71 protein-coding genes, 22 pseudogenes and 2 riboswitches (2 of these 95 running past the window's edge) are annotated in these 115343 nt (G+C 61.4%); of the genes and pseudogenes, 56 read left to right on the plus strand and 37 right to left on the minus strand.

Features of this window, described 5'->3' with window-relative positions; translation table 11 throughout:
* The 6 genes and pseudogenes from glgX to glgA all read right to left on the minus strand — a co-directional run.
* A protein-coding gene (gene glgX / locus JN403_RS15000) for a glycogen debranching protein GlgX (protein ID WP_122534623.1) crosses the window boundary here: on the minus strand, window positions 1–1330 show its 5' portion. Its footprint begins 857 nt before the window's first position; only the first 1330 of its 2187 coding nucleotides appear in the window; it begins with the start codon at window positions 1328–1330; the stop codon falls past the left edge of the window.
* A 174-nt stretch (window positions 1331–1504) separates the two neighbouring features.
* Window positions 1505–1978: a DUF2934 domain-containing protein gene (locus JN403_RS15005; RefSeq protein ID WP_205483009.1), complete on the minus strand. Its 474-nt coding sequence runs from the start codon at window positions 1976–1978 to the stop codon at window positions 1505–1507.
* A 16-nt stretch (window positions 1979–1994) separates the two neighbouring features.
* Window positions 1995–4780: pseudogene (locus tag JN403_RS15010) on the minus strand (malto-oligosyltrehalose synthase).
* A pseudogene (gene malQ / locus JN403_RS15015) lies at window positions 4777–6848 on the minus strand (4-alpha-glucanotransferase). Before malQ ends, JN403_RS15010 begins: the two co-directional pseudogenes overlap by 4 nt.
* Window positions 6838–8663: pseudogene (treZ, locus tag JN403_RS15020) on the minus strand (malto-oligosyltrehalose trehalohydrolase). Before treZ ends, malQ begins: the two co-directional pseudogenes overlap by 11 nt.
* Window positions 8664–8689: 26 nt before the next feature.
* Window positions 8690–10275 (minus strand): annotated as a pseudogene (glgA, locus tag JN403_RS15025) (glycogen synthase GlgA).
* A 604-nt stretch (window positions 10276–10879) separates the two neighbouring features.
* On the opposite strand from glgA, the gene JN403_RS15030 reads away from it, so the two are divergent.
* On the plus strand, window positions 10880–11371 hold the full coding sequence (locus tag JN403_RS15030; RefSeq protein ID WP_205483011.1) for a GNAT family N-acetyltransferase: 492 nt from the start codon (window positions 10880–10882) through the stop codon (window positions 11369–11371).
* Window positions 11372–11771: 400 nt separating this feature from the next.
* Window positions 11772–13328, plus strand: a complete 1557-nt coding sequence (locus JN403_RS15035; protein WP_205483012.1) for a TerC family protein — start codon at window positions 11772–11774, stop codon at window positions 13326–13328.
* Between the two features lie 92 nt (window positions 13329–13420).
* Here the strand turns inward: JN403_RS15035 and JN403_RS15040 are convergent, their stop codons facing one another.
* Complete coding sequence (locus tag JN403_RS15040; RefSeq protein ID WP_205483014.1) at window positions 13421–15166, minus strand: phosphoethanolamine transferase CptA; 1746 nt, start codon at window positions 15164–15166, stop codon at window positions 13421–13423.
* A 348-nt stretch (window positions 15167–15514) separates the two neighbouring features.
* Window positions 15515–15688, minus strand: a complete 174-nt coding sequence (locus JN403_RS15045) for a DUF6026 family protein (protein ID WP_122624856.1) — start codon at window positions 15686–15688, stop codon at window positions 15515–15517.
* Window positions 15689–16009: 321 nt separating this feature from the next.
* Between JN403_RS15045 and gnd the strand changes: the two genes are divergently transcribed.
* From gnd to JN403_RS15065, 4 genes and pseudogenes are all read left to right on the plus strand, one after another.
* The gene (gnd, locus tag JN403_RS15050) at window positions 16010–16987 is read left to right on the plus strand and encodes a phosphogluconate dehydrogenase (NAD(+)-dependent, decarboxylating) (protein ID WP_205483016.1); all 978 of its coding nucleotides are present in this window, start codon (window positions 16010–16012) and stop codon (window positions 16985–16987) included.
* Window positions 16987–18509: pseudogene (gene zwf / locus JN403_RS15055) on the plus strand (glucose-6-phosphate dehydrogenase). The gene gnd and the pseudogene zwf overlap by 1 nt, the downstream one beginning before the upstream one ends.
* Window positions 18506–19324, plus strand: coding sequence for an HAD family hydrolase (locus JN403_RS15060; RefSeq protein ID WP_205483017.1), 819 nt, complete (start codon window positions 18506–18508; stop codon window positions 19322–19324). The pseudogene zwf and the gene JN403_RS15060 overlap by 4 nt, the downstream one beginning before the upstream one ends.
* A 96-nt stretch (window positions 19325–19420) precedes the next feature.
* Window positions 19421–21225 (plus strand): annotated as a pseudogene (locus JN403_RS15065) (glycoside hydrolase family 15 protein).
* Between the two features lie 693 nt (window positions 21226–21918).
* Here JN403_RS15065 and alkB read toward each other — a convergent pair.
* The 3 genes from alkB to JN403_RS15080 all read right to left on the minus strand — a co-directional run bounded on the left by alkB (window position 21919) and on the right by JN403_RS15080 (window position 23192).
* Window positions 21919–22602: a DNA oxidative demethylase AlkB gene (gene alkB, locus JN403_RS15070; protein ID WP_205483018.1), complete on the minus strand. Its 684-nt coding sequence runs from the start codon at window positions 22600–22602 to the stop codon at window positions 21919–21921.
* Between the two features lie 24 nt (window positions 22603–22626).
* Complete coding sequence (locus JN403_RS15075; protein ID WP_205483019.1) at window positions 22627–22806, minus strand: hypothetical protein; 180 nt, start codon at window positions 22804–22806, stop codon at window positions 22627–22629.
* An 80-nt stretch (window positions 22807–22886) separates the two neighbouring features.
* Window positions 22887–23192 carry a DUF1883 domain-containing protein gene (locus tag JN403_RS15080; RefSeq protein WP_037010615.1) on the minus strand — a complete coding sequence of 102 codons (306 nt, stop codon included), beginning with the start codon at window positions 23190–23192 and terminating at the stop codon, window positions 22887–22889.
* A 201-nt stretch (window positions 23193–23393) separates the two neighbouring features.
* On the opposite strand from JN403_RS15080, the gene JN403_RS15085 reads away from it, so the two are divergent.
* Window positions 23394–23750, plus strand: a complete 357-nt coding sequence (locus tag JN403_RS15085; RefSeq protein WP_122534636.1) for a hypothetical protein — start codon at window positions 23394–23396, stop codon at window positions 23748–23750.
* Window positions 23751–23806: 56 nt separating this feature from the next.
* Here JN403_RS15085 and JN403_RS15090 read toward each other — a convergent pair whose 3' ends face one another.
* Entirely contained in the window at window positions 23807–24088 is a 282-nt protein-coding gene (locus tag JN403_RS15090; protein ID WP_122624852.1) for a hypothetical protein, read from the minus strand.
* A 181-nt stretch (window positions 24089–24269) separates the two neighbouring features.
* Complete coding sequence (locus JN403_RS15095; protein ID WP_065987194.1) at window positions 24270–24455, minus strand: hypothetical protein; 186 nt, start codon at window positions 24453–24455, stop codon at window positions 24270–24272.
* Window positions 24456–24804: 349 nt separating this feature from the next.
* Here JN403_RS15095 and galU point away from each other — a divergent pair, with 349 nt between their 5' ends.
* From galU to JN403_RS15125, 6 genes and pseudogenes are all read left to right on the plus strand, one after another.
* Window positions 24805–25647 (plus strand): UTP--glucose-1-phosphate uridylyltransferase GalU, encoded by an 843-nt coding sequence (gene galU, locus JN403_RS15100; protein ID WP_122534637.1) that lies wholly within the window; start codon window positions 24805–24807, stop codon window positions 25645–25647.
* A gap of 136 nt (window positions 25648–25783) precedes the next feature.
* A complete protein-coding gene (gene gorA / locus JN403_RS15105) occupies window positions 25784–27139 on the plus strand; it encodes a glutathione-disulfide reductase (protein WP_205483020.1) in 1356 nt (451 codons plus the stop codon).
* A 199-nt stretch (window positions 27140–27338) separates the two neighbouring features.
* Window positions 27339–28972 (plus strand): annotated as a pseudogene (locus JN403_RS15110) (ATP-binding protein); the annotation flags it as partial.
* 156 nt (window positions 28973–29128) lie between these two features.
* The gene (gene ahpC, locus JN403_RS15115; protein ID WP_122534640.1) at window positions 29129–29692 is read left to right on the plus strand and encodes an alkyl hydroperoxide reductase subunit C; all 564 of its coding nucleotides are present in this window, start codon (window positions 29129–29131) and stop codon (window positions 29690–29692) included.
* A 157-nt stretch (window positions 29693–29849) separates the two neighbouring features.
* A complete protein-coding gene (gene ahpF, locus JN403_RS15120; protein ID WP_205483021.1) occupies window positions 29850–31412 on the plus strand; it encodes an alkyl hydroperoxide reductase subunit F in 1563 nt (520 codons plus the stop codon).
* Window positions 31413–31614: 202 nt separating this feature from the next.
* Window positions 31615–31920 carry a DUF1883 domain-containing protein gene (locus JN403_RS15125; RefSeq protein ID WP_205483022.1) on the plus strand — a complete coding sequence of 102 codons (306 nt, stop codon included), beginning with the start codon at window positions 31615–31617 and terminating at the stop codon, window positions 31918–31920.
* Between the two features lie 68 nt (window positions 31921–31988).
* On the opposite strand, the pseudogene JN403_RS15130 reads toward JN403_RS15125, so the two are convergent.
* Window positions 31989–33723: pseudogene (locus tag JN403_RS15130) on the minus strand (dipeptidase).
* 308 nt (window positions 33724–34031) lie between these two features.
* On the opposite strand from JN403_RS15130, the gene JN403_RS15135 reads away from it, so the two are divergent.
* Entirely contained in the window at window positions 34032–35060 is a 1029-nt protein-coding gene (locus JN403_RS15135) for an alpha/beta fold hydrolase (protein ID WP_205483023.1), read from the plus strand.
* 210 nt (window positions 35061–35270) lie between these two features.
* Window positions 35271–35885: a hypothetical protein gene (locus JN403_RS15140; protein ID WP_205483025.1), complete on the plus strand. Its 615-nt coding sequence runs from the start codon at window positions 35271–35273 to the stop codon at window positions 35883–35885.
* Window positions 35886–36796: 911 nt separating this feature from the next.
* Here JN403_RS15140 and JN403_RS15145 read toward each other — a convergent pair.
* The 8 genes and pseudogenes from JN403_RS15145 to JN403_RS15180 all read right to left on the minus strand — a co-directional run bounded on the left by JN403_RS15145 (window position 36797) and on the right by JN403_RS15180 (window position 46330).
* Window positions 36797–37732: a carbohydrate kinase gene (locus tag JN403_RS15145; RefSeq protein WP_205483027.1), complete on the minus strand. Its 936-nt coding sequence runs from the start codon at window positions 37730–37732 to the stop codon at window positions 36797–36799.
* Window positions 37733–37764: 32 nt separating this feature from the next.
* Entirely contained in the window at window positions 37765–39246 is a 1482-nt protein-coding gene (gene xylB, locus JN403_RS15150) for a xylulokinase (RefSeq protein WP_205483028.1), read from the minus strand.
* Between the two features lie 8 nt (window positions 39247–39254).
* Window positions 39255–40772: a mannitol dehydrogenase family protein gene (locus tag JN403_RS15155; RefSeq protein WP_205483030.1), complete on the minus strand. Its 1518-nt coding sequence runs from the start codon at window positions 40770–40772 to the stop codon at window positions 39255–39257.
* A gap of 34 nt (window positions 40773–40806) precedes the next feature.
* Window positions 40807–41909, minus strand: a pseudogene (ugpC, locus tag JN403_RS15160) (sn-glycerol-3-phosphate ABC transporter ATP-binding protein UgpC).
* 95 nt (window positions 41910–42004) lie between these two features.
* Window positions 42005–42838, minus strand: a complete 834-nt coding sequence (locus JN403_RS15165) for a carbohydrate ABC transporter permease (protein ID WP_205483031.1) — start codon at window positions 42836–42838, stop codon at window positions 42005–42007.
* 10 nt (window positions 42839–42848) lie between these two features.
* Complete coding sequence (locus tag JN403_RS15170; RefSeq protein ID WP_205483032.1) at window positions 42849–43781, minus strand: sugar ABC transporter permease; 933 nt, start codon at window positions 43779–43781, stop codon at window positions 42849–42851.
* An 80-nt stretch (window positions 43782–43861) separates the two neighbouring features.
* Window positions 43862–45183: pseudogene (locus tag JN403_RS15175) on the minus strand (sugar ABC transporter substrate-binding protein).
* Window positions 45184–45424: 241 nt separating this feature from the next.
* Entirely contained in the window at window positions 45425–46330 is a 906-nt protein-coding gene (locus JN403_RS15180) for an AraC family transcriptional regulator (RefSeq protein ID WP_122534652.1), read from the minus strand.
* 257 nt (window positions 46331–46587) lie between these two features.
* Between JN403_RS15180 and cobF the strand changes: the two genes are divergently transcribed.
* A complete protein-coding gene (cobF, locus tag JN403_RS15185; protein WP_205487371.1) occupies window positions 46588–47340 on the plus strand; it encodes a precorrin-6A synthase (deacetylating) in 753 nt (250 codons plus the stop codon).
* A gap of 10 nt (window positions 47341–47350) precedes the next feature.
* Here the strand turns inward: cobF and JN403_RS15190 are convergent, their stop codons facing one another.
* Window positions 47351–48565, minus strand: a complete 1215-nt coding sequence (locus tag JN403_RS15190; protein ID WP_205487373.1) for a glycosyltransferase family 4 protein — start codon at window positions 48563–48565, stop codon at window positions 47351–47353.
* An 88-nt stretch (window positions 48566–48653) separates the two neighbouring features.
* Window positions 48654–49016: a response regulator gene (locus JN403_RS15195; protein WP_205483033.1), complete on the minus strand. Its 363-nt coding sequence runs from the start codon at window positions 49014–49016 to the stop codon at window positions 48654–48656.
* A gap of 268 nt (window positions 49017–49284) precedes the next feature.
* On the opposite strand from JN403_RS15195, the pseudogene JN403_RS15200 reads away from it, so the two are divergent.
* The 10 genes and pseudogenes from JN403_RS15200 to JN403_RS15245 all read left to right on the plus strand — a co-directional run bounded on the left by JN403_RS15200 (window position 49285) and on the right by JN403_RS15245 (window position 61628).
* Window positions 49285–52793: pseudogene (locus JN403_RS15200) on the plus strand (response regulator).
* A gap of 49 nt (window positions 52794–52842) precedes the next feature.
* Complete coding sequence (locus JN403_RS15205; protein WP_122534657.1) at window positions 52843–53664, plus strand: protein-glutamate O-methyltransferase CheR; 822 nt, start codon at window positions 52843–52845, stop codon at window positions 53662–53664.
* On the plus strand, window positions 53661–54278 hold the full coding sequence (locus JN403_RS15210; protein WP_205483034.1) for a chemotaxis protein CheB: 618 nt from the start codon (window positions 53661–53663) through the stop codon (window positions 54276–54278). Before JN403_RS15205 ends, JN403_RS15210 begins: the two co-directional genes overlap by 4 nt.
* On the plus strand, window positions 54272–55453 hold the full coding sequence (locus JN403_RS15215) for a hybrid sensor histidine kinase/response regulator (RefSeq protein WP_122534659.1): 1182 nt from the start codon (window positions 54272–54274) through the stop codon (window positions 55451–55453). The genes JN403_RS15210 and JN403_RS15215 overlap by 7 nt, the downstream gene beginning before the upstream one ends.
* A 524-nt stretch (window positions 55454–55977) precedes the next feature.
* Window positions 55978–56445, plus strand: coding sequence for a hypothetical protein (locus JN403_RS15220; protein ID WP_205483035.1), 468 nt, complete (start codon window positions 55978–55980; stop codon window positions 56443–56445).
* A gap of 242 nt (window positions 56446–56687) precedes the next feature.
* A complete protein-coding gene (locus JN403_RS15225; RefSeq protein ID WP_205487375.1) occupies window positions 56688–57536 on the plus strand; it encodes an alpha/beta hydrolase in 849 nt (282 codons plus the stop codon).
* Entirely contained in the window at window positions 57533–58387 is an 855-nt protein-coding gene (locus tag JN403_RS15230; RefSeq protein ID WP_205483036.1) for an alpha/beta fold hydrolase, read from the plus strand. The genes JN403_RS15225 and JN403_RS15230 overlap by 4 nt, the downstream gene beginning before the upstream one ends.
* Window positions 58388–58573: 186 nt before the next feature.
* Complete coding sequence (locus tag JN403_RS15235; RefSeq protein ID WP_205483037.1) at window positions 58574–59416, plus strand: DUF4892 domain-containing protein; 843 nt, start codon at window positions 58574–58576, stop codon at window positions 59414–59416.
* Window positions 59417–59491: 75 nt separating this feature from the next.
* Window positions 59492–60412 carry a cation transporter gene (locus JN403_RS15240; RefSeq protein WP_205483039.1) on the plus strand — a complete coding sequence of 307 codons (921 nt, stop codon included), beginning with the start codon at window positions 59492–59494 and terminating at the stop codon, window positions 60410–60412.
* 164 nt (window positions 60413–60576) lie between these two features.
* A pseudogene (locus JN403_RS15245) lies at window positions 60577–61628 on the plus strand (AI-2E family transporter).
* Window positions 61629–61729: 101 nt separating this feature from the next.
* Here JN403_RS15245 and JN403_RS15250 read toward each other — a convergent pair.
* Together JN403_RS15250 and JN403_RS15255 are read right to left on the minus strand one after the other, a co-directional pair.
* A complete protein-coding gene (locus tag JN403_RS15250) occupies window positions 61730–62809 on the minus strand; it encodes a HAMP domain-containing sensor histidine kinase (protein ID WP_205483040.1) in 1080 nt (359 codons plus the stop codon).
* Window positions 62806–63558 carry a response regulator transcription factor gene (locus tag JN403_RS15255; protein WP_122538444.1) on the minus strand — a complete coding sequence of 251 codons (753 nt, stop codon included), beginning with the start codon at window positions 63556–63558 and terminating at the stop codon, window positions 62806–62808. Before JN403_RS15255 ends, JN403_RS15250 begins: the two co-directional genes overlap by 4 nt.
* A gap of 1152 nt (window positions 63559–64710) precedes the next feature.
* Between JN403_RS15255 and kdpF the strand changes: the two genes are divergently transcribed.
* The 6 genes from kdpF to JN403_RS15285 all read left to right on the plus strand — a co-directional run bounded on the left by kdpF (window position 64711) and on the right by JN403_RS15285 (window position 72711).
* Entirely contained in the window at window positions 64711–64806 is a 96-nt protein-coding gene (gene kdpF / locus JN403_RS15260) for a K(+)-transporting ATPase subunit F (RefSeq protein ID WP_037009437.1), read from the plus strand.
* 5 nt (window positions 64807–64811) lie between these two features.
* The gene (gene kdpA, locus JN403_RS15265) at window positions 64812–66506 is read left to right on the plus strand and encodes a potassium-transporting ATPase subunit KdpA (RefSeq protein ID WP_205483041.1); all 1695 of its coding nucleotides are present in this window, start codon (window positions 64812–64814) and stop codon (window positions 66504–66506) included.
* Window positions 66507–66516: 10 nt separating this feature from the next.
* Window positions 66517–68613: a potassium-transporting ATPase subunit KdpB gene (gene kdpB, locus JN403_RS15270; protein WP_205483042.1), complete on the plus strand. Its 2097-nt coding sequence runs from the start codon at window positions 66517–66519 to the stop codon at window positions 68611–68613.
* A gap of 65 nt (window positions 68614–68678) precedes the next feature.
* Window positions 68679–69245 (plus strand): potassium-transporting ATPase subunit KdpC, encoded by a 567-nt coding sequence (kdpC, locus tag JN403_RS15275; protein WP_205487377.1) that lies wholly within the window; start codon window positions 68679–68681, stop codon window positions 69243–69245.
* Between the two features lie 55 nt (window positions 69246–69300).
* Window positions 69301–71958, plus strand: coding sequence for a sensor histidine kinase KdpD (locus JN403_RS15280; protein WP_205483043.1), 2658 nt, complete (start codon window positions 69301–69303; stop codon window positions 71956–71958).
* A 63-nt stretch (window positions 71959–72021) separates the two neighbouring features.
* Entirely contained in the window at window positions 72022–72711 is a 690-nt protein-coding gene (locus JN403_RS15285; protein ID WP_205483044.1) for a response regulator, read from the plus strand.
* A 251-nt stretch (window positions 72712–72962) separates the two neighbouring features.
* Here the strand turns inward: JN403_RS15285 and JN403_RS15290 are convergent, their stop codons facing one another.
* Window positions 72963–74024 (minus strand): patatin-like phospholipase family protein, encoded by a 1062-nt coding sequence (locus tag JN403_RS15290; protein WP_205483045.1) that lies wholly within the window; start codon window positions 74022–74024, stop codon window positions 72963–72965.
* A 160-nt stretch (window positions 74025–74184) separates the two neighbouring features.
* On the opposite strand from JN403_RS15290, the gene JN403_RS15295 reads away from it, so the two are divergent.
* The 6 genes and pseudogenes from JN403_RS15295 to JN403_RS15320 all read left to right on the plus strand — a co-directional run bounded on the left by JN403_RS15295 (window position 74185) and on the right by JN403_RS15320 (window position 80355).
* A complete protein-coding gene (locus JN403_RS15295) occupies window positions 74185–74463 on the plus strand; it encodes a hypothetical protein (protein WP_062381160.1) in 279 nt (92 codons plus the stop codon).
* A gap of 263 nt (window positions 74464–74726) precedes the next feature.
* A pseudogene (locus JN403_RS15300) lies at window positions 74727–75643 on the plus strand (MoxR family ATPase).
* A pseudogene (locus JN403_RS15305) lies at window positions 75613–76595 on the plus strand (DUF58 domain-containing protein). Before JN403_RS15300 ends, JN403_RS15305 begins: the two co-directional pseudogenes overlap by 31 nt.
* Before the next feature lie 13 nt (window positions 76596–76608).
* Window positions 76609–78609, plus strand: coding sequence for a DUF3488 and DUF4129 domain-containing transglutaminase family protein (locus JN403_RS15310; protein ID WP_205483047.1), 2001 nt, complete (start codon window positions 76609–76611; stop codon window positions 78607–78609).
* Window positions 78610–78654: 45 nt separating this feature from the next.
* Window positions 78655–79425 carry a CHAD domain-containing protein gene (locus tag JN403_RS15315; protein ID WP_205487379.1) on the plus strand — a complete coding sequence of 257 codons (771 nt, stop codon included), beginning with the start codon at window positions 78655–78657 and terminating at the stop codon, window positions 79423–79425.
* Between the two features lie 135 nt (window positions 79426–79560).
* Window positions 79561–80355: a thioesterase family protein gene (locus JN403_RS15320; RefSeq protein ID WP_205483048.1), complete on the plus strand. Its 795-nt coding sequence runs from the start codon at window positions 79561–79563 to the stop codon at window positions 80353–80355.
* Between the two features lie 63 nt (window positions 80356–80418).
* On the opposite strand, the gene JN403_RS15325 is transcribed toward JN403_RS15320, so the two are convergent.
* Together JN403_RS15325 and JN403_RS15330 are read right to left on the minus strand one after the other, a co-directional pair.
* Window positions 80419–80640, minus strand: a complete 222-nt coding sequence (locus JN403_RS15325) for a hypothetical protein (RefSeq protein ID WP_205483049.1) — start codon at window positions 80638–80640, stop codon at window positions 80419–80421.
* A gap of 201 nt (window positions 80641–80841) precedes the next feature.
* A complete protein-coding gene (locus tag JN403_RS15330) occupies window positions 80842–81666 on the minus strand; it encodes a TatD family hydrolase (RefSeq protein ID WP_205483050.1) in 825 nt (274 codons plus the stop codon).
* A gap of 196 nt (window positions 81667–81862) precedes the next feature.
* On the opposite strand from JN403_RS15330, the gene JN403_RS15335 reads away from it, so the two are divergent.
* The 3 genes from JN403_RS15335 to JN403_RS15345 all read left to right on the plus strand — a co-directional run bounded on the left by JN403_RS15335 (window position 81863) and on the right by JN403_RS15345 (window position 84408).
* Window positions 81863–83266 (plus strand): transglycosylase SLT domain-containing protein, encoded by a 1404-nt coding sequence (locus JN403_RS15335; protein ID WP_122538476.1) that lies wholly within the window; start codon window positions 81863–81865, stop codon window positions 83264–83266.
* A gap of 104 nt (window positions 83267–83370) precedes the next feature.
* On the plus strand, window positions 83371–83808 hold the full coding sequence (locus tag JN403_RS15340) for a DoxX family protein (RefSeq protein WP_122538478.1): 438 nt from the start codon (window positions 83371–83373) through the stop codon (window positions 83806–83808).
* 282 nt (window positions 83809–84090) lie between these two features.
* On the plus strand, window positions 84091–84408 hold the full coding sequence (locus JN403_RS15345) for a class I SAM-dependent methyltransferase (protein WP_122538480.1): 318 nt from the start codon (window positions 84091–84093) through the stop codon (window positions 84406–84408).
* Here the strand turns inward: JN403_RS15345 and JN403_RS15350 are convergent.
* From JN403_RS15350 to JN403_RS15360, 3 genes are all read right to left on the minus strand, one after another.
* Entirely contained in the window at window positions 84395–85333 is a 939-nt protein-coding gene (locus JN403_RS15350) for a hypothetical protein (RefSeq protein WP_205483051.1), read from the minus strand. The two genes, JN403_RS15345 and JN403_RS15350, sit on opposite strands and share 14 nt — an antisense overlap.
* Before the next feature lie 226 nt (window positions 85334–85559).
* Entirely contained in the window at window positions 85560–86576 is a 1017-nt protein-coding gene (locus JN403_RS15355) for a zinc-dependent alcohol dehydrogenase family protein (protein ID WP_205483052.1), read from the minus strand.
* Window positions 86577–86708: 132 nt separating this feature from the next.
* The gene (locus JN403_RS15360; protein ID WP_122538485.1) at window positions 86709–87611 is read right to left on the minus strand and encodes a LysR family transcriptional regulator; all 903 of its coding nucleotides are present in this window, start codon (window positions 87609–87611) and stop codon (window positions 86709–86711) included.
* Between the two features lie 99 nt (window positions 87612–87710).
* Between JN403_RS15360 and JN403_RS15365 the strand changes: the two are divergent.
* The 9 genes and pseudogenes from JN403_RS15365 (at window position 87711) to tssF (ending at window position 99552) form a co-directional block, all read left to right on the plus strand.
* A pseudogene (locus tag JN403_RS15365) lies at window positions 87711–88894 on the plus strand (aspartate aminotransferase family protein).
* 441 nt (window positions 88895–89335) lie between these two features.
* Window positions 89336–90019: a type VI secretion system protein TssL, short form gene (gene tssL / locus JN403_RS15370; RefSeq protein ID WP_205483057.1), complete on the plus strand. Its 684-nt coding sequence runs from the start codon at window positions 89336–89338 to the stop codon at window positions 90017–90019.
* A gap of 2 nt (window positions 90020–90021) precedes the next feature.
* A pseudogene (gene vgrG / locus JN403_RS25800) lies at window positions 90022–92746 on the plus strand (type VI secretion system tip protein VgrG).
* A pseudogene (locus tag JN403_RS15380) lies at window positions 92743–94642 on the plus strand (phospholipase D-like domain-containing protein). The pseudogenes vgrG and JN403_RS15380 overlap by 4 nt, the downstream one beginning before the upstream one ends.
* Window positions 94642–95925: a DUF6396 domain-containing protein gene (locus JN403_RS15385; RefSeq protein ID WP_192135696.1), complete on the plus strand. Its 1284-nt coding sequence runs from the start codon at window positions 94642–94644 to the stop codon at window positions 95923–95925. The pseudogene JN403_RS15380 and the gene JN403_RS15385 overlap by 1 nt, the downstream one beginning before the upstream one ends.
* Complete coding sequence (locus JN403_RS15390) at window positions 95922–96422, plus strand: hypothetical protein (RefSeq protein WP_205483058.1); 501 nt, start codon at window positions 95922–95924, stop codon at window positions 96420–96422. The genes JN403_RS15385 and JN403_RS15390 overlap by 4 nt, the downstream gene beginning before the upstream one ends.
* Before the next feature lie 378 nt (window positions 96423–96800).
* The gene (locus JN403_RS15395) at window positions 96801–97361 is read left to right on the plus strand and encodes a hypothetical protein (RefSeq protein ID WP_205483059.1); all 561 of its coding nucleotides are present in this window, start codon (window positions 96801–96803) and stop codon (window positions 97359–97361) included.
* A gap of 110 nt (window positions 97362–97471) precedes the next feature.
* Window positions 97472–97735: a PAAR domain-containing protein gene (locus JN403_RS15400; protein ID WP_205483060.1), complete on the plus strand. Its 264-nt coding sequence runs from the start codon at window positions 97472–97474 to the stop codon at window positions 97733–97735.
* Between the two features lie 52 nt (window positions 97736–97787).
* Window positions 97788–99552 (plus strand): annotated as a pseudogene (tssF, locus tag JN403_RS15405) (type VI secretion system baseplate subunit TssF).
* Window positions 99553–99769: 217 nt separating this feature from the next.
* On the opposite strand, the gene metH reads toward tssF, so the two are convergent.
* Window positions 99770–103480, minus strand: coding sequence for a methionine synthase (gene metH, locus JN403_RS15410; RefSeq protein ID WP_205483062.1), 3711 nt, complete (start codon window positions 103478–103480; stop codon window positions 99770–99772).
* 360 nt (window positions 103481–103840) lie between these two features.
* Between metH and JN403_RS15415 the strand changes: the two are divergent.
* Together JN403_RS15415 and nfuA are read left to right on the plus strand one after the other, a co-directional pair.
* Window positions 103841–104859, plus strand: a pseudogene (locus JN403_RS15415) (acyltransferase).
* Between the two features lie 105 nt (window positions 104860–104964).
* Window positions 104965–105558: a Fe-S biogenesis protein NfuA gene (nfuA, locus tag JN403_RS15420; RefSeq protein WP_122538502.1), complete on the plus strand. Its 594-nt coding sequence runs from the start codon at window positions 104965–104967 to the stop codon at window positions 105556–105558.
* Between the two features lie 78 nt (window positions 105559–105636).
* Here the strand turns inward: nfuA and cobM are convergent, their stop codons facing one another.
* The 4 genes from cobM to JN403_RS15440 all read right to left on the minus strand — a co-directional run bounded on the left by cobM (window position 105637) and on the right by JN403_RS15440 (window position 108029).
* Window positions 105637–106383, minus strand: coding sequence for a precorrin-4 C(11)-methyltransferase (cobM, locus tag JN403_RS15425; RefSeq protein WP_205483063.1), 747 nt, complete (start codon window positions 106381–106383; stop codon window positions 105637–105639).
* A gap of 295 nt (window positions 106384–106678) precedes the next feature.
* Complete coding sequence (locus tag JN403_RS15430; protein ID WP_205487381.1) at window positions 106679–107086, minus strand: cobalamin biosynthesis protein; 408 nt, start codon at window positions 107084–107086, stop codon at window positions 106679–106681.
* Between the two features lie 5 nt (window positions 107087–107091).
* Window positions 107092–107811, minus strand: coding sequence for a CbtA family protein (locus JN403_RS15435; RefSeq protein ID WP_205483064.1), 720 nt, complete (start codon window positions 107809–107811; stop codon window positions 107092–107094).
* Window positions 107812–107822: 11 nt separating this feature from the next.
* The gene (locus JN403_RS15440; protein ID WP_172612519.1) at window positions 107823–108029 is read right to left on the minus strand and encodes a CbtB-domain containing protein; all 207 of its coding nucleotides are present in this window, start codon (window positions 108027–108029) and stop codon (window positions 107823–107825) included.
* 96 nt (window positions 108030–108125) lie between these two features.
* Window positions 108126–108359, minus strand: a riboswitch (cobalamin riboswitch).
* 101 nt (window positions 108360–108460) lie between these two features.
* A riboswitch (cobalamin riboswitch) is annotated at window positions 108461–108693 on the plus strand.
* Window positions 108694–108819: 126 nt separating this feature from the next.
* Between JN403_RS15440 and cobW the strand changes: the two genes are divergently transcribed.
* From cobW to JN403_RS15460, 4 genes and pseudogenes are all read left to right on the plus strand, one after another.
* Complete coding sequence (gene cobW / locus JN403_RS15445) at window positions 108820–109893, plus strand: cobalamin biosynthesis protein CobW (RefSeq protein ID WP_205483065.1); 1074 nt, start codon at window positions 108820–108822, stop codon at window positions 109891–109893.
* 2 nt (window positions 109894–109895) lie between these two features.
* Window positions 109896–113659 (plus strand): annotated as a pseudogene (gene cobN / locus JN403_RS15450) (cobaltochelatase subunit CobN).
* 88 nt (window positions 113660–113747) lie between these two features.
* Window positions 113748–114778, plus strand: a pseudogene (locus JN403_RS15455) (AAA family ATPase); the annotation flags it as partial.
* Window positions 114779–114986: 208 nt separating this feature from the next.
* Window positions 114987–115343, plus strand: a pseudogene (locus tag JN403_RS15460) (VWA domain-containing protein) (its annotated part continues 117 nt past the right edge of the window); the annotation flags it as partial.

A 115343-nucleotide genomic window follows, 5' to 3' on the forward strand; every position in this document is an offset into this window, starting at 1 on the left:
GTTGGCCTTCGTCGCCTTTCCAGAACGCACGGATGTTGTCGCGGAACTTGTCGTTCCACTCCGCCCAACCCGGCGCGAAGTTGCCGACCTGGTAACCGCCTGGACCGCAGTCCCATGGCTCGGCGATCAGTTTCACCGAACGCAGCACCGGGTCCTGGCGGCAGGCCACGAGGAAGCTGTGGCGCTCGCTGAAACCGTCGTGGTAACGGCCGAGGATGGTGGCCAGGTCGAAGCGGAAGCCGTCGACATGCATTTCGGTCGCCCAGTAACGCAGCGAGTCGGTGACCATCTGCAGGACGCACGGGTGACTCAGGTCGAGGGTGTTGCCGGTACCGGAATCGTTGATGTAGTAACGCTTGTCATCCGGCATCAGGCGGTAATACGAGGCGTTGTCGATACCCCGCATTGACAGGGTCGGGCCGCGCTCGTTGCCTTCGGCGGTGTGGTTGTAGACCACGTCCAGGATCACTTCCAGGTTGGCATGGTGCATGTGCGCAACCATTTCCTTGAACTCGGAAATCTTGCCGTGGGCCAGGTAGCGCGGGTCCGGTGCAAAGAACGCCAGGGTGTTGTAGCCCCAGTAGTTGGTCATGCCTTTTTCCAGCAGATGCTGGTCGTTGACGAAGGCGTGGATCGGCAGCAATTCGATCGAGGTCACGCCCAGACCTTTGATGTGCTTGATCACGTCATCGACCATCAGGCCGGCGAACGTGCCTTTGACTTCATCGGGCACGGACGGGTGACGCATGGTGAAACCGCGGGTGTGGGTCTCGTAGAAAATCGTCTTGTCCCACGGTACGTCCACGCGCTGTTCACGGCCCCAGGTGTAGGCAGGGTCGATGACTTTGCACTTCGGCACGAAGGGCGCGCTGTCACGCTCGTCGAAGCTCAGGTCGTCGTCCGGGTGACCGATGGTGTAACCGAACAGCGCCTCAGACCACTTCAACTCGCCGACCAGTTGCTTTGCATACGGGTCGATCAGCAGTTTGTTGTGGTTGAAGCGGTGGCCGTTCTTCGGATCGTACGGACCGTAAACCCGGTAGCCATACACCTGACCCGGGTGGGCGTCGGGCAGGTAACCGTGGTAGATCTCGTCAGTGTATTCCGGGAGCTCTATACGCTCAAGCTCGACTTCGCCGGCGGAGTCGAACAGGCACAGTTCGACCTTGGTGGCGTTGGCGGAGAAGATGGCGAAGTTGACGCCGAGGCCGTCCCAACTGGCGCCGAGCGGGAAGGGCAGGCCTTCCCGAATGCGCGAGGCCGTGACTTCGGGGCTGCCAGCGTTGCCGGATTCATTCTGTGTAGCGGATTTCTTATCTTGCGTGCTCATGTGTATTCCTGACGTGCGAATGAGTTCCTGAAGGCGAACAAAGCCGTGGCCTCAGTACAGGACTGCGCCATCGATGCAACAGGTTTGAAAGTTACCGCAGGGTGACGACGGTTGTGAGTCGGACCCTGCGGTAGGGGTGTTAGCTGCGCAGCAGTGACGCGTTACGGTGTGTCATCAAGATGCAGGCTTGGTCGCGGCAGGCTTCTTGGCAGAAGACTTGGCCGCAGGCTTGGCCGGTTTGGCAGCATCGGCGCCGCTTGCAGCCGCCTTGGGCTTCGCAGGCGCCTTGGCTGCAGGCTTGGCGTCAGCTTTTGCTGCGGGCTTGGCTGCAGCCTGATCAGCGGAGCTCTCTGCTGATTTTGCTGTTGATGCAGCTGCAGATTTGGCTGCAGGCTTTGCAGCAGACTTCGCAGCGGGTTTTGCAGCAGCCTTAGGGGCAGGTTTGGCGGCGGCAGCCTTGGGCTCCGCTTTGCCGTCAAGCTTGGACTTCGCCGTCTTTGCAGCAGCCGGTTTTTTAGGCGACTTCGCCTCGGCGGCGGCCAGCTTGCGAGCCATTTCCCAGTGGCGGGCATCTTGCCCATGTGGCTTGCCTTCCGTTTCCCAAATCTGGTGGGCAAGCTCGCTGATTCTTTTATCGTCGGCACTCATCTCGACACTCCCGGTATCACAAGGTTTGTATAAGCAGGTTTACAGAAATTTCCTTGAGCGCTGCGCTGAGCAACATTTCCTTGCTGGATGTGACTGTAGCCTGTGAAAAAAGTCCCTTCCAATTTGGATGTGAATCAGCGAACGACAGGTTGATTCGTGTATCGCCCCAATTTGCTGCATTGATGAATGGAGTTTGCGCAGTACCCAATAGTTCAGCCGGCAAGCGCGGAACCACAACAATAGCCCGCATCTCTTTCGTCACCCGGGCAAAAGCGATGACGTGGTCGGCTTTTTCACCCACCACTTCAAGGGGTAGATATTCGCCTTCACTGAACAGCGCGGGGTACTCATTGCGCAGGCTAAGCACCTGGGCAATCAACGCCTGCTTGATCCGGCCGTCGTGCCACTGGTTCAACAGCTCGGCGACCGGCACGGACGCCTGCAACGCACGTTCGCGAGCGGGGTAATCTACCGGACGACGGTTGTCCGGATCCACCAGGCTGAAGTCCCAGAATTCGGTGCCCTGATACAGATCAGGTACGCCGGGCGCGGTCATACGCAGCAAAGTTTGCGCCAGACTGTTGAGCGCGCCGGCCGCTGCGATGCGATTGGCCGTGGCACCAATGGATTGACGCAGTGCCAGACCGTCAGCGTTCAGCAGCACGTGCTGAAGAAACTCGCGGCACGCGGTCTCGTAGGCTTCGTTGGGCGCGCTCCAGCTGCTGTGCAGTTTGGCTTCGCGCAGGGCCTTTTCCTGCCACTGAGTCAGGCGCTTGGCGTAGGCTTCGAAGGCCGGCTCGCCTTCGAGGTCCAGCGGCCAGCTGCCAATGATCGCCTGATACAGCATCAACTCGTCACCGGGGCTGATGTGGGTGTCACCCGCCTTGAGCGGCGCCGACAGCTGCTGCCAGCGCTCGACTTGCTCGGCATACCACGGCGCTAGCTCGCTGAGCACAGCCAGGCGGGTGCGTGTGTCTTCGCCGCGCTTGTGGTCGTGGGTCGCGGTGGTCAGCAGGTTGTTCGGGAAGCTCTTGTGCCGCTCGATGGAGACCTGATGAAACGCCTCCACCGGCGCACTGAAATGTTGCGGATGGAAGCCCACGTCGTTGCGTGAGAGCAGCACGGCAGAGCGATAGAACGAGGTGTCTTCCACCGACTTCGCCGCCACCGGGGAGGTCAGCTGCTGGAAACGGTTGCCAGCCTTGCGGCGCATTTCGCGCAGCGGGCCCGTCGGATAGTCGCGGAGCTTCTCGCCACCCAGCCACAGCTTGAGCGAGTCCAGCACCGGCCAGTCGCCTTCGCTGAGCATTTCGCGTGCACCGTCCATGGCCTGCTGAAAGAAACGCTCGTCTTCGGCAGAACGGCCGCAGGCGGTCAGGTAGGTGCGGTAAACCGGGAAGTTGCTGACCAGCGCCAGCAACGCACGGCGAATGGCACCGAGGGTCAGGTCGCGGGTCATCACGTCACTGCGGGACACCTGCAACAGCGCCTGGGCCAGGTTCTCGAAATCCCCGCCAGGGTGCCGTGCAGGACCAGATCGCGGGCTTCCAACACTTCCTTATTGAAGTCGGCCGTGCGCCCGCTGATGCGGCTCCACAGCTCTCCCAGCACGGCTTCGCCTTTCGGGTCGTGCTGCAGCAACGACACCTGGTTCATGAATTCATAACCGGTGGTGCCGTCGACGTTCCAGTCCGTACGCAGCTGCTCATCAGGGCCGAGGATCTTCTCGACGAAGATCGGCAGGCGATCCACCTCAGTGCCCGCCGGGCGCAGCTTCATCAGGCTGTCGACGCGACGACGCAGCTTGCGGCAGTAACCGCGCGGATCGGCCAGGCCATCGATGTGGTCAATGCGCAGGCCGTCCACGAGGCCTTTGGCAATGAGTTCGAAGATCTTCCCGTGGGTGGCCTCGAACACCTGCGAGCGTTCGACCTTCAGGCCGCCCAGCTCGTTAATGTCGAAGAAGCGCCGCCAGTTGATGTCGTCGCCCGCCGTACGCCAGCTGGCCAGACGGTAATCCTGCTGCTCAAGCAAACGGTGCAGACGATCGAAGCCTTCCGGTTTGCTGGAATCAAAATCCGCCAGGCCTTCTTCCACGGCTTTGACCAGCTCGGGCCTGGCTTTGACCGCTTCGGCCAACTCCGCCTTGGCCTGACGGGCACGCTCGTAGGCCTGAGGGTAGTGATCGAGCTCCGCGAAACGCTGGGCCAGTTCGTCCAGTTCGGGACGTTTCGCCGCCTTCAGCAGCGGCGCATACGTGGCCGGGTTGATCGGGAAGTGATGCTGATAGTGCTCGGCATGGAAGCTGCCATTTTCAGCATCGAAGCGCAGGGGCACTTCGCCGTTCTGCAAGACGGTGCCGTAGTCGGTGCTCAGGAACGGCAGCAACAGTTGGCCCTTCAGCAGCGGGTCCGGGGAATTCCACTGAATGTCGAAAAACTTCGCGTAAGGACTGCGTTGACCCCATTCGAGCAGGTCAAGCCACCACGGGTTGTCGTTGCCGCCGACCGCCATGTGGTTGGAGACGATGTCGAGAATCAGGCCCATGCCGTGCTCACGCAGCGCCGCAACCAGGCGCAGCAATGCTGGCTCACCGCCCAGTTCGGGGTTGATCACCCGTGGGTCGACCACGTCATAACCGTGCATGGAACCGGCGCGGGCTTTCAGCAGGGGCGAGGCGTAGATGTGGCTGATGCCGAGGCTGGCGAAGTACGGCACCAGCCTGGTAGCGTCGTCCAGCGTAAAGTCTTTGTGAAACTGCAGGCGCTGGGTGGCGCGCAGGGATTTAAGAGGGGTACTCATTTTTGATCACGCTCCGCGGCTTGTTGCCGTGCCGCTGCCAGAATTTTCAGACGTCGCGCCGCATCGGCGTTGTCCAGTAGTGAACCGCTGTTGCCGTTGAGCCGACGTCGCCAGTTAGGGTGGCTGTCGATGGTGCCGGGGAAGTTCGCCTGCTCTTCGATACCGAGGGCGTCCTCGATAGGGAGCAGCACCAGCGGTGCCGGGGTGTGGCCGAGGTACGCAATGCTGTAATCTATGACGTCCTTCGCAGCATCGCCTGGCAGCGTGTAGTTCTGCTTGAGCGCTGTAATCAGCCCCTTGCGTTCCCTGTCGCGGCCGTCGCGCATTTTTTGCTCGGCTTCGTCATCGACAAGCCCAAGCTTCTTGTTCCAGTCCACATCCAGCTCGCTCAGCCAGCCGGTGAGGGTGGGCAGGTCGTGGGTGCTGGTGGTGGCCAGTGCGTCCCTGGACCACTTCGTGATGGGCTTGAACGTCGCGTCATCCTGTTCGAACAACAGCACGCGCATGCCAAGAATCTCGCGCTCGGACAATTTCTCGTGGAGACCTTCTGGCACGGTGCCGAGGTCTTCGCCGAGCACGATCGCCTCATGACGCCAAGACTCCAGGCTCAACAGGCGCAGCATGTCGTCCAGCGGGTAGTTCAGATAAGCGCCTTCACTCGCAGGGGATCCCAACGGGACTACCCACAAACGCTGCAGCCCCATCACATGGTCGATGCGCAGGCCACCGGCGTGGGCAAAGTTGGCGCGAAGCATTTCAATGAACGCTTGAAAACCGTTGCGTTTGAGGCCCGTCGGCGAGAACGCCGAGATCCCCAGCTCTGACCCGAGCGGTTGAGAATGTCCGGCGGCGCGCCCACGGTCAGGGAGGAGAGCAACTCGTCCTGACGACTCCAGGCCTGACTGCCGGCACCGTCGGCACCCACAGCCAGATCACCGATCAGGCCGACGCTCATGCCGCTCGATCGTGCGGCGGTCTGCGCGCGCTCAAGGCCGCGAGCTATCAGCCACTGGGCGAAAGCGTGGAAGCCGATCTCTTTCTCGTGCTTGGCGGCGAAGGCGTCGAGAGCAGGGTTCTTGGGATTCTTGTACTGCTCCGGCCACTCGTGCCAGTTGCCACCGATGCCCAATTCGTCGCCAGCATCGCGCAAGGCTTCGAAACGGCAATGGTTTTCCAGGGCTTCACCGCCTGCACGGCGGAAGCTTTTGAAGTCCTCATGGAAAGGGTGATCGCTGCCGATGAAACCGGCATACAACTCACGCAGCAGGGCATATTTTGCTTTGGCCGCGGCGGGCCATTCGATCAGCTCAAGAGATTCCAGACGCTTGAACTCGTCGGCCAATCCGGCTTTCTCGATTGCCAGCTCAACCGCGCGGTCACCGAGAATGGTGCCCGGCGCTGCGTACAGCGCATTGAGGAACAGGCGGCTGGACGGCGAGTAAGGGCTGTAGCGCTCGCTGTCGTTGGAGAACATCGCGTGAACCGGGCTGATCGCCACGGCCGACGCGCCACGCGTGCCAGCGTCGCGAACGAAGGCTTCCAGCCCCTGGGTGTCGCCGATGCCGCCATCGCCTTCGCGACGCAGGTAGTACAGCTGAGTGGTCAGGCCCCAGTCGCGGGCAATCGCTTGCTTGCCGGCCATGGTCAGGCTGAAGCACGTCTTCGGCGCGACGGCGATGGTCAACTGCTGGCCATCGACGTCCAACTGGTGATAGCCAACGGCGGCCAGCCCTGGCAGGGCAGCCTTGTCGGTCAGCTTCGCCTCAAGCAGGGAGCCGTCTTCCAGCGTCAGCTTGAACGCGGTGGCTGGCGCGAACCAGCTCGACAGGTCCAGATCCTTGCCATGGTCGACGGTCATCAACGGTGGCGGGGTGGCCGGCTGGCTTTCTTCGTTCAGGCGTTTAAGGCTCGCCTCGACGTCTTGTTCGGTATCGGCGGGGTAACCCAGACCGCCGAGCACCTTGCGCAGGACCTCAGGGCTTACATGTTGCGGTTTGGCGTTGGCGTCCTTCCAGTCAACCGACAGGCCCGCTTGGGCTGCCAGCGTTTCCAGTTGCTCATTGCTCATCCTGTTCCTCCACAACGTCACTCGATTTCAGGCTGACAATGGCCGTGTAGGGATTGAGGGTGGCGGAGGGGAAAGTTCTGCGGACTTGGCGTGGGACTGATGAAGCACTCGGTAAGCCGTAAAATCGTCCGTCTCGACCGATTCGGCGCTGAGGTTCAGGTCGATGCGCAACTCGCTGCCGTCGCCCAGTTCCCAGCGTGCGCTGACGGCTTTGTCGCCCAGCTCTTTCACGCCCAATGCACTGGCGCCGTGCAGGCGAGGGAAGAGCTCGGTCTTGCGAATGTGCAGCAAGGTTTTGTAGAGCTCAAGCCAGTTGCGATGGTCCTGACCCTTGTCGGTTTCCAGCAGCAACGCATCGAACGCCGGGCGCGAGGCCTCGAAGGTTTTCAGCGCGTTGGGATCAGGGATCTGTTGGCGCTTGGCCGGATCCTTGAACGCGGCGAAATCCTTGAACTCGCCCCGACGTCCTTCACGCACGGCGTCTGCCAGCTCGTCATGGAAGTCAGTGAAGAACAGGAACGGCTCGCTTGCGCCCCACTCATCGCCCATGAACATCAGCGGGATCATCGGTGACAGCAGCAACAGCGCGGTCGCCGCCTGCAACGCCTGGGGCGGGCACAGTTGCACCAGACGCTCGCCGAAGGCCCGGTTGCCGATCTGGTCATGGTTCTGCAGAAACAACACGAAGGAGGTTGGCGGCAGGTGGCCGCTCGGTTCGCCCCGGGCGTGGCCATGACGGGTGGATTCGCCTTGATAGACAAAGCCTTCGCCCAGCAGACGCGCAAGCTTTTGCGTGGGTTTTTCGGCGAAGTCGGTGTAGTACGCGTCAGTCTCGCCGGTCAGCAGGACGTGCAGCGTGTTGTGGCCGTCATCGTCCCACTGGGCGTCGTAGCCCTGATCCATGCGCTTGGCTTCGTTGAACTCGTTTTCCAGGGTCAGCCAGACGTGACGCTCTGACGGAATCGTCTCACGTACGTGTTCAGCCAGGTCTTGCAGAAAGGTCGGGTCTTCGATGGCGTGCACGGCGTCGAAGCGCAGGCCGTCGAACCGGTAATCCTGGAGCCACATCATCGTGTTGCCGATGAAGAAGTCGCGCACTTCGCTGCGACGGAAATCGATCGCATCGCCCCACGGAGTCTTTTTGTCGCTGCGGAAGAAGTGCTTGGCGTAGGCGCCGAGGTAGTTGCCGTCCGGGCCGAAGTGGTTGTAGACCACGTCGAGAACGACCGCCAGACCCAGACCGTGAGCGGTGTCGATCAGGTGCTTGAGTTGCTCGGGCGTGCCATAGGATGACTGCGCAGCGTAGGGCAATACGCCGTCGTAGCCCCAGTTGCGATCACCCGGAAATTGCGCAATGGGCATCAACTCGATGGCGGTGATACCGGTGTCCACCAAATGCTGCAGGCGCTGTTCAACGCCTTTAAAGCCACCCAGTGCACCGACGTGCAGCTCGTAAATGACGGCCTCGTGCCAAGGCCGTCCCTGCCACTCGGTGTTCTTCCATTGATAGGCGGCCTGGTCGACGACGATGCTGTAGCCGTGCACGTCGCCGTCCTGAGCCCGGGAAGCCGGGTCAGGAACGGTGAGGTTGTTTTGTCCATCGAGGGCGACGTTGAAGCGATAACGCGTGCCGGCGCCGCAGTCGGTGTCGAGGACGAACCAGCCGTCCTGCTCTGACTGAAGGGCCTGGGCAGGCCCGTTTTCGAATTCGACGATGACGCTTTTGGCATCCGGTGCCCAGAGGGCGAACCGAGTATGTTGTGAATCCAGCATGATGGCGCCGTGGCGCCAGTTTTGATCCGTGCGCGAAGGCATCCGTCATTCCTTAATCAGTTGTGCAATCAATAGTGCAGAGCCGCACCTGCGTTTTTCTTCAGCAGCTCCTGGTACAGATCAGCGTAGGGTTCTACCGCTTTGTGCCAATCGAACGGAGCGGCCATGGCGCGGCAACGCATGGCGTTAAGCAGCAATGGGCTCTCGAAGACCTTGAACGCACGGGTCAGGGCTTCGCTGTAGCTCTCAACGGTGGATTCATCGAAGAGAAAACCGGTGCAGCCGTCCTCGATGGTGTCAGCCAGACCGCCGGTGCGGCGTGCAATCGGCAGCGAGCCGAAGCGCTGCGCGTACATCTGGCTCAAGCCGCAGGGCTCGTAGCGCGACGGCATCAGCAGAAAGTCACTGCCGGCGAACATGCGACGTGCGTCGGTTTCGTTGAAGCCCACCCGAACACTGACCTGGCCCGGGAAACGGGCGGCGAGTTCGCGCATGGCGTCTTCTTCTTCAGGCTCGCCGCGGCCGATGATCGCGATCTGCCCGCCGTTGTTGACGATGTGCTCGGCAACTCCGATGGTCAGGTCCAGTCCCTTTGGTAAACCAGACGGGAGACCACAGCGAACAGCGGGCCGGTGGACGGCTCCAGCTCGAACAGCTCGCGCACGTAGTCAGCGTTGATTTCCTTGCGGGTCCACTCGTTCGGAGCGAAGCGGCAGATCAAGTGCTCGTCGGTGGCAGCGTCCCAGCTCTCGTCGATGCCGTTGGGGATGCCGCTGAGCTGACCGCGATCGGCTTTGCTCTGCAGGAAACCTTCCAGGCCACAGCCAAAATCAGGGGTGGTGATTTCTTTGGCGTAGGTTGCGCTCACGGTCGTGATATGGCTGGAGTACGCCATGCCGGCCTTGATGAACGACAGCTGGCCGTAAAACTCCATGCCTTCCGGGCTCAGTGCCGAGTCGGGAATGCCCAGCTCACGGCTGGAAGCAATGCTCACAAAGCCCTGATACGCCAGGTTGTGAATGGTGAAAATCGACGGCGTGGTCTGCCCGCGCCACTTCATGTACGCCGGCGCGAGGCCCGCTGGCCAGTCGTGGGCGTGAACCAGCTCGGGGCACCATTGGGTCTTGACCGCGCCGGCTGCGAAGTCGGCAGCCGCCAGGCCCAGACGGGCGAAGCGAATGTGGTTGTCGGACCAGTCGCGCCCGTCATTGTCACCGTAGGGCGTGCCTTCACGCTCATACAACTCGGGACAGATCAGGACGTAGATGACCAGACCGTCTTTCATGTCCATCCGGCCGATCTTGCAGGGAGGCAGCGCGGCATGGCCGGGCAGCTCACTGATGATGTGGATCGGGTTGCCACTGTTGATGACCTGTGGATAGCCGGGAATCAGCACGCGTACATCGTGCAGGTGGCGCATGGCGCGCGGCAGTGCGGCAGACACGTCGCCCAGGCCGCCGGTTTTCACCAGATCGGCCATCTCTGAAGTCACGAACAGGATCTTCTTGCGGGTAACCGAAGAAATCACTGGTTGAACAGGAGGCAGTTGCAGCACAGGTGCGCTCGTCGTTGCGAAGACCGGCAGATGGGTCAGCTCGCTGGCCGGCTGATTAAAACTCTCTCCCTTCTGGGTTTTGACAGCGGCACTAATCATCGTTTTCTCCAGTTCGATATGCAGTGTTGGTACAGCACTTGGTTGTAAACGGCCATTCCCTATGGCCAGGCACACAAGACCTACGCAAGATCGATACCCATTTACCGACTGCACATTAAGGGACAAGGTGAAAGCGGACTCTGCTTCGATTTTTCTACAGCATAGTTGCTCTATTCACATGACCTCTGCGCCCACGCAGAAGTTTCGACTATTTTTGGGTGTCATCTCTGGCCTGCGGGGTTGCGCCGGGGTGCATCGTTGAATCCGAGGCACTGCATCGATCTGCAACGCCCTGAATGCGCCGTTGTGGAGCATGGGGTCTGGGCCTTTATTCAGGGGTGCCGCCGGTCGGATTGTTGGACAATGAACGGGCCAATGGTCTACTCCCGACCGGCCCCTGCGCTTTTATGGGTCGAGGAAAGAACAATCTGGCCGAGTTGCCTTTTCTCGGTGCGTGCAGGATAAATTCCTGCCCCATCAGAGACATTTCCTACTTCTGTATAAGGATATTTTTTCGGCCAGGGCGTTAGAATCGCCGCCACGCGGCACGTCGGCACACTGAGTCGAGCGCCTGTTGAGGTTTCACCAGCGGTAGAGGAAGTCAATGCAAGCCCCTGAGGTTCTGGTACTGCAAGCCAGCTACAGCAATTCGGTACACGCCCAAGCCATCGGATTCCTGCTCAATCACTACGCCGAAGATGCCATGGGAGGCGGACAGTCCCTGTCTGCTGATACGCGTCAGCAACTGGCGATTGAACTGGCCAAGCGCCCCCATGCGTTCAGCGTGCTGGCGTTCATCGCTGGCGAGCCGGTTGGGCTGGTCAACTGCTTCGAGGGGTTCTCGACCTTCGCTTGCCGGCCATTGGTCAACGTTCATGATGTCGTGGTGATCGCCTCGGCGCGCGGCCAGGGCATCAGCCAGAAGATGTTGGCAAAGGTCGAGGAAATCGCCCGTCAGCGCGGCTGCTGCAAAATCACTCTCGAAGTACTGGAAGGCAACGAAGCTGCCAAAGGCGCCTACCGCAAGCTCGGCTTCGCCGACTACCAGCTGGACCCGCAAATGGGCCGCGCGTTGTTCTGGCAGAAAACGCTCTAGCGAAGCGCTGTCAGTGGGACCGGCTTCAGCCGGGAAGAGGCCGTTTTGAACACCTTCAATTTTATGGTGTGACGCAATAAGCCTTCGCGGCTGAAGCCGGTCCCACTCAATACCCGCGGTGTTTCTGTTGTTGCCCAAGCAACACCTTCCAAACCATTTGTAACAGTTCTGTCCTGTAAGACGATTCCGGGAGCGCGATAGGATCGCCTCCCGTATTACTTTCAGGACTCACATGTCGCTCTCTCTGGAACCTCCCAGTCGCCGATTCCCTTCATACAGGGTTGCAGGTATTCACCTCTCTTTATCCCGTCTAAACAATATTTCTGTCTGGCTCGACCTGCCCTCCGGCACGTCGGGCCTTTTCGTGTCCGTCCCATTGACTGTGAAGGGGCGCTGACCCATGGAATGGATCGCTGATCCCACGGCCTGGCTTGGCCTGTTGACCCTGATCGTGCTCGAACTGGTGCTGGGCATCGACAATCTGGTGTTCATCGCCATCCTCGCCGACAAGTTGCCGCCCGAGCAGCGTGACCGCGCGCGTGTCCTGGGTCTGTCGCTGGCCTTGATCATGCGTCTGGGCCTGCTCGCGAGCATTTCGTGGATGGTCACGCTGACCGAGCCACTGTTCGAAATTTTCGAGAAGAGCTTCTCCGGACGCGACTTGATCATGCTGTTCGGCGGTGTGTTCCTGCTGTTCAAGGCGACCATGGAATTGCACGAGCGCCTCGAAGGCCACGTTACTCAGCGCGCCGGCAGCACGACCTACGCGCTGTTCTGGCCCATCGTCGCGCAAATCGTCGTACTCGACGCGGTGTTCTCCCTGGACGCCGTGATCACCGCCGTGGGCATGGTCGATGAGCTGTCGATCATGATGATCGCCGTGGTGTTCTCGATCGCCATCATGATCATCGCCAGCAAACCGCTGACCGCCTTCGTCAATGCCCATCCGACGGTGATCATGCTGTGCCTGGGCTTTCTGATGATGATCGGCTTCAGCCTGACCGCCGACGGACTGGGGTTCCATATTCCCAAGGGCTATCTGTACGCCGCCATCGGCTTCTCGATCCTCATCGAGGTGTTCAACCAGATCGCCCGTGCCCGCCGCAAACGCAGCGTGAAAGGTGACTTGCCACGCCGCGAGCGCACCGCCCATGCCGTGTTGCGCCTGTTGGGTGGGCGCAGGCCGAGCGCAGAGGAGGTCGGCGAGGAAATCGCCGACATGCTCGAGGGCGACAGCGACGAGGTGGTGTTCGACCGCCGTGAGCGCGTGATGATCAGCGGCGTCCTGCAATTGGCGCAGCGGCCCATTCGCGGCGTGATGACGGTGCGCAGCGACGTCGACGTAATCGATCTGGACGACACGCCGGACGGCATTCGCCAGCGACTGGTCAGCTCGTCGTACTCACGGCTGCCGCTGATCCGCGGCGGGCGCATCGACGAGCCGCTGGGCTTCGTGCACAAGAAGGAAATGCTCAACGCCTGGCTGTCCGGCGTCGAGCCGAACATCGAACACTTGGCCCGACCGACGCTCAACCTGCTTGAGAGCTTCTCGATCCTCAACGCCCTGGAACAGATGCGCGCGCAGTCCACGCACATTGCGTTCGTGATCAACGAATTCGGCGATTTCGCTGGCATCCTGACCATGACCGACATTCTCGAATCCATCGCCGGCGAACTGCCGGACGCCAGCGAGATCGAGGGGCCGGACTTGATCGAAGAAGGCGAGGGCGTGCTGGTCAATGCCGCCATGAACCTGAGTCATTTGCGCGAGCGCATCGGCTTCAAAGCGCGGGCGACGGATGACTATCAGACCCTGGCCGGACTGGTGGTGAGCCTGCTGGATCGATTGCCGGCAATCGGCGATGAGGTGCAGTGGCAGGGTTGGCACATGAAGGTCGTGCACGTGCAGGAGCGGCGGGTGACCCGCGTTCTCTTGCGCCAGACGCCTTCTTCATGATCGTCGCTGACGCATAAGCTTCCCGACACGAAAACAAAAAGGCCTGCATTGCGCAGGCCTTTTCGTTTGCAGCGAACGCTCATTCGCTTCAGTTACTTCTGCACCACCTCGGGCATGGCGCCGGGCTGGCTGGCCGCCTTCTCCATGTGGGCAAAATCACTCAGACCTTTCGGCGCGTAGGGGTCGCCGATCAAGCGGGGCCGTGCCTTGAAGTCCAGGCTGACCAGGCTTTTCGTGGTGTCGAGTTCATCAAAGCTCAAACCCGCCAGCTGCGCCCATGTATGGATCAGGTTTGAGCTGGTGTAAGGGCGGTCGTGGATGCTCTCGAAATTCCAGTCATGGGTCTGCTTCCACTTCGGCGAGGCGTAGGCAATGAAAGGCACAGTGTACATCGGGATGGTCGGCTTGTTCTCGTTGCGGCCCAGGGTGTTGCGGCCTGGCGAGTCATAGACGTCTTCGCCGTGATCCGAGAGGTACAGCAGGAAGCCGTTCGGGTCGGCCTTGCCGTACTCCTTGATCAGGCTGGACACCACGAAATCGTTGTACAGCACCGCGTTGTCGTAGCTGTTGTAGAACTCCAGCTTGCTGTCATCGATGTCCGCCGGCACGCCGTCACGTCCGCTGAATTTCGCGAAATCCTCCGGGAAACGGTACTGGTAGGCCATGTGCGTACCGAGCAAATGCACCACGATCAACTTGCGCGGCGCGGCGTCAGTCAGGGCCTTGGCGAACGGCGCCAGCACGTCGCCGTCGTACTGGCGGGCGTTCTGATTACGGTTGTTGTTCAGATAGACCTGCTCGTCAGCCTGCTCGGAGAAGGTGGTGAGCATGGTGTTGCGCTTGGTCATCGTCTGCTGATTGGTGATCCAGAAGGTCTTGTAGCCCGCCTGCTTCATGACGCTGACGATCGACGGCGTCTTCAGATAAAGGTCCGGATTCTCTTCGTCGGCGAAGGTTAATACCTGCTGCAGGGCCTCGATGGTGTAAGGCCGTGGCGTGATGACGTTGTTGAACACCTGCAGCTGATCCTTCATGGCGTCCAGGTTCGGTGTGGTCTGGCGCGGGTAGCCATAGAGGTGCATCCGGCCGCGGTTGGTCGACTCGCCGATCACCAGCACCAGAGTGGTCGGCAGGTTGGCCTGCTGGTCCTTGAGGTTTTTCAGCGGCGCGATGTTGTTGCTGCTGGTCAGCATGTCCTGCATGCCATCCAGTTGCTGGGTGTACCGGTGATAGGCAACGATCATCTGCCATGGCACCGCCGGCTCGATGCGTGATTCAAAGGCTTCCAGCGCGGTCGATGCTTCGTCGAACCGCGCGAATTGTTTGGCGAGCGGGTAGCCAATGATGCCGATCAACAGCGCCGCTGCAACGGCGTAGGCGCGCGGGCGCGGCATGTACACCGGACGCAGGCGTGTCCACAGGAAAATCGCAAAAGCGGTGTGGGCGATGAACGCCAGCACGATCCACCACGCGAAGTACTGGGTCATGTACTCGCCGGCTTCAGAAATGTTCGATTCGAACATGATGAAGATGACGCTCTGGGAAAACTCCTGCTGGTAAATGAAGAAGTAACCCAGGCTCGCCATGGAGCAGGCCCACAGAATCACGCCGATGACGGCGGCCATGACGCGGGTCTTGTGGGGAAACAGCAACATGGGTGCGAGCCAGATGCCGCTGATGACGAATGCCTGGCGGAAGCCGGCAAAACCGGTGATGCCGGTGAGCTGGATAAGCAGTTGGGTAATGCCGGAGAAGTACCAGAAAAACACAAACAGCCAGATCACGCCGGCCCAGTCGAACCCTTTCGGAGTCGCAGTGCTCCGTTTCATCGTTGCCATCAGGCGCTCCGCTACAGACTTTTTCAGGCGACGAAACATCGCCCGAATTCATTCAGGTGCCAGCAATTGGCCAGCAACCTATACGTTGAGGGTCGGGATTATGTTTTCAGGCGAGTGAAAATTTTGTCAGGGGAGAGTGGTGAAACGGGAAAAAGCTGCTACAAACGCGCACGACAGAGCGGGGCGGGGAACGTAACAGCGTGTGTCGGGTCCGACGAAGGTCGAAATGCGTGCCAGGCATGCGGCATTATAAGGACACGAGCAAGGACGCGAGCGGGATCGAACGATGCGCCGGCAAGCCTGCAAATCGGGCTTGCCTGGTAATGCGTGGCGAAGGAGCGTCGCGGGTCAGGCGTGCAGGGCCGTGCCGCTGCCGATGAGCTGGGCGTGTTGCAGCATCGAAGTCAGCTGGGCGACTTTGTTCTGCAATACGGCGCGTTCTTCCCTGAGCTGGCGCAGCTCGTCACGACGGATGGTGACGTAAAGGGTCTGTGGAGCATTGGCTGTCATTACTGTGCCCATTGCACACCTCGCAAATGGCGGGTTCAACTTCATAAGGTTCAAGCAAGGACGTCTGCTACTCGGCATGTCCTGCTCACTACCTCTATCGGCCGGGATTCTGATTTCTTTTGCGTAAAAAAGGAACTTTTTTATTTATGATTGTCGCGAACGTTTCTTGATCGCGAAAACCTGCTCCATAGGGCAGTCTTGCAGACCTCTGCGAACCTGCACATGAAACTTTTTTCACCGGGAAACCATAGTTTGCCTCCCCGGACTAACCCACTATGCGGCACTGGGCTATAAACTGAGGCACCTCTGAATTTGATTAAGGAGCACCTCTACATGCAACTCGGGATTGTTGGACTAGGCCGCATGGGCGGCAACATCGCACGTCGACTGATGCTCAATGGCCACACGACTGTGGTCTATGATCGCGATGAGAAGTCTCGCACCACGCTTGCCAACGAAGGTTCGACACCAGCCCACGACCTCGCCTCACTGGTCGCTGCCCTGGAAAAACCGCGAGCCGTCTGGGTGATGTTGCCTGCTGGCGCTCCAACCGAAGACACCATCAACGAGCTGGCGTCCTTGCTCGATGCCGACGACGTGATCATTGACGGCGGCAACACTTTCTACAAGGACGACGTCCGTCGCTCCCTCGCGTTGAAAGACAAAAATCTGCACTACGTCGATGTCGGCACCTCCGGCGGCGTCTGGGGTCTGGAGCGCGGCTACTGCATGATGATCGGCGGCGAAACCGACGTCGTCACGCGCCTCGACCCGATCTTCAAGACCCTGGCCCCGGGCATCGGCGACATCCCGCGCACCAAAGATCGTTCCAAAGACGCCGATCCGCGCGCCGAGCACGGTTATATCCACGCCGGCCCGCCGGGCGCCGGGCACTTCGTCAAGATGATTCACAACGGCATCGAGTACGGCATGATGCAGGCCTTCGCCGAAGGCTTCGACATCCTCAAGACCAAGAATTCGGACAACCTCCCGGCTGAACAGCGCTTTGACCTGAACCTGGGCGACATCGCCGAAGTCTGGCGTCGCGGCAGCGTGGTGTCCTCCTGGCTGCTGGACCTGACCGCCGATGCGCTGGCCACCGACCCACAGCTCAACGCCTATTCCGGCTCCGTGGCCGACAGCGGTGAAGGCCGCTGGACCATCGAAGCGGCCATGGAGCAGGCGGTACCGGTTCCGGTCTTGTCCACTTCGCTGTTCGCCCGCTTCCGCTCCCGTCAACAAAGCACGTACGGCGACAAAATGCTGTCCGCCATGCGTTTCGGATTTGGTGGTCATAAGGAACCAAAATAATGGGTCTGTCCCGCAGCAAGCAGAATGCTCCGGTCGCTCCGGCGACCACGCTGTTTCTCTTCGGCGCCCATGGTGATCTGGTCAAACGGCTGCTGATGCCGGCCCTCTACAACCTGTTTCGCGACGGGTTGGTGGGGAGGATCTGCACATTGTCGGCGTTGACCACAACACCGTCAGCGATGCCGATTTTGCCAAAAAGCTCGAGGATTTCATTCGCCAGGAGGCGGCCAGCAAGGTCGCCCAGGGCGGCGAAGAGCCTCTGGATCCGGCGCTGTGGGGCAGCCTCTCGAAGCGAATCACCTACATCACCGGTGATTTCCTCGACGACTCCACGTATGCCGACATCGACGCAAAGATCAAGAGCACGGGCACCCGCAACGCCGTGTTCTACCTCGCGACCGCGCCGCGCTTCTTCAGTGAAGTGACCCAGCGTCTGGGCTCCTCGGGGCTGATGGTCGAAGACGACGAGAGCTTCCGTCGCGTGGTGATCGAGAAGCCGTTCGGCCATGACCTGCCCAGCGCCGTGGCGCTGAACAACTGCTTGCTGAAAGTCATGAGCGAAAAGCAGATCTACCGGATCGACCATTACCTGGGCAAGGAAACGGTGCAGAACATTCTGGTCAGCCGGTTCTCCAACGGTCTGTTCGAGTCGTTCTGGAACAACCATTACATTGACCACGTGCAGATCACCGCGGCCGAAACCGTGGGCGTTGAAACCCGTGGCAGCTTTTATGAAACCACTGGCGCGCTGCGGGACATGGTGCCCAATCACCTGTTCCAGCTCCTGGCGATGGTGGCAATGGAGCCGCCTGCTGCTTTCGGCGCTGATGCCGTGCGCGGCGAGAAGGCCAAGGTGGTGGGTGCGATCCGGCCCTGGTCGGAAATGGAAGCGCTGGCCAACTCGGTGCGCGGTCAGTATTCCGAGAGCAGCATCGATGGCAAGGCCGTCACCGGCTACCGCCAGGAAGACCGTGTCGATCCCGAGAGCAACACCGAAACCTACGTCGCCCTCAAGGTGATGATCGACAACTGGCGCTGGATGGGCGTGCCATTCTACCTGCGCACCGGCAAGCGCATGAGCGTGCGCGACACCGAGATCGCCATCTGCTTCAAACCCGCGCCCTATGCGCAGTTCCGTGACACCGATGTCGACAGCGTTGCGCCCAATTTCCTAAAAATCCAGATCCAGCCTGACGAAGGCATGTGGTTTGATTTGCAGGCGAAGAAGCCCGGCCCGACCCTGGATATGCAGACCATCGAGCTGGGTTTTGCCTACAAGGACTTCTTCGAGATGCAGCCGTCGACCGGGTACGAAACCCTGATCTACGACTGCCTGACCGGCGACCAGACCCTGTTCCAGCGCGCCGATAACATCGAGAACGGCTGGCGTGCCGTGCAGCCATTCATCGATGCCTGGGCCAAGGATCCGCAAGTGGACCTCTACCACGCAGGCGAGGACGGGCCCTCGGAGGCCGATGAGTTGCTGGCCCGTGACGGTCGCACCTGGCAGCGTCTGGGATGAGTGAGGTCTCGCAACCCCTCATCCAGTTCATGTTGTCCGACATCGACGGCACGCTGCTGCATCCCGATCACAGCCTCAGTCAGGCCAATATCGACGCGGTGCGCAAGCTGCAGGAGGCCGGGATTCATTTCTCGGTCGCCAGCAGCCGTCCGCCTCGGGCCATGCGTCAACAGATCGAGGCCCTTGGCATCAAGCTGCCAACCGTGGCGTTCAACGGCGCCAACATCATCAATCCGGACGGCAGCCTGTTGAAGGCTCACCGTATCCCTGCCACCGCGGCGCGCACCAGTCTCGAGCTGTTCGCCAGCGAGGCGGTGGCGGTCTGGGTGTTTGCGGATGACCAGTGGCTGCTGCTCAATCCCGAAGGGGATTACGTGGAGCATGAGCGCAACACGCTGGGCTACGACTTCGTTCAGGTCGACAGTTTCGACGAGTACCTGGACCGCATCGACAAGATCGTCGCCGCGAGCAAGGACTTCGAGCTGCTCAAACGCCTTGAGGCCCAGCTCAACCCGCTGATTGCCAAGTCTGCACTGGCAGCGCGTTCGCAATCCTACTACCTGGACGTCACCGCGCTGGACGCTAACAAGGGCACAGCCCTTGAGACGCTGGCCGATGCGTTAGGCGTGCCGCTGTCCCACACGGCTGCAATCGGTGATGCGGGTAACGACGTGGCGATGTTCCTGCGCGCCGGGCTGTCGATCGCGATGGGGCAGGCCGAAGTCGGCGTCAAGACTCAGGCCAATTACGTCACCGACAGCAATGCCGATGACGGGTTGGCCAAGGCCATCGAGCGATACATCCTGCCTCGATAATCGGGGCAGCGATTGCGCTGCTACTCACGGGTACTGCCACTCGAGGGCGCGGCGGACAACAAGAATAAAGTGCTCACCAAGAGGGATAACCGCCCGATGGCTGTGTTGATTGAAGATTACGCGCTGCTCGGCAACTGTCGGACCGCAGCGCTGGTGGCCCGCGACGGGTCGCTGGACTGGCTGTGTTTCCCGCGCTTTGATGCGCCCGCCTGTTTCGCCGCGCTACTGGGCGACAGCAACAACGGGCGCTGGAAGCTGGCCCCGGTGGATGGCAGTGCGCAATCACGCCGCCGCTATCGGGATGGCACACTGATTCTCGAAACCCTCTTCACCACCGACACCGGACAGGCGCTGCTTATCGATTTCATGCCCATGGAAATCGACAGCAGCGTGGTCCGGATCGTCCTCGGCGTGGAAGGGCGTGTGGATTTTTCTATGGATCTGGCGATTCGCTTCGACTACGGCAGCACCGTGCCGTGGGTCGAGAAACGCGAGCCGCACACCATGACCGCTGTTGCCGGACCGGACATGCTGGTGCTGCGCACGCCCGCCGAACTGCACCCGATGGACCATCACACCGAGAGTTTCTTCAGTGTTGAAGCCGGCCAGCGACTGGGTTTCGCGCTGTCCTGGCAGGTCTCCCACGAGCCGGTCCGCGCTGGCTTCGATGTTGAGTCGGCGCTGCAACAGACCGGAAGGTTCTGGCGTGAATTTTCCGACCGCTGTCCCGATGTCGGTCCCTGGACGGATCAGGTCAAGCGCTCGCTGATCACCCTCAAAGCCATGACCTACGCGCCAACCGGCGGGATTGTCGCGGCGGTGACCACCTCGTTACCGGAGCAACTGGGCGGCGAACGCAACTGGGATTACCGCTTCTGCTGGCTGCGCGATGCGACCATGACCCTGCTGGCGTTCATGAACCTGGGCTACTTCGAAGAAGCGACCGCGTGGCGCAACTGGCTGCTGCGCTCCATCGCCGGCAACCCGGAGCAGGTGCAAATCATGTACGGCCTGGCGGGCGAGCGGCGCTTGCTGGAGTATGAGTTGCCCTGGCTGGCCGGTTACGAGCAATCGCGTCCCGTGCGGATCGGCAATGGCGCGGCCAGTCAGGTGCAGCTTGATGTGTACGGCGAAGTGGCCGACGCCATGACCCAGGCGCTCAAAAACGGTTTGCCGGCGTTGCCGCGCAGCACGGAAATCCAGAAAGTGATCATGCCGTTTCTGGAAAAGGTCTGGCACCAGCCGGACGCCGGCATCTGGGAAATCCGCTCGGCGCCACGGCATTTCACCCATTCCAAAGTCATGGCGTGGGTGTCGTTCGATCGTAATGCCGGTGTGCTGGCGCACAGCGAGAACCCTGAAGACCGCGAGCGGGGACGGCATTATCGGGCGGTCGCCGATGAGATCCACGCCGACGTCTGCGCCAACGGGTACGACGCCGCGCTGGGCAGCTTCGTGCAGACCTATGGCGGCCAGGAAATGGACGCCAGTCTCCTTCAGATCGCGCTGACCGGCTTCCTCCCCATCGACGACCCCCGCGTCACCGGCACCGTCACACGGATTGAACAGTCGCTGATGAAGGACGGCCTGCTGCTGCGCTACGACAGCGAACGCAGCACCGATGGCGTGTCGGGCAGCGAAGGGACCTTCCTGGTCTGTTCGTTCTGGCTGGCTGACGTCTACGTGCTGCAAGGCCGCGACGAAGAAGCCCAACTCCTCTTCGAACGCCTGTGCAGCCTGTGCAACGACGTAGGCCTCCTCGCCGAACAATACGACCCCCAGCAAAACCGCATGCTCGGCAACTTCCCCAGGCCTTCAGCCACATCGGCATCATCAACACGGCCCTGAATCTTCACCGCGTCGTCTGCCCCGTGAAGAGCCGCGCGGCCACACCCTCCTAGCGGAAACGGCATCAGCCGGGAAGTCGTCGGGTATCACACCGATGGATTGAGAGTGCCCGCACGGGCCTCTTCCCGGCTGAAGCCGGTCCTACCAAGAATTCGTGCAGCCAGCTGGATCGGCCTCAGCCTGAGATGGACGCGGAGCGTCCGAGGATGCATACCCACGCGGAGCGGGGCACGATTAACATCTTCACCGAGTCGTCTGCCCCGTCAAGAGCCGCGCGGCCACACCGTCATGGCGGAAACGGCATCAGCGGGGAAGGCGTCGGAATCACACCGCTGGATTGAGAGCGCCCACACCGGCCTCTTCCCGGCTAAAGCCGGTCCCACTAAAAAGCGACGCGGACATCCTGTAGGACCGGCTTCAGCCGGGAAGCTTTTGATCTGCTTTTGATCTTCGACCACAAAAGGCCCAAACACCGCCAATCGCGACTTGGGTGCAGGCCGAACGTAGACGACGCGCAGTGGGCCGAGCCGCATGGATGCGGCGAGAGCGCCGTCAGGACATGGATGTCCGTTCGGCGCGGGCCCACGGAGCGTCGTCGGAGTGAGGGTATTCCGACGAAGGAGGAACCTAACCAGGAGCAAGCACCCTTGGTTACTTGGGGTGCTTTTCCAAGTAACTCGCCGAAGGCGAAACAGTCTGCCCCCAGGCAGACGCCCTTGATCTTGATCTTAAGACCTAAGCCCCAATCACCGCGCCTTGCGAAAGGTAAAGTTAATCCGCTGCTCCCCCAACTGCGGATGCTCCGCCTGCCGAACCGGCATCACCCCATGAAAGCGCAACCTATCAACCCCGCCCCACACCACCACATCCCCATGAAACAACGGCACCCGCTCGGTCGGATCACTGCGCTGATGCCCGCCAAACAAAAACATCGCCGGCAACCCCAGCGACACCGACACCACCGGCCACTCCAAACCGCGTTCATCCTTATCCTGATGAAGCGACATCTTCGCCCCGGGAATGTAACGATTGATCAGGCACGCATCCGGCACAAAGGCCGCAAACCCCGCCTCTGAAGCGGCCGCCACCGCCAGCTCCAGAAACACGTCGGGCATCGCCGGCCATGGCTGACCTGTAAGAGGATCGATCGAAGAATATTGATAGCCACTGCGATCAGTGGTCCACCCGAACTCCCCGCAACTGCTCAACGCCACCGACATCGTGTAACCGCCGGGCGTGACCATGTTGCGGAACGGCGCCTGAGTCAGAACCGACTCTAGCGCAGGCAGTAAACGCTTGATGAAGGGCAGAGCGAAGCCACGGAACACGAACGACTCCGGCCCGATCTGCTCCCGTGAGGGCGCTTGCGGGGTATCCTCCGCGAACAGATCGAACGTCGCCGGTGTCGTGCCTTTGCGCTGCATCACCATGGGCTTCCCCGGTTCAGATTTCGCTTACAGGGCCTTGCTGACCTTCACATCGCTGATGATATCGGCGCTGTCACCGTGCATCTTCTGCAGGGCCGCCAACGCCTCATCGGCAGAAGGCGACTGCAACAGGGCGAATTCAAAACGACGCTCGCCGTTGAGCTTATAGCTGATGGCATATTTGATGACGGGGGCAGGGGTGCTCACATTTGACTCCTTGGAAACGCTGACCGGATGACCGCGAAAAAAACACGAAGCTTTCACGCCAGCCGGTGTTCAATGGCACATCAGCTCAGACGCGAGGACGAGCGGCGGACGATTTTGATCGAATGGGTGAAGGCAGTCTTGCGCCCGCCATGGCTGTCGAGTTTGCGGCCGGCGGTGTCGATGGTGATGTTCCAGAAGCCGGTGCTGGGCACCGCGATCTTGGCCGGGAAACGATCAAATGCGCCGCCGTGGTAGGTGTGACGGCCGCCGTTTTTGAAGCTGCGGAAGTTGGCATCACTCATCAGGCGTATGTTGCAAAGCTGGGAGCACTCGATGACGACCATGTCGTCTTCGTTGAGATGCTCGCGCTGGTGAACGAATTTCATGGGTGTCTCCGGAGACAGCGTTCTCGAAAACCCGAAACGATAGCACGGCGAGCCTGAGCATTGATCATCACGGCAGGTTTAATTAAGCAAGGACTCGCTTGATCAACGCGGCCTTGATAGCCAACTGGCAGTTAAAAAAGCTGACGCGCGGGATTTAATCCGGATCAGGCTTGTCGTAAGCACCTTTACTGGAGGGATTGTATGAAACTGGCGGTTGTTATTCTGGCACTGGCGATGACCGGTTGCGCCACAGTCACGGACATCGAACACACCCCGGCAACCATGAGCGTCATGTCCGGCAAGTCGCCGAAAGATTATGCCGCGTGCTTTGTCGGACGCATCTCTGACAGCCGCAAGCCGCCGCAGATCGAGCCCCACAAAGAGGGCTTGCGCATCATCGTTCCACAGAAGTTGCTGACCAGTGACCCTGCTGCCATCGTCGACATCGAGACCCGCTCCAGCGGCAGCTCTATCAAGCTGTTCGAGCGCTTGTCGAATAACCCGCTGCGGCCCAAAGACGTGCAGCACGCCGTGACGGCCTGTATCTCGGGCGAGTGATGCGGTGGCGGGGCGGATCAAGCGTGACGCGTTTCAACGGTTAGACGGGTGAGGCGTTATTTGCAGACCACCAGCACCGTGCGGTTTTTATAGTTGCCGACATCGACACCCAGGGTTTTGTCATCTTCCTTGGGTTGCGGCGTGCCGTTGGTGCTGACGATGTTGTAACCGGTGCCCGCGCAGGAGGCGTCAGCCTTTTCGTAGCAGGCGGCCCAGGACATGGCTTCGCCGGAGCAGTCGATGCTCAACGCCTGCTTGCCGTCTTTGAGGTAGGTGTTCTGCGCAGTCGCGCAGCCGGTCAGGGCCAGTACAGCAATGACGGATGAGATCTTGATCATGGTGGAATGCTTCGCAATGAGGGCCGGTGTGGGAATTGCTAGTCTGAGACTGAAAGGCTGTGCCATCGTTCCGGCATCACCGTAGATTTTTTGCAGGCCTCCTGCGGCCACATTCGAGGCCGAAGCCGCGCAAGAAAGGCCTCGGCCGCACTCCATTGCAGAGCGGGCCGGGGCCGCCTGATCAGTCCTTCTTGTCAGCCCGACGACGCGGGGCTGGCGTGTCCTCAAACACGGCGGCGACTTCAATGGCGCTGCTCTCGCTGGAGAACGGGCCTGCCACGGCTTCACCGTCGTGGCCTACCAGCCACCATTGGCCGTCCTGGAGCTTTTTGATCTGGTACCCGTTAACGCTTTTGACTTCAGACATCGACTCGTCTCGATAGATAATTCAGGCGCCCATGATAATCGGCAAATGCCAAAGGGCAATCGCACAATTTCCCACGGGCGATGGCGAACAGGGCTACGCTTGCGAAGGTCACCGAACGGCGGTTACGCGGCGCGGGATGCCCTCGTACGAAGGACAGCATGGAATTCCAATAATCAGTGGGTGAAGCGTGGCGAGAGATCGGGTTGCTGAGCGATTTGCGCAGCCATTTGCGGAACTATCCGCGTCAGCGTTCCTCTACCTAGGCAGCGAACGGCCAGTAGCGGCATTGTAAGGTTATCGCCGCCTCATTAGACTGCGCCGCAACACCCCCAGCTCATCAAGGATTTATATGATCAAGAAATGCTTGTTCCCTGCAGCCGGTTACGGCACTCGCTTTTTGCCAGCGACCAAGGCCATGCCCAAAGAGATGCTGGCAGTTGTCAACAAGCCGCTGATCCAATACGGCGTGGAAGAAGCACTGGCTGCGGGTTTGAACCAAATTTCCATCGTCACCGGCCGCGGCAAGCGCGCGCTGGAAGACCATTTCGATATCAGCTACGAGCTGGAGCACCAGATCAAGGGCACCGACAAGGAAAAGTACCTGGTCGGTATCCGCAGGCTGATCGACGAGTGCAGCTTTTCCTACACTCGCCAGACCGAAATGAAAGGTCTGGGTCACGCGATTCTGAGCGGTCGTCCGCTGATCGGTAACGAGGCATTTGCCGTGGTGTTGGCGGATGACTTGTGCGTAAACCTGGAAGGCGACGGCGTTCTGGCTCAGATGGTCAAACTGCACCAGCAGTACAAGTGCTCGATCGTTGCGATTCAGGAAGTCGACCCGAACGAGACCAACAAGTACGGCGTCATCGCTGGCGAAGAAATCAAGCCAGGCCTGTTCCGCGTCACTGACATGGTCGAGAAGCCGGCGCCTGACGTTGCTCCGTCCAACCTCGCCATCATCGGTCGTTACATCCTGACCCCGGACATTTTCGAGAAGATCGAAAACACCGAGCCCGGCAAAGGCGGCGAAATCCAGATCACCGACGCCCTGATGAAGCAAGCGGCTGAGGGCAACGTGCTGGCCTACAAATTCCAGGGCAAGCGCTTCGACTGCGGTGGCGCTGAAGGCTACGTTGAAGCCACCAACTTCTGCTTCGAGCACTTCTACAAGACCGGCAAATCGACGCAGTGATGCATCTGTATCGGTAGTCAGCGTTTAGCTGTGCTGTCAGACAAAGCCACCTTCGGGTGGCTTTGTCGTTTCTGTCCTACGGAACTTGCCGAGCGCGCTCAAGCGGTTATGCTAACGCCTCGCTTAGGAGATCCACATGAGTTACGACTTTGACCTTTTTGTAATTGGCGCAGGCTCGGCCGGCGTCCGGGCGGCGCGGTTTTCCGCCGGTTTCGGCGCGCGCGTGGCGGTCGCCGAGAGCCGTTATCTGGGCGGCACATGCGTCAACGTCGGTTGCGTACCGAAAAAGCTGATGGTCTACGGCGCGCACTATTCGGAAGACTTCGAACAGGCGAAAGGGTATGGCTGGAGCAGTGGCGAGGCGCATTTCGACTGGTCCACCCTGATCGCCAACAAAAACCGTGAAATCAGCCGTCTCAATGGCGTCTACCGCAAGCTGCTGGACAACAGCGGCGTCACGTTGATGGAAGGCCACGCGCGCCTGCGCGGCCCCCATGAAGTCGAAATCAACGGCCAGGTTCACACCGCTGAACACATCATGATCGCCACCGGTGGCTGGCCTCAGGTGCCGGACATTCCGGGCCGTGAGCACGCCATCACCTCCAACGAAGTGTTCTTCCTCGAACAGATGCCCAAGCGCGTCGTCGTGGTCGGCGGCGGCTACATTGCGGTGGAGTTCGCCTCGATCTTCAACGGCCTGGGGGCTGATGTCTCGCTGATGTACCGTGGCGAGTTGTTCCTGCGTGGCTTCGACGAAAGCGTGCGCACCCATCTGCACGAAGAGCTCGCCAAGCGCGAGATGGACATTCGCTTCAAGACCGAAATCAACAGCATCGAGAAGCTGGCCGACGGCACCTTGCAACTGAGCCTGAACGACGGCAGCAGTTTCAACACCGATTGCGTGTTCTACGCCACCGGACGCCGTCCGATGCTGGACAACCTGGGCATGGACACCGTCAACGTCGAGCTGGATGACAAGGGTTTTATCAAGGTCAACGGTGACTACCAGACCACCGAGCCGTCGATCATCGCCGTCGGCGACATCATCGGTCGCGTGCAGTTGACGCCGGTGGCCCTCGCCGAAGGCATGGCGGTCGCGCGGCGTCTGTTCAAACCCGAGCAGTACCGCCCCGTGGATTACCGCCATATTCCCACTGCCGTGTTCAGCCTGCCGAACATCGGCACGGTGGGCCTCACCGAGGCCGAAGCCATGAAGGACGGGTATGAGGTGCAGGTATTCGAAAGCAAGTTCCGGCCAATGAAGCTGTCGTTGACCGACAACCAGGAGCGCACGCTGATGAAGCTGGTGGTCGACGCCAAAACCGATCGCGTGCTGGGTTGCCACATGGTGGGCCCGGACGCCGGCGAGATCATCCAGAGCCTGGCGATCGCACTCAAGGCCGGCGCCACCAAACAGATTTTCGACGACACCATTGGCGTGCATCCTACGGCGGCGGAAGAATTCGTCACCATGCGCACGCCGGCGCGCTAAGCCTTTCGCAGCACGCGTCATTCAACATCGCACAGAGCACAACGCACAACGCACACGTGAACGGTCCGGCCTCCATGGAGGGAGCTGGACGAGCCATTGTTTTTAGGGACGGACCCACTCTTTGACCAGCACGAGTTTTTCGGCAGCCATGCCCTTGAATCCAGCAGGACCTGACGACCAGGCGCTTTCCAGAACCGAAGCGCTCGAAGAAAGTGAGCGGCAGTTTCGCAGCCTCGCCGACAACATGAGTCAGTTGGCCTGGATCGCTGATCCCGCCGGGCGCATCCATTGGTACAACGAGCGCTGGTACAGCTACACAGGTACCTCTCACGAGGCGATGATGGCGCTGGGCTGGCGATCACTGCATCACCCTGACCATGGTCAGCGCGTCGAGTCGCGTCTGAAGCGCTGCTTCGCCACCGGCTCGTTGTGGGAAGACACCTTTCCCCTGCGAGGCAAGGACGGCCAGTACCGCTGGTTCCTCTCCCGTGCGTTGCCGATCCGCGATGAGCGCGGCAGCATCATCCATTGGCTAAGCACGAGCACGGACATCACGGCGCAGGTCAGTGCCGAGGACGCGCTGCGCGAGCTGAACGAGAGCCTTGAGCAGCGCGTCGCTGCGCGCACCCGTGAACTGGCCGAAAGCAACCAGCGCCTGCAGGTCGAAATCAGTGAGCGTGCCCAGGCCGAAGAGGCGCTGCGCCATGCCCAGAAGATGGATGCCATCGGCCAGTTGACCGGTGGCATTGCCCACGACTTCAACAACATGCTGACCGGGGTGCTCGGCGCGCTGGATCTGATTCAACGTCGGGTGGCGGCAGGGCGAGTGTCGGAAATTGATCGCTACATCGAGGCCGCGATGAGTTCCGCCAACCGCGCCGCGTCGCTCACCCACCGCCTGCTTGCGTTCGCCCGTCGCCAGTCGCTCAATCAATGCCCCGTCGACGTCAACCACATGGTCATGTCCATGGATGAACTGGTGCGCCGCACCATCGGTGAAAGCATCGAACTGGAAGTCGATCTGCACGCGACGTCGTGCCTGACCAACACCGATGAGCATCAGCTCGAAAACGCTTTGCTCAACCTGGTCATCAATGCCCGCGACGCGATGCCCGATGGCGGCCGGCTGCTAATCCAGACCGAACTCACCCACATCCCGTTGTTGCAGGACGCCCTGGCGCCGGGCGACTACGTTCGCCTTCGGGTGCAGGACACCGGGCTGGGCATGTCCAGCGAAGTGATTGCGCGAGCGTTCGATCCGTTTTTCACCACCAAACCGATCGGGCAGGGCACCGGCCTGGGTCTGTCGATGGTGTATGGCTTCATCAATCAGACCGGGGGCGCGTCAGCATTACCAGCGAAGAGGGGCGCGGCACGCGGATCGATTTGCTGCTGCCCTGTCATCACGATGCGGCGGAGCAGGCGCCTGCCGTCGATCGCAGCATCGAGCCGCTGCGCGCCAGTCAGGGCGAGCGGGTCCTTGTGGTCGAAGACGAGCCCGATGTGCGCATGCTGGTGGTGGATGTGTTGAAGGATCTGGGCTATCGCGTCCAGGTGGCCTGCGACAGCCATGAAGCGCTGCTGGTCCTGCAGGGCGCCGAGCCCATCGATTTGCTGGTGACGGACGTTGGGCTACCGGGTTTGAATGGCCGCCAGTTGGCAGAAGTCGCCCGCCAGCATCGCCCCGGTCTGAAGGTGTTGTTCATGACCGGTTATGCGCGCGAGGCGCAAGTGCGCGGCGACTTTCTCGACGATGGCATGGAATTACTCACCAAGCCGTTCAGCATCGACGAACTTGCCCGGCGTGTGAGTCGGCTGATCGAGACCCCCTGACTGCGCCCACAACGTCTTCTATTAATAATCTGCGTTTATAGTCAAAACCAATCGTAAGCATGAGCTTTGCCAATGAGTTCTTGCCGACGATTTTGCGTAGTATCCTCCCCATCGAATTTGTAGCACCTATTTTCACAACCCTCAGGAGATTCACCGATGCCTATCATCAACAGCCAAGTCAAACCGTTCAAAGCAACTGCTTACAAGAACGGCAACTTCGTAGAAGTGTCGGACGCCGACCTGAAAGGCAAATGGTCTGTGGTGTTCTTCTACCCGGCTGACTTCACCTTCGTTTGCCCGACCGAGCTGGAAGACCTGGCCGACAACTACGCTGCCTTCCAACAGCTGGGCGTCGAGATCTACAGCGTTTCCACCGACACCCACTTTGCCCACGCTGCCTGGCACAACACTTCGCCAGCCATTGGCAAAATCCAGTACACCATGATCGGCGACCCGACGCTGACCATCTCCCGCAACTTCGACGTACTGATCGAAGAAGCAGGTCTGGCTGACCGTGGCACTTTCGTGATCAACCCGGAAGGCGAAATCAAAATCGTCGAACTGAACGACGGCGGTGTTGGCCGTGACGCTTCCGAGCTGCTGCGCAAAATCAAGGCCGCTCAGTACGTTGCTGCACACCCGGGCGAAGTCTGCCCAGCCAAGTGGAAAGAAGGCGAGGCCACTCTGGCTCCGTCCCTGGACCTGGTTGGCAAGATCTAAGTCGTCATGACCGGATCGGGGGCGATGAGCCCATAAGCACGTAAACCGCATCGCCCCCAAAAAACGCCCGGGCGGTTATCGCTCGGGCGTTTTTTTGTAGAACTCGCTGGATTCTGAACAGAATCCGGACCCTGAAAGTGAAGAAGGAAGCCGAACCATGTTGGACGCCAATCTTAAAGCTCAGTTGAAATCTTACCTGGAGCGGATCACTCGCCCGATCGAGATCATTGCGTCCCTTGATGACGGCGCAAAATCTCAGGAAATGCTGGCCCTGCTCAATGACATCGTCAGCAGCTCCGACAAGATCACCCTGGACACCAATGGCAGCGATGCACGCACGCCGTCCTTCGCCCTGAACAGCCCGGGCCAGGACATCAAGCTGCGCTTTGCCGGCTTGCCAATGGGTCACGAATTCACCTCGCTGGTATTGGCGCTGCTGCAAGTCGGCGGCTACCCGTCCAAATCCTCCGAGGAAACCATCGAGCAGGCCCGCAGCCTGACCGGTGAGTTCAAGTTTGAAACCTACTTCTCGCTGACCTGCCAGAACTGCCCCGACGTGGTCCAGGCGTTGAATCTGCTGGCCGTGCTCAACCCGAACGTGCAGCACGTCGCCATCGAAGGCAGCCTGTTTCAGCAAGAAGTCACCGACCGTCAGATCATGTCCGTGCCTAGCATCTACCTGAACGGCGAGCTGTTCGGCCAGGGCCGCATGAACCTGGAAGAGATTCTGACGAAGATTGACACCAGCGCCGGTGATCGTCAGGCCGAGAAGCTCAATGGCAAAGAAGCGTTCGACGTGCTTGTCGTCGGCGGTGGCCCGGCCGGTTCAGCCGCAGCGATCTACGCTGCCCGCAAAGGTATCCGCACCGCGGTGGCGGCCGAGCGTTTCGGTGGCCAGGTGCTCGACACCATGGCGATCGAGAACTTCATCTCGATGCAGCACACCGAAGGGCCAAAGCTGGTGGTTGCCCTCGAAGAGCACGTCAAGCAGTACGAAGTCGACGTGATCAACCTGCAGCGCGGCGAGCAATTGATTCCGGGCAAGAACGGCGAGTTGCATCAGGTCAAGTTCGCCAGCGGCGGCGTGCTCAAAGGCAAGACCGTGATCCTGGCGACCGGCGCACGCTGGCGTGAAATGAACGTCCCGGGCGAGCAGCAATACCGCAACAAGGGCGTGGCGTACTGCCCGCACTGTGACGGTCCGCTGTTCAAAGGCAAGCGCGTCGCGGTGATCGGCGGCGGCAACTCCGGTGTGGAAGCGGCAATCGACCTGGCCGGTATCGTGTCCCACGTGACCCTGCTGGAATTCGACGCCAGCCTGCGCGCCGATGCGGTCCTTCAACGCAAGCTGCACAGCCTGCCCAACGTGACGGTCTTGACCAGCGCGTTGACCAGCGAAGTGACCGGCGACGGCCAGAAGGTCAACGGCCTGCGCTACAAGAACCGCCTCACCGGTGAAGAAATCACCGTAGAGCTGGAAGGCATCTTCGTGCAGATCGGCCTGCTGCCGAACACCGAATGGCTCAAGGGCACCGTCGAGCTGTCGCCACGGGGTGAGATCATCATCGATCAACGCGGTGAGACGTCGATCCCGGGCATCTTCGCTGCCGGTGACGTGACCACCGTGCCGTACAAGCAGATCGTGATCGCGGTCGGCGAGGGCGCCAAAGCCTCCCTCAGCGCCTTCGACCACCTGATCCGCACCAGCGCCCCGGCGTAATGGTTTATTAGCGGGACCGGCTTCAGCCGGGAAGGCGTCATCCGCCATACCCTTGAACCCATGGCCAGAAACAAAAAAACCTCATGAGCGATCATGAGGTTTTTTGGGTCTGTCACTTATGCGTTCATGACATCTCTGCCTTGTAGGGGCGGGCCTCCGTGCTATTCTCGCGCCCGTTTTTATTCACTGCCGTGGAAACCCCGTGAAATTCATCCATCAACGCGAACACCTGAATGAAGGCGACATCGTGGTGATCGAGTCCTCGAACGCCTGCAACATCCGCCTCATGAGTGACGCCAACTTCCGCAGTTTCAAGAACGGCGGTCGGCATACTTATCACGGCGGCGCCTTCGACCGCTTTCCGGCGAAGATCGTCGTGCCCAGCACCGGCTTCTGGAACATCACTCTCGACACGGTCACCCAGCGGGCGATCAGCGTGACGCGCAAGCCCAACCTCAAACACTCGATCAAAATCGTGCGCCGGACAGGTTCGACGCTTCAGCACTGAGACTCTGATGGCTGCGCATGCACCGCCATGAACCGGGCCCGCCATTGCAGCGAACCCGGAACGGGTGGTCAGAGTTTCGGCAGCTGACCGATGCGGCCCATCATTTCGGTAACGATCTGCAGGTCCAGTAGAAACTGCTCAGTGGTCTTGAACTCGGCGTCGGTGTGACCGGTGTATTTGACGTCGGGTTTGGCCAGGCCGAACTGCACACCGTTGGGCAGCTCATGCACGGACGTGGCGCCGGCGGACGTGCCGAACTTGTGCTCCATGCCCAGGTTCTCGGTGGCGACGGCCAGCAGCGCCTTGACCCACTCGCCCTCGGGATTGCGGTACATCGGCTCGGCGATCGAGTAATCAAAGCCCGGCGTGATGTGGCTCTGCCGGGTCCAGGCCGTCAGCTTCTGAGCGATTTCCGCCTTCAGCGATTTCGGTGTTTTTCCCTTGGCACGCGCAGGTTGACCGCCAGCTTGAAGGCTTTGTCGTCCATCGCCACGTAGGTCAGCGAGGCCGTCAGCGGGCCCATGAACTCATCGCTGAAGCCAACGCCCAGCTTTGCGCCCAGATAATCCAGGCCCCAGTTGTCAGCGGCGTAGCGCGCGGCGTCGGTGATCGCGTTGTGCTTGAGCGCGACTTTGCCGTCTAGGCCGTTGATGAAATCGAGCATCCGCGCCACCGGATTAACCCCTGATTCAGGTTCGGAGGAGTGGGCCGAGACGCCGGTGACCGTCAGCTTGACGTCCTTGCCCGCGACTTCTGCGTCGACCTTGAAGTTACCGCCGTTGCGCTGGGCGTAATCGGCGCCGGCTTTCTGCAATTCGGCTGCCAGTTCAGCGGGGTGATCGCTGACCAGCGTGACGACCGATTTTGACGGGATCTGGTTGGTCGCCATGCCGCCGGTCATCGAGGTGATTTCCGCGCCAGTGCCTTCGGCGGTGCGACGGGGAAGCTGGCCATGACCGTGCCGTAGCCTTTCTCTGCGATGACCACCGGGTAGCTGCCGTCGAGCGCCAGGTTGTAGGCCGGCGTCGGGTTGCGCTCGAAGTAATAGGGAATGGCGTCACCGGAGGTTTCTTCAGTGGTGTCGATCAGCAGCTTGAAATTGCGCGCCAGGGGCAGCTTTTCTTCCTTGATCACCTTCATGGCGTACAGCGCGACGACGATGCCGTTCTTGTCATCCTCGGTGCCGCGCCCGTACATGCGGTCGCCGATCAGGGTCACTTTGAACGGATCGAGGCGAGTGCCGTCGGCCAGCACCCAGTTTTCCGGGGTGACCGGCACGACGTCGGCGTGGGCGTGAATTCCCACCACCTCAGGGCTTGAGCCCTCAAGGGAGACTTCATACACGCGGTTGTCGATGTTGCGGAAGGTCAGGTTGAACGACTGAGCGAGGGTTTTGATTTTTTCGGCAATCTTGATGAACGCCGGGTTGTCGTGCTGCGCGACGCCAGCGGTCTGAAACGTCGGGATGGCGACCAGTTCGCGCAGGGTTTCGGTGGCGGCGCTGCCGTATTTCACCCGCGCGTAAATACCCAGCAGGCGATGGATATCGTTCTGCTGATCGGCTGAAAGCTTCTTGTTGGCGAGGAAAGCGTTGATCGCCGGTTCGATGCCCGCAGCCTTGGCCACGTCGGTGGTGCTGACGGTCTTGAGGAACTGGCGGAAATCCGTAGCGGCGTTTTCCTTGAAACTGCCGACAATCGTGCCGCTCTGTTGCGCGGTGAGATTGGCGAACGCGGCGGGTGCGAAAGAGGATACGCCGGCCAGCATCAGTGCGGCGGCGATTTGCTTGAGCGAAAAGTCCATTGGGTGGGGCATTCCTTGGCAGGCATGTTGAGAGAAATGTCTGATCGTTCGATCAGAAACTACCGCACGCTACCATCGCCTGTGGAGCAGGGGGAGCCCTCAGTCGGATATCTGTCGCCTTGACGGGTAAAAGCGGCGCACAACCATAAATCACTCAGGCTGTTGAATGGCCTGAAAAAATAGGCGCGAATTGGCCTCACCTGTCTGACATTACCGACTACGCTGATGGCGCAGCGCGACGGCATGGTGTTGATGTACATGGTTTTCCGTAGCCGCAAACCATTAAGGTCTTACCTCTAAGGAAATCCATGAAACTGCGTCAATACGCTGACCGGACGCTGTGTGCGTTGCTGGTTCTAATGAGTGTGGGCATTTGCCAGGGGGCAGAGCAGCAGCGCGTGAACATTGGCTCGGTGAACATGACCGGCGGCAAGATCTCGCGCTGTGACCTGGGTTATCGCACCTACGGCACCTTGGCAGAAGATCGCAATAACGTCGTGTTGGTGACCACCTGGCTGGCCGGACGGACGTCCGATCAGGCTGACATGATCGGCCCCGGCAAGTTGGTCGACACCAATCGCTGGTACGTGGTGGCGATGGACGCCATTGGCAACGGCGTGTCCTGCTCGCCGTCCAACAGCCCGGTTGCGCCGCGCCTGAAGTTTCCGCAGTTCGGCATCCGCGACATGGTCAAGTCGCAGCATCGCTTGCTCGCCCTGTACCTGGGCATCGACCATGCCCACGCTATCGTCGGCATTTCCATGGGCGGCATGCAGGCCCTGCAATGGGCGGTGATGTACCCGGACTTTGCCAGCAAAGTGGTGACCATCGTCGGCACGCCTCACCCAACCGAACGCGATCTGCAGGCGTGGAATGCGGAACTCGCCGCCATCGAGCGGGCCCCCGGCTGGAACGATGGCAACTATGCGCCGGGCACGGTGTTCAAGCAGCTCACGGCGGTACATAACGGTTATCTGTGGACGCCGGAGCGTGCTGCAGCCAAGCCTGTGGGGAACAAACCTGCGCCTGGCGGCAGTGTTTCTGCCTCAACAGGTGGCCAGGCGTTCAGTACGGTCGACTGGTACCGGCAATTGCAGGCGATGACGTCCTTCGATCTGGTGCGCCAGGGCGACATGGCCACGCTGGCCAAGAAGATCAAGGCGCAACTGTTAGTCATCACCTCAGAACAGGACCGCATGGTAGACCCGGCGCCTTCCAAGGCGTTGGCCGCTCAAAAGCGCGCTCAGTTGCTGGTGCTCAACAGCGATTGCGGGCACATGGCGCCGGCATGTGAAGCGGACAAGGTGAACGAGGCGGTGAAGGCGTTTCTTAAATAGGTCGGCGTTATCGGTGGCGGCCTGGCCAGTATGGCAACCCGGCGGCGAGAATCTGCCGCAGACGGCAAGCATTGTCGATTACGCGGCCCGTCACGGCTTGACGCGTGGTCTGCAAGCCGCCGCTGGCGTACGTTTCAGCTCGGTAACGCTGTATGGCATCGGTTTTGCTGCTGTCGGGGTACATCGGACAACCTGAACAGGAGGTGAAAGATGTTAATCGGCAACAGTGCCATCCAGCAGTTCGTGTCGAAGGCGGTGAGCCACACCCATTTCGCCACGGCTGACACGGATGCCTACACCAGCGCCATGGCCGGCGCCGCCACACCCGTGGCGGCGATTGCGAGCAATGGCGAAGGCGCGACGCAAAGCAGTAACGACGGTAAGCAGGGCTATGACGAGTCGTTTGCCAAGATGATGGTGAATCTGAAAGCGGCGGCGGCCACCACCGCGTCGTCGGTGACGGATGATGACAAGGCGGCAGCGGCTGCGGCGTTTGTGTCCAGTGCTGACAAGCAGGTCGCGTCGTCTGACAGCGTCAGCAAGACCGTCTCCGATGAACTGGCGGCCAGCGATGGCACGGCGGGTTCTGACGGCGCGGGTTCGGTGAAGGATCAGTTTCTGTCCTACATGAACCAGACCGACGCGGAGAAGGTGCGGCAGCGATTGACCGGGGTCAGCAAGGAGGAATACGACGCGATGACGCCGCAGGAGCAGGCGGCGGTGGACAAGCAGGTGACTGAGCTGCAGAAGCAAAAGACGGATCAGCAGGTGGCTGAGCAGGAGGTGAAGACCAGGATCGCCATGGCAAAGGCGGAAATGGCCTGATTGTTCTTGTTTAGATCAAGGGCGTCTGCCTAACGGCAGACATTTCGCCTTCGGCGAGTTACTTTTAAAAAGCACTAAAAGTAACCAAAAGTGCCTGCTCTCGGTTGGGCCCGACTTCGTCGGGTTCCTTCACTCCGGTCCCGCTCCGTGGGCCCGCGCCGAACGGACATCCATGTCCTGACGGCGCTCTCGCCGCATCCATGCGGCTCGACCCACTCCGCGAGACCTGCGTTCAGCCTGCACCAAAGTCGCGTTTGGCGGTGTTTGAACATTTTGCGTAGGAAGATCAAAAGCAAATCAAGAGCACATCAAAGGCAGATCGAGGTCGGGTTAAGCGCTAAGGACTTGTGGGAGTGAGCTTGCTCACGAAGGGGTCGGTACATCCATCGGATATCTGGCGTGTTGGATAAAGCATTCGCGAGCAAGCTCGCTCCCACAGGGACGGGGGGCTATCAGCAAAAATGTCGGCGCCTGAGCTGGCGTCTTCCCGGCTAAAGCCGGTCCCACTAAAAAGCACACCGCGTACCGTCAATGGCACCGGCTCCGACTGTAGGACCGACTTCAGCCGGTAAGCTGTTGATCTGTTTTAAAGCGCTTTTGATCTTCATACGCAAAAAGTCCAGTCACCGCCAAACGCGACTTGGGTGCAGGCTGAACGCAGACGACGCGGAGTGGGCCGAGCCGCATGGATGCGGCGAGAGCGCCGTCAGGACATGGATGTCCGTTCGGCGCGGGCCCACGGAGCGTCGTCGGAGTGAAGGAACCCCGAGGAACGAGGGGCCCAACCAGGAGCAAGCACCCTTGGTTACTTGGAGTGCTTTTCCAAGTAACTCGCCGAAGGCGAAACAGTCTGCCCCCAGGCAGACGCTGTTGATCTTGATCTTGATCTCGATCTGAAAAGGGCCAGACGCCTAGACCACCTCCGCCCGATAGGGCAAATCCGGCCCCTCCCGCGTACAGGTCACCGCCGCCGCCGCCACCGCAAACTCCAGCATCTTCGTCAGCGTCTCGCGATCTACCCCCGCCAAAGCAGAGGGCGCATCCAGACCCCGCTCCGTCAGAAACGCAATCAACGCCGCCTGAAACGTATCCCCGGCCCCCACCGTATCAACCGTCTCCACCTTGCGCGCCGCCACCGACCACGTGCCCAGCGCCCGCGTAAACACCGTGGCGCCCTGACGACCGCGGGTCATGATCACCCACTGACAATTGTCCTTCAGCCAACCCTCGGCCACCGCCGCCGCATCCTTCTGCGGATACAACAGCTCCAGATCCTCATCACTGACCTTGATGATGTGCGCATGCTCGGCAAACTTCGCCACCTGACTGCGCCACAGCTCGATGCTCGGCGCCGGATTCAGGCGCACGTTGGGATCGAACGTAATCAGCCGCTTGCCGCTTTCGCGCCGGACCAGCGTCAGCAGCGCATCGGCGATCGGCTGCACCACCAGCGAAAATGAACCCACATGCAAGCCGCGCACGCTGTCGTCCAGCGTCGGCAGATGCTCGACGCTCAGCATTCGGTCCGCGCAGCCTTCACCGCGAAAGCTGTACTGAGGCGAGCCGTCCGCGCCCACGGCGACCATCGACAGCGTGGTCGGCGCGTCCACATGCACCAGAAAGTCCTCGCGCACGCCTTCTTCCGCCAATACCGTCATCAGACGCTTGCCCAGGTAATCGCTGGAAATCCCGGCGAAGAACCCGGCATCGACCCCTAGCCTGCGCAGCCCCACCGCGACGTTGAATGGCGAACCACCGGCGATGGCTTGATAACCCACTTTGTTGCTTTGTCCGCTGTCCGGCTGACAGAAAAAATCAAACAGTGCTTCGCCACAGACCAGATACATAGTTGCTCCATAAAGGCCGACGGGGCTGTCCGTCAGAGGCCCTGCAATTGAGTGCGATAGTGCTGATAGACCCTTTGATACGCCGCAACGTGTTCGGGAACCGGCCGTGTTTCGCTGGACGGATCGAGGCTGACGCAACGCTCGGTCAGCGCCTGCAGCGGTTCACCGTCACCTTCGGCGTGGGAATGACACCACGCCGCCTGAATCGCCGCGCCCAGTGCGGCCGCTTCGGTGCCAGTGGTGCAGATGACCGGCGTGTCCATGATGTCGGCGACGATCTGCCGCCAGACTGCGCTTTTGGCGCCGCCGCCGATCAGGCGGATGTTATCGCTTTTAATGCCGCTGTCGCGCAACAGGTCCAGACCGTAGCGCAGCCCGAAGGTGGTGCCCTCGACCACCGCGCGGCACAGGTTGGCCTGGGTCAAGTTGGTGCTGTCCAGCCCGAGAATGCTGCCGGTGGCGTGGGGCAGGGCGGGCACGCGTTCGCCGTTGAGGAATGGCAGCACAAGCACGCCTTGGGCGCCTATCGGTGACGACGCTACCGCTGCGTTGAAGGCGCCGATGTCCAGCGCGAAGAGCTCGCGGATGGCACTGGTGGCGTTGGTCAGGTTCATGGTGCAGATCAGTGGCAGCCAGCCGCCCGATGAAGAACAAAAGGTCGCCACCGACGGCTGCGTGCTGACATTGCCGGCGTCGGCGAATGCATAGACCGTGCCCGACGAACCCAGGCTCATGGTGATCGAGCCCGGCGCGATATTGCCGGTGCCGATCGCGCCCATCATGTTGTCGCCACCGCCGCTGGAGACGATGGCCTTCGGGTTGAGTCCCAGCCGCTGGGCGATGGCAGGAAGAATTGTGCCCACCGGCTGATGCGCCTCGATCAGCTCCGGCAGCGCCTTGACCAGCCGGCCGGTGGGGTCGATGTGTTGAAGAATGTCGAGATCCCACTGGCGGGTGCGCACGTTGAAATAACCGGTGCCCGACGCGTCGCCGAACTCGCTGCAGCTGCGGCCGGTCAGCCAGTAATTAAGGTAGTCATGGGGCAGCAGGATCTTGTCGATGCGGGCAAACAGCTCGGGAAACTGCTCTTTGCTCCACAGCAGCTTGGAAACCGTGTAGCCCGGCGCGATGGCGATACCCAGACGCTCCAGCGACCCGGCTTCACCGCCCAGGTACGCCAGCAGGCGATCATTTTCGGGCGAGGATTCGGTGTCGCACCACAGCTTGGCCGGGCGCAGCACCTGGCCTGAGTCATCGAGCATGACCAGGCCATGTTGCTGCCCGGACACACCGATCGCCTGGATGTCCGCGCCGGACACCCCGGCCTGTTGCAACGCCGCCGCCGTCGCCTGCTCGAACGCATCGAGCCATTCCTGCACATCCTGCTCGCGGCGCCCGTTGGCGCCGCTGATCATGTGATGGGCCCCCGAGCCTTCGCCGAGGACCTTGCCGCTGACGGCATCCAGAACAATCGCCTTGGTGCCTTGGGTGCCGCAATCGATGCCGAGAAACATGTTCCACCTCAGACGGTTTTCGCCAACAGGTTTTCCAGGGTTTTGCTGACGCCCAGCTGCTTCAGGCTGTTCAGGTTGTGCTCGAACGATGCCACGAACTCAGGGGACTGGGGAATCGCCGCACCGAAGATTTCTTCGACTTCAAGCAGCCGCTGAGTGACCAGCACGTCGTCGGCCACCAGTGCCTTGCAGAAGTCCGCACGCGGGTCGACGACGGTGTACGCCACGCCGTTCTCGCCGGTGAAGTCGCCGTTGCGATTGCCTTGCAGGTACAGCGCCCAGGCCGCGACCACCAGCGAAGCGCGGTCCATGTTGCCGCCGTCGAGGATCAGACGGTTGATGGTCGGCACGGTGAATTTCGGGAATTTGGACGAGCCGTCGGAGCACACCCGCTCAAGCTGGTCGGCAATCGCCTGATTGGAGAACCGCTCGATCAGGGTCTGTTTGTACTCGGTCAAGTCGATGCCGGGCACCGGCGCCAGTTGCGGGGTCACGTCCAGGTCCATGTAGGTGCGGATGTACTCCACGAAGAGCGGGTCATTCATGGTTTCGTGGACGAAGCGATAGCCCTTCAGGGCGCCGAGATAGGTCAGTGCCAGGTGGCTGCCATTGAGCAGCTTGATTTTCATCTCTTCATACGGGGTCACATCGTCGGTGAACTGCACGCCGACCTTTTCCCAGGCTGGACGGCCGTTGACGAATTTGTCCTCCAGGACCCACTGCACGAAGGGTTCACAGACCACCGGCCAGGCGTCGTCGATGCCTTTCTGATCGTGCAGTTGCAGGCGGTGGGCGGTGCTGGTCATCGGTGTGATGCGATCGACCATGGCGTTGGGGAAGCTGACGTTTGCAGCGATCCAGTCGTGCAGTTCCGGGTCGCGCAGTTGGGCGAACGCCAGCAGCGCCTTGCGTGTCACCGCGCCGTTGTGCGGCAGGTTATCGCAGGACATCAGGGTGAACGCCGGCGTGCCTTCGGCGCGTCGTCGGGTCAGCGCCGCGCACAGATAACCGAACACGGTCTTTGGTGTGGCGGGGTGTGCGAGGTCGTACTGGATCTGTGGCAGGTGGCTCATGAATTCGCCGGTGCTGTCGTCGATGCAGTAACCGCCTTCGGTGATGGTCAGCGAGACAATGCGGATATCCGGGCTGGCCAGTTTGTCGATCAGCGCCAGGTCGCTGTCGGTGGACATGAGCATCTGGCTCATGGCGCCGATCACGCGGGTTTCGGTGTCCGGGGTGTCGCCCAGTTCGAACAGGGTGTAGAGGAAGTCCTGGCCCTTCAATGCTTCGAAATTGCCGCGGTCTTCCTCGCGCAGGCTGACCCCGCAAATGGCCCAGTCCAGGCCTTCACCACTGCGTTCATTCGCCCCAAGGGACATCAGCGCATCGGTGTAAAACGCCTGGTGGGCGCGGTGGAAACCGCCGACGCCAATGTGCGCGATGCTCTGGCGACGCTCATCGAGAGAGTAGGCAGGGATGGCGATGCCGGCGCCCAGGTTGGAGAGGTTCTGCTTGTTCAGTTTCATGACGGTGTTCCCGAATGCTGTGGAGGGCGGTGACTCAGGCAGCGGCCTGCAGCGCGCGACGGATGACCTGGCCCTGAGCGTCGAACAGGTGGCAGTGCGCGCTGTTCAGATGGAGTTTCAGGGTTTCGCCGTACTGGCTGGCCAGGTCACCGCGAATCCGCATGGTCAGCGGCTCGCCGGACGTGGTGCGCACGTGGCAGTAGGTGTCGCTGCCCAGGCGTTCGCTGACGTCGGCGATGACGGTCAACTGGCAATCGCCTTCGTTGGCCAGCTCCAGATGCTCGGGACGAATGCCCAGGGTCACCGCATCGCCCACGCTCTGTTGCGCGTTGGTGAAGGGCAGCAGCACTTTCGTCCCGGCGTCCAGGGTCACTTCACAGGCCGACGCTTCGACGCGGCTGATGGTGCCCTTGAGGAAGCCCATTTTCGGGGTGCCGAGAAAGCCCGCGACGAACAGGTTGGCCGGATGATGGTAAAGCTCCAGCGGCGAGCCCACCTGTTCGACGCGACCGCCGTTGAGCACGACCACCTTGTCGGCCAGGGTCATGGCTTCGACCTGATCGTGGGTGACGTAGATCATCGTGGCTTGCAGCTCTTTGTGCAGGCGCGACAGTTCCAGTCGGGTCTGCACCCGCAGGGCGGCGTCGAGGTTGGACAAGGGTTCGTCGAACAGGAAGATTTTCGGGTTGCGCACGATGGCGCGGCCGATCGCGACGCGCTGGCGCTGACCGCCGGACAGCTGTTTGGGCTTGCGTTCCAGCAGCGGGCCCAGCTCGAGGATACGCGCGGCTTCGTCGACCTTTTCTTGACCTCGGCCTTTGGCGTGCCAGCCAGGTCCAGGGCGAAGGACAGGTTCTTGCCAACTGTCATGTGCGGGTACAGGGCGTAGGTTTGAAACACCATCGCCAGGTCGCGCTTGGCCGGTGTCACCTGAGTGATCTCGCGGCCATCGAGTTCGATGCTGCCGCTGGTGACGTCTTCAAGGCCGGCGATCAGGCGCAGCAGGGTGGATTTGCCACAGCCCGACGGGCCGACGAAGACCACAAATTCTCGGTCTTTCACGTCCAGGTCGATGCCTTTGATGATCTGGTGGCCGTCGAAGCCTTTTTGCAGATTTCTGATTGTCAGGTTAGCCATGATGGGCTCCGGTTTTATTCTTCAAAATGTCGAAATCATCAACTGCGGGATCGTCCCCACGCTCTGCGTGGGGACGCCGTCCTTGACGCTCTGCGTTATTTCACGGCACCAAACGACAGCCCGCGGACCAGTTGTTTCTGGCTGATCCAGCCGAAGATCAGGATCGGCGCGCAGGCCAGGGTCGACACCGCCGACAACTTGGCCCAGAACAAGCCTTCAGGGCTCGAATACGAGGCGATCAGCGCAGTCAGCGGCGCAGCGTTCGACGAGGTCAGGTTCAGCGACCAGAACGCTTCGTTCCAGCACAGGATCAGTGACAGCAGCGCCGTCGAGGCCAGCCCGCCCTTGCAGATCGGGATCAGCACGCGAAAGATTTCCTGGCGCGTGGTGGCGCCGTCCAGCCGCGAGGCTTCGAGAATCTCTCCGGGAATGTCCTTGAAGTAGGTGTAAATCATCCAGACCACGATCGGCAGGTTGATCAGCGTGTAGATCACGATCAGCGCAATGCGCGAATCCAGCAGGCCGAAGGTCTTGGCCAGCAAGTAGATCGGCATCAGCACGCCCACCGGGGGCAGCATCTTGGTCGAGAGCATCCACAGCAGGGTGCCCTTGGTCCGTTTGGTTTCGAAAAACGCCATGGAGTAGGCCGCCGGCACCGCGATCAGCAGGCACAGGATCGTCGCGCTGAAAGAGATCAGGATCGAGTTCCAGGCGAAGTGGAAATAGTCACTGCGCTCCTGGATGTGCAGGTAGTTTTCCAGGGTCGGCGTGAAAATGAACTGCGGCGGCGTGGCGAACGCATCGATCTCGGTCTTGAAGCTGGTCAGGACCATCCAGAAGATCGGGAAGAAAATCAGCGCTGCGATCACCCACGACAAGGTGCCGAGCAGGGCACTTTGCAGGCGACGGGATTGTTTGAGCGTCATCATGACCTTGCCCTCAAGACTTGTCGGTGAGGTTTTTGCCGATCATCCGTACCAGGATAATCGCGGCAATATTGGCGATCACGACGGCAATCAAACCGCCTGCCGATGCCATGCCCACGTCGAATTGCAGCAGTGCCTGGTTGTAGATCAGGTACGCCAGATTGGTGGAAGCGAAGCCCGGGCCGCCGTTGGTGGTGGTGAAAATTTCAGCGAACACCGAAAGCAGGAAGATCGTCTCGATCATCACCACCACGGCGATCGGGCGCGCCAGGTGGGGCAGGGTCAGGTGCCAGAAGATCGCGATCGGGCCGGCGCCATCCAGCCGCGCCGCTTCCTTCTGTTCCTGATCCAGGGACTGCATGGCGGTCATCAGAATCAGGATCGCGAAGGGCAGCCACTGCCATGACACGATGATGATGATCGACAGCATCGGATAATTGGCCAGCCAGTCCACCGGCTGGGCGCCGAACAGCTTCCACACCCAGGCGAGGATGCCGGACACCGGATGGAAAATCAGGTTCTTCCAGATCAGCGCGCTGACCGTCGGCATGATGAAGAACGGCGAAATCAGCAGCACGCGCACGATGCCGCGACCGAGAAACTCACTGGCTTCCAGCAGCGCCGAGATCAATACGCCGAGGATCACGCTGATGGCCAGCACGCTCCCAACCAGCAACAGCGTGTTCAGCGCGCCGGGCAAAAAGCCTGCGTCGGTCACGAAGAATTCGAAATTCTCCAGCCCGACAAACTCGTTTTCGCCGGGGTTCAGGAGGTTGTAGCGGATCAGCGAAAAGTAGATGGTCATGCCCAGCGGCACGATCATCCAGACCAGCAGCAACAGCACCGAGGGGCTGACCAGAAACCAGCCGGGCTTGGTGACGCGGCCTTTGGCGGCTGATTGACCGTCGGCCGCTGTGGTGCGCGGGGTGAGGGTTGAGGTGTTCATGTTGACTCCGAACCGGGCAAACGCGTGAGCGTGAACAGTGGCGGCAGGCAATCGGCGCCTGCCGCCTCAAGCAGCGGGTGTCAGCCCTTTTTCGGGTAACCCGCGCGCTTCATTTCACGCTCGGCCACGCTTTGCGCGTTGGTCAATGCCTGATCCACGCTGGAGGTGCCCACGAGTGCCGCGGAGAACTGCTGGCCGACCGAGGTGCCGATCGACTGGAACTCGGGAATGGTCACCAGCTGGATGCCCACGTACGGCACCGGCTTCAAGGTAGGCGCTTTCGGCGTGACGGCCTTGAGGGATTCCAGGGTGATGTTGGCAAACGGCGCGGCTTGTTTATACGCATCGGTGTAGGTCGATGCACGGGTGCCTGGCGGCACGTTGGAGACGCCGTCTTTCTCGGCGACCAGCGCGGCGTACTCTTTGGATGTGGCCCATTCGGTGAAGGCGCGCGCGTCCTTGTCGTTCTTCGCGCTGGTCGGGATCGCCAGTGCCCACGAGTACAGCCACGCCGAGCCCTTGTCGGTCACTTCGTGCGGCGCATAGGTGAAGCCTACGCTGTCGGCGACTTTGCTTTGGGACTTGTCGGTGACGAACGAGCCGGCGACGCTGGCGTCGACCCAGATCGCGCATTTGCCGCTGTTGAACAGGGCGAGGTTTTCGTTGAAACCGTTGCTGGAGGCGCCGGGCGGGCCGTCTTTTTCATGACATTGGTGTAGAAGGTCAGCGCGTTCTTCCACTCAGGCTGGTCGAATTGCGGTTTCCATTGTTCGTCGAACCAGCGGGCGCCGAATGAGTTGGCGATGGTGGTGATCAGCGCCATGTTCTCGCCCCAGCCGGCCTTGCCGCGCAGGCAGATGCCGTACTGTTCCTTGGACTTGTCGGTGAGCTTGTCGGCAAATTCGGAAATCTGCGTCCAGGTCGGACGCTCCGGCATGGTCAGGCCGGCTGCCTTGAACAGGTCTTTGCGGTAGTAGGTGATCGAGCTTTCTGCATAGAACGGCAGGGCGAAGAGTTTGCCGTCGACCGACAAGCCATCACGTACTGAAGGAAACACGTCGTCCAGCGCGTAGGACGCAGGCAGATCGTTCATTTCCTTGAGCCAGCCCTTGGCGCCCCAGAGTGAGGCTTCGTACATGCCGATGGTCAACACGTCGAACTGGCCGCCCTTGGTGGCGATGTCGGTGGTCAGGCGCTGACGCAGCACGTTCTCTTCCAGCACGACCCACTTGAGCTTGATGTCCTTGTGCTGTTCTTCAAAGGTCTTGGACAGCCGCTGCATGCGGATCATGTCGCTGTTGTTGACGGTGGCGATAGTGACTTCACCGGCAGTGGCGGTAGTGCACAGGGACAGGAGGGTCAGACAGGTACCGGCAAGGAGAACATTTGCAGAGGTCTTCATTTATCACTCCTCTTCTGCGCCGAGACGGACGTCAGAAGCTTGGTTATTGTTTTTGTTTCTTCCGGAGGCCAGGAAGAATGTGCGTTGATTACAGCCTTGTGGGCGCGGGTTGACAAATCCTGCGGCGCACTTGAACTGATACTTTTTGCACCGGGAATTCCGACGGCCATGCCGTACAACTGCGCCAGCACATGGTGCGGGGCAGTTCCAGCGTAGTTGAAGGGTGCGAAGGGGCAGCGAATCAGTATAGGTTTTGCTCAGTCAAGCGCTGTACGGCGAGACGTCGGTAGTGCGAGGGGGTCATGCCTTTGAGCTTCTGGAAGCGTCGATTGAAATTGGAGATGTTATTGAAACCCGACTCGAAGCAGACGTCAGTCACCGGCCGGTCGCCGTCGGCGAGCAGTTCGCAGGACTTGCTGATGCGCAAGCGGTTGACGAATTCTACAAAGCAGCGCCCGGTGGCTTGCTTGAATACGCGGGAAAAGTAGGTCGGCTTCATGCCCAGGTAGTCCGCCACTTCTTCCAGCGGCAGTTCGCGGGCGTAGTGGGTAAAAATGTATTCCACCGCCTTGTTGGTGCGCTCCACGGCGTGATCATCCGACAGTTGCGACGCAGTGGTACCGGACAACAGCTGGAAATCGTCACTGGCGGCCAGCAATTCCAACAGGATGAAGAAATGGCCCAGGCGCGTCATGCCAGTGGTGTCGGCAATCTTTTGCATCAATTTGGTGGCTTGGCGAATGGTGCGCTTGCAGCGAAATTCGATCCCGTATTGCGCACGGTCGAGCAACGGCGCGAGGGCCTTGAGTTCGGCGAACACCTGATTGCCGCTTTCGAGCAGCTCTTCGGTGAAATTCACCAGCATGTCGCGCTTGGGAATGACCTCGTCTTCTTCGATCTGACTGATCCAGTTGTGCGGAAGATTGGGGCCGGTGAGAAACAGCGTCTCAGGGTAGAAATTGCCGATGTAATCGCCGACGAAGACCTTGCCGGAACTGGCAACAATCAGGTGCAGCTCGTATTCCTTGTGGAAATGCCAGCGCACCAGCGGGCAGGGAAAACCGTGTTCGCGATAGATGATCGACAGCCCATTGTGGTCGTCCATCAACTCGTAGGAAGGGTCGGTGACTCTTGTTGTTCTGGTCATGCGGGTGCCGATCTGGAGAGTGGCGTGGGAATAATGTGCACTATTTGCTGGGCGGAATACAGAGAGAGGCTTTAAACCGATGCAGATGGACGCGTGGCTTCAGTGGGACCGGCTTCAGCCGGGAGGAGGCCGGTTTGAGCGCCATCAATGCTGCGCCATGACGCGCAGCTGCGCAGTGGACTAACCACACCCTCAACAACCCGATACGCTGATGCACCTTCCGCGAACGCCTCCAGAGAACCGCCACCCATGAAAAAATCCTCGTGATCGGCATCGGCGCAGGCAATCCCGAGCACATCACCGTTCAGGCAATCAAGGCGCTGAACCGCACCCAGGTCTTTTTCATCCTCGACAAGGGCTACGCCAATGATGACCTGCTGGCGTTACGCCGGGACATCTGCGAGCGCTACATCGAGGGGCATGACTATCGTCTGGTGCAGGTGAGCGATCCTCGGCGCAAGGACGATTCGCCGTCCTATCGCAGTGGGATCGAGCATTGGCACGAGCAGCGCGCCGTGCTGTTTGAGCAACTGATCACCGATGAAATAAAGGCAGGCGAGACTGGGGCGTTTTTGGTGTGGGGCGACCCGGCGCTGTACGACAGTACGATGCGGATTCTCGATCAGGTACTGGCCCGCGGCCGGGAGTCCTTTGGCTATGAGGTCATCCCCGGCATCACCAGCGTGCAGGCGCTGGCCGCCGGGCATCGCATCGGCCTGAACCGCATTGGCGAACCGATCCACATCACCACCGGGCGGGAGCTTGCGGCGGAGCAGGGTGCGCAGATCAGCAACAGCGTGGTGATGCTCGACGCCCACTGCACCTTCGAGCGGTTTATCGACGAAGGGCTGCACATCTATTGGGGGGCTTATCTCGGCACCCCTGACGAAATCCTCATTTCAGGCCCGCTGCGCGAAGTGAGCGGGCAGATACGTCAGGCGCGTGAAACGGCGCGGGCGCAGAAGGGGTGGATCATGGACACCTATCTGCTACGCCGCGCCGTCCCTTAGACAAAACGCTTCAGGTGTTCTTGTTCTTGGCTTCGATCCACTGCGACATGTACTGCGTGCTCTTGTGCTGATGATGGCGGAGCATGGTGCCCGTGAAGTTGGCCGTGCGATGGGCCGGTAGCGTGTCCCGCAGCGCAAGGATGCGTTCGATCAGCGCGGCGCAATGGCGATCATGGCTGAAACGCGCCGGCAGCAGGTGCCAGCCGTCCCGTTGCGCCCGTTCCCAGCGTGCCTGATCGGTGTAGAGGCTGACGGCGGCGTCGGCGAGCCCTTGGGCATCACAGGCCACCGCGCCGGGAAAGGACAGCTCGCCGTGCATGGCTTCGGCACCGATGGGCGTCGTCACGGTAGGTGTGCCGCAGACCATGGCGTCGATGATCTTGCCCTTGATCCCCGCGCCGAATCGCAGCGGCGCCAGGGAAACCCGCGCCGCACCCATCACCTCCAACGCGTCTTCAGCCCAGTTCATGATGTGGAACCCCTGGGCAGCGTTATGCAGTGCTGCAGCCTTGGGCGGCGTATACGCGCCATACACGCGAAGCTGAGCTGCCGGCAATTGCGCGCGGATCAGCGGCCAGACGGTATTTTTCAGCCACAGCACCGCATCCCAGTTTGGTGCATGGCGAAAGTTGCCGATGGTGATGAAGTGCGCACGGTCTTCGAATCCACGCGGGCTGGCGGGCGTTGTGTGGTTCTCTCGCACAAGCAACGGTGCCCAATGGAGCTGAGCAGCGGGCACTGAAAATGCCTGGGTCAGCAATTCGATTTCGACGTCGGACACCATCAGGCTCAGGTCACTGCGGTGGATCGCGGCGACCTCGCGCTGGGCCAGGTCAGTGGACGCCATCCGCGTAAACAGTTGATCCCGCGGCGTCTGAAAATAACCGGTCAGATCAGCATCGGGCTTGCCGTCGAGCCGTTCCTTGACCGCCTGATGACGGGCGTGGCGCAGGCTCTGCAGGTCGGAAGTCTCAAGCAGACGGATCGCGTTAGGGCAATGCTTCTCTACCCGCCAACCGAATTGCTCTTCCATCAGGAACTGGTCGAACAACACCACGTCAGGCTGCAGCTCACTGATAAAGGCATCAAAACTGCTGTGATTGAGGGTAATGGTGACTTCGGTGATCCCCAGCCCCGCAAGATCGGCCTTGTGCTCGCCTTCGGTGGCCGCGCTGGCGAAGGTGATCTGCCAGCCCTGTTCGAGAAAACAGTCGATCAGCTGCATGATGTGGCCGCTGGCCGCAGACGATCGCGGCTCGGGCCAGACGTAGCCAATGATCAGCACATGGATCGGGGTGGGCTGCGCCGGTTGTTCAGTTGCCAAGAATGCCCTTTACCTTGTCACGCAGCTGATCAATGGAAAACGGCTTGCCGATGTTGTGCATGCCTTCTGGCACATCGATGGAATCCGCGTAGCCACTGGCGAACAGCACCGGAATGTCAGGGCGAATTTCACGCGCCCGATTCGCGAGATCCTTACCGTTCATGTCGGGCAGGCCCAGGTCGGTCATCATCAGGTCAATGGTCTGTTCAGCGTTGTTCAGAACCACAAGCGCCTCGGCGGCGTCGGCCGCTTCCAGCACGGTGTACTCAAGCTCCTCGAGGACGTCGACAATCAACATCCGGACGATGTTGTCATCTTCGACCACCAGAATCGTGCGGGGTGAATCGGACATGGCAGGTTCCTTAATTGGGCAGGGAGCGCATCGCACGGCATTGGGTGTACAGCGTTTCGCTGGGGGCGCAATTGTGCCAACTTCCGCGCCGCAACGACACGATTCAAACGAGTGTAGTAGCTATCAAGCTGCACTCAAATGTACAGCTCGGGCCGAATTGGTCTCTCTTTAATGTGAGAAAATTCAACCTTGTACGTCGGAAGCTGGAGTTTTTGTCGAGATTTGCGGCAAACTCCGTCGTTTAGACGAATCCGCCTGAGCCCTCGCGATGATCACCAACTCCGCAGTCGATGAGCAACGTTTCCGCAAACTGTTAAGCCGCAACGTCAGTTTACCTTTGGCTGTCGGCGTGCTGAGTGCGGCTTTCTTCGTCATTTTGATTTCCTACCTGTTGTCGGCCATCCAGTGGGTCGAACACACCGACCGGGTGATCAACAACCTGAATCGCTCGCTCAAGCTCTCGGTAGACATGGAGACCGGGATGCGCGGCTTCCTGCTGACCGGCGATGAGCGTTTCCTTGACCCCTACGAAGTTGCCAAACCGGCCATCAGCACCGAACTCCAGGGCCTTGAAGAACTGGTCGCCGACAACCCGGAGCAGGTCGATCGCTTCAAACGACTGGCCGCGCTGCAATCCTCCTGGAACGAGTTTGCCCAAGAGATGATCACCCTGCGGCGCACCGGCGGCGATTACCAGACGCCGATTCAGAATCGTCGCGGCAAGCGCCTGGCTGACGAGATGCGTGAGCAATACGAGCAAGCGGCCAACGTCGAGCATCAGCTGCGTCTGACACGCAACACCGACGTAACCCACACCACTGTGTTGTCAGTCTCGCTGTATATCGCGTTCATTCTGTTGGTCAGCGGGATTCTGGCCTGGGTCGGGCGTCGGGACATGACCACGCTGTCCGATACCTACGCCGCCAACCTCAAGGCGCAACAGCTGGACGCCGAGCGCCTGTCCCACGTCGCCTGGCTGCGCAATGGCCAGAGCGAACTGGCCGAGCAGGTCATCGGCCAGCTCACCCTCAATCTACTGGGCCGCAACGTGCTGCATTTCTTCGCCCAATACCTGGGCGCGGTGGTCGCGGCGGTGTACGTGCGTCAGGAGCACGGCGGTCTGGTGCGCGTGGCTTCCTACGGTTTCTCCCGCGAGCAGGAGCAGCACGAGCAGTCGATCTACAGCGGCGAAGGCGTGGTTGGCAAAGCGGCCGAGCAGGATCAGATCATCACCCTGGACAACGTGCCCCAGGACTACTTCAAAGTCACCTCCGGCCTGGGCGAAGGCTCACCGCGCAGCGTCGTGGTGGTGCCCACCAGCAACGATGACCACGTCAATGGCGTCATCGAACTGGGCTTCCTTCGCGAACTGGCCCCCGTGACCTGGAGTTTCTCGAGCTGGTGGCCGAAAACGTCGGCACGTCCATCGAGGCGGCGCGCTACCGTCAACGCTTGCAGGAAGTGCTCGCCGAAACCCAGCAGCTCAACGAAGAGCTTCAAGTGCAGCAGGAAGAGCTGCGCACGGCCAACGAAGAGCTGGAAGAGCAGTCGCGGATCCTCAAGGAATCCCAGGCCCACCTGGAAACCCAGCAGGCGGAGCTGGAGCAGACCAACGAGCAACTGGCCGAGCAGGGCAAGGCGCTGGCCGACCAACGTGATGCACTGGACCGCAATAACGAAGAATTGCACATCGCCCAGATTGAGCTGGAAGCCCGCGCCGACGAGTTGCAGCGCTCCAGCAAATACAAATCCGAATTCCTCGCCAATATGTCCCACGAACTGCGCACACCGTTGAACAGCTCGCTGATTCTGGCCAAGCTGCTGGCGGAAAACCCCCAGGACAACCTTTCCGAAGAGCAAGTCAAGTTCGCCGAGTCGATCTACTCTGCGGGTAACGATTTGCTCAACCTGATCAACGACATTCTGGATATTTCCAAGGTCGAGGCCGGCAAGCTGGACGTGCGTCCTGAAAACAGCAGCGTCAGTCGTCTGGTCGAAGGTTTGCGCATGACCTTCCAGCCCCTGGCGGCCGAAAAGAAGCTGGAATTCTCGGTGGAGATCCAGTCGGGCACGCCGGTTTCGCTGTACACCGATCGCCAACGCCTGGAGCAGATCCTCAAGAACCTGCTGTCCAACGCCGTCAAGTTCACCGAAAGCGGTACTGTCAGCCTGACGGTTTCCCGCCAGCCCGGCGAGGGCGTGGCGTTCACCGTTCGCGACTCCGGCATCGGCATCGCCGAGGAGCAGCAGGAAAGCATTTTCGAAGCGTTCCGTCAGGCCGATGGCACCACTAATCGCCGTTATGGCGGCACCGGCCTGGGCCTGTCGATTTCCCGGGATCTGGCGCGTCTGCTCGGCGGTTCGATCAGCGTCACCAGTGCGCCGGGACAGGGCAGTATTTTCACCCTTGTGCTGCCGGAAGAGTACGTTGAACAAGAGCCTTCGCAGTATGCCGAGGCGCCAGTAGTTGCCGTGCAGCCCCCGGCAGCTCCCGCCCGCGTCACGCCGCCCGCACCTGTTGCGGTGAGGATTTCGCCGCCTGCCGAGCCGATTCCGCGCTTTGCCGACGACCGCGAAAAAGCACCGTTCACCAAACGCTGCATTCTGGTCATCGAAGACGAAGTGCGCTTTGCCCACATCCTCTACGACCTGGCCCACGAGCTCGGCTACAACTGTCTGGTGGCCCATGCCGCCGACGAAGGCTTCGATCTGGCCGCATCATTCATCCCGGACGCGATCCTGCTGGACATGCGCCTGCCGGACCATTCCGGTCTCACTGTTCTGCAGCGCCTCAAAGAGCTGCCGAGCACCCGGCACATTCCGGTGCACGTGATTTCCGTCGAAGACCGTCAGGAAGCCGCGCTGCAAATGGGCGCCATCGGCTATGCGGTGAAACCGACCACCCGCGAAGAGCTCAAGGACGTCTTCGCCCGCCTGGAAGCCAAGCTCACGCAGAAGGTCAAACGCATCCTGCTGGTCGAAGACGATGCCTTGCAGCGTGACAGCATCGCGCGCCTGATCGGTGACGACGACATCGAGATCACGGCGGTCGGCTTCGCTCAGGACGCCCTTGATCTGCTGCGCGACAACGCCTACGACTGCATGATCATCGACCTGAAACTGCCGGACATGCTCGGCAACGAGCTGCTCAAGCGCATGTCCACCGACGAGATCTGCGCGTTCCCGCCGGTCATCGTCTACACCGGGCGCAACCTGACCCGTGACGAAGAAGCAGAGCTGCTGCGCTACTCGCGGACCATCATCATCAAAGGTGCGCGTTCGCCAGAGCGCCTGCTCGATGAGGTGACGCTGTTCCTGCACAAGGTCGAGTCGCAGCTGTCGAACGAGCGCCAGAAGATGCTCAAGACCGCGCGCAGTCGCGACCGCGTGTTCGAAGGGCGCAAGATCCTGGTGGTCGACGACGACGTGCGTAACATCTTCGCCCTGACCAGCGCGCTGGAGCACAAAGGCGCGATCGTCGAGGTCGGGCGCAACGGGCTGGAAGCGATCGAGAAGCTCAACACTGTCGATGACATCGATCTGGTGCTGATGGACGTGATGATGCCGGAAATGGACGGCTACGAAGCCACCATCGAGATCCGCAAGAACCCGCGCTGGCGCAAGCTGCCGATCATTGCCGTCACCGCCAAAGCGATGAAGGACGATCAGGATCGCTGCCTGCAAGCCGGTTCCAACGACTACCTGGCAAAACCGATCGATCTGGATCGACTGTTCTCGCTGATTCGCGTGTGGATGCCGAAGATGGAACGTATCTGAATGAACCGGATCAATTGACCGCCTTTTTGCCCGATCCAGAGTGTTGCCGATGCACCAAGAACGAGACGCCGATATCGAGTTACGCTTGCTGATTGAAGCGATTTACTTGAAGTACAGCTACGATTTCCGCGATTACTCGGGTGCGTCGGTGAAACGACGTGTCGCCCACGCGTTACGTCAATTTGAACTGAAGACCATTTCCGCGTTGCAGGAGCGCGTGCTGCATGACCCTTCGGCGTTCATGCAGCTGCTGCAATTCCTGACGATCCCGGTCAGCGAGATGTTCCGCGACCCGACGCACTTCCTGGCGATCCGCGAAGAAGTCGTGCCGCTGCTCAAGACCTACCCGTCGGTGAAAATCTGGATTGCCGGGTGCAGCACCGGGGAGGAGGTTTACTCCATGGCGATCCTGCTGCGCGAGGAAGGCCTGCTCGAACGCACGATCATCTACGCCACCGACATCAACCCCAATTCCCTGGAGAAGGCCAAACAAGGCATCTTCTCCATGGAAAACATGCGCGGCTACAACGAGAACTACCTCAAGGCCGGCGGCAAGCGGCTATTCTCGGAGTACTACACCGCCGCCTACGATTACGCGATTTTCGACAAGACCCTGCGAGAGAATGTCACCTTCGCCGATCACAGCCTGGCGACCGACAGCGTGTTCTCCGAAACCCAGTTGATCTCCTGCCGTAACGTGCTGATCTATTTCAACAAGAAGTTGCAGGACCGCGCCTTCGGGCTGTTTCACGAGTCCCTTTGCCATCGCGGGTTTCTCGTGCTGGGCAGCAAGGAAACCCTGGACTTCTCCGGGTACAAGGGCCACTTCGATCCCTTGGTCAAACTCGAGCGGATCTACCGCAAATCATGAGAACGTCGTTTCCTGACACCCCACCGGAGGCGCCCGCGCTGCCGGCGGTGGACGCCATTGTGGTCGGCGCGTCGGCCGGTGGTGTCGAAGCGCTGCTGAAGATTTTCCGTACCTTGCCCCGGGGCTTTCGGCTGCCGATCCTCGCGGTGCTGCATGTGCCGGATCAGCGTCGCAGTCAGTTGGCCGAGGTGTTTGCCGCGAACCTGGCGATACCGGTCAAGGAAGCGGATGACAAAGAGACCATCAAGCCTGGAACGCTGTATTTTGCCGGGCCCAGTTATCACCTCTCCATCGAGAACGATCTGAGCCTGTCGCTGAGTCAGGAGGAGCGTGTTCATCATTCGCGCCCGAGCATCGACATCCTGTTCGAATCGGCTGCAGACGCCTATGGTGATCGGCTGGCCGGCGTGTTGCTGACCGGTGCCAACAGCGACGGCGCGCGTGGCATTGCTCGAATCAAGGAGTACGGTGGTCTCACCGTGGTCCAGGACCCGGCCCAGGCGCTCGCGCGGGCCATGCCCGAAGCGGCGCTCGCCCTTCATACGCCGGATTTTCTACTGCCTTTGCCCGACATTGGGTCCTTGCTTGTCGAGCTGGAACGAATTGCATGCTGAGTGATATCAAAGCCAAACTGCTGATCGTGGATGATCTGCCGGAGAACCTGCTCGCCCTCGAAGCGCTCATCAAGCGTGAGGACCGTCAGGTGTTCAAGGCGTTGTCTGCGGACGAGGCCCTGTCGTTGCTGCTTGAACACGAGTTTGCGATGGCGATTCTCGACGTGCAGATGCCAGGGATGAACGGCTTCGAACTTGCCGAGCTGATGCGCAGCACCGAGAAGACCAAGAACATTCCCATCGTGTTTGTCAGTGCTGCCGGGCGCGAGCTGAATTACGCGTTCAAGGGTTATGAAAGCGGTGCAGTGGATTTCCTGCACAAGCCCCTCGATATTCATGCGGTAAAGAGCAAGGTCAACGTCTTTGTTGATTTGTACCGCCAGCGCAAGGCCCTCAAGCAGCAGCTCGAAGAGCTGGAACGCAGCCGCGCGGAGCAGGAAGCTCTGATGCGCGAGCTGAAATCGACGCAGAGCGAGCTGGAGCGTGCGGTCCGCATGCGCGATGACTTCATGTCGATCGTCTCCCACGAAGTGCGCACGCCGCTCAATGGGCTGATTCTGGAAACCCAGCTGCGCAAGTTGCATCTGGCCAAGGACAATGCGTCGGCGTTCACCATGGAGAAACTCCGGGCCATGGTCGACCGCGATGAGCGGCAAATCCAGAGCCTGATTCGGCTGATCGAGGACATGCTTGACGTGTCGCGGATTCGAACGGGCAAGCTGTCGATTCGTACCAGCCCCTTCGATTTGTCGGAGCTGGTGGTCAATCTGGTGGAAAGCTATTCGGCGCAGATCGCTGCAGCCAGCAGTGTGGTGACGTTGCACGCCACGGCGCCGGTGATTGGTGTTTGGGACGAGTTTCGCATCGAGCAGGTGGTGGCGAATCTGCTCACCAATGCGTTGCGCTACGGCGCGCGCAAGCCGATCGAGTTGCGGGTGTACAGCGAGGCAGGCGAGGCGCGGATCGAGGTGCGCGATCATGGGATCGGGATCAGTCCGGAAAATCAGAAGCGCATTTTTCAGCAGTTCGAGCGTGTTGCTGCCAGTCATGCGGTGGCCGGCCTTGGCCTTGGGTTGTTCATTTCCGATCAGATCGTCAGTGCTCATGGCGGGCGGATCAGTGTCGAGAGCGAGGAAGGGGCGGGGTCGATGTTTCGGGTATCGCTGCCGCTCTGATCGAGATATCTAAGATCAAGATCACAGGCGTCTGCCTGGGGGCAGACTGTTTCGCCTTCGGCGACTTCTTTTGAAAAGTCGAAAGTCGCACCATCCAAAAGTAAGCAAAAGTGCCTGCTCCTGGCTTGGTTCCTCCTTCGTCGGAATCCCCTCACTCCGGTCCCGCTCCGTGATCCCGCGCCGAACGGACATCCATGTCCTGACGGCGCTCTTGCCGCATCCATGCGGCTCGGCCCACGGAGCGAGACCTGCGTTCAGCCTGCACCCAAGTCGCGAATGGCGTCGTCTGGGCGCTATGTGTATGAAGATCAAGATCAAAAGCTTCCCGGCTGAAGCCGGTCCTACGATTTCGTCGCCTCTTTTCCTGAATACACGCGCTGCTGTTTAGTGGGACCGGCTCTAGCCGGGAAGAGGTACAAGTAGGCGACGCTTCAACTGTCATTGTTGACAGTAGCTGCTGCGAGCATTTGCGCTCAGTCTTGAGCTTTCCCATGACGGGATATTGCAAGTCAAGGAGCAAGGCCATGAGCAGCAAGATTGCAGGGATCAGTGAGCAAATCGTCAGCAAGGCAGCCGAGATCGCTAAACTCGCCAGCGAGCTCTCGACCCTAGAAAAAACCAAGGCCGTAGAGAGTGACACCGCCTTGAGTCAATGGCTGGCGCGTATCCATGACGACCAGATGCTCACTAATCTTGAGTTTCAGCAGTTGCGTGATGAGGCAGATTTCAAGCTGGACGCGTTGAAAGCGCTTTATTCGGAGCAAGGCGAAGGGCTTAATCCGGAAGGTGTTAAAGCACCCTCTCCCGAGAGTGTTGATTTGGACACTTTTCAGAAAGCCGCTGATGAAGTTGTGCAACAGATGCAGGTGGGGATATTAAGGTTCAAAAAGAAGCACCTGCCCAAGGAGGCGCAGGCTAACGTTAAAGAGGCATACGCTTTTCAAGTCGCCTACATCCATGCTTGTCTGGACCGTTTTACACAGATGCTGTGAGCCGCTTGAGAAGCCGTCTGGAGAGACTGTCTTAAAGGCTGCAAGCTTATTTTGAGCGTTTCGCTTTATTCAATCTGCACCCGTTTGAGATCGAGGGATCCCCGGCTAAAGCCGGTCCCGCTTGATCGCTCAAACTTATCCGATAACCCCCCATGACCGGAGTGGCCTCATCGATGGCAGTTCCGGTCATTGCCGCCCAGCCCGGCGGTGCGCACAATCGCGGCTTGTTCTGGTTGCCCTGGATGCGTCGGCATGGCCCAACTTCTTTTTTCGCTCACGCCAATGGCTTCCCGTCGGGCACTTACGGCAAGTTGTTTGCCGCGCTTGGGCCTGAGTTCGAGGTTCGGCATCTTGAGCAGCATGCTCATAATCCGCAATTTCCGGTAACGGACAATTGGCCGCAGCTGGTGGATGAGTTGATCCACCATCTGCGCGAACAGCCTGAACCGGTGTGGGGCGTGGGCCATTCGCTGGGCGGCGTGCTGCATTACCACGCGGCGCTGCGTCATCCGGAGTTGTACCGGGGCGTTGTCATGCTGGATTCACCGGTGCTGACGCGGTTCGATCAGTGGATGATTCGTGCCGCCAAGCGCTTCGGTTTTATCGATCGCATCACGCCCGCAGGCCGCACGTTGGGGCGTCGTGAAGTGTTCAGCAGTGTCGAGGCGGCCCGGGATTACTTTGCCGGCAAGTCGCTGTTCCGGCGTTTCCACCCCGAGTGTTTCGAGGCGTATCTGCTTCATGGGCTGCAAGCCGAGGGCGACGGGTTGCGTTTGCGTTTCGATCCCGCCACTGAAATCAGCATCTATCGCAGCGTGCCCCACACCAGTCCGGGCCTTGCCCGTCAGTTGCGGGTGCCGTTGGCGATGGTGCGCGGCGAAAGCAGCGATGTGGTGCGGCGCCACCATGCACTATCGGTCAAAAGCATGCGCGAGGGCGTGTATCTTTCCGTGCCTGGTGGGCATATGTTTCCGCTCGAACATCCCGAGGACACCGCCCGCATGCTCAGAACGCTGTTTTCCCGCTGGACGGCCAGAGCCGACGCCGCCACCGCTGACGCTAACGCCGCGCTGCACCGAGCCGGCGCATGACCTGCTCGGTGGAAGAAATCCGCCTGAGCCTGCCCCATATCGAGCTGGCGGCTCATCTGTTCGGGCCCCAGGACGGCATTCCGGTGATCGCCCTGCATGGCTGGCTGGACAACGCCAACAGCTTCGCGCGGCTGGCGCCCAAGCTTGAGGGGCTGCGGATCCTGGCGCTGGACATGGCCGGGCATGGCCACTCCGACCACCGCCCGCCGGGATCGGCTTATGGTCTGCCGGACTACGCCCACGACGTTTTGCAGGTGGCGGGGCAGATGGGCTGGGAACGGTTTTCCCTGCTGGGTCACTCGTTGGGGGCGATCATTTCGGTGATCGTTGCGGCGGCCGTTCCCCAGCGGGTGAGCCGTCTGGCCTTGATCGACGGGTTGGTTCCGCCGGTGGGCGAGCCAGAGTCTGTCGTCGAGCGCATGGGCGCGGCGCTGCAGGCGCAATTGACCCAGCAGAGCAAACACAAACCGGTCTACCCGGACATGGACCGGGCGGTGGAAGCGCGGATGAAAGGCATGGTGGCGGTCAGTCGCGACGCCGCCGAGCTGTTGGCCCAGCGTGGCTTGATGCCGGTGCCGGGTGGTCACACCTGGCGCAGCGACAGCCGACTGACCTTGCCCTCGGCAATTCGTCTGACCCGCGCGCAGGCGCTGTCTTTCGTCACGGCGGTGCGCTGTCCGGCGCAGTTGATCGTGGCCGAGGAGGGCATGCTCGCGCAGAACCGGGAGCTGCTCGCCAGCGTTCCTTTCACGGTGACGGCCTTGCCGGGCGGGCACCATCTGCACCTGAACGATGAGGCGGGTGCGCGCTCTGTTGCAGACTGTTTCAATCGCTTCTTCGCCGTTCCTTGACTTGCGACCTGCAACTGCCGAGGCTGGGGCAGTTGAAACAGGAGACTGCACGATGGACCACTGCCCACGACTCACCGTTTTATTTTCATGTCTGCCGCGCGTTGTCGCGGCTTTGTTTTGCCTGCCGATTACGTTGCCTGCGGGTTTATCCGCCGCATCAACCCCCGCCTCGCCGATTGCCCTGCCATGAGCGCATCCCTAACGTTCAGCCACGCCTTCACCCGCACGCTCGCGCTCACGCTGCTGCTCACCGGCCTCAGCACTGTCACCCATGCAGCCGACGTTCCCGGAAGCCAGGATCTGCCCAATCTGCCGCGACTGGAAGACGCTGAAATCGTCGATTACCGGCCCTCCGTCGAGCTGGAACGCATCTACCCGCTCGGCTCGATCCGCAAGATCAGCGGCCAGTTGCGCTTCGACGGGCAGGTGTCCGGGCGCGGCAATGTCACCGGGATCACTTACCAGTTGCCGGTCGAGCACACTGCCGACGAGGCCTTCACCGCCGCCCGTGAAGCCTTGCAGCAGCAGGGCGCGCAGTTGCTGTTCTGGTGCCAGGCCCGCGATTGCGGCGAAAGCAGCCTGTGGGCCAATGAGGTGTTCGGCAACGCCAAGCTGTATGGCGCCGACTACGGTCAGTCCTATCTGCTGCTGCGCCTCGCCGCCCCGGCGGACAACACGCTCGTGGCGTTGTACGGCATCACCCGTGGCAACCGTCGGGCGTTCCTTCACGTCGAGCAATTTCAGTCGAGCACCCCGCTGGGGGATTTGTTGCCGACCTCCGCCACCCTGTTGCGCGAGCTCAAAAGCACTGGCGAGCTGGAGCTGCCGATGCTGACCGCAGCACCGCAGGAGCCCTGGACCACGCTGCTGGCACGTGGCCTGAATCTGGACAGCACTTTGCGCGTTACCCTGTCCGGGGATCAGCGTGAGGCGTGGCGTCAGGCGCTGGTCGCCAAAGGCGTGCGCGCTGCCCGGCTGGAAGCGGGCGATCGGAAGAACCCCGGCCTGACCCTTGAACTCATTCGCTGAGGGCCGCAGAGCCAGGTTTGGTCTGACTTCACCGTGTGTTTACAATGCCGCCCTCCAATCGTACCCGTGAGTCAGATGACAGAGCCAAGCGTGCTTCGCCTTTCCATTATTGTGACGTTTGCTCTGGCTATTTTTGGGGTGGTGTTCGGTCTGCTGACCGGGTCTGCGTCGATTATTTTTGACGGTGTATACACCCTTATCGACGCAATCATGACGAGCTTTGCGCTGGTCGTTGCCAAACTTATTGCCTTCTCTCACAACGATGTCGGTCGCGCCCGCCTGACCAAGAATTTCACGATGGGGTTCTGGCACCTTGAGCCCATTGTGCTTGGTTTATCCGGCACGCTACTGGTTGGAACCGCTGGCTATGGCCTGATCATGGCCGTCGGCAGCCTGATGGCGGGCGGGCGACACCTGGACTTCGATCTCGCGCTCATTTTTGCTTTTGTGGCCCTTGTGAGCGCGGTTGGAATGATCATGTATGGCCGACGAGCAAACAAACGCCTCAATTCAAGCTTCATCGCCCTGGACATAAAAGCCTGGACAATCTCCGCTGCAATGACCGGCGCTCTGTTACTCGCGTTCCTGACGGGCTGGATGATCAGGGGCACAGCGCTGGAATGGTTATCGCCTTATATAGATCCAGCGGTCCTGGCGCTTGTCTGCCTCATCGTTTTGCCCTTGCCGCTGCCGACGATTCGTGACGCTCTCGCCGATGTTCTGCTGGTGACCCCGCCAGAAATGAAGAAAAGAATCGACGACGTTGCAAGCGATGCTGTCCAGCGACATGGCTTCCTATCCTACCGCGCCTATGTAGCCCGTGTGGGGCGCGGGAGACAGATCGAGATTTACTTCATCGTTCCGCCGGGCTTGCCGCCACGATCCCTGGAGGCATGGGACCTGATCCGGGATGAAATTGGGGAAGAGGTTGGAGGTACCGGCCCTGATCGTTGGCTGACAATAGCCTTCACCGTTAATAAAGAATGGGCTGAATGAGAGAAGGTCAATTCGCCCGCTGACATCACCGGTCAAGTCATCAGCACCCATAGAGACGGGCTCTGTTCCCATCCTGAAGCCGGGCCCAGGTATCCGCACAAGGCGGGCTGCGCGGTTCGACGGTATGCTTGTCGGATTCAACCCCTTTTGTTGCGGAATGACCGATGTTCAATAACGATCGCCTGTTGGTGCAGATTCTCCTGCTCGCGCTGCTCGGCGCCTGCCTATGGGTGATGGTGCCGTTCTGGTCGGCGCTGTTCTGGGGGCGGTGCTGGCATTCGCCAGTTGGCCGCTGATGCGTTTGCTGACCCGCGCGCTCAAGGGGCGGGAGTCCCTCGCGGCCGCCATTCTGACCCTGGGCTGGATGGTGCTGGTGCTCGCGCCGCTGGTCTGGCTGGGCTTCAACCTGGCGGACCACGTGCGCGACGCAACCGCGTTCGTCAAGGACGTGCAAGTGGACGGCCTGCCCGATCCACCCACCTGGCTGGCGGGCGTTCCGCTGGTGGGCGAGCGGCTGGTGGGCTACTGGAACACCATCGATCAACAAGGCGCTGCGTTGCTGGTCAGCGTCCGACCTTACCTGGGCCAGGTCGGCAACTGGCTGCTGGCGCGCAGTGCGCAGATTGGCGGTGGCATTCTCGAGCTGACCCTGAGCATCATCTTCGTGTTCTTTTTCTACCGCGACGGGCCGCGGGTGGCGGCGTTCGTGCTCAGTTTGCTGGAACGACTGATCGGCGATCGCGCCCAGTACTACCTCGATCTCGTGGCGGGCACGGTGCAGCGGGTGGTCAACGGCGTTATCGGCACGGCAGCGGCACAGGCGGTGCTGGCCTTGATCGGTTTCCTGATTGCCGGCGTGCCGGGCGCGCTGGTGCTGGGGATCGGCACTTTCCTGCTGAGCCTCGTGCCTATGGGCCCGCCGCTGATCTGGATACCGGCCACCGCGTGGCTGGCCTGGAGAGGCGATTACGGCATGGCGATTTTTCTTGGCCTGTGGGGGACGTTTATTGTCAGTGGCGTCGACAACGTACTGAAGCCGTACCTGATCAGTCGCGGCGGCAACCTGCCGTTGGTGATTGTCCTGCTCGGTGTGTTTGGCGGGTTGCTGGCGTTCGGCTTTATCGGCCTGTTCATCGGCCCGACGTTGCTGGCAGTGGCATACAGTTTGTTGCTGGACTGGGTTGGAGACAGCCGCGCGCGGCAGCCGGTCAAGTAATTAAAATTCATTGGGAAATTGCCGTCCACCGGGGCACTCGGTCAATTTTGCGCGCGGGTTTGTCCCGGCGCAGCCATGACAGGCTTTGGTGACGGCGGGGATCAGGTTCGCGGCAGATCCAGCACCGCGGTAAGGCCGCCGCCGGGGGTTTGCTCGAGGCGCAGGTCGCCGCCCATTCGACGTGCGGCTTCCCGGGCGATGGTCATGCCGATGCCGACGCCGCCCGAGTTGCGATTGCGCGAGCTTTCGACGCGATAGAAGGGCTCGAACACCACTTCGCGCAGGTCTTCGGGAATCCCCGGGCCGTGATCGATGACGCTGACCTGCAGGCGATCACTGGCGTCTTCGATCTCCACGCGCGCATGCCCGGCGTACAGCAGGGCGTTGTCGATGAGGTTGTTCAGGCACGAGCGCAGGGCCATGGGCTGGGATTTCAGCGGCCGGCAAGTGCCGCTCGCCTGAATGTCATCGCCATTGTCCTGGGCGTTTTCCGCCAGGGATTCGATCAGCGCCTGCACGTCGAAATACTGCAGGGCTTCGCTGGTGCGCTGTTCGTTGAGGTAGGTCAGGGTCGCGTCGAGCATGCCGATCATGTCGTTGAGATCCTGGCTCATCTGCCCGTGCAGTCGCGGCTCGTCGATCTGCTCGACCCGCAGTTTCAGGCGCGCAAGGGGCGTGCGCAGGTCATGGGACACGGCAGCGAGCATGCGTCCGCGCTGTTGCACCTGTTCGCGAATGCGCTCCTGCATCAGGTTGAACGCCTGGGCCGCCTGACGTGCCTCGCGAGGGCCATTGGCGGCCAGGGGCGGGCTGTCGAGGTTCTCGCTGAGACGTTCGGCCGCCTCGCTCAATCGGCGGATCGGCCGGCTCAGGGCCTTGGCGCCGAACCAGGCAGCAAGCACCAGACTGATCAACTGGAACAGCAGGGGCACCAGCGGAATGCCGAGCATTGGCGGGCGGCAAGGCGGCCGGCGCCTGTCGTTCTGGTCTGCCTCGGCGGCAGGATCGCGGTCGGACGGCGCTTGCATCTGGCTGGCCGTCGGCCGATCGCAGCCGGGCGGGGGCGGCATTCTCGGGCCGTAGTAGTGAAACCAGATGAACGCCAGCAGGTGCGCGAGGACGATCGCCAGCAGCGCCCCGCCAAACAGCCGGGCAAACAGGGTGTCGGCCGAGCGGATCAACCAATCTCCCGGGCGTCGAACATATAGCCTTCGCCGCGCACGGTTTTGATCAGTTGCGGGGATTTCGGGTCATCGCCCAGCTTCTGGCGCAGGCGCGAGACCAGCAGGTCGATGCTGCGATCAAACGCTTCGATGGAGCGACCGCGGGCGGCGTCGAGCAATTGTTCGCGGTTGAGCACGCGACGCGGCCGCTCAAGGAAGACCCGCAGCAGGCGGAATTCGGCGTTGGACAGGGGCACGACGAGGCCGTCCGGCGCGGTGAGTTGGCGCAGCACGCTGTTCAGGCGCCAATTGTCGAAGCGCAGGGTAGTGCGTTCTTCGGTGCGGTCGTCGCGCACGCGGCGCAGGATGGTCTGGATCCGCGCCACGAGTTCGCGGGGCTCGAAGGGTTTGGCCATGTAGTCATCGGCACCCAGTTCCAGGCCGATGATGCGGTCGGTGGGTTCGCAGCGGGCGGTGAGCATGAGAATGGGGATGTCGGAGGTGCTGCGCAGCCAGCGGCAGAGGGAGAGGCCGTCTTCGCCGGGGAGCATGAGGTCGAGGACGACGACGTCGTAGGTGTCTTCGGTCAGGGCCAGGCGCATGGCGTTGCCGTCGGTGACGCCGGTACTGTGGATGTTGAAGCGGGCGAGGTAGTCGCAGAGCAGTTCGCGGATGGGAATGTCGTCATCGACGATGAGGGCGCGGGTGGTCCAGCGGCGCTCTGCGCTCGGTGCGGTGGCGGTGGGGCTGTCGGGTGTTGTCTGCATGGTGCTGCCGCCGTGTGGTGCCGCCGATTGGGCCGCGGATAGGAGTCGACGCTGCCATGCTACTTCGCTGGCGAGCGGGGCGGAAGGGTGGGGTGGGGAGGTGTCGGTGGGTTGTCTTGAATGTATCAAGGTCGGTACACGGCTGACCTGCCGTGCTCCGTATCAAGATCAAGGGCGTCTGCCTGGGGGCAGACTGTTTCGCCTTCGGCGAGTTACTTGGAAAAGCACCCCAAGTAACCAAGGGTGCTTGCTCCTGGTTGGGCCCTTCGTTCCTCAGGGTTCCTTCACTCCGGTCTCGCTCCGTGGGCCCGCTGCCATCCGCCATCCATGGCGGGGGCAGCTTTCGCCGCATCCATGCGGCTCGGCCCACGGAACGAGACCTGCGCTCAGCCTGCACCCAAGTCGCGATTGGCGGTGACTGGGCTTTTTGTGCATGAAGATCAAAAGCAGATCAAAAGCAGAACAACGGCTTCCCAGCTGAAGCCGGTCCTACAAAAGCGTCACGTACCCCCTGTAGGACTGGCTTTAGCCGGGAAGAGGCCAGCCCAGGCGGCGACAGTTTTGCTGATTGGACACCCCATCTGTGGGAGCGAGCTTGCTCGCGAATGCTTTATCTCAAACACCAGATATCCGGTGGATGTACCGACCTCTTCGTGAGCAAGCTCACTCCCACAAGTCCCTGGCGCTTGACCCGCCCTTGATCTGCCTCTGATTTGCTTTTGATCTTCTACGCGGTAGTTCAAACACCGCGAAACGCGACTTGGGTGCAGGCCGATCGTAGACGACGCGCAGTGGGCCGAGCGGCATGGATGCCGCGAGAGCGCCGTCAGGACATGGATGTCCGTTCGGCGCGGGCCCACGGAGCGTCGTCGGAGTGAGGGTATTCCGACGAAGGAGGAACCCAACCAGGAGCAGGGCCTTTTTGGTTACTTTTTCGGCTCTTGGAAAAAGTGACCCGCCGTAAGGGCGGAACCATAACAACAACCCACACAAATAACGGATATGCCCACGGTGTAAAGCTTCTAAACGCTCTGTTTTCTTCACTCTTTACGCTTTCTTTATGCCCCCCGACCCCCGTCGCTCTCGTTCCTTTACACCCCCACTGCAGACAATTGCCCCACACGGCAGTCGCCGTATGACGGAGAGTTTTTCATGAGCGTTCTGGATGGGGTGTCACTGCTGCTCGCAGCAGGGTTATTCGTTTACTTGCTGGTTGCGCTCCTGCGCGCCGGCCGGGTCGAGGAGTAACGGCCATGCACGGTTACGACTACCTGCTGATACTGGCGTTTTTCGCCCTGGTGCTACTGCCCGCGCCGCTGCTGGGACGGTTCTACTACAACGTCATGGAAGGTAAGCGGACCTTTCTGACCCCGGTCATGGGCCCGGTCGAACGCATCTGCTATCGCCTGTCCGGCGTCGATCCCTCGATCGAACAAAACTGGAAAACCTACACAATCGCCCTGCTGGCCTTCAACCTGGCCGGGTTCGTCGTGCTGTTCGCCATCCTGCTCCTGCAAGGCTCGCTGCCCCTTAACCCACAGGGCCTGCCGGGCATGGAGTGGTCGCTGGCGTTCAATACCACCATGAGCTTCGTCACCAACACCAACTGGCAGAGCTACAGCGGCGAATCGTCCCTCAGCTACCTGAGCCAGATGGCCGGCCTGACCGTGCAGAACTTCGTCAGCGCCGCCACCGGTATCGCCGTGCTGGTAGCGTTCTGCCGCGGCATCAGCCGTCGCTCGACCCAGCATCTGGGCAACTTCTGGGCGGACATGACCCGCGCGACCCTCTACGGTCTGCTGCCGCTGTGCCTGGTACTGGCGCTGCTGCTGGTCTGGCAGGGCGTGCCGCAAACCTTCGCTCATTACATGGACGCCGTCACCCTGCAAGGCACCGACCAGACCCTCCCGCTGGGCCCGGCCGCCAGCCAGATTGCGATCAAGCAACTGGGCACCAACGGCGGTGGCTTCTTCGGCGTCAACTCGGCGCATCCGTTCGAGAACCCGACCATCTGGAGCAACCTGTTCGAGCTGGTATCGATCATCCTGATCCCGGTGGCGCTGGTGTTCACCTTCGGCCATTACGTCAAGGACATGCGTCAGAGCCGCGCGATCATCGCCTGCATGCTGGCGCTGTTCCTGATTGGCGGCGCGACGGCGATGTGGTCCGAGTACCAGCCCAATCCTGCGCTGAACATCGCCTCGGTTGAGCAGACCGCGCCGATGGAAGGCAAGGAAACCCGCTTCGGCACCACGGCCACTGTGCTCTGGGCGGCGACCACCACGGCGGCGTCCAACGGTTCGGTCAACGGCATGCATGACAGCCTCAACCCGCTCACCGGGATGATCGCCCTCGCCAACATGATGGTGGGCGAAGTGATCTTCGGCGGCGTCGGCGCAGGCCTCTACGGCATGTTGCTGAACGTATTGATCGCGGTGTTTCTCGCCGGACTGATGATCGGCCGCACCCCGGAATACCTCGGCAAGAAGCTGCAGGCCCGTGAGGTCAAGTTGCTGGTGGCGACCTTGATCGTGATGCCGGTCGGCGTGCTGGTGTTCGGTGCGCTGGCGGCCTCGTTGCCCGGCCCGGCGGGGGCGGTGAGCAATCCCGGCGCCCACGGTTTCAGTCAGTTGCTTTATGCCTACACCTCGGCGACCGCCAACAACGGTTCGGCCTTCGGCGGCTTCAGCGCCAACACCACCTTCCACAACCTGATGTTGGGCCTGTCGATGTTCATCGGCCGCTTCGGCTACATCCTGCCGGTGCTGGCGCTGGCCGGCAGTCTGGCGGCGAAGAAGAGTTCGCCGCTGGGCCAGAACAGCTTCCCGACCCACGGCCCGCTGTTCGTCACCCTGCTGACCGTGACCATCCTGCTCGTGGGCGGCCTGACGTTCCTGCCGACCCTGGCACTGGGACCGATCGCCGAACACTTGAGCCTGGGCTTCTGAGGACCACACCATGAACATGCAAGCCCCCGTAACAAAGAGCCCGGACAGTAAAAGCCCGGCCAGCGAGACAGCACGCCATGACGCGCAGCCCGTAGCCGCCAAAACCGGTCTTGCTGCCCTGTGGCGACCGGCGCTGGTGCAGGCGTTCGTCAAGCTCGACCCGCGCCAGCTGCACCGTGCGCCGGTGATGCTGGTGGTCGAACTGACCGCGATCCTGACCACCGTGCTGTGCCTTATCCCCGATCCGGCGGTCCCGACGTCGGTCGCGGTGCAGATCGCGGTCTGGCTGTGGTTCACCGTGTTGTTCGCCAACTTCGCCGAAGCCTTGGCCGAGGGTCGCGGCAAGGCCCGCGCCGACAGCCTGAAAGCGGGCAGCGAAGGCCTGAAGGCGCGGATGCAGAGCGCCAACGGCGGTTACGAGATGGTCAACGCCGCGACCCTGCGCAAGGGTGATGTGGTGCGCGTCGAAGCCGGGGAGATGATCCCGGGCGACGGCGAGGTGATCGAAGGCATCGCGGCGGTCAACGAAGCGGCAATTACCGGGGAGTCTGCGCCGGTGATTCGCGAGTCCGGCGGCGACCGTTCGGCCGTCACCGGCAACACGCGACTGGTCTCCGACTGGCTGCTGGTGCGGATCAGCGCCAACCCCGGCGAATCGACCCTGGACCGCATGATTGCGCTGGTCGAAGGCGCCAAACGGCAGAAGACCCCCAACGAAGTGGCCCTCGACATTCTGCTGATCGGCCTGACCCTGATCTTCCTGCTGGTGGTCGTGACCCTGCAGCCGTTCGCGCATTTCGCTGGCGGTAACCTGCCGTTGGTGTTCCTCGTGGCGCTGCTGGTGACGCTGATTCCGACCACCATCGGCGGCCTGCTTTCGGCCATCGGTATTGCCGGCATGGACCGCCTGGTGCGCCTCAACGTGATCGCCAAATCCGGGCGCGCCGTGGAAGCAGCGGGTGACGTGCACGTGTTGCTGCTGGACAAGACCGGCACCATCACCTTCGGCAACCGTCGTTGCGCGGCGGTGTATGCCGCGCCGGGCGTGACGCCGAAAGAGCTGAGCGAAGGCACGCTGCTGGCCTCGCTGGCCGATGACACGGCTGAAGGCAAGTCCATCGTTGAATACTTGCGCGGTCTGCACCCGATGACCGAGCCTGCACCGAGCCAGTTGACGGCAGTACCGTTTACGGCGGAAACCCGTTTGTCTGGCGTCGATTTCGAGGGCCGTGTGTACCGCAAGGGCGCCGTGGATTCGCTGCTGAAATTCCTCGGCCGTGACCGCAATGACCTGCCGCCGCTACTGGCGCGGGAGATCGACAAGATCGCCAAGACCGGCGGCACGCCGTTGCTGGTGTGTGGCGACGGCAAGCTGCTGGGCGCGATTCATCTCAAGGACGTGGTCAAGCCGGGCATTCGCGAGCGCTTCGAGGAACTGCGCAAACTGGGCATTCGCACCGTGATGGTCACCGGTGACAACCCGCTGACGGCGGCAGCGATCGCGGCAGAGGCGGGCGTCGACGACGTGCTGGCAGAAGCCACCCCCGAGAAGAAACTGGAGCGCATCCGTCAGGAGCAGAACGACGGGCGTCTGGTGGCGATGTGCGGCGACGGTGCGAACGACGCGCCAGCGCTGGCCCAGGCCGACGTCGGCATGGCGATGAACGATGGCACCCAGGCGGCGCGGGAAGCGGCCAACATGGTCGATCTCGACAGCGACCCGACCAAGCTGTTGGACGTGGTGCAGATCGGCAAGGAATTGCTGGTGACCCGCGGTGCCCTGACCACCTTCTCCATCGCCAACGACGTGGCCAAGTATTTCGCCATCCTGCCGGCGCTGTTTGCGGCGATCTATCCGCAACTGGGCGTGCTCAACGTCATGCACCTGGCCAGCCCGCAGAGCGCGATTCTGTCGGCCATCGTGTTCAACGCGCTGATCATCGTCGTGCTGATTCCGCTGGCGCTGCGTGGTGTGCGGGTCCAGGCCGCCAGCGCTGCGCATCTGCTGCGCCGCAATCTGCTGGTGTACGGGCTGGGCGGGATTGTCGTGCCGTTCGTGGGGATCAAGGCCATCGACTTGCTGTTGACCGCCTTGCACCTGGTTTAACCCGTTGATCGCGCCGCGCGGTGACTCATACCGCGCGGCGCTCACTTCGAAATGAGGAATGAATGATGTCCAGCGTATTGCGTCCGGCCGTGAGCCTGATCGTTCTGATGACCCTGATCACCGGCGTGGCTTACCCGCTGGTGGTGACCGGAGTCGCCCAGGTGGCGTTCCCGGATCAGGCCAATGGCAGTCTGGTCTACGACGACCATGAAAAAGTGCGTGGCTCTGAACTGATCGCACAGAATTTCACCGGCGAAGAATGGTTTCATCCGCGTCCGTCTGCCGGGGCCTTTGCCACCGTTGCCAGCGGCGCGAGCAACCTGGCGCCGAGCAATCCGGCGCTGGCGACCCGAGTGACCGAGGATGCCGCCAAAGAGAAAGTCGACAGCCAGGGTCCGGTGCCGCTGAACCTGCTGACCACCTCCGCCAGCGGTCTTGACCCTCATCTGTCGCCGGCCGCAGCGCAGTATCAGGTGGCCCGCATCGCAGCGGCGCGTAACCTGCCGGCCGAATCGGTGCAGAAACTGGTGGCGGACAACACCCAGACCTCGCTGATCGGCCCGCCGGTGGTGAACGTGCTGGACTTGAATCTGAGTCTGAATCGGTTACCGTCTGGCAAAGTCGTGAACTGACCCCAATGGGTGACGCCACACGCGCACACATCACTCTGCACCAGGACAACTTTTCGTGAATTCAACCACCCGCGCCGACGCTTTGCTGGTCAATCTTCCTCGGGACGATCGCGGGCGGCTGAAGGTGTTTCTCGGCGCTGCACCCGGCGTCGGCAAGACCTACGCCATGCTCCAGGCCGCCCACACCCAGATGCGCCAGGGCGTTTCGCTGCTGGCCGGGGTCGTCGAAACCCACGGCCGCGCGGAAACCGAGGCGCTGCTGGGCGGTTTGCCGCAGCAACCCATGGTTCGCTCCGAATACCGCGGGGTCATGCTCGAAGAGATGGACCTCGACGGTATTCTTGCGGCGAAACCCAAACTGGTGCTGGTCGACGAACTGGCCCATTCCAACGCCCCTGGCAGCCGTCACGCCAAACGCTGGCAGGACATTCAGGAACTGCTCTCGGCGGGGATCGACGTCTACACCACGGTCAACGTCCAGCACCTAGAAAGCCTCAACGATCAGGTGCGCGGCATCACTGGCGTACAAGTGCGCGAGACCCTGCCGGACTGGGTGTTGCAGGAAGCCTACGAACTGGTGCTGATTGACCTGCCACCCCGGGAGCTGCTGGAGCGGCTGCGCGACGGCAAGGTCTACGTGCCTGAGCAGGCGCGCGCGGCCATTGATGCGTTCTTCACCCAGACCAACCTCACCGCGCTACGGGAAATGGCGATGCAGACCGCCGCCGCCCAGGTGGATAACGATCTGGCCCTGGGTTATCGGCAGTTGGGCCAGGCTGCGCCGGCGGTGCGGGGTCGTCTGCTGGTCGGCATCGACGGCGACGCTCAGGCCGAACGTCTGGTGCGCCACGCCAGCCGCGTCGCCCAGCGTCGGCATCTGCCGTGGAGTCTGGTGCATGTCGACAGCGGGCGCTTTTTGGATGAACTGGCGCGCAGTCGTTTGCAGAATGCCCAGCAGCTCGCCGAACGCCTCGGCGGGGAAGTGGTGGTATTGCGCGCGCCGGAAGTGGCGAAGACGCTGATTCAGCACGCCACCGAGCGCCGCGCGAGTCTGGTGCTGGTGGGGCAGTCGCAGCCATCCCTGCGACGGCGGGTGTTGGGCGGCGGCCTGGCGTCGCGTTTGCTGCGCAATGCCCATGGCCTGGAAATCAACGTCCTCGACAGCGAGTCGCGCCCCGATCAGGCGCAATCCACCTCGCCGCGCAATCTGGTCTGGTTCGATTACGCCCTGGCGCTGTTTGCCACCCTTGGCGCCAGCGCGCTGGCCTGGGCGGTGTCCAGCTGGTTGGCGCTGCCGAACATTTCCCTCGTCTTTCTCGCCGCCGTTTTGCTGGTGGCCGTGCGCAGCAGCGTCGGCCCGGCGATGGTCTGCTCGGTGCTGTCATTCCTGGCCTATGACTTTTTGTTCATTCCGCCGAATTTTTCTTTGAGCATCCAGCGCGAAGAAGACGTGCTGACGCTGTTGTTCTTTCTGCTGATGGCGGCACTGACCGGCAATCTCGCCGCCCGCCAGCGGCGCCAGTTGCAAGCACTGCGCGACACCCAGGAGGAGACCAGCGAACTGCTCGATCTGTCCCGCCGCCTGACCGCCGCTACCGATCGCCAGGCGGTGCTCAGTGCAGCCGATCATCACTTGGCCGGCTGGAGCGAATTGCAGCTGTGCGTGCTGGACAACGACCGCGAGCAGGGCTGGAAGGTGGAGGTGGGCGGGCCGCTGGAGTTCTCCGAATTCGAGCGCGCGGCGGCGGACTGGGCCTGGCAGCACGGGCAACCGGCGGGCAGGGGCACCGGCACACTGCCGTCGGGGAGTTGGTGGTGGCTGCCGTTGCGGGTGGACGATGCGCCGCTGGCGTTGGTGGGGATTCGTGCGAAACAGGGCCAGACTTTCACCCCTCAGCGGCGACGTCTGCTCACGGCGCTGAGTCAGCCATTGGGTCAGGCCCTGGCGCGGGCCCGTCTTGCCGAAGACCTGGAAGCCGCGCGCTTGCATGGCGAGACCGAACAACTGCGCAGCGCCTTGCTGGCCTCGGTGTCCCACGATTTGCGCACGCCGCTGACGGCAATGCGCGGCAGCATCGACAGCCTGTTGGCGCTGGGCGAGGCGATTCCGCTGGAAGACCGTCGCGAGTTGCTCGAAGGCACCCGCGACGAGGCCGAGCGTCTGGATCGCTACATTCAGAATCTGCTGGACATGACGCGCCTCGGTCACGGTGCGCTGAAACTGGCACGGGACTGGGTCTCGCCGGGTGACATCGTCGGCAGCGCGCTCAATCGCCTCCGCGCGGTGCTCGCGCCGCTGCAAGTCATGACCGAGTTGCCGGCGCAATTGCCATTGCTGTATGTCCACGCCGCGCTGATCGAGCAGGCGCTGATCAACGTGATCGAAAACGCCGCGCGCTTTTCGCCGGTCCATGGCCGGCTGCAGATGGCGGTCAGTGCGCAAAACGAAGAGATCGTCTTCGCCGTCAGCGATGAGGGGCCGGGAATACCCGAGGGTGAGCGGGCGAAGATTTTCGACATGTTCTACACCGCCGCGCGGGGTGACCGAGGCGGGCAGGGCACGGGGCTGGGTCTGGCGATCTGCCAGGGCATGGTCGGCGCCCATGGCGGGCGGATCAGCGTGGGCGATGGCATCGACGGTCGCGGCACCTGCATCAGCCTGCACCTGCCGCTGCAGGCACAGCCCGAAGCGGAAATGGACCAGGCGGTCTGAACCGGCTTTGCGCTACGCTGACGGGCGTTTGTAACCGACCTTTTCTTTTATGACAGGACACCCATGAGCCAGACGGCGACCATTCTGGTGATCGATGACGAGCCGCAGATTCGCAAATTCCTGCGCATCAGCCTCGCGTCACAAGGCTACAATGTGCTGGAGGCCGGCACCGGCAACGACGGCCTGACCCAGGCCGCATTGAATAAACCCGACTTGCTGGTGCTCGACCTGGGCCTGCCGGACATGGACGGACAGGACGTGCTCAGCCAGTTTCGCGAGTGGTCGACGGTGCCGGTGTTGGTGCTGTCGGTGCGTGCCAGCGAGGGTGAGAAAGTCCGCGCGCTGGACGCCGGCGCCAACGATTACGTGACCAAGCCGTTCGGCATTCAGGAGTTTCTGGCGCGGATTCGTTCGCTGTTGCGCCAGGCGCCGGAGAGCGGTCAGGTGGAGTCGGCGGTGGTCATTGGCCCGTTGAACATCGATCTGGCCTACCGCCGGGTGTCGCTGGGCGATGCCGAAGTCGCCCTGACCCGCAAGGAATACGCAGTGCTGGCGCAACTGGCGCGGCATCCCGGCCGGGTCATCACTCAGCAGCAACTGCTCAAGGACATCTGGGGCCCGACCCACGTCGAAGACACCCATTACCTGCGCATCGTGGTAGGGCACCTGCGCCAGAAACTCGGCGACGACCCCGCCGCGCCGCAGTACATCGTCACCGAGGCGGGGGTCGGGTATCGGTTGGTGAATGGGTGATGGATGAGCGCAGTGACGGCGCTTACACGACGGCCTCGGCAGCGCCTGTAGGACTGGCGTTGACCTCGACTGTGGGACCGGCTTTAGCCGGGAAGGCGTTTGTGGTCACATCGCATAATTGATGGTAATCATACGGGCCTCTTCCCGGCTAAAGCCGGTCCCACTAATCGATCGCATGCATCCAGTGGGTCTGGCTGGAACGCCGACTTGTAGGACCGGCTTTAGCCGGGAAGGCGTCGGATGTCACCCCTTTAGTGCTCCTGCTCATACCGATCCAGCGTTTCCCTGGCGATCTGCCGCCCAAGCGCGATCAGCTCCGGCGCTTTGTAGAATTCGAAGAATCGGCATACGCGTTTCGGCACGTTGATCAGGATATCCGGCGGGTAGCCGGCGATTTTGTATTGCGCGAGAGACGTCTGCATCACCTCGAAGCTCTGGTTGATCAGGTCCAGCAGCGAAGCCGGGCCGACGTTGTCGATGATGATTGAGCCGCTGGCCGATCTCGGCGCCCCGGCCTGGGTGGGCGCAGCGGAAGGTTGCTGGCCCTGGGGGTCGGCGGATTCGATGTCGGCCATCAACCACGGATTGCCCGGCAGCACGGCGCCGCTGGGTTTCAGGCTTTCCTGCGCCAGACGCACGCCATCCTCGCCGGCCAGGTCCAGCTTGCGGCGGAACGGCAGGTGCGAGCCGATGGAATTCATCAGCCCGTCAAAACGCTTCTTCACTGCCGGCGGACGCTCGATCACCGGCAAGGTGTAATGCTTCTGGGTGGTGGAGTTGAGGTTGACCGCCACGATCAGGTCGCAATGGCTCGACACCACCGGCACGATCGGCAACGGGTTCAGCAGGCCGCCATCGACCAGCGTGCGATTGCCCTGGACCACCGGGGTGAACAGGCTGGGGATCGCCGCCGAGGCGCGCATTGCCGAATGCAGGTTGCCTTCCTGAAACCAGATCTCCTGCTGGTTGGTCAGGTCCGTGGCCACGGCGGTATAGGGGATCGGCAAGTCCTCGATGTTGATCTCGCCGACGATGTCGCGAATCTTGCCGAACACCTTCTCACCGCGAATCGCCCCCAGCCGAAAGCTCACGTCCACCAGCCGCAGCACGTCCAGGTAATCCAGGCTTTCGATCCACGCCTTGTACTCGGGCAGCTTGCCCGCCGCGTAGATCCCGCCGATCACTGCGCCCATGGAACAGCCGGCAATGCACGCAATGTCGTAGCCGCGATGTTCGAGCTCTTCGATGACGCCGATGTGCGCATAACCCCTGGCGCCTCCGGAGCCCAGAACCAGCGCGATGCGTTTATTCATGTGCGGTTTCCCATTGTCAGCGTTCAGTCAGCCGGTTCGTCACACACCAGCGTAACGCCAACGGCCCGAAACAGGTATTGTGCATCGCCCCGGCGTGGCACTTTTGCATCGCCGCACCGTCAAAGCCGCATCAATGATTTCCTTAGTTGAGGTAACACCCATGAAAGCCTGGATCTGCCTGCCCCTGTTGGCGTTGGTTCTCACCGGTTGCGCCGGCAAAACGGCCTATCGCGACAGCTGCGCCACCAACCTTGACGCGGCCTGGCACGAGCTCGATCTGGCCAAGGCCGAAGGTTTCGCCGGCACGGTCAGCTACTCCAAGGCCCTGTCGCTGCTGACCGGCGCCAAGACCCAGCAGCAGTTCGAAGCGTTCGAGGGTTGCTCCGAGAAAGCCGAGAAAGCCCGTTTCTACATCCGCGAATCACGCGCCGGTCGCTGAAATCGTTCCAAAGTCCGCAGCCATCAAGCGGTCTCCCGGTAGGAGTGAGCTTGCTCGCGAAGCATGCTGTCAGGCGCGATCAAGCTGACCGGGATAACGCCGATCGCGAGCAAGCTCACTCCTACCGTCCTGTTTCGCTCCACCCTGATGAATCCCTCCATCCCACTCTGGCGAAAACGCCTACGCTGACCTTACAGTGGCGGCACGTCTGGCATCGTCTGCAGTCCTATTAGCCATGAGCAGTCGCCTGGGGAGGCCTTCCGATGGGCAGAAAACTGGATGCGTGTCTCAACGCAATCAATGAAGTGGTGCTGGGCAGGAGCCACAGGTCAGGCTGGCGCTGACCTGTCTACTGGGCGGCGGGCATCTGTTGATCGAAGACTTGCCCGGCATGGGCAAAACCACCCTCAGCCATACCCTCGCGCGGGTCTTGGGCCTGAGCTTTCAGCGCATTCAATTCACCTCCGATCTGCTGCCGGGCGACATCCTCGGCACGTCCGTTTTTGATCGCGACACCGGGCAATTCACCTTTCACCCCGGACCGATCTTCGCCGAGCTGGTGCTGGCCGACGAAATCAACCGCGCTACGCCCAAGAGCCAGAGCGCGCTGCTCGAAGCCATGGAGGAGGGCCAGGTCACCATCGAGGGCGCCACCCGTTTGCTGCCCGATCCGTTTTTCGTCATCGCCACCCAAAACCCCTTCAGCCAGGGCGGCACCTTCGCCTTGCCGGAATCGCAACTGGACCGTTTCCTTATGCGCCTGTCCCTGGGTTATCCCGCGCGCTCGGCGGAGAAAGCCCTGCTGCTGGGGGAATCCCGTCGCGACCTGCTGCCGCGCATCGAGCCGTTGCTGGACCACGCCGAACTGGCCTTGCTTCAGCAGCAGGCGCGGCAGGTGCGGGCCAGTGATGCCTTGGTGGATTACGTGCTGCGGCTGGTCGATGCCACGCGCAGCCAGCCGCAATTCGCCTACGGCCTGTCGCCCCGGGCGAGCCTGGCGATCCTCTCGGCGGCGCGTGCCTGGGCGTTGCTCGCCGGGCGCGATTACGTGATTCCCGAAGACGTGCAGGCGATTCTGCCTGCCGTCATCAGCCACCGCCTGCGCGAGCGCACTGACCCGACCGGGCATGGCGGCGGGGCGCTGGTCCAGTGGCTACTGCGCGAGGTGCCGGTGCTGTGATCGAACGCTTCAAACCGGTCTGGCAGCGCTGGGTGGGACGCCGCATTCCCCGGCGTCGCGGGTCGAACTGGATCACCGCCGAATCTTCATCCTGCCGACCCGGGTCGGCGGCACCTATGCGCTCATTCTGCTTCTGTTGCTGCTGGTCTCGATCAACTACCAGAACAGCCTCGCCTACGGCCTGACCTTTCTCATGCTGTCGGTGGGCGTGCTGGCCATTCTGCACACCTACCGCAACATCAGCGGGCTGATCCTCAGCGGCGGCCACGCGCGTTCGGTGTTCGTCGGCGAACCGGTGCAACTGCGCCTGCGTCTGGAAAGCAGCAGCCATGGCCATCAGGCGATTGCACTGGGCTGGGACAGTGAACAACTGGAGCAGACCGACGTCGAGGCCGAGCGTCTGGTCGAAGTCGGCCTGACCCTGCCGGCGCTCAAACGCGGCTGGATGCGGGCCCCGCGTTTGCGCGTGGAGAGCGTGTTCCCGCTGGGGATTTTTCGTGCCTGGAGCTGGCTGGATCTGGAACAGACCGTGCTGATCTACCCGCAACCGCTGGCCGGCACGATGCCGCTGCTGCAAGGCGTGCAACCCCATGCCGAGGACGACGGCCACGCGACGACGGGGCCGGGCGTCGACGATTATCAGGGCCTGCGCCTGTGGCAACCGGGCGACTCAATGAGGCGCATGCACTGGAAAGCCTGGTCGCGAGGGCAGGGGCTGATGGTCAAGGAGTTCAGCGATCTCAGCGGCCACGACCTGTGTCTGGACTTCATGGCCTTGGGCGGGGATATCGAAGAGCGGCTCTCGCGTCTGTGCTACTGGGTGCTGGAATTGTCCCAGCGCCAGCAACCCTTCGCGCTGCGGCTGCCTGGTTTCATCTCGGCCGTGGACAGCGGCGATGCCCACCGCGAAGCCTGCTTGCGCCAGTTGGCGCTGTACGGGGTGCGGGCATGAAAGGCGCGGCGCGATGACCTCCACAAGCCTCGCCAAACCGATCCCCCGGGTCAGCCTCAACTGGCTGCTGATCGCCCAGGCGCTGGTGATCGTGCCGTTTGCCTTGCACGTGCCGGTGGCGTTGATCGTGCTGTGGCTGGTCTGCTCGTTCTGGCGCATCCAGATCTTCCGCATGCGCGTTAGGATGCCCGGCACCTGGATCAAATCGGGTCTGCTGGTCGGCACCGCCGGGGGCATTTATCTGGCGCGGGGCAGTTTGATCGGCCTGGACGCGGGGGCAGCGCTGCTGATCGCCGCCTTCATTCTGAAGATGCTGGAAATGCAGAACCGCCGCGACGCGCTGGTGCTGATCTTTCTCGGCTTCTTCTGCATCGCGGTCGGTTACCTGTTCGAAGACTCGCTGCTCTGGGGCCTGTTTACCCTGCTGCCGATCACCACCCTGCTGGCCGCGCTGATCGGCCTGCAACAGTCCGGCATCTCCGGCAAGCCCGCGGCTACGTTTTGGCTATCGGCCAAACTGCTGCTGCAGGCGGTGCCGCTGATGCTTCTGCTATTCGTGTTTTTCCCGCGCCTTGAGCCCCTGTGGTCTCTGCCGCAACCGAGCAACAAAGCGCTGACCGGGTTGTCCGACAGCATGGCGCCGGGGGACATCGCCGAGCTGAGCAAATCTGCGGAGCTGGTGTTTCGCGCAAGTTTCGATGGCCCGCTGCCGCCGCGCAATCAGCTGTACTGGCGCGCGCTGACCCTGGAGCAGTTCGACGGCAGACGCTGGTCGCAATCCTCCCGGGCGCAAGTGCCGGACGCACCGCTGTGGCGCCGGGAAGGCGAGCGGGTCGGCTACAGCGTGGTGCTGGAGCCGACCGGCAAGCCGTGGCTGATGACCCTTGATGTGGGCCAGACCGATCTTTCGGGCGTGCGGCAGATGAGCGATTTCCGCTGGCAGCGTCGGCGACCAATCGAGCAATCGATGCTCTACAACGTCGAATCCTGGCCTGACGCCGTGCGCGAGACCGTGCTCAGCGACGGCGCCCGGTTGCAGGCCCTGCAACTGCCGGCCAAGGGCAATCCCCAAGTGCGCGAATGGGCGGCGGACCTGCATCGGCGCCATCCGGGCACCGACGCCGTGGTGGACGCGCTGCTGACATATTTCACCTCGCAGCCGTTTCGTTACACCCTCAAACCTCCCGCGCTGGGGGCCAACAGCATCGATGATTTTCTGTTCGGCAGCCGTGCCGGGTTCTGTGCCCACTACGCCGGCGCCATGACCTTCGCACTCCGGGCGGCAAGCGTGCCGGCGCGGGTGGTTGCCGGTTATCAGGGCGGCGAGCTGAATCCGGATGGAAATTACCTGACCGTGCGCCAGTTCGATGCCCACGCCTGGGTCGAATACTGGCAACCGAACGTGGGTTGGCGCAGTGTCGACCCGACTGCCGCGGTGGCACCCGCGCGTGTCGAGCAAGGGCTTGAACAGGCCCTCGCCGCTGACGAGGACTTCCTTGGCGATTCGCCAATGTCCCCGCTGCGCTATCGGCATCTGGCCTGGGTCAATTCGATCCGCATGAGCTGGGACACCCTCAATTACGGTTGGCAGCGCTGGGTGCTGGGCTATCAGGGGCAGCAGCAACTGCAAGTGCTCGGCCGCTGGTTTTCAGGGTTTCAGGCGCCAGTATTTGCTGGCGGCGCAGCGATGATTCTCGGCCTGCTGGCGCTGTGGCTGTTCAAGCCGTGGCGGCGCGAAAGTGATTCGCAGCTGCGCCTGTTCAACCATTTCGAACGTCTGCTGGCCCGGCAGGGTCTTAAACGTCAGCCGGGTGAAGGCGCTCAGGCGTTCGCGCAACGTGCTGCCGAGCAGCTTCCGGAGCACGCCGGGGCGATCAGGGATTTTGCCCACGAGTTTGAGGCCCAGCGCTACGCCGGCGCAGACGGCTCCGTTGGCGCTCTGCGCCAGCGCCTGAAATCCCTGCGCCGCAGCCTGCCGTGGCGTTTGTCCGCTGTGAAGGGCAAGCGGCCGTAAATCATCAGACATTCATCTTCAACCAAGGAGTGCTTCATGTCAGCGATGGTCGATCACCTGGTCGCCGAGATTATCGGTCTCAACATCAAACTGCTTGCCTGCCACGCGCGGCTGGAAGTCTCCACCGACAGCGAGGCGTTGCACGATCTGCGCACCAACGTCCGCCGCCTGCGCAGCGTGTTGCGTCCACTGCGTGGACTGCCGGGGCTGGATCAGGTGGAAGCCGCGGCGAAGGACGTCGGTGCGCTGACCACGCCTTTGCGCGACATGCAGGTGCTGGCCGCATTCCTTGATGAGCAGGGTCTGCCCGAGGCGGCGGCCAAACGCGATCAGTACCTGAACACTGCGTGCCCGGAAGTGGCCGGTTCTGCAGAACTGAATCGGCTGTTTGGCGTGCTCGATCAATTGCCGGCGCTGTTGCGCACCCAGGAGCGCCATGGCTTGCTCGATACGCTGGAGCGACGCATTGAAAAGCGTCTGGACAAACAGTGGAAGCAACTGCGCGAAGCCATGGGCGACCCTGCCCACGACCGCCATCGTCTGCGCCTGTTGATCAAGCGCGTGCGCTATGCCGGTGAGGCCTACCCGGAACTGAGCCATCAGCCGAAAGACATGCAACGCCGTCTCAAAGCGGCCCAGGGCGCCCTGGGCGATTGGCATGATCATCTGCAATGGCTGGAACAGGCCCGGCATCAGGCGGATCTCGCGCCTTGCGTAGCAGGTTGGGAATTGGGCATTCATCGTGCCGAACAAAAGTCCGACAAAGTACTGGAGCGCTTGTACAAGGCCTGCTTTGGTAAACATTCTCCGCGCTGAGTCCGGCTGGCCCGCAGGGTTGTCGAGCCCGGCGGTTTTAAACCGTCTGGTCCGCAGGATTGGCGGTTATAAACCCTGTCCTGCGGCGGCTCACTCGCTACCATTCGCCCATCCCGCCGCCACCCTGGAATGCGCATGAAATTTTCCGAGCTGCTCGACGCTGTCCGCACCCATCCCGAATCCGTCAGCATCCCCGCCTCATGGGCACAGGGGCGAGCCTGCTTCGGCGGGCTGATGGCGGCGCTGATGTATGAAGCGATGCGCGCGAAGGTCTCGACCGAGCGGCCGGTTCGGTCGCTGGCGATCTGTTTCGTTGCGCCGCCGGCCATCGACACACCTATTTCGTTTGAGGTGGAAGTCCTGCGCGAAGGCAAAGCGGTCAGTCAGATCTTGGGCCGGGCGATCCAGAACGGTGAGGTCATGACCCTGATTCAGGGCAGCTTCGGCGCGCCCCGCGAGTCGATGATTTCGGTTCACGCCGAGCCGGCCCCGGTCTTCAAACCGGCGGACGAGATCCAGCCGTTCCCGTTCGTGTCCGGCGTGATGCCGGAATACCTGCGGTTTATTGATCTGCGCTGGGCGCTGGGCGGCCTGCCGTTTTCCAACACACCGTCACCGGCGATTGGTGGCTATGCACGCTTGCGTGACGTGGAAGAGGAGCCCTTGACCGAAGCGCATCTGCTGGCGCTGGTCGACACCTGGCCACCTGCCGTGCTGCCCCATCTGAACAAGCCGGCGCCGGGAAGCTCATTGACTTGGACGATCGAGTTTGTGCAGCCGTTGCCCGCGATGACCACCCATGACTGGACGCAGTACCGAGCGGTGATCGAGCATGCCCGCGATGGCTACGGTCATACCGCAGCGGCGCTGTGGACGCCGAAAGGGGAATTGGTGGCGATCAGTCGCCAGACGGTAACGGTCTTTGGCTGATCGAAGGCGAGGGTGCTCACACAGCCCACGTGACGGATACAGAGACCGCAAAAGCCTGAGGCCTTATTGGCCTCGGGCTTTTATGGCTTGGGCAGCGACCAGGCCCAGCACGCCGATGGCGGCGGAGGTCAGGCTGCCGTTGAACGCGCCGTCCAGCAGCAAAAGGCCGGAGACGATGGACAGCGGGAACGCCAGTGACGACAGCACCGCACTGGATGGCAGGCCTTCTGTGCGGGTTGAGTGAAAGAATTCGCCGATGTGAAGATCCGTGATGAACTTGGGCATGACGCTTACCTCGGTGAAACGTAAACAAGAAGTGTTTTCGATAGAGGTGAGAATAGGCCTGGAGGTTCACTTCGGCGAATCGAGGATTGCTATCAGCTCGATAGGCAGCATTTCAGCCGCTGAAGTTTTGACGGATGAGCCGACGCATTCGCAAGCAAGCTCGCTCCCACGATGTCGGGGCGTTCTTGCCTGGTCGCGCGTTCAGGATGTTTGAACGAGGGCCGCAACCACCGGCAACGAAAAGAAACCCCGAGCGCAATCGGTGGTGTGGGCCGCGACGTCGTCCGGGCTTTCACCTCGGTGCAGCGCCACTTCGCGCAGGACCTCGGGCAGGTAGGCCGGCTCGTTGCGACCGTTTTTCGGTTTGGGGCGCAAGGTGCGCGGCAGCAGGTAGGGCGCGTCGCTCTCCAGCATCAACCGGCCGCGGGGAATCTCGCGGACCAGCGGGTGCAGGTGCGTGCCCCGGCGTTCGTCGCAGATCCACCCGGTGATGCCGATGTGCAGATCAAGGTCCAGGTAGTTGAACAGCGCACGTTTCTCCCCGGTGAAGCAGTGAATCACCGCCGCCGGGAGCTGATCACGAAAATCCCGCAAAATCGCGAGCAGGCGCTCGTCGGCGTCTCGCTCATGGAGAAACACGGGCAGCTGCAGCTCGACGGCCAGCGCCAGGTGCGCTTCAAGGACTTTTTCCTGCTGCGGGCGAGGGGAGAAGTCGCGATTGAAATCCAGCCCGCATTCACCCACGGCGCAAACGGTTTTTTCACGCAACAGCGCCCTGAGCTGGCTCTCGGTTTCGTTCGTCCAGGCACTTGCCGAATGGGGATGAATGCCGGCGGTGCTGAACAACCGCTCTGCGCTTTCGTCGAGCCTGCGGGATAAGGCCAGGGCCTGTTCGCTGCCTTCGACATCGGTGCCGGTGAGAATCAACTGGCCGACGCCGGCGGCGTACGCGCGTTCCACCACCTCGCGTTCGCGGCCGGCGAAGCTGGGGTTGGTCAAGTTGACGCCAATGTCTATTAGTTGCATGGTGCTACCTCAGGCCAGAGGCCGAGAAGAATACCAGAGCGATTGAAGCGATAAAAAACAAGCAGGCTCAACTGCTTGGATTACCCAATCCTGTGACCCCGCTTTTGTTGACGCATGCCGCGATCCTGACGGCGAGCCGGTCAGCTGCGGGGCACAGACTTCAAGCCCGTTTTTTCGGCCTTTCATCGGAGCGTCAATGATCCGAGCGTCCCTGTTTTCCCTGATGTGTGTCATGGCCGTGCCCAGCCATGCGTCGCCGCGCCCTGCCGGCCCGCCCGTGGTGATAAAAAAGAATCAGGTGCGCGACCTGCCGGCGATTCGCAGCGGCAAAGTCCTGCGGGTGCTGGTTAATCAAAGCCGCAACAGCTCCGCTGAAGTTCAGGGTGAGCCTATTGGCGTCGAGTGCCGTCGCTTGCAGGCGTTCGAAACCTACCTCAACAGCCACGCCCGCGACGGTCAGAAGATCTCCCTCAAACTCATCCCCAAAGCCAAGGACCAACTGCTGGCCGCGCTGCAGCGGGGCGAAGGTGACATGGTCGCGCCAGGCGAAATGCTCGATGCCAGTGCTGCGCGCTATGTCGACGCCTCTGAACCGGTGGTCGCCCAAGTGCCACTGGTGGTGGTCGGTGTCAAGGGTGAGCGGGGCCTCAGGCATCCCGAACAGCTCTCCGGCCGCACGCTGATGCTGACCAGTGGCAGCGCCGCTGATCAAGCCATCCTGCAATTGAATCAGAAACTGGCCCTGCGCAAGCTGCCGCCGGTGAAGATTGAATGGGTTGATCCGAGCCTGGCCGTGGAGGACGTGCTGGAAATGGTTCAGGCCGGGGTTTACCACTTGACCGTGGTCGAGCAACCCATCGCCGAGCGCTGGGCCAAAGTGATGCCGAAACTGCGCATCGACCGCACGGCCGCCCTGAGCGATCCGGGCGAGATGAACTGGTTCGTGCGCAAGGACGCGATCATGCTGCGCGGCGCTGTTGACCGTTTCCTGCAAACCTACGAACCGCCGCGCAATCAGGACGCGGCCTTCCAGACCGCCTACAAGGACCGCTATCAGATCCACAATCCGCTGGCCCGCGAAGACCGTCAACGCCTGGAAAAGCTGCGCCCCACGCTGCAGCTGCATGCCGACAAACAGAAGATGGACTGGCTCGACCTCGCTGCCGTGGCCTTCAAGGAGTCGGCGCTCAACCCGGTTGCCAAGGGTGGCAGCGGCGCCACCGGCCTGCTGCAGATCACCCCGTCGGCTGCCCAGCGCGTCGGCGTCGACAACATTCACGACCTCGACGGCAACGTGCAGGCGGCGAGCAAGTACATGGCGCTGCTACGGCGCAAGTTTTTCGCCAGCCCGAAAATCAATGAACGCGAGCGAATGGCCTTTACCCTGGCCGCCTACAACCTAGGCCCCGAGCGGGTGCAGGCCATGCGGATGGAAGCGAAGCGACAGGGACTCAACCCGAATCAGTGGTTTTTCCAGGTCGAGCGGGTCGCCATGGAGCAGGGCGGCAAAAATGTCGTGAGTTACGTCAACAGCGTCAACAAGTACTACCTGGCATTTGATCAGGCGCGCAGTTCATTGGAGCGTCCTGCGACCCGCTGATATATCTATCCATTCGATATGTATGGTGGGTATTTTGCAATTTTCATATTTGTAGAACCGATTATCATGGCGCCATTCTCCCCACTCAAACGGAATTAACCGCCATGAATGCTCAACTCAAATCGATCTTCAACACCCACGCCGGTTTCGGCATCACCGGCTTGCGGATTCTCATCGGCATCATCCTCATGGCCCATGGCAGCCAGAAGCTGTTCGGCCTGTTTGGCGGCTATGGCCTGGAAGGCACCGGCCAGTACATGGCGAGCCTGGGCCTGAACCCTGGGTACCTGATGGCGTTAATGTCCGGCAGCGCAGAATTCTTCGGTGGCCTGGCGCTGTTCCTTGGCTTGCTGGCACGGCCTGCAGCCCTCGTGGTGATTGTGATGCTCGTGGTGGCGATTCTATCGGTGCACATCCACAACGGTTTGTTCATGGCCAACAACGGTTATGAGTTCGGCCTGGCGCTGATTGCCGGCGCGGTGGCGGTGCTGTTCGAAGGTGCGGGTCGCCTGTCCCTGGACCGGTTGATCGCCCGCGGCTGATTCTCCCGGTCAAATCCGTAGCCACCACATTCCTGCCAAACAAAAACCCCGGCCTCTCAGGACGCCGGGATTTTTGCGTTCGGTTCAACGGGCGAACGACAGGAGCCGCCGATTGACAATGCCCACGCCGCTTCTCTAGGATGCCGTTCATGCGCCGATTTAAACAGCTACTTGCGGGGCGCCGGGTGACGGTCATTCGTCATCGAAATTCCGCTAAAGCGCTGGTTCGGTGTTGCCTCTCACCGCTGCCCAGCGGATCAATGAGGCAGAGAAAACGACACTATGAGCAGTCATTCCCACCCGCGTCCCCTCGTACGTCTGGCCCCCATCGCCAGCCAGTTCAATCGTCGTAATCCACAAATTCTTCTGGGCGGTGCCCATCAGCCGACGCTGCTGCGTTATCTCGACGGCTGGCCGCGTCGCCAGGGCGGCCCACACGCCTTTCTCATTCAGTTCATCGAAACCGACGACGCCCTTGAGCGCTTCAGCAACGACCAGTTCGACCTGGCGGTGATTCAGGCGCCCGCTGCCGAGCGCGCGGAGGCGGTGATTCACCACCTGATCCGCGTCGCCCGACAGGGTTTGATCACGCGCTGCTGACGGCTCGCCGCTTGGGTTGCAGCGGCTGATCGGGGTTGCGCAGGTTGAAGCGGGCGCGCACACCATTGGCGTGACAGCACTGGGTGACCAGCGTGCTGCGCAGGGTCCAGTCGGTGTTGATGATGTAAAAGTTCTGGATAAAGCTGTTTTCATCCGTTGATGCGAACCATTGATCGATCTTCAGGCTCAAGTCACTGGGCGCGTGCAGCGGCAGTGAATACTTGGCGCATTGAATGGCAGTCAGGCTGAATTCGGGTTTGTTTTCCACCGCCACTTCGTTCACGAAAGCTTTCAAAGTGTTGGTGTTGAACAGGTTCTCTCCCGGCCAGCGCTGCTTGACGCCGTGCCACAGCAATTCGTCGCCCGAACTGTGGTTGTAGGCGATCACGGCGTTTTTGCCCGGATGATCACGCCAGATGTTGTCCAGCGTCAGCCTGCTCAGGCGCCGAGGGACCGCCCTCCGGCCGAGGGTGGTTGTCAGCAGGTTCTGAAACTCCCGGTGGACGATTTCGCTGAAATTCTTGAATCGGTGGAAGTCGAGAATGACTATTTCCCGGGCGGGCGAGCCGTTCTGCTCAAGTTCTTCAAAGAATGCATGGACGCACGCCAGAATGTCTCCGGCGACCGTGCGCCCTGACGAGGTCAGATGAAACAGCTGAAAACGCCGCGGGTCACCCTTTTCATACTTTGAATAAAACGCCACGCGCAAATCCAGCGCGCGCACGCCCTGGCGAAGTTGCTCCAGGGGCGCGACGTCTTGGGCCATCTCCTGGGGGACCGCGAAGTTGGGTGATAGCTTGTCGCTGCCGGCATTGTGGGCGCCGGGCAGGATGAGTTGGTCGATGCGCAACTGGGCAAGTTCGGGGATGTGCGCCATCCAGTCGAGATGGGGCGGACGGGGTGAAGCGGGTGCGTTAGAGGGCATACAGTCATTCCTTGACGTGTCATGAAGCTCCGAGGGCGGAGCGGGGTGAGCGGTCATTCGCTCTCGAGTCCTTTCTGAAGTCTGGCTGCCGCCTCGCGGGCGTCAACTGAACAGTCGCAGCCCGACTGTTGCTTGATGTGAGGGGCGGCTCGAACGCAGGCGTCAAGTCGCCCTGCAGCCGCGCGTCGGACAACGGTGCCCGCCGCAGGGTTGCTCTGCTCGCCGCTCATTTGACTTTGAGCACCACCCGCCCGCGCACCGGGTGTTCGTCGAGGTGGTTGTGCGCCTTGCCGAACTGCTCGAACGGCCAGGTGCGGTGAATGTCCGGCTTGAGTAGGCCCTTGGCGGTCAGCGCGTTGATCGCCTCCAGTGCGCGCTCCAGTGCGGGGCCATTCTGCTCGATGCCCAGCTCCGGCTTGCCGGTGAAGTTTTCCAGGCAATGCACATGGAAGCGCATGTTCTTGCGGAAGGCCTGCTGCGCCGGGAAAGGTGTTTTGTTGCCGCCCCGCAGGCCGTACAGCACCAGACTGCCGCGCGGGGCCAGCACGTCGCCGAGCATCGACATCTGCATCCCGCCCAGGCCGTCGAACACCGCTTCGATGCCGTGGCCGTGGGTCAGGGATTCGATGCGCAGGCAGATGTCGTCTTCGTCGGTGACGATCACTCGATCGGCGCCGTTCGCCATCAGGTATTCCCGGTCTTCCCCATGGGCCGTCGCGGCGATGACCCGCAGGCCCAACGCTTTGCCCAACTGCACGAAGGCAATCCCGGGGCTGTATGTCGCGTCGGTGACGAGCACGGTCTGGCCGGGTTGCACATTGGCCAAGTCGACGAAGGCAAACCAGGCCAGCAGCATCGGGGTGTAGTGAACGCTGGCATCCACCGGCGTCAGTGCGTCCGGGTAGCGGGTCAGCGCATTGCGCGGAACCATCACGTGGTCGCCACACACCGGATACTGGTTGGCGCTCATGGCTTTGAAGCTCGCCACCTTGTCGCCCACCTTCAAGTCGCTCACGCCAGCGCCCACGGCTTCGACGACGCCGGCCATTTCACTGCCCAGACCCGCTGGCAGGTGCACCGGTGCCAGTGACAGGTTCTGCCGCCACAATACGTCGTCCCAGCTGATGCCGATGGCTTCGGCACGAACCAGCACTTCCTGTGGGCCGGGGGACCGATCAGGCTGCTCCTCGCAACTGAGCACATCGGCTTTGCCGAAGCGATGAAATTTGATGGCGCGTGACATTGTCGACCTCGATGCCTGTCGTTGAGTGTTGCAACGACTGTATCGATGGGGACCACGGGGCACTATTTCTGTCGGTCGATACCCGACATGCCTGCTATCAATTCGCGTTGACGACTTGGCTGACGTGAGCGCTTATTTGCCCCAGGCCCGCAACGCCTGTTCGACAAACTGGCGCACCTTGGGGAGGCGATAGCGGTCCTGGGGGTACATCAGCCACAGCGTGCGGCTGGGCGGCTGGTAATCCTGCAGCAACGGCACAAGTTTTCCGCTGGCGATGTCCTCGCTGATCAGCACGTCGGGCAGCATCGACACGCCCATCCCGGCGAGCACGGCCTGGCGCAGCGCCGGCGTGCTGTTGACGATCATCGAGCCTGATACCGGCACTTCCATCACGCCGTCGGGGCCGGTCAGTCGCCATAACTTGTCGGCGGCACGCCAGTCGTCACCGGCCGGGTAGGCGAACGCCAGGCAGTCGTGATCCCTCAGGTCATCGGCGCTCTGCGGCGTGCCTCGGCGTTTCAGGTACGCGGGCGCGGCGCAGATGGTCAAGGTGTAGTCCTGCAGCGGTCGGGCGATCAACGCCGATGATTCCGGGGTGCCGAGGCGGATGGCAGCGTCGAAGCCATGCTCGATCAGGTCCATTGTCTGATTACTGAGCACCACCTCGACCTTGATCTGCGGGTAGCGCTGAACGAAATCGCTGAGCATCGGGGACAGGCGTTCGGCGCCGAAGGCTGGCGGCGCGGTGACGCGCAAGGTGCCGCTGGGTTCGGTCTGTGCCTGTTCGGCCATGCGTTCGGAATCGTTGACCAGCCCCAGCACTTCGACGCAACGCCGGTAGTATTCGACGCCAAATTCAGTGAGGTTTTGTCGGCGGGTGGTGCGCTGCAACAGGCTTACCCCCAGGCGTTGCTCCAAGGCTTTCAAGTGATTGCCGACCATGGTCGTCGACATTTCGCACTGGCGCGCAGCCGCGGTCATGCTGCCGCCTTCCACCACTTTGACGAAGACCGTCATCGCCAGAAATACATCCATTATCAAGCCCTGCTTTAAAGTCACTGAAGGATGCCGGTCTTTATACATCAGAACGGGCTAACGATACTGGCCTCACTGACCCGTGATGGAGCCACCGACATGACCGCCGCCTGCCTGATGAACACCTACAAACCCATGCCGTTGAGCTTCATCCGTGGCGAAGGCGCGCGGCTGTGGGATGACAGTGGCCGCCAGTACCTGGACGCTGTCGCGGGTGTCGCCGTGACCAACGTCGGCCACAGCCATCCCAAGATTGTCGCGGCGATCAGCGAGCAGGCCGGGCTGCTCTTGCACACGTCCAACCATTACCGCATTGACTGGCAACAGAAGCTGGCGCAACGGTTGACGCAGCTGTCGGGCCTGGAACAGGTGTTTTTCAACAATTCCGGCGCCGAGGCCAACGAAACCGCGCTCAAGCTGGCGCGTTTGTATGGCTGGGCCAAGGGCATCGAGCACCCGCTGGTGCTGGTGATGGACAACGCCTTTCACGGCCGCACCCTCGGCACCTTGTCGGCCAGCGATAACGGCACCGCGCGGCTGGGTTATCAACCCATGTCGGCGGAGTTCGTCAAGGTGGCGTTTGGTGACATCGTCGCGATTAAACAGGCGACGCGGGTGTATGGCGAACGCATCGTCGCCGTGCTGGTCGAGCCGGTTCAGGGCGAGGGAGGCGTGGCGTTGCCTCCACCCGGGTACCTGAAAGCACTGCGCGGGCATTGCACGCAGAACGGCTGGCTGATGATGCTTGACGAGATCCAGACTGGCATCGGTCGGACGGGGCGCTGGTTTGCGTTTCAGCACGAAGGGATCGTGCCTGATGTGATGAGCCTGGCGAAGGCGCTGGGCAATGGCATTCCCATTGGTGCGTGTCTGGCAACGGCGGCGGTGGCGCGGTTGTTCACGCCGGGCAGTCATGGCAGTACGTTTGGCGGCAATCCGCTGGCGTGCCGGGTCGGCTGCACGGTGCTGGATATCGTTGAGGGGAGGGGCTTTTGCACAATGCGGCGGTGCAGGGCGAGCGGCTGTTGGCGGGACTGCGCACTGCGCTGGCGGGACACCCCGATGTCGCACTGGTGCGGGGCATGGGTTTGATGATCGGGATTGAATTGACGCGGCCGATTCGGGAAGTGTGCCTGGTGGCGGCGCGGGAATATGGCGTACTCATCAACGTCACTCGCGGGCAGACGATTCGGCTGTTGCCGCCGTTGGTGATTGATGCAGCGGATGTCGACAGGATTGTGGCAGGGGTGGTAGGGGCGCTGGGCCAACGCGTAACGGGATGACCCTTTGATCTGCCCCAGGCGATCTCATCACAGGGCAATTAACTTGAATATTAAACGCGTCAGTAAACAGTATGTTTATTGGCGCGTTTTGCTATTCGTCAGGTGTTGTCACGGTGCATTAATAAAACCTCTGGCGTCAGGATTAAATGTCTTTGAATTTGGCTTCGGATGCCTATTGCGTAGCCTGTCAGACCCATCTGTCAGAAGCCTCCTGATATTTGTAAGAAGTTTCCTGATATTAAAACGAGGGTAGTATTTTAATTTTTCAGTGATTAGCCTCTCCCTCCAATGCCGGGCTCACCCCGGCGATGCTCGTCACACGCGCCAATAAACTTGAGTCCCATCAAGAATTGCGGCGGATGTTTTGAATATATCCCGCAGCCGCCTCCCATGGGGTAGCTCTTCAATAACCTAATTATTCAACTGCTCGCGGTGTTTCCTATGACTTCAGTTAATCATGAGCGATCCGGTGCTGCCGCGATTGATATAGATCTAATATTCCAGGACACCTATTTGCTGGCCGTTGAACTGCGTCATGGTCCGGTAATGACCGACAGCAAGACATTGCGTCAGACCTGTATTGCGCAAGTCGAAAACGCGCGTGAAGCATTGCAGCAGGCGGGCATGGACACACGCAGTGTCGACTTGATCACCCATGCGCAATGCGCGCTGCTCGACGAATCCGTTTTGGCCAACGTCGGGGACGGGGTCCGAGAGGTATGGATCACTGAATCCTTGCAGGCGCGGTTCTGCGGGCATCACCGAGCGGGTGAAATTCTGCATGAGCAAATGCGGGAAGTGCTGCGCGAGCCTGCGCCGGACATGCACGTCGTGACCCTGTTCCAGCGGGTGATGATGTTGGGCTTTCTGGGCGGTTATCGATCGCTGGATGACGAAGAACGCCTAGTCCTGAAAAACCGGCTGGACGCGCTGGCAGGGCCGCACCTGTTCCCGGTGCGGCCGACCTGGATAGACGCCAGAGGGCCTGTCCGCACATTCCCCTGGTGGCTACGTTCTCCACTCCTGCACCTGGCCATCGCGGGGCTGGCGCTGGTCGTCTTGTGGTGGTTCCTGAATCGCACGCTCGCCAACATGGTCGACGAGCTTGTCGTGAGGGGCGTCTGACCATGGCGGACTCTCTCCCGGCCTTTTTTGACCACAGCCGTCACACCCTGCGCGTCGATGAACTGGATGCCGACCTCGACGTGCTGACGTTCACGGGCGAAGAACAGCTCAGCCAGCCGTTCACCTACGTCATCGAGTTCACCTCGACGGTTCAGGATATAGGCGCCGGGCACATGCTTGGCAAAGAGGCGCAGTTCACGCTGCACACCGCGGCGCATCTGCTGCCCGGCGCGATGCGCGGGTTGCCGCTGCCAACCACCGAGCCGCTGCGCACTGTTTGCGGCGTGGTCACGGGTTTCAAGTGTCTGTCAGCCTCCAAAGACGAGGCGCGTTACGAAGTCACGCTGGAACCGCGCATGGCGTTGCTGTCCCGCGGCCGTCAGTACCGGATCTACCAACAGAGGTCGGTGCCGGAGATTGTCGAGAGCATTCTGCGCAGTCGCCACGGCATGGAGGGGCAGGATTTCCGGTTCAACCTTGTTCGTGACTACCCTCGCCGAGAGCAAGTGATGCAGTTCGGTGAAAGCGATCTGGCGTTCATTTCACGGCTGCTGGCCGAGGTGGGCATCTGGTTCCGGTTCGCCCACGACGCCCGTTTCGATATTGATGTGATCGAATTTCACGACGACCAGCGCCACTACCAATGGCCTCAAATCAAGGTGCCGTATCGCTCGCCATCGGGGCTGGACAGCCATGATCAGGACGCCGTGTGGCAGTTGCAATCCGATCATTGCGTGGTGGAAAAGCACATTCACTTCCGTGCCTACGACCCACGGGATGCCAACGCCTGGCTCGACGGCGAAGTCGACCAGAGCCGCCGCGCCACCACCACCTATGGCGAGGCCTATCACTACGCCGAGCCCTACACCGTGCTCGGCGACCCACGGGATCTGGACGAAGACCTTGAGAGCGAAAGCGGCTTTTTCTATGCGCGGCTGCGCCACGAAGGTTATCTCAATGCCCAGACGCGACTCAGCGGCGTCAGCAGCAGTGCGACCCTGGCGCTGGGGCAGATGCTCAGCGTCACCGGCAATCCCCCCATGCGTTCGAACCCGGTGCGGTGATCACCGGCCTGAGTCTGCGCGCTGCCCGGGACCGCAGTTTCGAAGTCAGCTTCGTCGCCATTCCCTACAGCGAGAGCGTTTGCTTCCGGCCCCCGGTGCCGCGCAAGCCACAGCTCGCCGGCACCGTTGCCGCCCGTGTCACCAGCGTCATTGCCAATGACCCCTACAGCCACATCGATAAGGAAGGTCGCTACAAGGTCAACTTCCTGTTCGACCGGGACAGTTGGGAAACCGGTGAAGAGAGCGCGTGGTTACGGCTGGCCCGCGCCTACGCCGGCGACACCCACGGCCTGCACCTGCCGCTGATTGCCGGCACCGAAGTGGCCGTGGCCTTTGAGCACGGCGACCCCGACCGGCCCTACATCGCCCATGCCTTGCACGACGACCGGCACCCGGACCCGGTGACCCTGGCGGACCGGGACTTCACCCGCAACGTGCTGCGCACGCCGGCCAACAACAAACTGCGCATGGAAGACGAGCGCGGCAAGGAGCACGTCAAGCTCAGCACCGACCACAGTGGCAAGAGTCAGCTGAATCTGGGGCATCTGGTGGACGCCAGCAAGCAGAAGCGCGGCGAAGGCTTCGAACTGCGCACCGATGGCTGGGGGCAATCCGCAGCGGCAAAGGGCTGTTCATCAGCGCCGATGAACAGGCCGGCGCCCAGGGGCAGCAACTTGAGATGGCAGCGGCGATTGCTCACCTGCAGCATGCGGTGGAGCAACTGCAAGGGCTGTCCCAGGATGCCCAGGCGAGCAGGGCGGAGCCCGCCGGGGTTCAGGCGCAAATGGACCTGCTTGAACAGAACCTCGAACAGCTCAAATCCGCCGTGCTGTTGCTCAGCGCCCCACAAGGCATTGCCCTCACCAGCGGCAAGCACCTGCAACTGGCGGCACACGACAACCTGATGCTCAACGCTGGCGGCGAAGCCGACATCGGCGTCGTCAAGCGGATGTTCATCGGCGTCGGCAAAGGCTTGAGCCTGTTCGTGCGCCAGCTGGGCATCAAGCTGATCGCCAATCAGGGCCCGATCACCGTGCAGGCGCAGAACGACACGCTGGAGCTGCTGGCCCGGCAAGGCCTGAGCATCACCAGCACCGAAGACGAGATCCACATCGTCGCCAAGAAGAAGATCGTGCTCAACGCCGCAGGCAGCTACCTGACCCTTGAACAAGGCCTCATCGAGTCAGGGACGGCGGGCGACCATCTCCTCAAGGCCGCGACTTTTCAGTTCCTCAAGGGCGGCGCGACCATGGCTGCCGACCATCCCGATTCCCCGAAACAGCTGACTCGTCAGCCCCTGCGCCTGAAGCTGGCTGCAACGCCCAACCTTGGCGGCAGCTGGACTCACATGCCCTACAAGCTTTATGCCGATGGCGGGCTGATCAGCGAGGGCGTCATGGACGGCAGCGGGCACGTCGAGGTTGATCATCAGCCGACGACGCAGGAATACCGGCTGGAAATGGCCAACGGCGTCAGCTACCGCATTCCCGCCGTGACCGCTTACCGCCATCCCGAGCAGGGAAGGCTGGCCAATCAGGGCCTGCACCACCACCGTTCTGCGCCCGACACCCCGGTCAATCAGCCCGCCTCGCACGCCGACCACCGCACGCAGTACGCCGCCGTGCTGAATAACACCGCCGATCAGGAAGAGGAGGCTCCATGACGCAGCCCGAAATCGTCGCGCCGGTATCGTTTCAAGAAACCGACACCGTGACTCTGACGCCCCCTGGTTTGTGCAGGACTCTGAGTACCCGCCAGCTTTGACGACGTACATGCCGCTGGTAAACGGCGAAGAGACCTTTGGTGCCGTGCACCGTGCCATCGCAAGCGCGACACGTTCGGTTGATATCATTTGTTGGGGCTTTCAGCCGTCGATGTATTTCATTCGCAACGGGGGAAGCACCCCAGCATCGGCGCGCTACTCATGGAAAAGGCCAAGGAGGGTGTAAAGGTACGCGTATTGGGCTGGGAGGCGCCGTTCAATACCGCAGGCATGGCGGGCGAAGCTAACCTTCCAGGCAAGGGGTTGCTTGCGCTCGACGATCGTAAAATGCAACACACCGCCGACGTCGAATACGGCTATGACCGTTATTGGTTCGCCAAGTGTGCTATTGCCGCTGGCCAGGCACCCAAGCGCATCAGTGAACAATACCCGGCTTACGCCAGTCGCGGCTTCAGCCTGTTCGACCGCGCCGAGATCGTTCACCAGGCCCGGTATCACAGCGCCGATCCGAACTTGAGCGCCATCACGTTCGCAGCCCTCGGTATTGCCGTCACTCACCATCAGAAAACCGTGCTGGTGGACTATGAAGCCCCCGAACAGGCGGTGGGTTTCGTCATGGGCCACAACACCCTCGACGAATATTGGGACACGGATCGGCACTCGGCGCTCAAGCGCGACAAAGCCAGTAAACCCGCGCCCAATGCCGGGCCTCGGGGTGACACGCCGCGTCAGGACATTTCCAGCCAGGTGGCCGGGCCGATCCTGGAGCACCTGCACCACAACTTTGCCACCGCCTGGTTCGACGCGACGGGCGAAGACCTGATGACCACTCGCGACGCCATGGCCCTTGGCAAACGCCTGCAATGCCCGCCCGACCAGCAACGGCACTTCGCGCAGATCCTTCGCACCCAGGCCCAGGAAGGCCGACGCGACATCGAGAAGCTCTACCTGCAAGCGGTGAACAACGCCACGGGCTTCATCTACATCGAAAACCAGTACTTTCGCTGGCCGCCCCTGGCCGAAATGATCAAGAAGGCCGCCCTCGCCCAGACCCAGGGCGGACGGGACCCCGGCAAGCACGGCGCATTGCACCTGTTCGTGATCACCAACGTCACCGACGACGGCATCGGCAAAGGCACGGTCAACACCCACCGCATGCTCGACAGCCTGGGGCGTGCTGACACCATGCCGGAGATCACCCGACTGCAACGCATCGAGGCAGCCAAGGCAGAGGCCGCTGCGCAAGAGCCGGACCTGAGCGAATTGATAGCAGATCAGGCGATGACCTTCGTGAGCCATTTGCTGACCGGGCCAAATAGCGAGATGAGTGAAAAGGCCCTGCAAAAGCAGCGCGACGCCGAAAGCGCGGCTGCCTTCCGGCGGGCTGTGCTCGAAGGCCAGATCAAGGCCATCCAGCAGGAAGTCCTCAAGCCCGAGGACATCCCTAACCTCAAAGTGCACATCTGCTCGCTGGTGGCGCCCGACTCACCTCCCGGCAACTGGGTGCCGGTGTACATCCATTCCAAGCTGATGATCGTCGACGACGTGTTTACCACCCATGGCTCCGCCAACATCAACACCCGCAGCATGCAGGTGGACAGCGAATTGAACATTGCCCATGAGTGGGCGAGTGAAACTCAGGCGTTGAGGCGGACGTTGTGGGATCTGCATACGGCGGGGAAGGGGATCCAGGATCAGCCGAAAGCTGCGTTCAAGGCCTGGCAGGAAATCATCAAGAAAAATAAGGACCTCCGCGCAGACGAGAAGGGTAAGCAACCTTGCGCTCCCCTCGTCGAATTTCATTACTCCCCCGCCACGCTGACGAACCTCGACTGATGCGCCGCTTACTGCTGCTTGCCTGCCTAGCCATGACTGCCTGCGACAACGGCAACGGGTTACGACCACTACCGGACAAGGACATCCCGATGAAATCCCTCGCTGCAATTAAGGACAACCTGGCCTTTACTTGCAAACACGAAACGCTAACTCCGGGGAGTGCTGACAGCGATGTGCTGTTCCAGTACGCCCGCTGGCTGGAGAAGAACAACCAGCTGAAACAAGACCCGGATACCGACCTTGAAATTAGTCGGCTGTACCGTATCGCCACTGAGAATGGTCATACCAAGGCCAATATCAACCTGCAGAACGGCAGCCTGCGCGGGAAATACAAACTCCGGGGCTACGAGCACCTGCGCTTCAGTCAAGACCTGATCGATGCAAACGTAGCCACGGGTTACTACTTCGTGTCGCTATTTTTGAAAAACGGTATTGCCGATTTGAAACCAGATATGGAGATGTCGTTGCGCTTTTTGCGCAAGGCGGCCGACGAAGGAAGTGCCCAAGCTCAATACGAGATTGGCGATGCGCTGGCGCCGAGCAGCAGAGCGCCCGATGTCGCGCGGCAGATGCGTCGGTGTGCGGCTGAGCAAGGGCATGGAGATGCAGCGCTGGAGCTAGCAGTCAATCTCCAAGGTAGGCGGCAATACCGAGACGCGCTTGAGGCATTTCAGCTCGGCGTCGCCGCAGGCGATGAAACTTCCGCAGGATGGCTGGATGACAGTTTTCGAGGTCCGGAGCCGACCGATGAGTTGCATTACTTGGCTCTCGACAAAGATCTCGACCGCGCCGAGCGCTACAACAAAATCTGGAGCATCCTCGCCGACTACTCCTACGCCCACCCAAAAGTCCCCGAAATCAACGAAATCCTCCCGCTGCCCCCGGCCAAGCTGCCGCCGTGGGACGGCAAGCTGCAATGGCTGGAAGCCCGCGAAGCCAATGTCCCGCCGGAAAAGCCTTCGCCGGAGTTAATTCAGCGCCTGACCCGGGACCTGAAAATCGACCCCGTCACCGGCAGACCGATGCCGGGCGCCAAGGGCTTCAGCCAGGCAGACCTGTCGGCCGACCAATGCGTCGCCGGGACCAAGTGCCCCGTCAGTGGTTGGTGGCAGGTGGTCGTGCACCGGGAACTGCACACCCCCGACGGCCAGCCGATTGTTCGTCACTTCGAGCAAGGAGACGTTTTCCCTGTCGAGCGCATGTGCTACTACCGCGACCGAATCTGGCCGCTTGCCAAGAGCGAGCACGAAGGCCCGGTACGGGTCTGGTGGAGGCTGGCATGAAGAAGTGGGTTCTGAAGGCGTTCTTCCTGCTGTCCGCAACAATGCTGCTGACCACAGGGTTGTTTGAGCTCTACAGCAAAATGCCAGTCTGCGAAGAGCGGGAAAACGGGCGGGGCGCGATGAACAGTTGTCTGCCCTATGATCAGTTACTCGCAGGTGATTACAGGGTCAGAAAAGGGCAGGTGTATTGGGAGGAGCGAGAGTATTCACCTGAAAAAAACTGCGGGTTTGGGTATTTTTCGATAGTTGCCAACTTAACTAGCTTTAAGTGTTTGCTGGAGATGAAGGGCTACATTCGGACAGTAGAGCGTCGAAAGTTAACCAAGGTAGAAAAGCTGTCGCCTGCGTTCAGGGTTTTAGAAGCCACAGAATCCGGACTGTTGGACTGGCAAAAAAACAATTCAACAAATATGCCGTGGGCGAACAGGGTGTGTATTTCGAAGGACGGTTGTTGGAAGGGGCCGACCCCAAAGACTTCTCGGTTATCTTTCCATTAGGTGACCATGAATTGTGGAGCTTTGTAAGTGTCTCTCGTACCGGGGATATGACCTTTGTTGGCGGGCAAAGCCTCGGTGATGTCGATCTCACTCTGTTTCGCTTGCTCGAACCCTCTAAATGTCCGGAGGCTTTCACTGTCTGCGAGACGGATGACCTAACTCAGCTCCTTCAGGCAGAGGGTGGGGTTTTCGCCGCGTTAGGTAACGATGTGGTTTTTTTGTCGGCTTACAAGTTGGTTCGTTTTGAAAAAAGTTTCCCCTGGCATGTATATGTTTTCCCACAAAGCTAAGCGGTATCTATACACTCAGGGAACTCTGTATGAGCTCTCAGTAGCCCGCGATAGACTTATAGGATCTCCCAGTGATTATAAGGATGATATGATCTGGTTCCGCCCAGACTACAAGCCGCTTTCTCAGTCCTCCGAAGCGTACCTTCCTTGGCAGAACGAGCAGGTCAAGCAATATAGCGTCACGAACGATGGCGTCTACTTCAGAGGTCAACGTTTGGATGGTGCTGATCCCAGAACTTTCAAGGTTATTTTTCCTTTTGGTACAGATGCGCAATGGAAGACTTTCTATATATCTAAAAGTGGTAGTGTTTCGTTCCGAGATGAAATAAATATTGGAGCGGCTGATTTTAGAGAGCCAAAGATTTTACTTCCGTGCGACGTTTCTGCGAGCGGGGTGATTCATTCTTGCTGGTCATTTCGTGAGGTTTTGGCATCGGCCAACGTAAAAGGGGTTGTAGCCCAGCTAGGTGAAGACGTTCTTTATTTTCATCGTCATGGGGTAAGCAAGTTTATAGGTGCCGCTTCTACCGACTTCCATATTGCAGACGTTGACGGAGTCTTCTATCTCATCAGAGGGGGCGCAAGCTTTAGGCTCTTGAGAAATAGTAAGTTCCCAACGCTGAATTTTATTAGTGGATGGGGGACTTAACGGACCTACCCACTTTGGATAAGTCTTACGTTTGTAACAGCAGTCTTAGTCTTTGCCTGGCTTCGCTGAAGCCATGAATCACTTACATTTCTTAGCAAAAGGAATCAACCATGAAAGGCATCATCCGCATCGGCGACAGCACCACCGGCGGCGGCATCGTCAAAACCGGCTCGGACGCAATGATCTTTGAAGGCATTGGCGCCGCCCGCGTAGGCGACATCGTCCTTTGCCCGCTGCCAGGCCATGGCACCACCCGCATTGCCCAAGGCAACTCGGGCTGCAGCGATGACGGCGTGCCGATCGCGTTCCACGGCGACCTCTGTGAGTGTGGCTGCGCACTAATCACCTCGCTGCCGGAAGCCAGCGCCGGCTGACGAAGCATTATGTTTCTCAACACCCGAGACACCCAAGACAAGGACATCTGCCATGAACAAGGACAACCCGACGCTGGCGTACTTCGATGCCGAGATGCGCTACCTGCGCGAAGCCGCTAAAGAGTATGCCGAGGCATTTCCCGACCGCGCCAGCGCGTTGAACCTGGACAAGCCCGGGGCTCAGGATCCCGCCGTCGAACAGCTGTTCCAGGGCTTTGCGTTCCTGATGGGCCGACTGCGGGAAAAGCTCGACGACGACCTGCCGGAGTTGACTGAGGGTTTGGTCGGGCTGGTCAGCCCGCAGTACCTGCGCATGATTCCGTCGCTGTCGATCGTCGAGTTCTCGCCTGACATCCATGAGATGAAGACCAGCGAGACGATTCGCAAAGGCTTCGAGGTGCGCTCGCGACCTGTCGGCCCAGAGGGTACTCGCTGCCGTTACACCACCACGCAGGACCTGACATTGCGCGCGCTGTCGCTCGATAGCGTGGAGGTCGGGCAGCAGGCGGATGGCCGCTCCGTGATCAGGCTGCGGTTCTCCCTGGGCAAGTTGGTGCAGGGGGACACGATGGACCTGAGCAGCCTGCCGCTGTACCTGAACGCCAGCGCGCCCGTGGCCAGCGCCTTGCACCAGGCGCTGGCGCTCAATGCCCGCAAGGTCTACCTGCGCAAGGGAAGTTCGGAACGCGAGGAGGTCGCTGTCAAATTCAGCCCCAAGGGTTTCGGTGACGAAGATCGACTCTGGCCTCATGCTGATGACCGTTCCAGCGGCTGCCCGTTATTGCTGGAGTATTTCAGCTTCCCCGAGAAATTCATGTTCCTCACGATCAAGGGCCTGGAGCAGGTGAAACTGGACGCCAACACAAAGGCGTTCGAGCTGGAGGTGGTGCTGGGTCAACCCTGGCCCCGCGGGTTTGCGCTCAGTGCCGAGCATGTTCGTCTTCACGCCGTGCCGGTCATTAACCTGTTTGCCCTGGAGGCAGACCCTCTGGCCCTCGACCCTTTGCAGACCGATTACCGCGTGCGGCCGGCGCATGTGGAGGATGCCGACACGGAAATCTATTCCGTGGACAGCGTTATCGCGGGCAAGCGTGCTGCGCGGCACGAGTATGTGCCCTTCACCCATTTTCAGCACAGGGGCGGCATGCTGCGTGATGACGCTCCGGAGCGCTATTTCCATACCCGGCTCAAACCCGCGCCAGATGGGTCCCACGCCACATGGCTGGTTCTGGGGGAGACGGTTTCGAACAGGACCGCTTGAACCCGGCACACCGCCTGACGCTGCAGTTGACGGGCACCAACGGGCGGCTGCCGCGAATGGCGTTGGCCGAGACGGTGCTGGACCAGCCTGCGCAGTCGAGTCGGCGGACATTGACCGTGCGCAACCTGTGCGCGCCGACGATGCCCTGTTACGCCCCTGACAGAGACCGCTTTCATTGGCGTGTACTCAGTCACCTGGGCTCGAGTTTTCTGCCGCTGCTCGACAATGCCGAGGTCTTGCGCAATACGCTGGCGCTTTACGACTGGACCGACAGTTCGCTGAACCGGCGCCGGTTACAGTCGATCATCGAGGTTCGTCATCATCTGATCCAACGTTTTGAGGGCGGTTTTCTGCTGCGCGGTGTGGACATTGAAGTCACGCTGGAGGCAGGCAATTTCGCGGGGAAGGGGACATTTGCCTGTTTGGTGAACTGCTCAGTCGCTTCTTTGCGCAGTACGCCGACATTCATCTGTTCAACCAATTGACGTTGATCCTGCAACCGCAGGATAAACATCTGCGTTGGAGTGAGAATCATAGCCAGCGAGTGCCTGGGTGAGCCGTCAATTCGCAAGCGCCGCCGCAGATTGCCTTGCATTAAGGCACTAGGCTGCCGCGGAGCGCACTTAACCCAGTGGGAGCGAGCTGGCTTGCAATGGAGGCCGGCAAATCCGCTGACTATTTCAGCGCCTGGAATGCCGTATTCGCGAGCAAGCTCGCTCCCACAGGTTGTGTAATGCCCGAATGATCAAGTCGGCATAACACCTCTGCCGTGATTACTCGTCATACCCCAGGTTCGGCGCCAGCCAGCGTTCGGTCACGCTCAAATCCTGCTGTTTACGCGCCGTATAGCTTTCCACTTGATCTTTGTCCACCTTGCCGACGGCAAAGTACTGGGCCTGCGGGTGGGCGAAGTACCAGCCGCTGACCGCCGCCGCCGGGAACATCGCGTAGTGCTCGGTGAGGAACACGCCGCTGACGCCGGGTTTGCCGTCGCCCTGGGCCGGGTCGAGGAGGTCGAACAGCACGCCTTTTTCGGTATGGTCCGGGCAAGCCGGGTAGCCGGGGGCAGGGCGGATGCCGGTGTATTGCTCTTTGATCAGCTCGTCGTTGCCCAACTGCTCGTCGCGGGCATAACCCCAATATTCTTTGCGCACCTGCTGGTGCAGCCACTCGGCGCAGGCCTCGGCCAGACGATCCGCCAACGCCTTGACCATGATCGCGTTGTAATCGTCGCCGTTGTCCTGATATGCCTTCGACACTTCTTCCGCGCCGATGCCGGCGGTGGTGATGAAGCCCCCGACGTAATCGGTCACGCCGCTGCCCTGGGGCGCCACGAAGTCGGCCAGGGAGAAGTTCGGCTTGCCGTCGGTCTTGATGATCTGCTGACGCAGGTGATGGAGCTTGGCCAGTGGCGCGCCGTTGTCGTCGAGCAGTTGAATGTCGTCGTGATCGACCTGATTGGCCGGCCAGAAGCCGAACACGGCGCGGCTGCGGATCAGCTTTTCGTCGATCAGTTTACGCAGCAGCTCCTGGGCGTCCTTGAACAGCGAGGTGGCCGCTTCGCCCACCACTTCGTCGGTCAGAATGCGCGGGTACTTGCCGGCCAGGTCCCAGGAAATAAAGAACGGCGTCCAGTCGATGTAATCCACCAGCACGTTCAGGTCGATGTCTTCCAGCACCTTGACCCCGGTGAACGTCGGCTTCACAGGCTGGTAGGCGGCCCAGTCGAACTGCGGCTTCTTGGCGATGGCCGCGCCGTAGCTCAGGCGCTCGGTGCGGGCGCTGCGGGCGGACGTGCGCTCGCGCACTTCGATGTATTCGGCGCGGGTCTTCTCGATGAAGCCGGCTTTCAGCTCCTTGGACAGCAACTGCGTCGCCACGCCTACGGCACGGGAAGCGTCGGTGACGTAGATCACCGCGTCGTTGCTGTACTTGGGCTCGATCTTCACCGCCGTGTGCGCTTTGGACGTGGTCGCGCCGCCGATCATCAGCGGCAGGTGGAAATCCTGACGCTGCATCTCGCGGGCGACGTGAACCATTTCGTCCAGCGACGGCGTAATCAGGCCCGACAACCCGATGATGTCGCACTTCTGTTCGCGGGCCACCTGCAGGATTTTCTCCGCTGGCACCATCACGCCGAGGTCGACGATGTCGTAGCCGTTGCAGCCCAGCACCACGCCGACGATGTTCTTGCCGATGTCGTGGACGTCGCCCTTGACCGTCGCCATGAGGATCTTGCCCTTGGCTTCGGGCTTGTCGCCTTTCTCCTCTTCAATGAAAGGGATCAAATGCGCCACGGCCTGTTTCATCACGCGGGCGGATTTAACCACTTGCGGCAAGAACATCTTGCCCGAGCCGAACAGGTCGCCGACCACGTTCATGCCGGCCATCAGCGGGCCTTCGATGACCTCGATAGGGCGCTTGAATGACTGGCGCGAGAGCTCGGTGTCTTCAACGATGTGCGTGGTGATGCCCTTGACCAGCGCGTGCTTGAGGCGCTCGTTGACCTCCCAGCCGCGCCACTCTTCGGTTTCCGCTTCCTTGACCGAGCCGTCGCCCTTGTATTTGTCGGCAAGGGCCAGCAGCGCGTCCGTGCCTTCCGGGTTGCGGTTGAGCACCACGTCTTCCACCGCGTCACGCAGTTCGGCCGGAATCTGGTCGTAGATCTCCAGCTGGCCGGCGTTGACGATGCCCATGGTCAGGCCGTTGCGAATCGCGTGCAGCAGGAACACCGAGTGGATCGCCTCGCGCACCGGGTTGTTGCCACGGAACGAAAACGACACGTTGGACACGCCACCCGAGGTCAGTGCATACGGCAGCTCATCGCGGATGTAGGCACAGGCGTTGATGAAGTCCACGGCGTAGTTGTTGTGCTCTTCGATGCCGGTGGCGATGGCGAAGATGTTCGGGTCGAAAATGATGTCTTCCGGCGGGAAGCCGACTTCGTTCACCAGAATGTCGTAGGAGCGCTTGCAGATTTCCTTCTTGCGCGCCTCGGTGTCCGCCTGGCCGGCTTCGTCGAAAGCCATGACCACCACCGCCGCGCCGTAGCGCTTGCACAGCTTGGCGTGATGGATGAACTGCTCGACGCCTTCTTTCATGCTGATCGAGTTGACGATGCCCTTGCCCTGGATGCACTTGAGCCCGGCTTCGATGACTTCCCATTTCGAGGAGTCGATCATGATCGGCACGCGGGAGATGTCGGGCTCGCCGGCAATCAGGTTGAGGAAGGTCACCATGGCCTTCTTCGAGTCCAGCATGCCCTCGTCCATGTTGATGTCGATCACCTGAGCGCCGGCTTCGACCTGCTGCAGGGCGACTTCCAGGGCTTCGGTGTAGTTGTCTTCACGGATCAGACGGGCGAAGCGGGCAGAACCGGTGATGTTGGTGCGCTCGCCGACGTTGACGAACAGCGAGCTGCGATCGATGGTGAACGGTTCCAGGCCAGACAGGCGACAGGTCTTCGCGATCTCCGGAATCGGGCGCGGCGCGTAGGGCGCGACGGCGTTGGCGATGGCCTTGATGTGCGCCGGCGTGGTGCCGCAGCAACCGCCGACGATATTGAGGAAGCCGCTCTGGGCGAACTCTTCAACGACCTTGGCCATCTCTGCCGGGGCTTCGTCGTACTCGCCGAATTCGTTAGGCAGGCCGGCGTTCGGGTGCGCGGAAACATGGGTTTCGGCTTTATTAGACAGCTCTTCCAGGTACGGCCGCAGCTCGCTGGCGCCCAGCGCGCAGTTGAGGCCCACGGAGATCGGCTTGGCGTGGCGCACGGAGTTCCAGAACGCTTCGGTGGTCTGCCCGGAGAGGGTGCGACCCGAGGCGTCGGTGATGGTCCCGGAAATCATGATCGGCAGCTCGAAGCCCAGCTCGTCGAACACGCCCTGAACGGCAAAAATCGCCGCTTTGGCGTTGAGGGTGTCGAAGATGGTTTCGATGAGGATCATGTCCGCACCGCCTTCGATCAGGCCTTTGGTAGCCTCGGTGTAGTTCTCCACCAGTTCGTCAAAGGTCACGTTGCGGTAGCCGGGGTTGTTGACGTCCGGCGACAGCGAGCAGGTGCGGCTGGTCGGGCCGAGCACGCCGGCGACGAAGCGCGGCTTGTCGGGGGTTTCAAGGGTCTTGGCGTCGGCAACCTGGCGGGCCAGGCGCGCGCCTTCCACGTTCAGTTCGTAGACCAGCGCTTCCATGCCGTAGTCGGCCTGGGACACCTGGGTGGCGTTGAAGGTGTTGGTTTCGAGTATGTCCGCGCCGGCGTCGAGGTATTCCTTCTCGATCGCGCCAATCACGTCGGGCCGGGTCAGGATCAGCAGGTCGTTGTTGCCCTTGACGTCGCTCGGCCAGTCGGCAAAGCGCTTGCCGCGGTAGTCTTCTTCCTCCAGTCGATAGCTCTGGATCATCGTGCCCATGCCGCCATCGAGGATCAGGATTCGCTGTTGAAGAGCCTGCTGGAGTGCTTGAAGACGCGCGCTGCGATCTGACATGAGGTTACCCGGATGAAAAAGTACGAAATAAGATGGCGCTGAAAGGTGCGAAATAATAGCAAACCTGCGCGGATTTAAATCATTCCGGGATTTACATGAATTATGTTCATGTTGGAGGCCGTCGTCGGACCTGCAATCGCGTCCTGCGTGCAACTCCATCGTTAGCGCGGAATAGCCCCGCTGACACTGCCTCAAACGCTGAAACCCTTATAAAACATGGCGCGCAGCCATTATGCAGCCCGTCAGCGAAGCCGAACCTTTTTGCAACGTTTGAAGTCGGACGTTGGGAGTCGCTCTTCGGCACCCGCTCTTTTTGAGTGTGGGATTGAAGGTCAATCCAGACGAAGCAAGAGGTTGCAGATGTTGATTTCGGTTCAGGCCCTGCGGGCACTCGCCGCTTGGGCTGTTGTGTGTCACCACTTCATGCAGATTTTTTCGACTTCCATCCGAGTGGGCCGGTTGGCCGTTTTTTCACTGAAAAAGGTGCTGTCGGCGTCGACGTCTTTTTCGTCATCAGCGGTCTGGTCATTTACCTTTCGACCGTGGACAAGGATATTCCGGCCGGCCGCTTCATGCTCAACCGAGTGATTCGCATCGTCCCCGCGTATTGGCTGTACACCCTGGTGATGGGGCTGCTCGTGGTCGTCGCACAGCCGCTGTTGCCCCATCAGGTGGTCGACTGGCAGAGCTTCGTCCTGTCGCTGTTGTTTATTCCTTCGGAAAACCCTGGCGGTTACGGCCTCTATCCCACCCTGAACGTGGGCTGGACGCTGAATTACGAAATGTTGTTTTACGTGCTGTTCTCGATGGTCTTCCTGTTTCAGCAACGGCTACGCCCGTTAATCCTGGCGGCGGCACTGTTTGCCATTACCGACGTGCTGGGTCGCTCCGGGCTGGTCAGCCGGTTCTATGCCAATGACATCGTGTATGAGTTCCTGCTTGGCATCTTCGTCGGTGTGATGTACCGCCGGGGCTGGATCAGCGAAAGGCTGTGGTTGCCATTGATCGCAATCGGCGCTGCGCTGTTCACCATCGACCACCTGCAACCGGCGCCACGCATTATCAATTGGGGCCTGCCGAGCGCGGTGATCGTCGTCGCCTGTATCTCCCTCGAACCCTATCTGCGCAACTACCGCCTGCTGAAAACCATGGGCGACTGTTCGTACTCGGTTTACCTGCTCCACGTGCTGGTGCTCTATGCGGGATGGCTGGTGAGCGAGCGTTACGGCGTTAACCCCTATCTGGTCTTCGCCGTCTGCGTGCCGGTCATCGCGCTCGGGGCGTGGCTCAGTTATGAGTGGATCGAGAAGGGGCTGTACCGGCGCATGAAGGGCTGGCTGGACCAGAGAAGGGCGAGCAAGGAGGCGGCGCTGTCGTGACAGGCGCCGGGCAGTCGATGGGTCGCTTACCCGACTAATTTACTAGGGCTTTGTCAGGCGCAGTTGATTGGCGTAAACTGCGCCCCACGTCTGCGAGGAATTTTCATGACCGCTATTACGATTACCGATGCCGCCCACGATTACCTGGCTGATCTGCTGGAAAAGCAGAACACGCCCGGCATCGGCATCCGCGTGTTTATTACCCAGCCTGGCACCCAATACGCTGAAACCTGCATTGCCTATTGCAAGCCAGGCGAAGAGAAACCCGAAGATACGGCCATTGGCCTGAAAAGCTTCACCGCCTGGATCGACGCATTCAGCGAAGCGTTTCTGGACGATGCCGTGGTCGATTACGCCACCGACCGCATGGGCGGACAGCTGACCATCAAGGCGCCCAACGCCAAGGTGCCGATGGTCAACGCCGACAGCCCGATCAACGAACGCATTAATTACTACCTGCAGACCGAGATCAACCCGGGGCTCGCCAGCCACGGCGGTCAGGTGACCTTGATCGAGGTGGTGGAAGAGGATGCGGCCAATGTCGCCATTCTTCAGTTCGGCGGTGGTTGCCAGGGTTGCGGCCAAGCGGATGTGACGCTCAAGGAAGGCATCGAGCGCACCCTGCTGGAGCGCATCCCCGAGTTGACCGGTGTGCGTGACGTGACTGACCACACCCAGAAAGAAAACGCGTATTACTGAGAAGTGATGGCGTGGCAAGCAAGCCCCGACTGGTTCGGGGCTTTTTTGTGGGCGCTCGCCAATGTCTAGAGGCGTACGCTAGGGCCTGAACACATGGGCGTGGCCCGCGCGATACAGCGATGATTCGCTAAACACATCGTTGCCCAGCACCCGTCCCACCAAAATCAGCGCGGTGCGGCGGAACCCCTTGATCCGCACCTTTTCCTCGATGTCCGCCAGCGTGCCGGTGACCCAGTCCTGATCCGGCCAGCTGGCGCGATGCACCACGGCAATCGGGCAATCAGCGCCATAGTGCGGGGTCAGCTCGGCGACGATCTTGCCCAGATTGTTCACCCCCAAGTGAATTGCCATGGTCGCCTGATGCTGCGCCAGATCACCGAGGGCTTCGCCTTCTGGCATGTCGGTTTTGTCGGCGTAGCGGGTCAGGATCACGCTCTGGGAAATGTCCGGCAGCGTCAGCTCCGTGCCAAGCAATGCAGCGCACGCCGCAGTGGCAGTGACGCCAGGAATGATTTCGAAGGGGATCTGCAGCTCGCGCAGGCAGCGGATCTGCTCGCCGATGGCGCCATACAGGCTCGGATCGCCTGAGTGAACACGCGCCACATCCTGGCCTTGCGCATGAGCGGATTTCATCAGATCGATGATCTGCTCAAGGTGCAACGAAGCGCTATTGGCGACCTGAACCGCCTGATGCCCTTCCAGCACCGCTTCAGGCACCAGGGAGCCGGCGTAAATGATCACCGGGCAATTGCGGATCAGTCGCTGACCTTTAACAGTGATCAGATCCGGATCGCCCGGCCCGGCGCCGATGAAAAAAACAGTCATGGGGTGTCCTGATTGGAATTCATTGGGGTACTGTTTGGATGGCTGTATGCGGTCCAGTGGGACCGGCTTTAGCCGGGAAGAGGCCTGCGTGTACACCCTCAAATTTGCAGCGTGGCGCCTGACGCTTTCCCGGCTAAAGCCGGTCCTACGAGGGTACGCGGTGTGTCCGTAGGACCGGCTTTAGCCGGGAAGGGGACCTCGGGCACACCATCAAAATCTGCGGTGTGACCACTGACGCCTTCCCGGCTAAAGCCGGTCCTACAGTTTGAGCCGGTCCTACAAGGGTTGGCCGGTCCTATAAGATTGCGGTTGCCAGCGCAAATGTCGCATGAGGGCTTTTTCGGCGGGGAATGACCAGGGTCGCGGGCGAGCCGGTCAATCGCGTCGCCATCGCCAGCGCCGCGCTTTCCGCCACGCCGTAGCAGCCGGTGCGCTCGAAGGCGATGTCCGAGCGATGGCTCAGCTGTGCTTCGTGAGCCGCCAGCTCACGGGCGCTGAAGAAGCCAACCGTAAGCCCCAGGCTATTGCCCAGTTCCAGCAATCCCGCCTCAGCCGACTTGCCGTCAATGGAGGCGAGGCCTGCAACGTCCTTCAGCTCAAGCTGACCCTCCCGCAACCCATCCTCCATCAACTGCCGAAGCTTCAGCGCCGAACAGCCGCGCTGGCAGCCCAGACCGACCACCCACAGCGGCCGATCGCGCAACTCGTTCACAGAGCAGGGTTCAAACCGGCTTGCGTCGCGGGCGTGTCACTGCGACGAAACAGCCAGGCGCTGATCCAGCCCAGGGCAATCCAGAAAACCGCGTTGGTCAGCAGCGCCGCGATCTTGAATTGCGCTTCAAGGGCTTCCGGGGCGAGTGCCGAATGCACCGCCGGCTGAGGGGCGCCGACGATATGCGGCACCACCAGAATCATTGCGCCCACAACCTTCAACAGCCAGTGCCGGGCAAACACCATCAACGCCAACCCTGCAGCCGTGGAGGCAGCAGTGCCCACCCACCAGATCTGCCGTTGGGTCAGGTCCGCCGCGACGGTACCGGGCAGCTCGGGCGGCAGACCAAGAGTGGGCGCCAGCACAAACACGGCATAACCGGCCAATCCCCACAGCACGCCTTCGCGAGCAATCGTCGGCGTACGCAAGGTGTACAAGGCCGCCAGCATCAGCGCGAAACCGACCGCGACTACCAGATTGCCACCCGTGGTGGACAGCACGCGCTGCCAGCCGTCTTCAGGCTCCCAGGCTTCGGCGTCATGAACGTGGCCGGCCATCGCACCGTCGGCGTGCTCGTGCATCTCAGCGGCCGGGGCCTTTTCGTAGGTCTCCGCCTGCAGGATCAACGGCGCGACCGAGAAACTCTGCAGCAGTGTCAACAACAGGGCGGCAAGCAGTCCGGTGAACCCGGCCGTTTGCGCAATTCGCTTGAACATGGCGGCAGGTCTCAATGGCAAGGGAAGGCGGAGCTGTGACGGGTGTCGTGTGCCGCGTTGTGCACCGCATCGATGTGGGAGAAACCGGCGAAGTACACCAGAAATGCGCCGAGAAACATCGCGCTGACGGCGGCAACAAGGCGCTGGCTCTGCGTCGCAGTCACCGCCGTTGTGGTGTTGGTGGTGCCGGACGTCTGGCGGGGTGTGCTGATGGACATGGCGCTTCCCTCTGAAGTGGTTTCAGCGGACGGAAAGGCGCAAAGACACCGCAGGCGAATGCCGGCAGTGCTCAACAGCGCCCGCCCACCGCGGGTTGTTATGGTGTGTTGTCGGGCCGGTCTCCGGGCTCGCGAGGGGCACATGCATCAGCCGTTACAGCCATCGTGCCTTCAAGAATCGCCTTCCCATATCGATGCCGACACAGTGGATCTGACTCTTCACTCGCTTACCGTTGCGGGGGCAGCACCGGACTGATGCACACCCGAAGGTCTGCACGCACCGGTTTCCCGTTTCACCCTGTGAAGGGCACCCGTAACAAGGTGTGTAGAAGACCACGCACGGTTCGTGTCGTCAATCGTGGGGGCATTCCGTGCGTCAATCGGCGCGGCAATCACTGCAACGGCGCGATTGACCGGCCTGCGGTCACTGCGTAGCCTTGCGCACTTGAGGTTCGCCGGCCGCCTTTATCACGTATCAAGGCCACCGGCGCTAAGAAGGGAATGCGGTTTCAAGCCGCAGCTGCCCCCGCAACTGTAAACGGACAGTTTCATTGCACAGCCACTGCGCGAGCGGGAAGGCGCGATGAATGCCAGTCGCCTGACGATGCCTGTCAGCAACCGGCCGCCGTGAGCCAGGAGACCTGCCTCGAATCGGACCGCCTGCAAGCGGCCGAGGCATTCCACTACAACCGGGCGGGGTGATCCGGTGGCGAATCGAACCGCGCGCCTGCTTCGGCCGGCCTGCGCTGTTTTCGTTCTCGTTGCCCCGCCGCACGCCTGAGGGCAACCGATGAAAACACTGGCCAAACTTCCCGTCACCATCGTCACCGGCTTTCTCGGCTCGGGCAAAACCACCTTGCTGCGACACATGCTCGACAACGCCGAAGGCCGACGCATCGCCGTCATCGTCAATGAATTCGGCGAGTTGGGCATCGACGGCGACATCCTCAAGCAGTGCACCATCGGCTGTACTGAAGAAGAGGCCGTCGGTCGCGTTTACGAACTGGCCAACGGCTGCCTGTGCTGCACCGTTCAGGAAGAGTTCTTCCCGGTGATGCAGGAACTGGTCGCCCGCCGCGGCGACCTCGATCACATCCTCATCGAAACCTCGGGCCTGGCCCTGCCGAAGCCGCTGGTGCAAGCCTTTCAGTGGCCGGAAATTCGCAACGCCTGCACCGTCGACGCGGTGATCACCGTGGTCGACAGCCCGGCCGTGCTCGCTGGCACCTTCGCCGCGTTCCCGGATCAGGTCGACGCTCAGCGCAAGCTCGACCCGAACCTGGACCACGAATCGCCGCTGCACGAGCTGTTCGCCGACCAACTGGCCAGCGCCGATCTGGTCGTGCTGAACAAGGCCGACATGCTCGACGCCGATGCGCTGGCAGCGGTTCGCGCGGAAGTTGCCGAAGAATTGCCGCCAGCGGTGAAGATCGTCGAAGCGAACCGGGGCCAGTTGCCGATCAGCGTGTTGCTGGGGCTCGGCGCCGAATCCGAGCTGCACATTGATGGCCGCAAGACCCATCACGATCACCACGAAGGCGACGATCACGATGATCACGACCATGACGCCTTCGACTCCATCTCCATTACGCTGCCCCAGGCGGACGAATCGCTGTTGCTTGACGCGCTGACCCAGGCCGTCGTCCAGCACGGCATCCTGCGCGTCAAAGGCTTCGCTGCGATTCCCGGCAAACCCATGCGCCTGCTGGTGCAAGGCGTCGGCACGCGCTTCGACAAGCATTTCGACCGCGCCTGGAATCCTGACGAAGCCCGGGAAACCCACCTGGTGCTGATCGGCCAGGAACTGGACGCCGGCGTCCTCGAAGCGCAATTGCGCGCAGCACTCTCAGGGATCAAAGGCTAACCATGCACCTGCTGCGCACTCAGCCCGGCGGCTTCGTTCCTGACGACAGCATCGCTGACCTGGGCCAGACCCCCGCCGAGCTGGTGATCCTGTGCAGCGCCGACTCGAATCTGGCCCTGCTGGCTGAAACCGCGCAGCAACTGCCGGGTGACTACCCGAGCCTGCGCCTGGCCAATCCGATGCAGGTGCAAAATCATGCATCGGTGGATTTGTACGTCGACGAGGTGCTGCGCCACGCCAAAGTCATCCTGATTTCCCTGCACGGCGGCATCGGCTACTGGCGTTACGGCGTCGAGCGGCTGGTGGAACTGGCGGCAAAGGGGGTGAAGCTGATTCTGGTCCCGGGTTGTGATCGGCCAGACCCGGAGCTGAGCGGCCTGAGCACGGAATCTGCCGAAGACCGTGATCGGCTCTGGCATTACCTGCGTCAGGGCGGCAAGCACAACGCGCTGGCGCTGTTCAACTTCATCGCCACACGCTGGCTGGGCGGCGACTATCCCTGGGTCGAGCCGCAAACCTTGCCGCGCACCGTCATTTACCATCCGCAGAACACCAACGCCGATTTGGCCCGCTGGCAGGCCGATTGGCGCGCGGATCAGCCGGTCGCCGCCGTGCTGTTTTATCGCTCCCACTTGCAGGCGGCCAACACCGGTTTCATCGATGTGTTCTGCGAGCGCTTGTCGGCCCAGAGGTTAAACCCGTTGCCGATTGCTGTCGCCAGTCTGAAGGAAGCCGGCTGCATGAGCGCGATACAGGACTGGCTCGACGAAGTGGACTGCGAGGTCATTATCAACACCACCGGGTTTGCTCAATCGAACCCGGAAGCGCCGGATGTACGACCGTTTCGCCGGGACATCCCGGTCATCCAGGCCATTTGCGCCCAGGACAACGAGCCGGCCTGGCAGGCCAGCGCTCAAGGGCTGGGGCCACGAGATCTGGCGATGCACATCGCGCTGCCGGAACTGGACGGGCGGATCATCAGCCGGCCGATCAGCTTCAAGGACCTGGCCTGGCACAGCGAGCGCAGCCAGTCCGACGTGGTCTGCTACCGCGCCCAGCCGGGGCGCATGGATTTCGTCGCCGAACTGGCCCGGCGCTGGGTGCTGCTGGCCCGCACGGCCAACGCCGACAAGCGCGTGGCGCTGATTCTCGCCAACTACCCGACCCGCGACGGGCGCATCGGCAACGGCGTCGGCCTCGACACGCCGGCGGCCGCCCTGAACATCCTTAAGGCGATGCAGGCCGAGGGCTACCCGGTCGAAGGCTTGCCCGAAACCGGCACTGCGCTGATTCATGCGCTGCTTGGCGGTGTCACCAATGACCCGGACAGCCTCGATCAGCGGCCGTGCCATCAGAGCATGGCCATGGACGAGTACCTGGCTGCTTTTCAGGCGTTGCCTGAGGCCAATCGCGACGCCGTGATGGCTCGGTGGGGCGCGCCGCAGACCGATCCCATGTGCCGCGACGGGAGGATGATGATCGCCGGCCTGCGTTTCGGCATGACCTTCGTCGGCATTCAACCGGCGCGGGGCTACAACGTCGATCACAGCGCGGTTTATCACGATCCTGATCTGGTGCCGCCTCACGGTTACCTGGCGTTCTACTTCTGGCTGCGCAAACGCTATGGCGCCCACGCCGTCATCCACGTCGGCAAGCACGGCAATCTGGAGTGGCTTCCGGGCAAAGGCGTAGGCCTGTCCGAACACTGCTGGCCGGACGCGATCCTCGGCCCGATGCCGAATATCTATCCGTTCATCGTCAACGATCCGGGCGAGGGCGCACAGGCCAAGCGCCGTACCCAGGCGGTGATCATCGACCACTTGATGCCGCCGCTGACCCGCGCCGAAACCTACGGGCCGCTGCGCGACCTTGAACTGCTGGCGGACGAATACTATGAAGCGCAGCTGCTTGACCCGCGCCGTGCCCGGGAGTTGCAAAAGGACATTCTACGGTTGGTGCGCGAGACCCATATCGACCGCGAGCTGGCGATGGATGGGGACGCCAGCAGCGAGGCCGATGCCGCTGTGTGGTTGCCGCGCCTGGATACCTATCTGTGTGACCTCAAGGAGTCGCAAATTCGCGATGGCCTGCACGTGTTCGGCGAGTCGCCCACTGGACGGCTGCGCATCGACACGCTGCTGGCGATGGTGCGCGTGCCTCGCGGCGATGGTCGCGGCGGTCAGGCGAGCCTGTTGCGCGTTTTGAGTCAGGCGCTGGCACTGGATTTCGACCCGCTGGACTGTGACCTCGGCACGCCGTGGACCGGCGATAAACCTCAGGTATTACATGAGGTCAGCGCTCAACCGTGGCGCACTACGGGTGACACCCGCGAGCGGCTGGAGCTGCTGGCCGCGCAGATGATTGAGCAGATCGCCTCTGGAATCGAGGTGAGTAATCGCTTTGAAAACAAAGGTTTATCCGAAGTTGTTGATTCTCTGCATGAAGTCGTGATCCCGCGCCTCGACGCCTGTGGTCCTGCGGAGATGTCCAACCTGCTCGGCGCGCTAAGTGGGCGTTTCGTCCCGGCCGGGCCGAGCGGCGCCCCCAGTCGCGGACGGCTGGACGTGTTGCCCACCGGGCGCAACTTCTTCTCGGTGGACGTGAGAAACCTGCCGACCATGACCGCGTGGCGCATTGGTTTTCAGTCGGCGAATCTGTTGCTGGAGAGGCACTTACAGGACCATGGTGATTACCTCCGTCAGCTGGGTCTTTCGGTGTGGGGCACGGCAACCATGCGCACCGGCGGCGATGACATCGCTCAGGCCATGGCGTTGATGGGGGTGCGTCCGGTTTGGGCGACGGGCAGTCAGCGCGTGGATGATTTCGAAATCCTGCCCTTGAGCCTGCTAGATCGGCCTCGTGTCGATGTGACCCTGCGGGTGTCCGGTTTTTCCGCGACGCGTTCGCCAACCTGATCCGCCTGTTCGATGCGGCGGTGCAGGCCGTCGCCGCGCTGGACGAGCCCGACGACATGAACCCTCTGGCGGCGCGCGTGCGCCAGGAGCGCGAGCAACTTCTGCGCGACGGTCTGGATGCCGATCAAGCGGCGAAGCAGGCCGGCTGGCGCATCTTCGGCGCCAAACCGGGGGCGTATGGCGCGGGGGTGCAGAACGCCATAGACGGACGCTTGTGGCAAAGCCGCGACGACCTCGCCGAGGTCTACCTGAACTGGGGCGGCTACGCCTATGGCGGCAGCGACGAGGGCACGCCGGCCCGTGACGGATTTGCCAAGCGGCTGAGCCAGGTTCAGGCGGTGCTGCAGAATCAGGACAACCGCGAACACGATCTGCTGGATTCCAACGATTACTACCAGTTCCAGGGCGGGATGCTGGCGGCGGTGGAAAGCCTGTCCGGCGAAAAGGTCGCCAGTTATCACGGCGACCACAGCCAGCCCGATCTGCCGAAAATCCGCACGTTGAAGGAAGAACTCAACCGGGTGGTGCGCTCGCGGGCGGCCAATCCGAAGTGGATCGAAGGGGTCAAGCGCCACGGCTACAAGGGCGCGTTCGAGATGGCGGCGACGGTGGATTTCCTGTTCGCCTTCGACGCCACCACCGAACTGATCGACGACCACCAATACGCGCTGCTCGCCGACGCCTATATGCTGGACGCCTCCACCCGCGATTTCATCCAGCAGCACAACCCCGACGCATTGCGGGACATGACCGAGCGCATGCTCGAAGCCCAGCAGCGCGGCTTGTGGCAGGAGCCGGGCGAGTACCGCGAGGCGCTGGAGAATCTGTTGCTGGACATCGAAGAGTCATGAGCCTGGATGAGTGCATGCCCGGCAGTGCGCACAGCCACCTGACGGGCTTGAACAACGTGACTGACCTGCGGCTTGACGAGAATCGAACATGACCGACACCCCACATTTTCCCTTGGCCGCCGTCGTCGGTGCCGATGACCTGAAGCTCGCCTTGTGCCTGACCGCCATCGACCCGAAAATCGGCGGCGTGCTGATCGAAGGGCCCCGCGGCATGGCCAAATCGACCCTGGCTCGAGGGCTGGCGGATCTGCTGGCCAGCGGTCAGTTCGTCACGCTGCCGCTGGGTGCAACCGAAGAGCGCCTGGTCGGCACGCTGGACCTCGACGCGGCGCTGGGTGAAGGCCGCGCGGCATTCTCGCCGGGGGTTCTGGCGAAGGCGGACGGCGGCGTGCTGTACGTCGATGAGGTTAATCTGCTGCCGGACCATCTGGTCGATCTGCTGCTGGATGTGGCCGCCAGCGGCGTAAATCTGGTGGAGCGCGACGGCATCTCCCATCGCCACGCGGCGCGCTTCGTGCTGATCGGCACCATGAACCCCGAAGAGGGCGAGCTGCGGCCGCAATTGCTCGACCGTTTCGGCCTGAACGTGGCGTTGAGCGGGCAGACAGTGCCGCACCAGCGCGGGCAGATCATTCGCCGCCGGCTGGATTTCGACGCAGACCCTGAAGCGTTCTGCGCGCAATGGGCCCCGCAACAGCAGGCATTGAAGGCCCGTTGTGAAACCGCCCGTGAACTATTGCCGAGCATCGATCTGGATGACGTCAGTCTGGGCCTGATCACCGAGCGTTGTTTTACCGCCGGGGTCGACGGTTTGCGGGCGGATCTGGTCTGGTTGCGCGCGGCCCGTGCCCATGCGGCCTGGCGTGGCGGAGCCCATATCACTGAAGCGGACATCGACGCTGTGGCAGATTTCGCCCTGCGCCACCGCCGGCGCGAGCCGCAACCACCCCATCACTCCCAACCCCTGCATCATCAGAAGAAACCCCGCCGACACCCGATGAAGGTGCTCGGCCGCAGCGTGACGCGCCAGAATCAGGCGAGGGCAGTTGGGGCGAGCTACCCGCCCGCAGCGTGCAAACCGGCAATCGCAAAGAAGTGCCCCACTGGCCAAAAAGCCCTAGGCATTCGCCCCCGCCTGTCGAAGGGGGCGAATGCCAGCTCTCGACCCGGCGCAGCGGGTGGCGGTAAAAATGGCGCCGCACGCTCAGGTGCAGACGGCGCCATTGCCTGGCTGCCGACGTTGCTGCGCGGCCGCCCTCGGGTTCGTGCCGATCTGGTGCATCAACCCCGCGGTCGCCGGCCGGAACAGCTCTGGCTGGTGATCGTCGACGCGTCGGCATCGACCCGACGCAATCAGGCATTGAGTCAGGCGAAGGGGTTATTGGCAGGGGTGTTCGACGATGCCTATCGGCAGCGCGCCAGACTGGCGTTGCTCACCGCCAGCGGCATGGGCGCCCGCTGGCAGCATCAGGGCCTGAAGGCCAGCGCTACGTTGCAGCCCTGGCTGGATGCATTAGGCGCTGGGGGCGGCACGCCGCTGTTTGATGCGATCAACCAAGCCGCGGCCTGGTCAGCCAAGCGGCAGAAGCGCTGCCCGGCGGAACAGCAACGGGTGCTGATTCTCACGGACGGGCGGGTCAAGGACATGCCGGTGCTATCCGCACGACCGGCGCAGCCGCTTCCG

The sequence above is a fragment of the Pseudomonas sp. 15A4 genome, from assembly GCF_016925575.1.
Lineage (GTDB): Bacteria > Pseudomonadota > Gammaproteobacteria > Pseudomonadales > Pseudomonadaceae > Aquipseudomonas.

Bases quoted from the DNA above. Each gene is read 5' to 3' on its own strand.
- JN403_RS15385 (WP_192135696.1), top strand. From the start codon at position 94,642: ATGCGCCGCTTACTGCTGCTTGCCTGCCTAGCCATGACTGCCTGCGAC.
- JN403_RS15090 (WP_122624852.1), bottom strand. From the start codon at position 24,088: ATGATCAAGATCTCATCCGTCATTGCTGTACTGGCCCTGACCGGCTGC.
- kdpF (WP_037009437.1), top strand. From the start codon at position 64,711: ATGAGCGTTCTGGATGGGGTGTCACTGCTGCTCGCAGCAGGGTTATTC.
- nfuA (WP_122538502.1), top strand. From the start codon at position 104,965: ATGACCGCTATTACGATTACCGATGCCGCCCACGATTACCTGGCTGAT.
- JN403_RS15145 (WP_205483027.1), bottom strand. From the start codon at position 37,732: ATGTATCTGGTCTGTGGCGAAGCACTGTTTGATTTTTTCTGTCAGCCG.
- JN403_RS15030 (WP_205483011.1), top strand. From the start codon at position 10,880: ATGCAAGCCCCTGAGGTTCTGGTACTGCAAGCCAGCTACAGCAATTCG.
- JN403_RS15355 (WP_205483052.1), bottom strand. From the start codon at position 86,576: ATGTCACGCGCCATCAAATTTCATCGCTTCGGCAAAGCCGATGTGCTC.
- JN403_RS15045 (WP_122624856.1), bottom strand. From the start codon at position 15,688: ATGGGCACAGTAATGACAGCCAATGCTCCACAGACCCTTTACGTCACC.
- JN403_RS15335 (WP_122538476.1), top strand. From the start codon at position 81,863: ATGATCCGAGCGTCCCTGTTTTCCCTGATGTGTGTCATGGCCGTGCCC.
- JN403_RS15440 (WP_172612519.1), bottom strand. From the start codon at position 108,029: ATGTCCATCAGCACACCCCGCCAGACGTCCGGCACCACCAACACCACA.
- JN403_RS15190 (WP_205487373.1), bottom strand. From the start codon at position 48,565: ATGCAGCTGATCGACTGTTTTCTCGAACAGGGCTGGCAGATCACCTTC.
- JN403_RS15180 (WP_122534652.1), bottom strand. From the start codon at position 46,330: ATGACCAGAACAACAAGAGTCACCGACCCTTCCTACGAGTTGATGGAC.
- galU (WP_122534637.1), top strand. From the start codon at position 24,805: ATGATCAAGAAATGCTTGTTCCCTGCAGCCGGTTACGGCACTCGCTTT.
- cobM (WP_205483063.1), bottom strand. From the start codon at position 106,383: ATGACTGTTTTTTTCATCGGCGCCGGGCCGGGCGATCCGGATCTGATC.
- JN403_RS15210 (WP_205483034.1), top strand. From the start codon at position 53,661: ATGAGAACGTCGTTTCCTGACACCCCACCGGAGGCGCCCGCGCTGCCG.
- ahpC (WP_122534640.1), top strand. From the start codon at position 29,129: ATGCCTATCATCAACAGCCAAGTCAAACCGTTCAAAGCAACTGCTTAC.
- JN403_RS15350 (WP_205483051.1), bottom strand. From the start codon at position 85,333: ATGCCCTCTAACGCACCCGCTTCACCCCGTCCGCCCCATCTCGACTGG.
- JN403_RS15240 (WP_205483039.1), top strand. From the start codon at position 59,492: ATGACAGAGCCAAGCGTGCTTCGCCTTTCCATTATTGTGACGTTTGCT.
- kdpC (WP_205487377.1), top strand. From the start codon at position 68,679: ATGTCCAGCGTATTGCGTCCGGCCGTGAGCCTGATCGTTCTGATGACC.
- JN403_RS15295 (WP_062381160.1), top strand. From the start codon at position 74,185: ATGAAAGCCTGGATCTGCCTGCCCCTGTTGGCGTTGGTTCTCACCGGT.
- JN403_RS15400 (WP_205483060.1), top strand. From the start codon at position 97,472: ATGAAAGGCATCATCCGCATCGGCGACAGCACCACCGGCGGCGGCATC.
- JN403_RS15005 (WP_205483009.1), bottom strand. From the start codon at position 1,978: ATGAGTGCCGACGATAAAAGAATCAGCGAGCTTGCCCACCAGATTTGG.
- JN403_RS15310 (WP_205483047.1), top strand. From the start codon at position 76,609: ATGACCTCCACAAGCCTCGCCAAACCGATCCCCCGGGTCAGCCTCAAC.
- JN403_RS15035 (WP_205483012.1), top strand. From the start codon at position 11,772: ATGGAATGGATCGCTGATCCCACGGCCTGGCTTGGCCTGTTGACCCTG.
- JN403_RS15060 (WP_205483017.1), top strand. From the start codon at position 18,506: ATGAGTGAGGTCTCGCAACCCCTCATCCAGTTCATGTTGTCCGACATC.
- JN403_RS15285 (WP_205483044.1), top strand. From the start codon at position 72,022: ATGAGCCAGACGGCGACCATTCTGGTGATCGATGACGAGCCGCAGATT.
- JN403_RS15135 (WP_205483023.1), top strand. From the start codon at position 34,032: ATGAAACTGCGTCAATACGCTGACCGGACGCTGTGTGCGTTGCTGGTT.
- JN403_RS15345 (WP_122538480.1), top strand. From the start codon at position 84,091: ATGAGCAGTCATTCCCACCCGCGTCCCCTCGTACGTCTGGCCCCCATC.
- cobW (WP_205483065.1), top strand. From the start codon at position 108,820: ATGAAAACACTGGCCAAACTTCCCGTCACCATCGTCACCGGCTTTCTC.
- JN403_RS15225 (WP_205487375.1), top strand. From the start codon at position 56,688: ATGCGTCGGCATGGCCCAACTTCTTTTTTCGCTCACGCCAATGGCTTC.
- JN403_RS15205 (WP_122534657.1), top strand. From the start codon at position 52,843: ATGCACCAAGAACGAGACGCCGATATCGAGTTACGCTTGCTGATTGAA.
- JN403_RS15235 (WP_205483037.1), top strand. From the start codon at position 58,574: ATGAGCGCATCCCTAACGTTCAGCCACGCCTTCACCCGCACGCTCGCG.
- kdpA (WP_205483041.1), top strand. From the start codon at position 64,812: ATGCACGGTTACGACTACCTGCTGATACTGGCGTTTTTCGCCCTGGTG.
- JN403_RS15390 (WP_205483058.1), top strand. From the start codon at position 95,922: ATGAAGAAGTGGGTTCTGAAGGCGTTCTTCCTGCTGTCCGCAACAATG.
- JN403_RS15360 (WP_122538485.1), bottom strand. From the start codon at position 87,611: ATGGATGTATTTCTGGCGATGACGGTCTTCGTCAAAGTGGTGGAAGGC.
- JN403_RS15395 (WP_205483059.1), top strand. From the start codon at position 96,801: ATGATCTGGTTCCGCCCAGACTACAAGCCGCTTTCTCAGTCCTCCGAA.
- JN403_RS15155 (WP_205483030.1), bottom strand. From the start codon at position 40,772: ATGAAACTGAACAAGCAGAACCTCTCCAACCTGGGCGCCGGCATCGCC.
- JN403_RS15040 (WP_205483014.1), bottom strand. From the start codon at position 15,166: ATGGCAACGATGAAACGGAGCACTGCGACTCCGAAAGGGTTCGACTGG.
- JN403_RS15230 (WP_205483036.1), top strand. From the start codon at position 57,533: ATGACCTGCTCGGTGGAAGAAATCCGCCTGAGCCTGCCCCATATCGAG.
- JN403_RS15165 (WP_205483031.1), bottom strand. From the start codon at position 42,838: ATGATGACGCTCAAACAATCCCGTCGCCTGCAAAGTGCCCTGCTCGGC.
- ahpF (WP_205483021.1), top strand. From the start codon at position 29,850: ATGTTGGACGCCAATCTTAAAGCTCAGTTGAAATCTTACCTGGAGCGG.
- JN403_RS15080 (WP_037010615.1), bottom strand. From the start codon at position 23,192: ATGAAATTCGTTCACCAGCGCGAGCATCTCAACGAAGACGACATGGTC.
- JN403_RS15220 (WP_205483035.1), top strand. From the start codon at position 55,978: ATGAGCAGCAAGATTGCAGGGATCAGTGAGCAAATCGTCAGCAAGGCA.
- JN403_RS15330 (WP_205483050.1), bottom strand. From the start codon at position 81,666: ATGCAACTAATAGACATTGGCGTCAACTTGACCAACCCCAGCTTCGCC.
- gorA (WP_205483020.1), top strand. From the start codon at position 25,784: ATGAGTTACGACTTTGACCTTTTTGTAATTGGCGCAGGCTCGGCCGGC.
- JN403_RS15195 (WP_205483033.1), bottom strand. From the start codon at position 49,016: ATGTCCGATTCACCCCGCACGATTCTGGTGGTCGAAGATGACAACATC.
- alkB (WP_205483018.1), bottom strand. From the start codon at position 22,602: ATGGTGATGCAGCGCAAAGGCACGACACCGGCGACGTTCGATCTGTTC.
- JN403_RS15255 (WP_122538444.1), bottom strand. From the start codon at position 63,558: ATGCAGACAACACCCGACAGCCCCACCGCCACCGCACCGAGCGCAGAG.
- JN403_RS15325 (WP_205483049.1), bottom strand. From the start codon at position 80,640: ATGCCCAAGTTCATCACGGATCTTCACATCGGCGAATTCTTTCACTCA.
- JN403_RS15215 (WP_122534659.1), top strand. From the start codon at position 54,272: ATGCTGAGTGATATCAAAGCCAAACTGCTGATCGTGGATGATCTGCCG.
- xylB (WP_205483028.1), bottom strand. From the start codon at position 39,246: ATGTTTCTCGGCATCGATTGCGGCACCCAAGGCACCAAGGCGATTGTT.
- JN403_RS15170 (WP_205483032.1), bottom strand. From the start codon at position 43,781: ATGAACACCTCAACCCTCACCCCGCGCACCACAGCGGCCGACGGTCAA.
- JN403_RS15290 (WP_205483045.1), bottom strand. From the start codon at position 74,024: ATGAATAAACGCATCGCGCTGGTTCTGGGCTCCGGAGGCGCCAGGGGT.
- gnd (WP_205483016.1), top strand. From the start codon at position 16,010: ATGCAACTCGGGATTGTTGGACTAGGCCGCATGGGCGGCAACATCGCA.
- JN403_RS15315 (WP_205487379.1), top strand. From the start codon at position 78,655: ATGGTCGATCACCTGGTCGCCGAGATTATCGGTCTCAACATCAAACTG.
- JN403_RS15085 (WP_122534636.1), top strand. From the start codon at position 23,394: ATGAAACTGGCGGTTGTTATTCTGGCACTGGCGATGACCGGTTGCGCC.
- JN403_RS15340 (WP_122538478.1), top strand. From the start codon at position 83,371: ATGAATGCTCAACTCAAATCGATCTTCAACACCCACGCCGGTTTCGGC.
- JN403_RS15435 (WP_205483064.1), bottom strand. From the start codon at position 107,811: ATGTTCAAGCGAATTGCGCAAACGGCCGGGTTCACCGGACTGCTTGCC.
- tssL (WP_205483057.1), top strand. From the start codon at position 89,336: ATGACTTCAGTTAATCATGAGCGATCCGGTGCTGCCGCGATTGATATA.
- JN403_RS15320 (WP_205483048.1), top strand. From the start codon at position 79,561: ATGAAATTTTCCGAGCTGCTCGACGCTGTCCGCACCCATCCCGAATCC.
- JN403_RS15095 (WP_065987194.1), bottom strand. From the start codon at position 24,455: ATGTCTGAAGTCAAAAGCGTTAACGGGTACCAGATCAAAAAGCTCCAG.
- kdpB (WP_205483042.1), top strand. From the start codon at position 66,517: ATGAACATGCAAGCCCCCGTAACAAAGAGCCCGGACAGTAAAAGCCCG.
- JN403_RS15140 (WP_205483025.1), top strand. From the start codon at position 35,271: ATGTTAATCGGCAACAGTGCCATCCAGCAGTTCGTGTCGAAGGCGGTG.
- metH (WP_205483062.1), bottom strand. From the start codon at position 103,480: ATGTCAGATCGCAGCGCGCGTCTTCAAGCACTCCAGCAGGCTCTTCAA.